This is a genomic window from Ruegeria sp. H6, from assembly GCF_056532975.1.
The window spans coordinates 56,015-166,964 of sequence record NZ_JBQFOA010000002.1; the positions used below are offsets into that span (position 1 = coordinate 56,015).

The window sequence follows — 110,950 nt, forward strand, 5'->3', positions numbered from 1 at the left end:
CTTTACGGCGTGCTGGATCGCCGTCTGGCGCAAAACGAATATGTCGCGGGCGATTTCTATTCGATCGCAGACATGTCGATCTGGGGCTGGGCCAGCTTGTGGGAAGGCCAGCAGCAGGTTTTGGACGACAAGCCCCATTTCGCCCGCTGGCTGGAAACCGTCAGCGCCCGCCCGGGCGTTCAGGCCGGCCGCGCCCTGCACGCCAATTTGCGCGGCGATCACCGGGACAAGCGATCACAAGGTGTGTTGTTCAAACGCTAAATCCGATGGCAAGAACGTCTTAGCGCGAGCGTAGCGCAATGATGACGCCTGCCAGGACGATGAACAGTATGCCCAGTACCTGCCAGCCGCCCACGGGTTGTCCAAAGGCGATCCAGGCGAAGAAAGGCCCGAAGATCATCACCGAATACTCGAAGACCGAGACATAAGACGGCTCACCCAGTTGGTAGGATTTGATGATCATGAACACGCCGCAGACCGAGCCCACGGATTGCAGCAGAATCAGCGGCACCGCTTCCCACATGGGCCAGACCCAGGGTCGCGACACGAAAAGCACTTCGTCACCGGGCTGCCACATGGGCCAGATCATCAGGAACAGAGTCCCCACCCCACCCAATAGTCCCAGCGTGACCCACATCCCCGCCAGCAAGGCCACCGTGCTTTCGCCCGCGCACATGCTGCGCGTTGCGATGGCGCCCAGCGCATAGAAGAAGCCCGCACAAACGGGGATCAGCAGAGTGGCATCAAACTCGGCCGGGTTGGGTTGCAGGACCAGTATGATCCCGGAAAACCCGACCGCCACGGCGATGATGCGCCAGATGCCAATGCGCTGCCGCATCACTCCTGCGGTGATCAGCAAGATGAAAATCGGTGAGGTGAACAAACCGGCCAAAGCCTGCGCAATGGGCATCATTGCCAATGCCGTGAAATAGAACAGCATCGAAACCGCCACCAGCAGGCTGCGCAAGGCCACCGCCCACAGGCGCACGGGTATCAGACTGCCCAACCCCATCAGCGGTAGGACCGCCACCAGAGGCCAGGCCATCAACGCTCGGGTCAGGTGAAACTGCCATAGCCCGATCAGTTCCGACAGCGGCGCAATGAAATTGTCGATCACACCAATCACCAGCATGGCGCAGATCATCAAACCCGCAGCCAGAAGCGGTCGGTCTTTATGCGGTGCAGTCATTCAGGAGCCAAAGCTTTGTTTCATCACCCGGAGCAATCTCCGGCTGCGACACAAGCGCTTATTTTCCCACCGGTTTCAAGAGATGTTTTGCCTTCAGTCCTTTCGAACAAGGGCATTTGTCAACCAAGGACGCTCGACCCCCATTCCCTGATACACCGCATGCAGAAACCTGTGGGCGACCACCGGGTCCGTCGAGAAAGGCGAAAATCCAAGGCTGCCTTTTTGGACACCTGTGTCGGCCTCGTAAACCACGCGATCCCCTTTGACAGTGACCAGCACCTGCACATCCTCAAGCGTTTCGGGGTCGATCGCTGTCGGATCCTGCGACAGGATCACGAAATCAGCCTGCTTTCCGGGCTCGATCGTCCCTTTGCTGTCCTCTTCAAAATGCTGCCATGCCGGCCAAATTGTCATCGCTTTCAAGGCCGTCATCACATCCACCCTTTGGTGCGGGCCCAGAATGTCGCCCGACCGCGTGCGACGCGTCACCGTGGCGGCCAGCACGCGCATGCTGTTGGGAAATGCGACGGGCGCGTCGTGATGGGTGCCAAACATCATGCCCCGTTCCCGTATCCAGCCGGTGGGTGAGATGTTTTCGGCGTTGACTGGACCAACCGTGTGATCGCGGTGCCAGTCACCCCAGTAAAATGTGTGCATCGGAAAGACCGAGGGAAACACACCCAGACGCTTATAGGCTGCTACCTGATCCTCGCGCAGGAACTGGCCATGGATCAGCACGGGCCGGTTGCCGGGATCGCCGTATTTCATCTGCGCCACTTCCAGTGCGGCGATCAGCATATCGGATGCGCCTTCGCCGTTCGAATGAACCAGAATCTGGAACCCGTTCTCATAGCACCAGTTCACCGCATCCTGCAGTTGTTCCATCGAGATCGCGGCGTACCCGGCATATCCTGCCGGGTACACGCCGACAGGGTCGTAATATGGCCGGTCCCTGAGCGCGGTGAACCCCTGGGGTGAGCCGTCAATGGTCAGCTTACAGCCGCCAACGCGCACACCATCGGTGTAATCCAGCGACATGTTTTCCGCGATATAGTCCTGCGATTCCAACACATCCGGGAATGCGACCACATCGATGGGCAGATCTCCACTGGCTGCCACTTTCTTGAGCGCCTCAACGATTTCACCCGAAGAGCGCCCCTCTTGACCGGTGGTATAGCCATAGCTTGCCCAAAGCGCGCTGCCCGCTTTGGCAAATTCTTCAAGCCCTTCTTCGCCCAAGCCACCGAGCAAGGGAACCAGAACGGCAAAAAAGGCGTACTCCTCCAACACTCCGTTGGGTTCGCCCGTGTCGTCACGCTGGATCACGCCGCCTGCGGGCGCTTCGGTTTCGGCAGTGATACCCGCGATCTCCAGCGCTTTGGAGTTCGCCACGCCAAGATGGCCGGACTGGTGAATAATCACCACCGGCAGGTTTGTGGAGACCGCGTCAAGCTCTTCCCGCGTGGGGTGGCGCAGTTCCGCAAGCTGTGCGTTGTCATAGCCAAAGCCGACGATCATCTGCACCTGGCCCACGGCTTCGGCATTGTCTTCGGCCCATTGGGTCAGCGTGGCCTGCAGGCTTGCGATATCGGTTACCGCGCCGTCGGGCGGGGATAGCAGATTGGCCGACAAGGCCTGCAACCCGCCCATCACCACATGACCGTGGCTGTCAACGAAGCCGGGCAGCATCGTGCGCCCGTCCAGATCGAATTGCTGGGTTCCTTCGCCCTGATGCGCCCGGATTTCGGCCAGCGAGCCAGTGGCCAGGATGCGCCCGTCTTTGACGGCGACCGCCTCAATCGTCGGCATTTCATCGGTGATTGTCAGGATCGGCCCGCCGGAATAAATCGTGTCAGCCACCTCCTGCGCGGAAACGGAGTGCGCCCAGAAGGCTGCGCTGGTCAGGCCAAGCAGGAAAACCGGGAAAATGCGCATGACATTACCTCGCTCAGGATTTTGGAGATCTATGAACAAAGTAGCACAATCTCATTCGCCTTTGTGAATTTCATTTGAGGGGATGACTTTACGTCTTGTGACCACTCACCCCACGTCAGCACATCTGGGCGGCTAGCCGAAAGACAGACCAGCGGGCTCGGCCAAGCCCAAGTCCAGGTTGCGGGTCGAACAAGCGCAGTAACCTTGAGAACAAAGAATGAACAATTGTTAGGAATGTCCAGACATAGCGTTCTGAATCGCAAATGAGACTGGAAAGACCTAAATGCCTTGACTAAGGAAGAATTCGAACATCGCAAAAGGAAGACGCACGCAATGGCAAAGATCACCTATGTCGAGCATGGCGGTACCGAACATACTGTCGAGGTCGCCAACGGACTGACCGTCATGGAAGGAGCCCGTGACAACAACATCCCCGGCATCGAGGCCGATTGCGGCGGCGCCTGTGCGTGCTCGACCTGCCATGTCTACATCCACCCCGACTGGGTCGAGAAAATCCCCGCCAAGGACGACATGGAAGAGGACATGCTGGATTTCGCCTACGAGCCCGACCCGGCTCGCTCGCGCCTGACCTGCCAGATTAAGGTCACCGACGCGCTGGACGGTCTGGTCGTCCAGATGCCGGAAAAACAGATCTGATGCTAAAGAAAGCGCCGCGCCTGCCCGCCCGCCCGTGGCGATCTTGGGCGCGCGGCGCGCTGCTGATGTTGAGCTTGTGGTTGGCGGGGATGGACCAAGCCGTTGCGGGCGAAACCATTACATCCGCCAAATTCATCGACCCGACAACCCGCTACGCCCATGGTGTATTGGGCGATGATATCGAATATGGTGGGCTGGAGCTTACTGTCCAAACCACAGGAACCACCTCGGCCACGTCCGTATTGACAGTGCAATTGCCGCAAGATCGCGTTTTCGAAGACCTCGCGCCGCGACTGGTGGATATCACCAAGAACGGCTCACCAGAGGTCATCGTTGTTGAAAGTCAGACTGATACCGGCGCGCAGCTTGCCATCTATGACGCAAGCGGAACTAAGATCGCTGCCACGCCTCATATTGGCACCCGCAACCGCTGGCTCGCCCCCATCGGAGCCGCTGATCTGGATGGCGACGGCAATATCGAAATCGCCTATATCGACCGCCCGCATCTGGCTAAAACCCTGCGCATCTGGCGCTTCGAAAATGGTGACCTGACCGAAATTGTCGCCCTTCGCGGCCTCACGAACCACAAGATCGGTGAAGATTTCATCTCTGGTGGGATACGCACCTGCGGAAGCCGCTCGGCACTTGTCGTGGCAAGCGCAGACTGGTCTCGTGTTGTTGGCGTGTTTTATGAAAACGGCTGGCAAACCGCTGACCTTGGCCCTCTCAAAAGCCGCAAAGACCTGACCGCAGCCCTCAACTGCTGATCCGCCCCTTTTTCTGACTTAGTATTTCACTGGGCCGAAGCCACTGCGCCTGCCCTGTTAACCGCTCAGAGCGCGCGCCAACCGATGTCGCGGCGATAGAAGCCCTCCGGCCAATCGACTTTGCCAACCATCGCATAGGCCTGGTCCCGCGCCTCCTGCAGGGTCTCTCCCCGCGCCGTGACATTCAGTACACGCCCACCTGCGGCCACAACCTGACCGTCAGCGGCTTTGGTTCCCGCATGGAAAACCATGTTTCGGCTGTCTTCGGTCAACGCGTCCAACCCTTTGATCACGGTTCCTTTTTCATACGAGACCGGATAGCCAGTGGCGGCCATCACAACCGTTATCGCGTGATCGTCAGCCCAATTCACGCGGGTTTCGCCCAAGCGTGACTCGGCAGCGGCATGCAGCAGGTCCAGAACCTGAGCACCCAGACGCATCATCAGAACCTGACATTCCGGATCGCCAAAGCGCACATTGTATTCGACCAGGCGCGGCTGACCGTCCTTGATCATAAGCCCGGCGTAAAGCACGCCCTGAAATGGCATCCCGCGCCGCTTCATCTCGGCCATGGTTGGACGAATGATCTGATCCATCGCGCGCGCCTCAACCTCGGCGCTTAGCACCGGGGCCGGAGAATAGGCTCCCATGCCGCCGGTGTTCAGGCCGGTATCGCCCTCGCCCACGCGCTTGTGGTCCTGCGCGGTTCCGATGGACAGAACCTCTTCGCCGTCACACAGCACGAAAAGAGAGGCTTCTTCCCCCTCCATGAACTCTTCGATCACCACCTCGGCCCCAGCGCCCCCAAAAGCACCGCCGAACATGTCGTCGATGGCCTCCAGCGCAGTGTCTTCGTCCATCGCAACGATCACGCCTTTGCCCGCGGCCAGACCATCTGCCTTGACCACGATCGGTGCACCTTGCTGTCGGATGTAATCCTTGGCAGGCGCAGCCTCGGTAAAGCGCGAATAAGCTGCCGTAGGCGCGTTCGCGGCGTCACAAACCTCTTTGGTGAAGCTTTTCGAAGCCTCAAGCTGCGCCGCGTCAGCCGAAGGTCCAAAGACCAGAACCCCGGCCTCGCGCAGCCGATCCGCCACACCTGCAGCCAGGGGTGCCTCCGGGCCGACGATCACGAAATCAATCGCGTTTTCTTCGGCAAATCCTGCGACAGCGCCACCATTTTCGATGTCCAAAGCCGCGCATTCTGCGATCTGCGAAATCCCTGCATTGCCCGGAGCCACAATCAGCCGGTCGCATTTGGGGTTTTGCATCACCGCCCATGCCAGGCTGTGTTCGCGCCCGCCGCTGCCGAGGATGAGGATGTTCATGAATGCGCTCCGATCTGCTTGGCCTTGCCTGCGCGGCGTTCTAAGCTGGGCAGGCATTTGACACAAGGCGCTGAAATGTCCGACCTGCTTGATGACCCGATCCCGGGCCAGAATACCCCCGAATACACGGTGTCCGAGGTCTCGGGCGAGGTGAAGCGCACGCTTGAGGGCACATTTGGGCGAATCCGAGTGCGCGGTGAGGTCGGGCGTGTGTTCAAGGCGCGATCCGGGCATTTGTATTATGACGTCAAGGACGACCGGAATGTGCTGGCCTGCACCACGTGGAAAGGTCAGATTTCCGGCCTGTCCGTGGTGCCCGAAGAAGGGCTTGAGGTTGTTGTCACCGGTCGTCTGACCGCCTTTGGCGCACAGTCGAAATACAACCTCAATGTCGATGAGGTCGCCGTTGCCGGGCAAGGCGCCTTGATGGCATTGCTGGAAAAGCGCAAGAAACAGCTTGAAGCCGAAGGTTTGTTCGCACCCGAGCGCAAGCGACCCCTACCTTACCTGCCCGAAATCATTGGCGTTGTCACGTCGCCTTCGGGGGCCGTGATTCGCGATATCCTGCACCGGCTGCGTGACCGGTTTCCGCGTAAGGTGCTGATCTGGCCAGTTGCCGTTCAGGGTGCAAACTGCGCGCCAGAGGTCACTCGCGCCATTGAAGGGTTCAATCGCCTGACCCCGGGCGGCGCGCTGCCCCGCCCTGACCTGATCATCGTCGCGCGCGGGGGCGGTTCGATAGAGGACCTGTGGGGGTTCAACGAAGAAAACGTAGCCCGCGCCACCGCCGCTTCGGAGATACCGCTGATCTCGGCCGTGGGGCACGAAACGGACACCACACTTATCGACTATGTCTCGGACCGCCGCGCGCCCACGCCGACCGCTGCTGCGGAGCTGGCCGTGCCGGTCCGGATGGAGCTGCTGGCCTGGACTGGAGAGCAAGGCGCGCGTCTGTCTCGTGCGGCAACCGACGCGGTGCAACGGCGGGCGCAACGTCTGCGCGATGTATCACGGGCCCTTCCCCGTGCCGACTCCCTGCTGGACACGCCGCGTCAAAGGTTGGACCAAACGGCAGACCGGTTGCCGAATGCGCTGATCCGTGGCGTACAGAACAGGCGGGTCAAACTGCTCGACATGTCAGCCCATCTGCGCCCGTCTACCTTGCGTAACTTGGTGGACGCGCGAAAGGACCGGTGTCACAATTTGGCTTCGCGCCTGTCGCTACGGCCGATCCAACGCGAATTGACGACACGCCGCGACATGCTCACCCGCCTGGCCGAACGACTGGATGCAGCCCAATCCACACGGCTGGATCGCCTGCGCCAACAGTTGGAGGCCACCGACCGGTTGCGCGAAACGCTCAGCTACAAAGCGACGCTTGAACGGGGATATGCGGTCGTGCGATCCGGCAAAGCCATCCTGACCCGCAAATCCGAGGCGCAAGGCCACAAGTCCCTGGAGATCGAATTTGCAGATGGCAAACTGAATGTCGGGTCCGGACAACCCGCAAAACCATCCGCAAAGAAACAGCCCGACGCGCCCGATCAGGGATCATTGTTCTAAATGCTGTCCATCTGGGGCCGCAAAACGTCATCAAACGTACAGGCCCTGATGTGGTGCGTCGGTGAGTTGTCACTGCCCTATGAGCGGCACGATCTTGGGCATCGTTTCGGCGGACTGGATACGCCCGAGTTTCTTGCCCTCAATCCCAACAGAACCATTCCGGTTCTTCAGGATGGCAAAGGCCCAATACTGTGGGAAACCGGCGCAATTCTGCGGTATCTGGCCGACGCATATGGCGATGATCACTTTTGGCCACAGGACCGTGCGCGGCGCGCTGAAATCGACAAATGGGCGGACTGGGCCAAGCTGAACGTCGCCATGGGCTTTACAGTGCCGGTGTTTTGGCAAGTGGTCCGCACCGCCTCACGAGACCAGGACGCGCGAGCGCTGGACTTAGCGCTGGCCAATTTGAACGCAAAACTGTCCATCGCAGACGCGCAGCTTGCAAATGCGCCCTTTCTGGCAGGCACTGATTTTACTCTCGCAGACATTCAATTGGGCCACGTTCTCTACCGATATTTCGACATCGATATCCCGCGGCCCCTGTTGCCAAACCTGCAGCGGTACTACCCTGACCTGACCCAACGCCCCGCTTTCCAAGAGCATGTGATGATCAGCTATGATGACCTGCGTGTGCGTTGACTAAACGCCAACCTCGGGCCCGAGGCACAGCATCTCTTCGCCGATATCTTCCGCCTCATACAGCTCGGTTGATTGCGGGTCGCCCTCGAACTGTGCAATCAGCCCGCCACCGGATCGGCTGAACACCCAGCATTGCGGGTCGCTGCGGTCTTCGTAGAGAAAGCAGATCTGACTGTCTTGTTCATACCAGATCCCTTTCTTGCAATCGCCGTCCAGAAAGGACCAGATCACCCGGCGGTTGGGCAGATAGCGCTCGACCCCGTAGACCTGACCGCCAAACCCGTAAAACAACGTTTTTCCACGCGTATAGGCGTCAAATTCATCCGCCGACAGGGGCGACTGAGCTGACGCGGCCTGCGCAAACATCACCGCAAGAATCATAAGGCACTTTTTCATAGCCTCATCTTGGCAGATGGCATCACCAGACACCATTCACGCTTTGTCGCGCAGTGCCCGATATCGCGAACTGCGCCATGCTGCGCTGACCCTTTGCAACTGGCGCAAATCCGCATTAGGTGAAGGTAACACCTGCGGAGGCCCAAGATGGCGTTTTTTTCCAAGCTTAAGGACAAGTTGTTCAAATCCTCTTCTCGCCTCGAAGAAGGGTTGGATGCCATCGTGGAAGACGGTGGAGAGAAAGCCGCCCCCGAACCGACGCCGGAGCCTCAACCGGAACCTGTCCAGGCTGAACCTACGCCCCTACCGATTGAAGAACCGGCGGCAGCCATCGCGGAACCGGAACCCAGCGCGGAACCCAAAGGTCTGATCGGGCGCCTGTTCAATCGCGGCGACGACCGTACCGTTGTGCGCCGCGCGCTGGACGACGACATGCTGGAACAGCTCGAAGAGCTGCTGATCGCCTCAGATATGGGCGTCGACACCGCCTTGCGCGTCACCTCGAACATGGCCGAGGGGCGCTTTGGCCGTAAGCTTTCAACCCTTGAGATCAAGCAGCTACTGGCACAAGAGGTCGCCCGCGTGATGGAACCCGTGGCCAGACCGCTGCCGATTTACCCCAAGCGCCCGCAAGTGGTGCTGGTTGTCGGCGTCAACGGCTCGGGCAAGACGACCACCATTGGTAAACTGGCCAGCCAGTTCAAATCTGCAGGCAAAAAAGTGGTCATCGCCGCAGGTGACACGTTCCGCGCCGCGGCTGTGGAACAATTGCAGGTTTGGGGCGACCGTGCCGGTGTCCCGGTCCTGACCGCCCCCGAAGGCTCAGATCCTGCATCACTGGCCTTCGACGCGCTCACCAAAGCGCAAGAGGACGGGGCGGACCTGCTTATGATCGACACCGCAGGCCGCCTGCAAAACCGCGCCGACCTGATGGAGGAACTGGCCAAGATCGTCCGCGTTATTCGCAAGGTCGACGACACCGCGCCGCACAACACCCTGCTGGTGTTGGACGCCACGACCGGCCAGAACGCCCTCAGCCAGGTTGAAACCTTCCGCAAACTGGCAGATGTTTCTGGCCTGGTGATGACCAAGCTCGACGGCACCGCCAAAGGCGGCGTGCTGGTGGCACTGGCCGATAAGTTCGGCCTGCCCATCCACGCCATCGGCGTCGGGGAACAAATCGACGACCTCGCCCCGTTCGACCCCGAAGAATTCGCCGCCGCCCTGACCGGCCTGCAAACCTGACCCAACTCTTCTTTTGTTCAAAAATACCTTCGGGGGGTGTGGATGGCAGGCAGCCCCCACCCTCTCACCCCAGTAAAAAGGCCGATAATTGAGCGACTGGCTGATCTCCCTCGAAGGCACCGAAGCTGGCCATCATCTCGCCCTTGGTCTGGCGCTGATGGCGGCCTTCCTGCACGCTGTTTTTGGCGCACTGCAAAAGGGCCGCCATGACCCCTGGATGTCGCGCGGCGCGATTGATGCCTGCTATTGCCTGATGGCAGCCCCCTTTGCCTTTTTTGTGGTCCCATGGCCAGAACCCTATATGTGGCCCATCTTCGCCGTCGTCTGGCTAATCCATATCGGCTACAAGGTCCTGCAGGCCGCTGCCTACACCAAGGGGTCCTACACCGTCGTCTACCCGGTCGTGCGCGGCACCGGTCCGCTCTTTACAGTGATCGGGGCCTACCTGCTGTTCGGCGAGACCTTCTCGACCATACAATGGCTTGGTGTCGCGACGCTGATGGCGGGGATTTTCGGCCTCGCCGCCTATAATCTGCGCTATCTAGAAACAAACAGGGAAACGCTGGGCGTCGCCCTTGCGCTCGCGCTGGCGACTGGGCTTTTTGTCGCGCTCTACACCACCTATGACGCCTATGGCATTCGCGCCACTGCCGACCCGTTCACCTTTCTGGCGTGGTTTTTCATGATCGACGGGGCCGCGATGCCCATCTATGCCGTCCTCAGATACCGCGCCATGATCCACCGCCCGGCGCTTGGGCCATTGATGCTGCGGGGGATTGCGGGCGGTATCATTGCCCCGCTTTCATTCGGTGCCATCATGCTCGCCACCCGCCTCGACAAGGTGGGGGAAGCCGCCGTCCTTCGCGAAACATCGACCGTCTTCGCCGCGCTGATCGGTTGGCTTGTGCTAAAGGAAACCGTTGGCCCGCGCCGCATTGCGCTGATGGCATTGATTGCACTTGGCGCCGTAATAGTTGAAATGGGCGGGTAAGCAGTAGGACGCGACATATGACAGGTCAGAAACCGATCAACCCCTTCCTGAAACAAGCGCTGGAGCTTGGGCCGCCGCTGGCGTTCTTCTTCATCTACCTGCGCCTGCGCGACGACAGTTTTCTGATTGGTGGCACCGAGTATTCGGGCTTTATCGTCGCCACGATCATCTTCGTGCCGATGATGCTGGCCGCAATGGGCATCCTTTGGTACCTGACCGGGAAACTGAGCCGCATCCAGATCTTTACGGCCTTCATGGTGATCGTCTTTGGCGGGCTGACTGCCTGGTTCAATGACGAACGGTTTTTCAAAATGAAAACCACACTAGTCTATGGGTTCTTTACCGTCACACTGGGCATCGGCCTGCTGCAGGGCAAATCCTACCTCGCCTATGTGCTGGACGAGATGCTGCCCATGCGCGACGAAGGCTGGATGATCCTGACGCGGCGGCTTTGCGCATGCTTTGCGGTTCTTGCTATCGCCAACGAAATTGTCTGGCGCACGATGTCCACCGATCTTTGGGTCAAGATCGAAACCTTCGGCTTTCCGATCGCTCTGATGGCGTTCCTGATGTGGCAATTCAACAAGCTGCAGGTCTACATGGATGAACCGGATCAGCAATAACCCCTGCCCAAAATCGTGAACGCGCTGGTAGAAAATCCGATTAACGCCTTGGCTTAAGGGTTAACCTGTGAAAGGTTTAACCACCACTCACAGCACTCAACCGGAGAATCGCGCGTCGTATGATGGCCTTTCCGAACAGCGGCTTTCTGTCAGAAGCCTCCGAAGAACTTCGCACAATGCTCGCCGCGCAAGCATCCGAGGTTGTCCTTGAACGCGGCGAGATACTGTTTGAACAGGGCGACGAAGGGGACGCCTTGTTTGCCATATTGGATGGTGCGCTCGAAGTGTCGTTCCTGGCCACAAGTGGGCGGAAACTGTCGCTCAGAATGATGCGCCCCGGTGAGGTCTTTGGCGAGATCGCCCTGTTTGACAACGGGCCAAGAACCGGAACCGTCACCGCCGCGGAACATTCACGGGTGCTGAAAGTGCGCCGAAGGGATGTCATGAATCAGGTGCGCCAGCACCCTGAGCTTGCGATTGACATGATCAATCTGGCTGGGCTGCGAATGCGGTGGATGGGTGCGCAATTGAACGAGCAGGTGTTCTTGCCGATGCCCGTGCGATTGGCGCGCAAGCTGTTGCATCTTGCGGATCAACAGGGCGGCCCGACACAGCAGATCACCCTGTCGCAAAGCGAACTGGCCGAATTTGTCGGGGCCACGCGCGAGGCGGTCTCGAAAACCATATCGACGTGGAAGCGCAGCAACGTGGTCGAAGCCTCCCGTGGCGGCTTGCTTATTCAGGATTTCGACGCGCTGCGGCAGTTGGCAGAATCCGACCTCATCTGACGCACAGCCCGCTGTGACCCGCTTCACAGACCCGATGGGGAATCGGGGATAGAGTGATTCTTGTTACCGTCGGAGGCCGGGTTTATCATCCCCGATATCTGTCCACCCGCCTCTCCCTGTACCGGAGCCATATGCCTTCCCCGGCATATGGCTCTTCGGTTTCTTCGGAGGGTTCAGAGGCTGGGGCACATATCCGAGGCCCCAAAAAAGTGATGAGATTTCAGCGCTTATCTGGCTGACGACCTGCTGCACGCTGCAATGCGGTCAAGTAGCCGCTCTGCGCCACACATCCAATTTTTAATAAAAAAGTCGAGTTTCCCGCTGCGAAACTCTGATAACACTGCAATATCTCAATGTGAGATGATGTTTTGAGGCCAGTTTCAGTTAAAAGGTTTTCACATGGCGACCTATGATCTGCTTGTTTATGAAATTGCCACCGGCGATGACACGTTCCAGAACACGGGGAACTTCACCGTCGTCGAAGCGGGTGTGTTGACCATTGAAGAACTCAACGGAGTTGACGACGGCGCCGTAAATGATTTTACCCATGGCCCGAACTCATTTGACGCAGATGATCAGGAGGTTATTGCCTCATCTGTCTCGGGTATCCCGGTCGGCAACACGATTGATGCGCGGTACTCAATTTCGATCACCGGCAGTGACGGCAGTTCCGGAACAATCTACGTTCTGTTCCAAAATGAAGAAGCATGGGGCGGTCCGACGACGCCTTACCCCTATATCATCTCCACAATCCCTCTGGACCCTTCGGTTACCTATACGTTTGGTGCAAACAATGTTGAGGGCTTTGTCGATGTTGACGACCTTTATATTTGCTTTGCGAAGGGCACCAAAATCCTGACCGAGACGGGTGAGAAACCCATTGAGGACCTGAGACTGGGTGACCGGTTGGTGACAAAACATAACGGGCTGAAACCCGTCAAGTGGATTGGCAATCGAACCGTAAATGCCCTTGGCAAGGCAGCTCCAGTTGTTTTTGAGCCCCATTCGATCAAGAACACCGAGCGGCTGGTGCTTTCCCCGTTACATAAAATTGTACACGAAGGCTGGGACGCCGAGCTTTTGTTTGGTGAAGCCGAAGTCTTTGTCGAGGCCAAATCCATGGTCAACGGAGGCACGATCCGACAGGTCCCCATGGCCCGAATTACCTATTTTCACATCATGCTGGACGATCACGAAGTAATCTTCGCCAATAGCGCAGAGGCGGAAACGCTTTATCTGGGCAAAGGCGCACGGGACTTCATGACCGATGAGCAATTGGACGAAGTGTTTTCGATCTTCCCAGAGCTGATGGACGAAAGATCCGGCGCCATCGGGCCGCAGGTATTGCCGTCTCTCACCAACAAAGAGGGCCGCGTTCTGGCCCGAGCCGGGCATTAACGTTTGCTTCTGCGTCTTCTTCAAGCCGCCCATGTTGCTGTGTTAAGGCAGCGGACGGCACAGATGCATAAACCCTTCATTTTTTGGACTCTGACAATACCTGTGCTTTGTCGCTTTCGACGCCAGTAAGCGTTGCCGCGCTTTGCTGTTCATATTGCAATTGAAACAAGCGGACTCAAAAAAAGGGCCGGTCAATCACCGGCCCTTCTGCATTCTGTATCTTCAGAACTACTGTTCCAGGCTCAGCGCGACAAAGCGCGGCTCACCGCCCCTGCGGACAAGCAGCAGCAGCGATTTGCGTCCGGCTTCGTTCGCCTCGTCAATGCGCGCTTCGAGGTCGTCAATCGATGTCACCTTCTGCTGACCGGCTTCGGTGATCACGTCACCGGCACGCAGACCTTTCGCATAAGCCTCGGACGCCTCGTCGACATTGGTGACAACCAGACCTTCTGCATCCGCTTCAAGGCCCATCTCTTCACGCAGGGTATCGCTGAGGGGCGATATGGTAAGCCCCAGGATATCCTTGTCCTCTTCGGCGGGATCATCGCTGGCTTCGGGTGTGCCCTCTTCCTCGCGTTCGGCGTCCTCACGGCGGCCCAGAGTCACCAGGACCGTTTGCGTGCCACCGTCACGATGCACGACCACGCGCACGGCTTTGCCAACGGTGGTTTCGCCGACCTGACGCACCAGACCGCGCGTGTCTTCGACCTCGACACCATCAAAGCTGATGATCACGTCGCCCGCCAACAGACCCGCATCCTTGGCGGGGCCATCCGGGACATCGCTGATCAGCGCACCGCCCGGTTTGTCCAGCCCCATCGCTTCGGCCATGTCTTCGGTCACGTCCTGAATGCGCACACCCAGCCAACCGCGACGGGTTTCACCGAACTCGCGCAGCTGGTCGACCACCTTGGTGACCACATTCGACGCCATCGAAAACCCGATCCCGATGGACCCGCCATTGGGTGACAGAATCGCGGTGTTCACGCCGATCACCTCGCCATCCATGTTAAACAGCGGCCCGCCCGAGTTGCCCCGGTTAATCGCCGCGTCTGTCTGGATATAGTCGTCATAGGAACCGCTGAGCTCTCGGTTGCGGGCCGAAACGATGCCCGCGGACACCGAAAAACCCTGACCAAGCGGGTTGCCCATGGCAATGACCCAATCGCCCACACGGGCTGTGTCGCTATTGCCGAACACCACATATTTCAGCGGACCGGATGCTTCGACCTTGAGCAGAGCGATGTCGGTCTTTTCGTCCCGACCAATCACTTTTGCCGGCAGTTCCTTGACCGGCTGCCCGTCGCCGGGGAAGAACTCTACAAGGATTTCATCAGCTTCGGCGATGACATGGTTGTTGGTAACAATAAAGCCATCCTCGGAAATCACGAAACCAGAACCCAGCGCGTTGCTGCGGCGCGGACGATTGTCTTCGCCGCCATTGCGATCCTGAAACTCACGGAAAAAATCCTCGAACGGCGAACCCTCGGGCACGATCCCTTGTGGGCCGGTCTGCCCCTCGATCAACGTGCTGGTGGTGATGTTGACCACTGCAGGGCTGATCTTGTCCGCCAAAGGCGCCAGGCTTTCGCCGCGCGCCTGGGCCGCAATCGTTTGTGCCAGAACCAGCAGTATTGTGGCGAACCCCAACCAAACCAACCGCATCTTCATTACCATCTCGTCCCGCCGGACGGAAATACTGCGTGCCTGTGCCTGCACTTGGGATCTCCTTAAAATACTGGTGGCCGCTAGGCGACTTGATCTGGAAACAATGTAGTCGGTTTACACAAGCCCGCAACTCAGGATCGCGCGTTTGTCACCAGTATTTGAGGCGGATTTCTCAGAAACCCACCTGATATGCCGCCCAAAGCAGCACCAGACCGCTGACGGCGCATAACAAACCGACCAGCCGACGGGCCTGATCCGGCAATGCACGCAGCGCCTCGAGCATGCGTTCAACAAGCGAAGGGGCCAGCGCATAGGCCAGCCCCTCGACGATCAGCACCAGCCCGAAGGCCAGCATAATCATGCCCATCACTGGCTTCTCTGACCAGTTGGGGATTTCAGATAGTTGAAGAACTCGGAATCCGGGCTAAGCACCAGCGAACTGTTTCCACCCTGCAACGCGTTCTCGTAGGCCGAGAGCGAGCGGTAGAATTCAAAGAACTCCGGGTCCGCGCCGTAAGCTTCGGCAAAGATCGCGTTGCGTTCGGCGTCAGCTTCACCGCGAATGATCTCGGCCTCGCGGTTGGCATCGGAGACGAGTTCCACCACAGTACGATCCGCCTGCGCGCGCACACGCTGCGCCGCCTCGTTACCACGAGCGCGTTCATCGGTGGCTTCCCGTTCACGCTCTGCCTTCATCCGGTCAAAGGTTGCTTCAAGGTTCGCCTGCGGCAGGTCGGTCGCTTTCAAACGCACGTCGATGACGTTCACGCCCAACGCGCGGGCCTCGGCGATTGCGCTGTTCCGGATACGCAGCATCAGAGCTGCACGGTCAGAGCTGAGGATATCCCGAGAAGAAACCGAACCCAGAACTTCCCGCGTTTCAGCGCGCAGGATACGGTCCAATCGATCCTCGGCCACAGGGATACCGCCGACACCAACGGCTTGACGGAACTGTTCCAGATCAGAAATCCGATAACGTGCAAAGGCGTCGACCACCAGACGGCGATCATCCAGAGGCGTCACTTCTAGCGGCTGAACATCGATGGACAGGATACGGTCATCATAGCGGACAACTTCCTGAATGAATGGAATCTTGAACGCTAGTCCCGGCTCTTCATTGACATCGACAACCCGACCAAATTGCAGAACTAGAGCACGCTCGCGTTCATCGACAATGAAGATCGAAGACAAGCCCAAAACGCCGATAACGACGACGAGGATCAGGATAACGGGTGACTTACGCATTAGTTGCCCTCCCCAGAAGAATTGTTACGGCGCAGTTCATTCAGCGGCAGATACGGCACGACGCCCTGCCCTGATCCTGTCGAGTTTTCGTCCAGGATGATCTTGTCCACGTCACCCAGAACCTGCTCCATCCGCTCCAGATACAAACGCTTGCGAGTCACGTCCGGTGCTTTGGAGTATTCTTCAAGAACTGCGCTGAAACGGCTGGCCTCACCCTGGGCGCTGTTGATCTGCTGGGCGCGATAGGCTTCGGCCTCTTCCAGGACCTGTGCTGCTTCACCGCGAGCTTCCGCCAGGACACGGTTGGCATAGGCATCCGCCACATTCTGCAGGCGGTCACGTTCTTGAGCCGCGGCCTGAACGTCACGGAACGCTGCGATCACGTCCTGCGGCGGGTCTGCTTTGTCAAAGTTCACGCGGATGATGTTGATCCCGGAATCATAGCTGTCCATCGTAGACTGAATGAGTTCTTGCAAACGTTCCGCGATCACACCACGATCCCGGTTCAGGATCGGTGCGAGTTCGCTTTGCGCAATAATCTCACGCATCGCCGATTCCGACACAGCGCGGATCGTCTGACGCGGATCGCGCAGGTTGAACAGGAACTTGGCCGGATCGTTGATGTTCCAAACGACCTGATAGTCGATATCGACCACGTTCTCGTCGCCGGTCAGCATTAGGCCATCGTCACTTCCACGCGCGCCGCCCATATCTTCGGTCTGTTCGCGCGTCACTGGAATGACCTCTGCCGTGACAAAAGGCCAAGGCGCAAAGTTCAGACCCGGATTGCCGACGGCTGAAAACTCACCCAGAAACAGTTCAACGGACTGTTCTTCGGGTTTGACAGTGTAGAAACTCGCTAGTCCCCAAAGACCTACTGCTACGACAAGGCCAATCGCAATCGTGCCTTTGGTAAACGCCGGACCACCACCTCCGCCCGAGCCGTTGGTGCCACGGCCACCGCCGCCGCGACCGCCCATAAGGACGCGCAGCTGCTCCTGACCTTTTTTCATCAGCTCATCGATCTCGGGGATCTGCGGGCCGTCGCCTTCGGGGGGCTTGCGCCCGTCCCCGTTGTTACCCCGATTTCCTCCACCACCAGAGGAGCCTCCGCCCCCCCAGGGGCCGCCGCTGTTGCCCGCCATATGTATCAATTCCTTCGTTTAGGCCCGTGTGTTCACGGGGTCCCTTGTAACTTGTGTGTGCGCCTTTGCAAATCAAGCCGTGCGTACAGGTTGCCGCATTGTCACCAGTTCTTCGGCCATCACCGGATGCACCGCAACGGTGCGGTCGAAATCTTCCTTGGTTGCGCCCATCTTGATGGCAATTCCGGCCAGCTGGATCATCTCGCCCGCGCCGGGTGCAACGATATGACATCCCAGTACTTTGCGCGTTGCTTGACTGACGATCAGCTTCATCAGAACCCGTTGCGTGCCGCCTGCAAACGATTTGTGCATGGGCTTGAACGAGGTTGCATAAACCTCAACCGGTTCCTGCGCGGCTGCGTCTTCTTCGCTCAGACCGACCGTTCCCATCTCGGGCTGCGTGAAAATCGCCGTCGGGATCAACTCGTGATCCACCGGGGTCGGGTTGCCTTTGAAGACGGTTTCGACAAAGGCCATGCCCTCGCGAATGGCCACGGGCGTCAGATTGACCCGATCCGTCACGTCGCCGATGGCGTAGATCGATGGCACGCCGGTCTGGCTGTATTCGTCCACGATGATCTCACCCTTGCGACCGCGTTCCACGCCAATCGCTTCGAGGCCCAGATTGTCGGCATTCGGTGCGCGACCTGTGGCGTACATAACGACGTCAAAACGATCCTCGGTACCGTCCGTGGCCTTCACCCGGATCTGGTCGCCATCCTTGGTCATCTCAAGCACGTTTGTGCCCAGACGGACGTCAATGCCGTTCTGGCGCATCTCTTCGCAGATCAGCCCGCGTGCTTCTTCGTCAAAGCCACGCAGAATCTGCGCACCGCGATAGAACTGCGTGGTCTTGACGCCCAACCCGTTCATGATGCCGGCAAATTCACTGGCAATATACCCACCGCCCACGATCAGGATGCTTTTGGGCAGTTCGTCCAGATGGAAAATCTCGTTCGATGTGATCGCCAGGTCCGAGCCCGGAAACTCTGGCACAACCGGGCGGCCGCCGGTTGCGATCAGAATGTGCTTGGCGGTCTTGCGGGTGCCATCGGCGAGTTCAACCGTGTGCGCATCAACCAGATGCGCGCGCTGGTCAAAGCTCTCGACGCCGTTGTTCTTCAGGATATTGCGGTAGATGCCTTCAAGCCGGTCAAGCTCGACCACCAGTTTGTCGTGGAACGTGTTCCAGTCAAACGCGCCGGGTTGAATATCCCAGCCATAGGCCTGCGCATCTTCGACGGTTTCGGAAAACTCGCTGGCAAAGACCATCAGCTTTTTCGGCACACAGCCGCGGATCACACAGGTGCCGCCGTAGCGGTCCTCTTCGGCCAAAGCGACCTTGGCACCATTTGCACCTGCCGCCACCCGCGCCGCACGAACCCCGCCCGAGCCGCCACCGATGACGAAAAGATCATAATCAAAGCTCATCTACCTTGCCTCTTTCAATTGTCCACAAGCGCCGCAACGGCCTTGCGAGGGGTGTATCCGATTGCGCGCCACTGTCCAGTGCGATCCCTTGATCAAAGACCCCAGCGCTGCTCGGATGAGTTGGTCAGATATGCGCTGAACCCCATCTTTCAACGCAGCCTTTCAACCAAGGTCCTCTTCTTCGTCAAATACCACCTAAAATCACTACGACGTGCGGCATCGCTGAACGCTTGGGTGGCACCTCAAAAAGGCTAATCCGCCAATCCTGAAAACAGATTGTCGCCCGCCACCGCGTCAGCAAATTCAACGGTGCCCTCGTTGATGTCCCGAAACTCGACACGGCCATCGCCGAATCCGATGACGACCTTGTCACAGATATCGATAAACAGCCCGTTTTCGACGACACCGGGGATTTGGTTCAGAACCAAGGCCAGTTGCCGTGCGTTTCCGATGCGTTTGAGGTGCAGGTCCAGAATGTGATTGCCTTCATCCGTGATCTTGGGCGCCTCACCCGCCATGCGCAGGGTGACCGAGGTGCCCAACACATCCATCGTGTCCAGTGCCTCTTCGATCAGCGTGCGGGTGGTCTGCCAGCCAAAGGGGATCACCTCGACCGGCAGAGGAAAGGCGCCCAGCGTTTCAACCTCTTTGCCTGCATCCGCGATGACAACCATCTGGTCGCTGGCTGTTGCTACGATCTTTTCCTGCAGCAGGGCCGCGCCTCCGCCCTTGATCAGACTGAAATCGCCGTCGAATTCGTCTGCGCCGTCAATTGTCATGTCCAGCCAGCCGGCCTGATCCAGCGAGATGACCTCGATCCCGACCTCACGCGCCAGTTGCGCTGTTGCGGTCGAGGTCGGAACGCCCCTGATTTTCAATCCTTCCTGCGCCACACGCTCGCCCAGGCGACGCACCAACCAGGCGGCTGTTGACCCCGTCCCCAGGCCCACGCGCATTCCATCCTGAACCAGATCTGCGGCGCGGCAGGCCGCTGCGTATTTCGCAGTTTCGATGGGTGACAATTCACCGGTCATGACAGTTCCCCTCAGTCAGTTGGCGACTTTATAGGGAAAGGTGCGTGCAACTGCGAGGGGCAAAAGCACATACAAAACCGCCTGTGGTGGCATCTGAAATCCGCGCTTTCCATCGGAAACGTCGCAATCTGCCCTTCGTCGGATATGCATTGGCCTAAACTGGATGCCATGAGCACCTCTTACCGCCTGCACTATGCGCCCGACAACGCCTCGCTGATTGTTCGCCTGGTTTTGGATGAGATGCGCCTGCCCTACCAGACCGTTCTGGTCAACAGACGCGATGGGGAACTGGACAGCGCGCCCTATCGCGCGCTCAATCCCAACGGATTGATCCCGGTTCTTGAGACGCCTCAGGGGCCGATATTTGAAACGGCGGCCATCCTGTTCTGGCTGGCTGACACGCATGGCGCATTGGCGCCGGATGTCAATGATGCCCAACGCGCACCTTTCTTGAAATGGCTGTTCTTTGCATCCAACACACTGCACGCGGATCTGCGCATCCTGTTTTATGCCGAGAAATACATCGAGGCCGGGCGCGCCGGGGATCTGAGGGCCGGGATCAGACCGCGGCTGCGTCAACATCTGAAGCTGCTGGATGAATTGGCCGCGTCTGGACCCGAATGGCTAAGCCCTGAGCGGCCTTCGGTTCTGAGCTACTACATCGCCTGCATGATGCGGTGGATGGCGCTGTACCCGGCGCAGGCCGACCGCAGTTGGTACCAATTGCCGGACACGCCGCATTTGCAGCTGATTTTGACGCAACTGGAACTTCGTCCCGCCACCCGAGCCGCCATTGCTACGGAAGGTCTGGGCGCAACCCCGTTCACCTCTCCGACATATGCCATCCCTTCAGAAGGTTCAGCCACCTGACATGTTTCTCTCTGTCTTCGATATGTTCAAAGTGGGCATAGGCCCGTCTTCGTCGCACACCATGGGTCCGATGGTGGCCGCAGCGCGATTCCTTGATCTGATGCGCGACTCTGCGTTCGAGTTTTCCGGCCTACGCGGATCGCTGCATGGCTCGCTGGCCTTTACCGGGGTGGGTCACGCGTCCGACCGCGCGACGATCCTGGGCCTCGCGGGTTTCGTGCCGGACACATATGACAATGAAAAGGCCGAAGCCGCGCTGGCAGAGATCGCAGCCTTTCATACCGTTTCGCCAGACGGATTACCGACGCTGAAATTCGACCCCAAGGCGGATCTGGTCTTTGACTATGATCACAACCTGCCCGGCCACGCCAATGGCATGATCCTGATGGCCACCGATGCGCAGGGCGATGTGATCCTGCAGCAAGTGTATTATTCGATCGGTGGCGGCTTTGTTCTGACCGAAGAGGAATTGGCCGAAGGCAAGGCAACGGATGAGGGCGCTCCTGTGCCCTACCCGTTCAAATCTTCGGTCGAAATGCTGCAAATGGCGCAGAGCAGCGGAAAGAACATCGCCGAAATGAAACGGGCAAACGAAATCTCGCGGGGATGTGCAGAAAGCTTCGCCCGGGGCTCGGCCCGTTTATGGGAGGTCATGAACGCCTGTATCGAGCGGGGTTTGAACACCGACGGCACTCTGCCCGGTGGCCTGAATGTGCGCCGTCGCGCCAAGACCATTCATGATGCGCTGCAGGCCGAACGCGGAATGAACCTGAACGCACCGCACACCATCAATGACTGGATGAGCGTTTATGCGATGGCCGTGAACGAGGAAAACGCCGCCGGTGGTCAGGTCGTCACCGCGCCGACAAACGGGGCGGCGGGCGTGTTGCCTGCGGTATTGCGCTATTACCTTGATCACGTTCCCGGCGCTTCAGAAAACCGGATTCAGGAATTCCTGCTCACGGCTGCCGCCATCGGCGGGCTGGTCAAGTTCAACGCCTCAATCTCGGGCGCTGAGGCCGGGTGTCAGGCCGAGGTCGGCAGTGCCTCGGCGATGGCGGCTGCCGGGCTTTGCGCGGTGATGGGCGGCACACCCGAGCAGGTCGAAAACGCAGCAGAAATCGCGCTTGAACATCATCTGGGCCTGACCTGCGACCCGATCGCAGGGCTGGTGCAGGTCCCGTGCATTGAACGCAACGGTCTGGGGGCAATCAAGGCCGTCTCGGCCGCGTCGCTGGCGCTGCGCGGGGATGGAAATCATCTGGTTCCGCTGGATTCGGTGATCGAAACCATGCGGCAAACGGGGCAGGATATGCACGCAAAATACAAGGAAACATCGGTGGGTGGCCTGGCTGTAAACGTACCGAATTGCTAAGGTAAGCTGCGCCAGAAAAGGAGAGGAATATGCGAGGGCATTGTCTGTGCGGCGCGGTCGCTTTTGAAGTCGATCCACCCGTCCTGTCCTGTGTCACCTGTCATTGCGACAGTTGCAGGCGGCAATGTGCGTCGCCGATGACCACCTATTTCGGGGTCCGCGACGGGAACTGGCGATGGACGCAAGGACAGCCAAAAACCTTCAACTCCTCTCCGGGTGTCGAGCGTAGCTTTTGCGCAGATTGCGGCACGCCGCTGTCCTTCCGGTCGACCGCAATGTCGGATGTCCTGCACCTTTATGTTGCGACGCTGGAAAACCCAGAGATGCTGGAGCCCACCTTGCATGTGGCCCATGAAGAAAAGCTGAATTGGCTCAGGCTGAATGACCATCTGCCACATTGCATCGGGCCGGACTACACAAAGGTTCAGCCCCTAAGCGATTGAAGCCAAAGAAAGTACCTTTTCAGAGCTGGACCCAGCCGATAGCTTCGCGCTCATGACTCAGGATCGTCCGGTATTTGGCATCTTTCTGATGCTCGGTTTTTGTGTGCTCGCCCCGATGGGCGACGCCTTGGCAAAACTGCTGGGCGAGACCACGCCCATCGGGCTGTTGGTCTTTATTCGCTTTTTCGTGCAAGCGATGATCCTTGTACCTCTGCTATGGTTTTCGGGCGGAACGCTTAGAATGCGCGGTCGGGTCCTGCGCCTGACCGTCATCCGTACCCTGCTGCACATCATCGGGATCACCGCGATGTTTAGCGCATTGCAATTCCTGCCACTGGCCGATGCGGTTGCCATCGCTTTTGTGATGCCCTTTGTCATGCTGATCTTGGGGCACTGGGTCCTGAAAGAAGAGGTGGGCGTGCGCCGTGTGATCGCCTGTGTCGTCGGTTTTGTCGGAACTCTGCTGGTCATCCAGCCCAGCTTTGCCGAAGTTGGCGCCCCGGCCCTTTTGCCGCTGATCGTTGCGGTCGTATTCGCACTGTTCATGCTGGTGACACGACAGATCGCCAAGGAAACCGATCCGATCGCATTACAGGCCGTCTCAGGAGTTCTTGCAACGCTCATCCTGTTTCCAGTGTTGGTGATCGGCACGTTCGCCAATGTTTGGGAGGTGTCATTGACCGTTCCCGCGGCCAGAGCGCACTGGCTCCTCGTCGCCATCGGAGTGCTCGGAACAGTGGCCCATCTTTTGATGACATGGTCGCTGAGGTTCGCACCGTCCGCCACCTTGGCACCGATGCAATACCTGGAAATTCCGATCGCAACCTTCATCGGCTGGCTGATCTTTCACGATCTGCCCAACGGGTTGGCCGCGCTGGGCATCATCATCACCATGGCGGCGGGACTTTATGTCATTGTCAGAGAGAGGGCCACCGCCCGGTCTGCCCCGACAGAAACGCCTGCATGACCTGATCCAGCGTATCTCGGGGCACCAAGACCAGCAGACCGGGGCCATCAACCTGCAACTCCAGTTCGCCTTCGGATTGGTTCGATGTCCCGACGCGACCACCCGGTTCCAGCACCAGCTCGTCAATCGGCCATTTCAGCCCGCGGCTTTGCCCGGTGACCCGGCAAAACGGAAACAGCGACACCGTACAGCCGGGATCAAGCGAAAGCCTTAGCCAGGGCGGCGCGTGAAAGACGACCTCATGCTCACCCAGCAGGATACACGCACGATCCCGATGACAGACAAGCGCGCTGAGGACCGCCAGTTGGTGATCCAGGCGCTCTCCCAGAAATCCGACGCCCAGAATAAGTGGGGCCTGAATGTGGCGCAGGGCCTTGTCAAAGTCGGTGCTGTCCTGTTCCTGAATAGGAAACAATCGCTCTGCGGGAATTTGCGCGCGATAGCTCTCGTTTAACGAGTCAAAATCGCCTATAACGGCATCTGGAACATGCCCCGAATCGACTAAAACGGCTGCGCCGCCATCTGCCGCAACGGTCGATTTGACGCGATTTAGCACCAAATTCAGGTCATTTGAGCCGATTTGCCCCCCTCCGACCAATGCGATTGGCTCTCTGGCGCGTACAATTGGCTGGATTTTACTTAGATTGACCATTTTTCCCGGATTTGGACATAATGAAAACACAAAATGATAGACTCATAGGCACAGTTCAGAGTCGATTGGTGGGTGCTGCGCCCAGCAATGTGACTTGGTAGTTTGTAGAGGACGTGCGTCTGATGGTACAGAACAACAAGGTATTGACCGTATCTTACGGGACCTTCTCCTGCACGCTGGAAGGTTTTGACGACTCTTTCGAAACAATGAAAGCCATTGCCGAATACTTCCGCGATCTTGCAGCAGATGACAGATACTTTGGTTCAGAGCCTCCTCAACCCGATGCCCGCATGCTGACCAGCATTGCGCAAGGGGATCGGGCGCGCCGGGTTGAAGCCAGTCAGAACGAAAGCGGCTTGCTGCTTCGTGCGATGGACAAGACCCCACAGGCTGCCTCGAAACCGGAGGACGTAATGCCAGATCAATTTGAGCCAAATGCCACCGAATTCTTTGCGGAATCAGATAAAAAAGAACCCGCGGCAGCAGATAGCATTGCCGCCAAACTGCAGCGTATCCGCGCGGTAGTATCCCATTCGAACGAGACACCTGCACGCTTTGCGGAAGGTGAAGAAGACAGCGCCGGTTTTCAGGCGCCGAAAAAACCCAAGGTCGATGCGATTTCCGCCGCCTTCGAAGCGGGCGCGCTGAACCCGGCTGATCTTGAGACAGCTGAGGCAGAACCCGCCGTGGACCAACCCGCCGCACCTGCGGACATGCCAACGCAAACCGGGTTTGAAGCAGAAGCGTCCGAGCCTCTCTATCTTGAGCCCGAGGAAGAGGTTGGTGCCGTCGAAGACGAAATCATGTTCACCGAGGCACAAGCTGAACCGGTTGAAGAAGAACAACCCGAAGTGATTGACGAACAGGTCAGTGACGACGTGCTCTTTACGGATATCGAGGTTGACGAAGCCCCTGCGGCAGAGGTCGAAGACGTTCTGAACATCCTGGATGAGCAGGAGACGCAGGAAGGTCCTGCTGAAACCTCGGACGAGGACGAAAGCACTCAGGGAATTCTGAGCGCAAGTGACGAAGCCGATCTGCTGGATGAGATTTCGCAGGTTGAATCCGAACTGGCCAACCGGCCCGAGGAAACTGCGCCAGAGAGCGCTGACAGGGAAGACGACCTGACGCGCCTGATGGACACGGCCGACGCCCGTATGGGGGATCCGGAAACCACGGATCAGCGTGAAACCTATTCGCACCTGCGCACCGCCGTTGCGGCGACTGCCGCTGAACGTGCGGATGACAAAGCCGAGGCGCCCGCGCCCGATCAGGAGTACCGAGGTGATCTGGCCTCGGTCGTCAGCCCGCGCCGTCCCGAGGTGCAGGTCACAAGTTCTCGCCCGGACACAGGCACGCCTGCGCCGCTCAAACTGGTGGCGGAACAGCGCGTGGATTCCGATGAGATCGACCCTGCCCCTGTCGCGCCCCGCCGTGTCAAATCCAAATTGGAAGGGATTGACGAAGAGGGCGGCTTTGCCCAGTTCGCACAAGACCAGGGCGCACAGTCCCTGCCCGATCTGCTAGAGGCCGCAGCAGCATATTTGTCGTTCATCGAGGGTCAGGAACAGTTTTCGCGCCCGCAGCTGATGAACAAAGTCCGTTCGCTGAAACAGGACGAATTCAATCGCGAAGAAAGCCTGCGCTCCTTCGGTCAGTTGCTGCGTGACGGCAAGATCGAAAAAGCCGGTGGCGGTCGCTTTGCAGCCTCGAACCAGATCGGATTTCGCCCCGACGACGAACGCGCGGTTGGCTGATCAGACGCCGCACCAGACAAAAAAGAAGGGTCAGAGGTGATCTCTGACCCTTTTTTCTATTTCGCGGCGCTGCGCCGTCGACGAGTGCAACATGTTCGATCAGCTGTCGTTCTGATCGGGGTCTTCCTTACCGACGCCACGGAAGACAAACTTGAAGGGCAACGCCCACAACACGCCTAGGACAATATAGACCAATAGCTCGACCAGTATCGGCGGGCGCTCGAACAGGCTGACCACCCGTACCGCCACGATGATGTAAAGCGGCAGTCCGACCACTAGAATGATCAGCGACCAGCGGCGGCGGGCCTTGTAGCTCAGCCCCGGTTTGTTGTCCTCGGCCATCAGTCTGCAAACGGGTCGGTCACCAGAATGGTGTCGTCCCGCTCCGGGCTGGTGGACAGCAATGCGACCGGGCACTCAATCAGTTCCTCGACCCGACGCACGTATTTGATCGCGTTGGCCGGCAAATCGGCCCAGCTGCGCGCGCCTTCGGTGGATTCGCTCCAACCGGGCATCTCTTCGTAGATGGGCTTGCAGCGGGCTTGTTGATCCGCGGCCGTCGGCAGGTAGTCCAGACGCGCGCCGTCCAGTTCATAGCCTGTGCAAATCTTCAGCGTCTCGAAACCGTCCAGGACATCCAGTTTGGTCAGGGAAATGCCGTTCACTCCGCTTGTGGCGCAGGTCTGACGCACAAGGCAGGCATCGAACCACCCGCAGCGACGCTTGCGCCCGGTGGTGGTTCCGAACTCATGCCCCCGCTCGCCCAATCGCTGACCGTCTTCGTCGTCCAACTCGGTCGGGAACGGCCCCTCGCCCACGCGGGTCGTGTACGCCTTGACGATACCCAGAACAAAGTCGATCGATCCTGGGCCGATTCCAACGCCCGTGGCAGCCTGCCCAGCGATCACGTTCGAGGATGTCACAAACGGATAGGTGCCGAAATCAATGTCGAGCAGTGCGCCTTGGGCCCCTTCGAACAGGATCCGCTTCCCGGCCTTGCGCTTTTCGTTCATCACTTTCCAGACCGGGGCCGCAAATGGCAAAATCCGAGGCGCAATGTCCTTCAGCTGCGCGATCAGACCGTCCCGGTCAATCGGCTCCAGCCCCAATCCGTTGCGCAGCGCATTGTGGTGTACCAGCGCACGGTCCACGCGCAGCGCCAATGTGGCGTCATCCGCCAGATCCGCCACCCGGATGACGCGCCGCCCGACCTTGTCTTCGTAACACGGGCCGATGCCGCGTCCGGTGGTGCCGATCTTGGCGACAGAGTTCTGGCTTTCGCGCGCACGGTCCAGCTCACCATGGAACGGCAGGATAAGAGGCGTATTCTCGGCAACCATCAGCGTTTCCGGGGTGATCTCGACACCCTGTGCGCGAATGGTCTCAATCTCTTTGATCAGGTGCCACGGGTCCAGAACGACACCGTTGCCAATCACGCTCAGCTTACCGCCACGGACGACGCCGGATGGCAGAGCGTGCAGTTTGTAGACCTCGCCATCGATCACCAGCGTATGACCGGCATTATGCCCGCCCTGAAAACGCGCGATCACGTCTGCTCGTTCACTGAGCCAGTCGACGATCTTGCCTTTTCCCTCGTCGCCCCATTGTGCGCCGACAACAACCACGTTGGCCATATCCGGTCCTTTTCGTGCTGAGATACCAAACCCGGCTCGTATAACGATGCTCAGAGGACAGGGAAACCGGTAATTCGCCGCAGCCGCAAATCGCACAAACGCGCGATACCTCGGGCGGAGGGGAACGTCTGTCTTTGTCTTTCTATATCAGGTGAACCGGCTGACCATGCGGGGTGGTCAGATAGGCCTCTTCCCAGGCGTGGTAGAGCGTGCGCACATCCTCGGGCGCCGCTTTGCCTTGATCGGACAGCAAGCCCTCAAGCGTTTCCAACCAGGCGTGGAAATAGTCGTTGCCGCCGTCCAGTTCTTTGACCAGACCGTTGCGCTTGAGCGTCGCTGAAAACCGTGCGACCCAATCTGACCAGTCGAATTGGCCCGCCTCGTTCAACGCGACGGTCACGGCAAAGACCTGCGCGTGCCAGGGTTCCTCGAAAACGGGTTCTGGCGCGCTGTGGGTCAAACACTCACTCATGCGGGCTCCAGATAGCTTTGCCACAGATCCAGAACCACTTCATCCTTGGGATGTTCGGGCTTGGCCCACAGTTCCGAGGCCGGAAACGCCACCGCATATAGCGGCTCTGGCGCCTCACCTAGCCCATGCGCATTGGAATCGGGTAATACGTGGCTGCCGTGCAGGCGCAGGATACGGCCACAGGCGCCCGCGGCGTAGTTCGGCAATCGCGTGTGGCCCCCATCCACCAGACGGTTCGCGACCGCCCGCGGTGTGATCACCGCCTGACCGTGGGCGAATTTGGGCGGGACATTGTCGGTGCGTTCCGATGGGCCACCTTTTGCCAGGGCTGCGGCGACAGACTCGGCTTTGAGCATTCTTTCGGACAAAGGATGGTCGTCCGCTGAGCGCGCCTCACGCAGATCATCAAGCGTCAGAACACCCTTCTCAACCAACAGGTCTGCCAGCCCCGAAACCCACTTTTCGTAGTAGGAAAACCGGGTGTAGTCCTTGGGCGACAGCCGCTCACGGGCGTGGCGCGAGGTATCGATGTTCCACTGGCCCAGAAAACCCGAGGCCAGCGTCACGGCCAGCGCGCGCGCGTGCCAGTCTTCGGCAAAGACCGGGGCGTCTTCGGGTTCCGGGTTGATCGAGCCGTCACCAAACCGGCCCCCCATGTCGTGAACCCGGGTCATGCGGGCACCTTGGGCAAGCCGGTGCCGATCATACTGTCGCGAGTGACCAGCGCGGCCAGCTTATCCTCGCCCAGCCCGTCGGTGCCTGCCGGGCGCATCGGCAGAACAAGATACCGGATCTCAGCCGTGGAATCCCAAACGCGGACCGACATGTCATCTGGCAAGCTCACTCCAAACTCGGCCAGAACTTTGCGGGGTTCGCGGACAGCGCGAGCGCGATAAGCGTCTGATTTGTACCAACCCGGCGGGATGCCCAGCAATGGCCAAGGATAGCAGCTGCACAAGGTGCAAACGACCATGTTGTGCTGCTCGGGCGTGTTCTCGACAACAACCATGTGTTCGCCCTGGCGCCCATAATACCCAAGATCGGCGACAACCGGTGTGGCGTCCTCTAGCAGTGCGGCCTTGAACGCCGGATCGCTCCAGGCTTTGGCCACGACACGGGCACCGTTTTGGGGGCCGATCTGGTTTTGATAGGTATCGATGATTTTTTCCAGCGCGGCAGGGTCAATCAGCCCTTTGCGAGTCAAAATCGTCTCAAGCGCCTTGACCCTCAATGCGGGTTCAGGCGGCAGCAGTGCGTGCGGGTGGTCGTGATCGTCATGAGGCATGGGCGCAGCCTGCGTCAGGTTTTGCCGCTCTGTCCAGTCCCTTTGCTGTGATTGGACAAATCATCAGCGCTGATGTGAACTCGTGACTTGCCCCCGCTGGCAAACTTGCATAAGTACCACGCGATACACGCCACGCTGTACAGGACCACCATGGAAAACGTCGTTCTTATCATCCACCTTCTTCTGGCTTTGGGCCTGATTGCCGTTGTTTTGATGCAGCGGTCCGAAGGCGGCGGCCTTGGAATGGGTGGCGGTGGTGGCGGGGCCATGACCGGTCGCGCAGCAGCAACCGCACTGGGCAAACTGACATGGATTCTGGCCGCGTGTTTCATCGTGACCTCGATCACGCTGACGATTCTGGCAGCACAGAAATCCTCGGGCAGCTCGGTCATTGATCGCTTGGGCGTTCCGGCCCCGGCTGCGACCGAGGACAGCGCGCCTGCCTCGGTTCCGTCTGCAGAAGACTTGCTGCCGCCCACGCAGGGCGACAATGCGCCGCTGATCCCACAAGCGGACTAATCTACTAAACCTAGAAACTTGACAGAGAACTGCAACAGCATCTTGCGGTTCTCTTGCGCTTTGGGCGCGAATCCTTTATACGTGAAGTCCCGTGATGCAGCGGTTTTTTCAGACCGCCGGGCAGCTGATTATGACGTCTCACGGGGGCAGCCGAAAAACATGGCGCGATTTATTTTCATCACTGGTGGTGTGGTTTCATCCTTGGGCAAAGGATTGGCCTCAGCGGCTTTGGGCGCGCTATTGCAGGCCCGCGGATACTCGGTGCGTCTGCGCAAGCTGGACCCCTATCTGAACGTCGATCCGGGCACCATGTCGCCCTTTGAGCATGGCGAGGTTTTCGTCACTGATGACGGGGCCGAAACCGATCTGGACCTTGGTCACTATGAGCGTTTCACGGGCGTGGCGGCACGCAAGACCGACTCGGTCAGTTCGGGGCGGATCTATTCCAACGTGCTCGAAAAAGAGCGCCGCGGCGACTACCTCGGCAAAACCATTCAGGTGATCCCGCACGTCACCAACGAGATCAAGGATTTCATCGCCATTGGCGAAGATGAGGTTGATTTCATGCTGTGTGAGATCGGCGGCACCGTGGGCGATATCGAGGGCCTGCCCTTTTTCGAAGCCATCCGTCAGTTCAGCCAGGACAAGCCGCGCGGTCAATGCCTGTTCATGCACCTGACCTTGCTGCCCTACATCAAGGCGTCGGGCGAGTTGAAAACCAAGCCGACCCAGCACTCGGTCAAGGAGTTGCGGTCAATCGGTCTGGCGCCGGACATTCTGGTCTGCCGGTCTGAGGGTCCGATTCCGACCAAGGAACGCGAAAAGCTGGCCTTGTTCTGTAATGTCCGCCCCGACAGTGTGATCGCGGCGCAGGATCTGTCTACCATCTATGACGCTCCGCTGGCCTATCACCGCGAAGGTCTGGATCAGGCCGTTCTGGATGCGTTCCAGATCAGCCCCGCCCCCAAACCCGATCTGGCCAAGTGGGAAGACGTCAGCGACCGGATCCACAACGCCGAAGGCGAAGTGAAGGTCGCCATTGTCGGGAAATACACCCAGTTGGAAGACGCCTATAAATCGATCGCCGAGGCACTGACCCATGGCGGTATGGCCAACCGGGTGCGCGTAAAGGTCGAATGGGTCGATGCCGAAATATTCGACACCGAGGACGCAGCGCCCCATCTGGAAGGCTTCCACGCGATCCTCGTTCCTGGTGGTTTTGGCGAACGCGGCACCGAAGGCAAGATCAAGGCCGCGCAATACGCGCGCGAGCACAAAGTGCCCTATCTGGGCATCTGTCTGGGTATGCAGATGGCCGTGATCGAAGCTGCCCGCAACGCGGCGGGCATTGCCGAGGCCGGGTCCGAAGAATTCGACCACGAGGCCGGAAAAAAGCGTTTCGAACCCGTGGTTTATCACCTCAAGGAATGGGTGCAGGGAAACCACAAGGTTGAACGGAAGGTGGGCGACGACAAAGGCGGCACCATGCGTCTGGGTGCTTATGACGCCGTGCTTGCCGACGGATCGAAAGTGGCCGAAGTTTACGGCGGCACCAATATCGAAGAACGCCATCGCCACCGCTATGAGGTGGACATCAAGTACCGGGAACAGTTGGAAAAAGCCGGGCTTACTTTCTCGGGCATGTCACCGGATGGCCGCCTTCCGGAAATCGTCGAATGGTCGGATCATCCGTGGTTCATCGGTGTGCAATATCACCCCGAACTCAAATCCAAACCGTTCGATCCCCACCCGTTGTTCCGCGATTTCGTGCGGGCGGCCAAGGACACCTCTCGGTTGGTCTGATCGCATCTCTGCAAAGTGATGTACCAACACAATTAAGCGCTTAGCGAAAAACCGTAAAAGGGTTAACTGTTGGACATGTTTCGACAGGAGACCCGCCATGACTGATCAGACCACCCGCGCCGAGAGTTTTGCCAGCCTGCACAAAAAAGGTGATCCCGTCATCCTGTACAATATCTGGGATGCGGGCAGCGCGGCGGCGGTAAAGGATGCGGGCGCCAAAGCCATCGCCACGGGCAGCGCCCCGGTTGCGATGGCACAAGGGTTTTCCGACGGTCAGAACGTACCGATGGAATTCGCGCTGGAAAACGCGGGCCGGATTGTCAAGGCGGTCGATCTGCCCGTGACACTGGACTTCGAAGGCGGTTATGCTGTCTCTCCGGCCGATATCGCGGTCAATGCGCAGCAGGCGCTGGCAACGGGTATCATCGGGTTCAACTTTGAAGACCAAGTCGTTGGAACCAAAGACCTTTACGATACCGAAACCCAAGCGGCCCGGATCGCAGGTCTTCGGGAAGGATGCACCGTTGCGGGCGTTCCCGCCTTCATCAACGCCCGAACCGACATTTTCCTCAAAGCCCATCCGGATACCCATGACGAGGCGATGCTAGAGGACGCGATGGCCCGCGCCCAGGCCTATGCCGATGCCGGGGCCAGCGGCTTTTTCGCTCCCGGCCTTAAGAACGAGGACATGATCGGCCGTCTGTGCGACGCCACCGATCTGCCCGTCAACATCATTGCGCTGCCGGGCACACCGGATACGCCAACGTTGGCAAAGCTTGGCGTTGCGCGGATCAGCTATGGCCCCGTGCCCTACCGGCAAATGATCGAATGGCTGCAGTCCAAGGCACGCAACGCGCTGGGCTCTGGCGACTGATCCACTTTTAGGGGATTGCATTCCCCTCTATTCCTCCGCACCTTGCGTCGTATGTCGCAGGAGGAATTCGTATGGCCAAAGGATATTGGGTCGCCCACGTGGATGTGGATGACGTGGAAACCTACAAGACCTACATCGCCGCCAACGGCGCGGCCTTTGCCGAGTTCGGGGCCAAGTTCCTTGTGCGCGGAGGCGAGCGGACCGAGCCTGAAGGCCACGCCCGCGCCCGGACAGTCGTGATCGAATTTCCCAGCTATGAACAGGCGCTGGCCTGTTATGACAGCGATGCCTATCAGGCCGCAAAGGCGCTTCGCGACCCGGTATCCACCGGCGATCTTGTGATCATTCGGGGCTATGAGGGATAGTCCAGCTTGGCGCGCCGCAATTTAGGGAATAACCTGACCGCATGTTGAAGAAATTCTTTCAGGCGCTCCGCCCGCCGCAAAACAACACGCTGCCCGACCCGGATGCCGAACTGGCGTTGGGCGCTTTGATGGTGCGGGTGGCCCAGGCTGACCGGGACTACAAACTGGAAGAGATCAGCCTGATCGACCGCATTTTGGCCCGCCTTTACCAACACAACGCAATAGAGGCCGCCAAGGTCCGCGCCACCTGTGAAAAGCTTCACGCCGCTGCGCCGGAAACGGATACGTTCGGCAAATTGATCCGCGAAACCACAGGGCTTGAGGAACGGCTGGCCGCGCTGGATGCCCTGTGGGAGGTCGTGCTTGCCGATGGCGACTCGGATGAGGGCGAGATCAAGATCGTGGAAGAGGCCCGCGCCGCCATGGGGTTGAGTTTCAACGACAGCAAAGTGGCGCGGGACCGCGTACAAAGCCGCTTGGAAGCCAGCTAAGCCGGGTCTATATCTGTTTCATGTTCAGTGATTTCCTGTCCCGGCTCACGCAGCCTCAGCCCGATCCGCTTGCCGATGACGATGCCCGCCTGGCCCTGACGGCCCTGTTGGTGCGCATTGCCAGGTCCGACAATGACTATGCCGATACCGAAATGGCGCGCATTGATCGGGTTTCCGCCGAAAGATACGGTTTGTCACCTTTTGAAGCCGCAGGCCTGCGTGCCCGCGCCGAAGATCTTGAGGCCGAAGCCCCCGACACCGTCCGCTTTACCCGCGCCATCAAAGAAGCAGTGGCCTATGACGACCGGTTGGCAGTGGTTCAGGCTATGTGGTCTGTGGCCTTGGCCGATGGTCACCGCACAGGCGAAGAGGATTCTCTGTTGCGTCTTGTGGTCAGCCTGTTGGGCGTCAGCGACGTGGATTCGGCGCGCGCCCGTCAGAAAGCTGCAAAAGCGTGACAGCGATGCTGGGCATGTATGACATGCCCGCCCTGCAACCGGTAAATGATCGCTTTTGGGCTTTGATTCGCCAGCATCTGGGATTTGGCCCGGATCATCTGACCCGCGACCGCGATTTTTGGGAAATCTGGCAGGATCCCGATCTTGTCTTTGCCCAAACCTGTGGGATGCCCTACCGCACCCGGCTGCACGGGGCGGTGAACCTGGTCGGCACGCCGGATTATGACCTGCCCGGTTGTCCTGCGGGTCACTATTGCTCTGTCTTTGTTGCCCGCAAGGAGGATGACCGCAACCTTGCCCGCCTGATCGAGGGCACCTTTACTTATAACGAAGAGCTCTCCCAATCGGGTTGGGCCGCCCCTATCACGCATCTTTTGCAACAAAATCTGATGCCGCAATCGCTGTTGGAAACTGGCGGGCATGCCCTCTCGGCGCAGGCAGTTGCAGAGGGTCGCGCGGATTTCGCGTCACTCGATGCACTTACCTGGGTTTTGTTGCAGGAACACACTGACCTTGGCGACAGATTGCGCGAGGTGGCCAGAACGGCACCCACGCCTGCCCTGCCCTATATCACTGCCAAAGATCGAGACCCGGCCCAGGTTGCCGCAGCCGTGGCGTCGGCCATCAGTGACCTTTCCGCAGCGGACCGACGCGCCCTGCATCTTCGCGGGATAATCAATATCCCGGCAGGCCAATATCTAAGTGTGCCCAATGCCCCCGCACCACAGGCGATCCGGAAGACAAATTGACGGTTTTGGCCAAAACGACTGGTCAATTTGGCGGATTCCGGCCTTGATCTTGTCAATTGCGCATTGCATTGATCCGTTTTTTCGGTCCTAGTACCGCATCAACACCAACCACTCTGAGACGCCCCGTGACAGACACCTCGCCCGTTATCGAGATCAAGAACCTCCACAAGAGCTTTGGACATCTCGAAGTCCTCAAAGGCGTTGATATCACGGCCCGTCGCGGCGATGTTGTCTCATTGATCGGCTCATCCGGGTCCGGCAAGTCGACCCTGCTGCGGTGCTGCAATCTGTTGGAAGACAGCCAACAGGGCGAAATCATCTTTAAGGGAGAGCCAGTGCAGTGGACCGGTTCCGGCCATCACCGGCGCCCTGCCGATCCGAAACAGGTTCTGCGCATCCGCACCAACCTGTCGATGGTGTTCCAGCAGTTCAATCTGTGGGCCCACATGACCATCCTGCAAAATGTGATGGAAGCCCCCATGACCGTTTTGGGCCGTGATCGGGCCGAGGTTGAGGACAGCGCCCGCAAATATCTGGAAAAGGTCGGCATCGGCGACAAATGCGATGTCTATCCGGCGCAGCTTTCGGGTGGCCAGCAGCAGCGTGCCGCCATCGCGCGTGGCCTGTGCATGGAGCCTGAGGCCCTGTTGTTTGATGAACCCACCTCGGCGCTGGACCCCGAACTGGAACAGGAAGTGATCAAGGTGATCAAAGATCTGGCCGCCGAAGGCCGGACTATGATTATCGTGACCCACGACATGAAGATGGCTGCCGATATCTCCAGCCATGTCGTGTTTCTGCATCAGGGCCTGATCGAAGAAGAAGGCACACCCGAAGATATCTTTACCACCCCTGAATCCGAACGGCTTCAGGGATTTCTCTCCGCCACTCAGGCGGCTTAACCAACGGACAGAACCAAAAAGGGGAGTAACAATGAAAAACCTGATTCTGACCACAGCGGCACTGGCGCTGAGCGCCGGAATGGCCATGGCCGACACCGTCCGCATGGGCACCGAGGGTGCCTATGCGCCGTGGAACTTCATCAACGACGCGGGCGAGATCGACGGTTTCGAACGTGAACTGGGCGATGAGCTGTGCAAACGTGCCAATCTGGAATGCGAATGGGTCAAGAATGACTGGGATTCGATCATTCCAAACCTGGTGTCGGGCAACTATGACGTGATCATCGCCGGCATGTCGATTACCGACGAGCGCGACGAAGTCATCGACTTCACCCAGAACTACACGCCGCCGGATCCTTCGGCTTATGTGGCCATGTCCGACGATGTTGATGTCGCTGGCGGCGTTGTCGCCGCGCAGACCGGCACCATTCAAGCGGGCTATATCGCTGAATCCGGCGCAACTCTGGTCGAATTCGCCAGCCCCGAAGAAACCATCGCAGCCGTGCGCAACGGCGAAGCCGATGCTGTACTGGCTGACAAATCCTTCCTCGCCCCCATCGTAGAAGAAGATGGCGAGCTGCGCTTTGTCGCCGAAGACGTGCCGCTGGGTGGTGGCGTCGGCATGGGCATCCGTGAGTCGGATGGTGAGCTGAAAGAAAAGTTCAACACCGCCATTCAGTCCATGAAAGACGATGGCAGCCTGAACGCGCTGATCACCAAGTGGGAAGTGTCCTCGACCTTCTGATCCTGAACGGCAACGCGTCCGGTTGATCCGGGCGCGTTGACCCCAGTGCCTTTGCCAATCCAAGAGGCCCGCCATCTTCTCGTTTTGCTCTGATCCCGACACTCTGGGCACGTTCCGCTGGTTTTCGTGCTACCTGACCACTGGTGTCCACTGGTCATTTTATGCGTCTTTCCTGAAGGTTCTGGCGCTTTTGGCTGTGACCGCGCCGGTTGCGCTGAGTTTCGGGTTTGTCGGTGCCATGGCGGCCCGGTCTCATATCCCTCCGGTCAGCTGGCTGGGTAAGGGATACATCGCCATTGTGCGTGGCGTGCCCGACATCGCATTTTTCATGTTCTTCGTGATCGCTCTGGATCAGGGGTTCGAGTGGGTCAGGCACAAGATACTTTGCCCCGGCTGGACGGATCCGATCCGTCAGGGCAACGATTTTCTGGTCTGTCAGGCGGCTAAACTGCCCCTTGGCAGCGCACCGGAATGGGTGCATGAAACCTATGGTTTCTTCCTTGCGGTCATCACCTTTTCGATCGTCTTTGGGGCCTTTGCCGCCAACGTCTTGTTCGGTGGTATGCGTGCAGTGCCCCATGCTCAGTTGGAAACCGCCGAGGCCTATGGCATGACCCGCAGTCAGACCTTTTGGCGCATTCTTGTTCCGCAAATGTGGGTCTACGCCCTGCCCGGCCTCTCCAATCTGTGGATGGTTCTGATCAAGGCCACACCCCTGCTGTTCCTGCTGGGCGTCGAAGACATCGTCTATTGGGCCCGCGAGCTGGGCAGCACCAAAACCTCCAAATTCACGCAATACCCGCATGGCGACTGGCGCATGTGGTATTTCCTTGGCTTGCTGATCTTCTACCTCGGCATGACCCGCGTCTCGGAGATCGGGCTTGAAAAGCTGATGCGCCGCCTGTCCCACGGTCAGGCCACATCCGGCGGAGAGCTTTTGCGTAAGGAGACCACGGCATGAGCTGCATCCAGACCATACAGGATTATGGCCTGCGTTCGCTGGGCTTTGGTGAGCGCCTGCTGCCCAAAACCGATTTCACCCTGTGCGAGCATTTCACGCTGATCGGCTCGGGCATGCTCTGGAATATCTATTTCGGTGCGATGGCACTGGCCACCGGGTTCTTTCTGGCCACCGCTCTTGCCGTCGGAAAAGCCTCGCCAAACAAATGGCTGCGCAAACCGTCCGAGTGGTTCATCTTCCTGTTTCGGGGCTCGCCGCTCTTCATTCAGTTTTTCTTTGCCTATTTCTTTTTCCTGTCGCTGAAGAAAACCTACCCAATGTTCGATGCCTTCACCTCGGCCTGGCTGGGGGCGTTGATCGTGCTGTTTTTGAATACCGCCGCTTATTCGGGCGAGATCTTCTATGGCGCGCTGCGCTCGATCCCCAAGGGCGATCTTGAGGCGGCGGATGCCTACGGCATGACCGGCTGGCCCCGCTTTCGCCGGGTGGTCTGGCCCACCATGCTGCGACTGGCCTGGCCTGCCTACACGAATGAGGCGATCTTTCTGTTCCACGCCACCACTCTGGTTTTCTTTTCGGCCTTCCCAGCCTGGCAACAACGCGGCGACGCGCTGTATTATGCCAGCTATTTCGCCGACAAGACATTTAACCCCTTCGTCCCCTATCCAATCCTCGCGTTCTATTTCATCCTGCTGACGCTGGTGATCGTCTGGGGTTTTGGAATGGTGAACAAACGCCTGAACCGTCACCTGCCGGCCGAACGAAAGCAGAAGATGCGGTTCCGCCTGAACCTGGCGCGCTAAGACCAATCGGCAGGGTTTAGGTTAAATAGCTGCGAAAGCTGCTCATACACGTCGGGGACGGCGTGCTGCAGCTCTTTGGGGCGCTCAAAGAACACCTCGACCGAGACGGCAAAGAATTCCTCGTGACCGGTCGCACCATAGGGATCGATCACGGTGTGACGCCCCGCCTCGACCGCCTGTACATGGGCGTCATAGGCGGTCAAAAAGACGCGTTCCCATTCCGCAAAGCTCTGCCCTTTGCTGAGGACAGGTACCCCGTTGGTCCCGCCAGACAGATCGTCGATCTGATGCGCGAATTCGTGGAACACGACGTTTTGGCCATCGTGATCGTTCTGGGCACCTTGTTGGCTGTGCGCCCAGGACAGAATGACGGGTCCCCGGTCCCAGCTTTCGCCGGTGCGGACAATTTCCTTTTCCGTCACCACAAAGCCTGAATGCCGCTGCTGTTTGGATTTGAACGCGTTGGGATAGATCAGAACCGTCGTCAGATTATCGTACCAAAGGTCACTGTTTATCACGAGCAAACAGGCCTGTGCCGCAATCGACAGTTCCATCTCTTCGGTCACGTCCAACCCGTCGCAACCGACGAAATTCACCTGATCCAGAAACAGGTTCACCTTACCATCAAGCTTGCCCCGCAGGTCCGGTGGAAGACGGCGCAGGATCGGAACCTGGCGCAGGATGATCTGCCGCTGCCGCTCATTGAGCGGCGTGGCCAATAGCTGTTCGCGCGCCTGGTGCTTGGACCAGAAATACCAGGCAACTGCGGCAGCGATCAAAAGGAGGATGGCAAAGAACATCAGCATAAGACCAACTATAGGTATCGCCTTTGTCAGCGACAATTCGGACGTCAGTGAAAAACACCGTGGATGATAATTTGATCAAATTTCGTGACAAGACACGCGCGCTCCTCTACACCAACTGGGACATCAAGATTGGAGCCCGATATGGACCTGAGCGCCTTGCACAGTTTTCGCGTTGCTGCCTGCGATCTGAATGGGCAGATGCGTGGCAAACGGGTGCCGCCCTCCTACGCGGCCAAGCTGGATCAGGGGGCGGTGCGGATGCCGTTTTCCGCGCTGAACGTGGACCTTTGGGGGGCAGATATTGATGGCAGCCCATTGGTCTTTGAAAGCGGTGACGCAGACGGCGTTCTGCGCCCCACCGATCGCGGGCCGGTTCCGGTGCCTTGGCTTGACACCCCGACCGCTTTGGTGCCGATGTGCCTGTACGACGATGCGGGCGCCTCGTTCGACGGTGACCCGCGCCATGCGCTGAGCGCTGTTTTATCCCGTTACGCACAACGCGGCTGGTCCGTCATCGCGGCAACCGAGTTGGAGTTTACTCTGGTCGATGCCTCGGGGGCGCAACCGCAGCCTCCGCTTAACCCTGTTTCTGGCCGCCGTCTGAGCGACGAGGCGGTTTTATCCGTTGCTGAGATGGATGCGTTCGAGGCGTTTTTCACTGATCTCTATGACGGGTGCACGGCGATGGGCATCCCGGCCCAGACCGCCATTTCCGAAAGCGGGGTTGGTCAGTTCGAGGTCAATCTGAACCACCAGGACGCCATGCGCTGTGCCGATGACACGTGGCTTTTCAAGGCCTTGACGCGTGGCGTTGCCCGCAGGCACGGGTTTGCCGCCAGTTTCATGGCCAAACCTTATCCCCAGGATGCGGGCAATGGTCTACACGTTCATTTCTCGGTCATCGATGCGCAGGGGCGCAATGTGTTCGACAATGGCGGCCCCGAAGGTACGGACGTTCTGCACAACGCCGTGGCAGGTTGCCTTGCCGCGATGCCCGGCAGTACGCTGATCTTTGCGCCGCATGGCAACTCCTACACGCGACTGGTGCCGGGCGCACACGCCCCCACCGGCGCAAGTTGGGCCTATGAGAACCGCACGGCGGCGCTTCGCATACCGGGAGGCGCACCTGCTGCACGCCGGATCGAGCATCGCGTCGCAGGTGGAGATATCAACCCCTATCTCATGCTGGCTGCAGTGCTTGGTGCCGCGATGGTTGGGATTGAGGATGGCATGGTGCCATCCGCTCCGATCACCGGCAACGCGTATGAGGTGTCGGGCATTCCGCAACTGGCCAGCGATTGGGTGTCGGCCATCGAGGCCTTTGAGACCGACACATCTGTCGCGCGCATCTTTCCTGCTGGCCTGATCCGCAATCTGGCGATGACCAAGAGACAGGAAATCAACCGCTTTGCCCAGCGTCCGCCCGAAGAACACTGGCTTAGCTATCTCGAAGCCGTATGATCCCCTTGTCGGGATATTCGGACTCGGCTAGAATAAATTTGATCAAATTTGGTGACCCATGAAAATCGGTATCCTGCTGACCGGCCACCCGCCGGAGGAACTCTACGACCAGTTCGGTGAATATGACGGAATGTTTCGCGCCCTCCTGGGTCCGGAGGATTTTGAGTTCGAGACATTCTCGGTTGTCGACAACCAGTTTCCCGAAAACGCCGAGGCTGCTGATGGTTGGGTCATTACCGGCTCGCGCCATGGCGCCTATGAAGATCACCCCTGGATCCCGCCGCTTGAAGATCTGATACGCGCAATCCGTGATCGCAAAGCCCCGTTGATTGGCGTGTGTTTCGGCCATCAGATCATCGCGCAGGCTCTGGGCGGCAAGGTGGAAAAGTTCGATGGCGGTTGGGCCGTCGGGCGAACAGAATATGATTTTGAGGGGGACAGCGTGACGCTGAATGCCTGGCATCAGGATCAAGTTGTTGAACTGCCCGAGGACGCGCAGGTACTGGGCACAAACGCATTCTGCGAAAACGCGATGGTCGCCTATGGCGACACCATCTGGACCGTGCAGGCGCATCCCGAATATGGCGACGATTTCATTCGTGGCCTGATCCAGACACGTGGCAAGGGTGTCGTTCCCGATACCCTTCTGCAAGAGGCGGCCAACCGTCAGCACGGCCCCGACAGCAATGGACAGATCGGGCGTTTCATGGCCGATTTCCTGAAGAAAGCGAGGGCGTGATGGCCGACTGGACCGATGAACTGCCACAGGCGGCGCGCAGCTATTTCGAAGGACATCGGCTGGATGAGGTCGAGTGCATCATCTCGGACCTGCCCGGCATTGCACGCGGCAAGGCTGTGCCTGCCTCGAAATTTGCGCGGCAATCCTATTTCCATCTGCCGGACAGCATCTTTTATCAGACCATCACCGGCGATTGGGGCGAAGCCGCAGGCGAAGACGGGTTTATCGAGCGGGACATGATCCTGAAGCCCGATTTTTCGACAGCCTCAGCCGCGCCATGGACAGGCGACTGGACCCTGCAGGTGATCCACGACGCCTATGACCGCGATGACAACCCGATTCCGTTTAGCCCGCGCAATGTGCTGAAACGCGTGGTGCAGCTCTATCACGACAAGGGCTGGAAACCCGTCGTCGCGCCCGAGATGGAGTTCTTTCTGGTCGCTCCCAACGTCGATCCGGCGCAGGGGATCAAGCCGATGATGGGGCGGTCAGGTCGCCCTGCGGCGGCGCGGCAGGCCTATTCCATGACCGCTGTTGACGAATTCGGTCCGGTGATCGATGACATCTATGATTTTGCCGAACATCAAGGATTTGAGATTGACGGCATCACGCAGGAAGGCGGCGCCGGTCAGCTGGAGATCAACTTGCGCCACGGCGATCCGGTAAAACTCGCCGACGAGGTGTTCTATTTCAAACGCCTGATCCGCGAGGCCGCCCTGCGTCACAACTGTTTTGCCACGTTCATGGCCAAACCCATCGCGGATGAGCCCGGCTCGGCCATGCATATCCATCACTCGATCATTGATCTGGAAACCGGTCAGAACATCTTTTCCGGTCCCCAAGGCGGCGAAACGGACGCGTTCTACAATTTCATTGCCGGGTTGCAAAACCACCTGCCCTCCGGTCTGGCGGTCATGGCACCCTATGTGAACTCGTACCGTCGATATGTGAAAGACCACGCAGCACCCATCAATCTGGAATGGGCCCGCGACAACCGCACCACCGGTATCCGCGTCCCCCTATCCGGCCCCGAGGCGCGCCGCGTGGAAAACCGTATCGCCGGGATGGACTGCAACCCTTACCTTGGCATCGCGCTGTCGCTGGCCTGCGGGTATATCGGCCTGACCCAGCAGGAACGCCCACGTCGCCAGTTCTATGGCGACGCCTATGAGGGCGAAGGCGATATCCCTCAGGTCATGGGCAACGCGCTGGACCTGTTTGATGAAGCCACTGCCCTGCACGAGGTGCTGGGCCCCGAATTTGCCCGCGTCTACGGCATCGTCAAACGCGCCGAATATGAAGAGTTCCTGCAAGTGATCTCTCCGTGGGAGCGTGAGCATCTGCTGCTGAACGTCTGAGCTAGTGGCGCCATCCGGAATTTCCGTATTTGGAACGAGAAGAAGATGAACCTGCTCTATTCCAATGATCGAAAAGCCGAGTATCCGGCCAGTTGGTACGCCGCCACAGCCAATTCAATCGACCGGTTTCCCGCGCTTGAAGGTGAGGTCAAAGCCGATGTCTGCGTCGTCGGTGGTGGCTATACCGGCCTGTCCGCCGCCCTGCACCTGGCAGAGGCAGGGTTCGATGTTGTCCTGTTGGAGGCGCATCGCGTCGGGTTCGGTGCGTCTGGCCGGAATGGTGGTCAACTGGGCAGTGCACAACGCATGGATCAGGAAAGCCTGGAACGCCTGGTCGGGAATGACGATGCCGCCAAGCTGTGGGATCTGGCGGAAGACGCCAAAGATCTGGTCAAATCCCTGATCGCAAAGCACCAGATCGACTGTGATCTGAAGCCCGGCGTAGCGGAACTGGCGCTGTCCGTTGCGGAACAAAACGAACTGCACGAACACGCCGCGCATTTGTCTGACCGTTATGGCTATGACCAGCTCGACCTCTTGGATGAGACCGAGGGGCACGCGCTTTGCCCCTCCCCTGCCTACAAAGGCGGGTATCTGGACATGGGGGCCGCGCATCTTCACCCACTCAACTATGCGCTGGGTCTGGCGCAGGCCGCAGCGAAGGCTGGCGTGCGCCTGTATGAAGGCACCGAGGTCACCGGTATTGAAGACGGTCAACCGGCCAAGGTGCGCGCCAAGGCGGGTTCTGTCCGTACCGATCACATCATTCTGGCCTGCAACGGGTATCTTGGGGATCTGAATCGCAAAGTCGCAGCGCGCGTGATGCCGATCAATAATTTCATCGCCGCGACCGAGCCTTTGGGCGCAGACACCGCCAAGGTCCTGACCCGCGATGTCGCTGTCGCGGATACGAAATTCGTGGTGAATTACTTTCGTCTCAGTGCTGATGGACGGCTGCTGTTTGGCGGCGGCGAAAGCTATGGCTATCGGTTTCCATCTGACATCGCTGCCAAGGTCCGCAAACCGATGGCCGAGATCTTTCCACAACTGCGCGACGTAAAGATCGACTACGCCTGGGGCGGCACATTGGCAATTACCATGCGGCGTATGCCCTATTTGACGCGGATCGCACCCAACATCCTGTCCGCCTCGGGCTATTCCGGTCATGGCGTGGGCACCGCCACCCATGCCGGGCAGTTGATGGCATTGGCAGTCCAAGGGCAGGCCGAAGGGTTTGACACCATGGCACGTGTGCCCGCGCTACCGTTCCCCGGAGGTCCCGCATTGCGGAGCCCTCTTCTGGTTCTTGCGATGACCTGGTTTTCGCTGCGCGACCGGCTTGGGCTCTGATCTCAGCAAAATACGACAGATTGGTGAAATTTCGCCCACCGGGTGATTGAGGGGTTTTATTGCGCAGGGATCAGCTTTATATTTCCCAAAGTTAGAATTTAGGAAATCCAAATATGACGATTCCTCCGAACGTTCATGACGCCGAACCCATCCCCGCAGCCGCAAAAGACGCCATCGACGCCCTGATGCAATCTGGTGACCTGTTTCGCTATACCGCACCGCAGGATGCCCCAGTTGCCCTGCTTGAGTCCGAATTTGCCGAGCTTTTGGGGGCAAAATACGCGCTTGCCGTGTCTTCGTGCTCTGCCGCGTTGTTCCTGTCGCTCAAGGCGCTGAACCTGCCGCGTGATGCGCGGGTGTTGATCCCCGGCTTTACTTTTGCCGCGGTGCCCTCGTCTGTCGTCCATGCGGATTGCGTCCCGGTTCTGTGCGAAGTGGCCGAGAACTATCGCATCGACATGGCGGATTTCGCGGCCAAGCTGGATAACGCTCAGGCTGTCATCATCAGCCATATGCGCGGCCACACCTCGGACATGGACGCGATCATGGACCTGTGCGACGCGCGCGACATTCCCGTGATCGAGGATGCGGCCCATTCACTGGGTACGACCTGGCATGGCCGCAACATCGGCACCATCGGCAAGATCGGCTGTTTTTCCTTCCAATCCTACAAGATGATCAATGCCGGTGAAGGCGGCATCCTGATCACCGATGACGCGGATCTGGTCGCCCGCGCTGTGATCATGTCCGGCGCTTATGAGCATAACTGGAAGAAGCACAAAGGACCGCATGGCGACAACTCGCCCGAGTTGGAGCAGGCTTTTGCCCGTTGGCAGAACAAGCTGCCGCTTTATAACCTGCGGATGAGCAACCTCAGCGCCGCCGTAATCCGCCCGCAAATCCCGGAACTGGCGCGGCGCGTGCGTGACGGGTTGGCCAATCATGATTATGTGGCCGGGCGCCTGAATACATCTCCTTATATCGACGTGCCTGCCCCGCTTGCGCCCGAACGGCGCGCGCCGGATTCGATCCAGTTCAACCTTGTTGGCATGGATGAGGTCGAAATCCGCGCGTTTGCAGCAGCAGCCGAGGGTCGCGGCGTCAAGGTTCAGGTCTTTGGGCTGAGCGAAGACAACGCGCGGGCCTTTTGGAACTGGCAATTCCTGCCCGAGACGTTCGAGTTGCCGCAAACCCGCGCGATGCTGATGAATGCATGCGACGTGCGCTTGCCTGTGCGCCTGACCCGGGATGAGTTGGACGTGATCGCGGACATCCTGCTGGCGTCAGTTGCCGATGTCACTGGCCCGATGCCAGTCTACGGCACCTGAACCGCAGGGCACTAGATCAGTTGCGAAAAACGCGCCAATCCCGGCTTGGATTGGCGCGTTTTGATTTCTGGCGTTTTTGCACAACGCCCAGCGGCTGAATTCGGCCCGAGTGGTTTGGTTCAATTCAGCCTGGACAGCTTCTTCTGCAGCTCAGCCAGCTGCTTTTTGATATCGTCCAAATCTTCCTTGGACTCGATCTCTTCGCCCTGTTCCTTGCCGTGACCGGACCAGCCGCCCGTCATCGCCTTCAGAAAGGCCTGTTGCTGCGCCTGCATCGCCTCGAACCCCGGCATCTGTGACATGGGGTTCATCGCGCTCATGTTTTCCATCATCTTGGCCTGGCTTTCGCGCAGCATCTCGAACGAGCTTTGCAGGAATTGCGGCATCATGCCCCCGCCCGGCACCATATAGCTGCGCACCAGATCGTTCAGCACATTGACCGGCAACACGTTTTCGCCCCGGCTTTCATGTTCTGCAATGATCTGGAGAAGGTATTGACGGGTCAGGTCATCACCGGTCTTGAGGTCGATGATCTGCACCTCGCGCCCGTCGCGAATGAAACCCGCTATGTCCTCAAGTGTCACGTAATCGCTGGTCTCGGTGTTGTATAACCGACGGCTGGCGTATCGCTTGATCAACAGCGGTTTTTCTTGTTCCGGCACCGTTTGCCCTCCCCAAGGATGATGCATTGCAGCAGAGGTTATGCGACTGCAGCACAAAAAGAAAGGGCAGGTCAATCGACCTGCCCAAAGCGATTGCACCATGTGGGAGGAGTAGGTGCGGATCGCGCTGTTCTTTTACTTCGCAGCAGCGGCTTTCTTGGCAGCGGCTGTGACGTCGTTGGTTGCCTTCTTGACAGCAGCGGTTGCGTCTTCTGCAGCTTCTTTGCCGGCAGCCATCAGCAGTTCAACGGTTTCCGTCTGAACTTTTTTGGCGATCTCAGCGAAAGCAGCCATGTTTTCAGCAGCAACTTCTGCCGACGCGCTTGCAAAGTCGGTTGCAGCTTTTGCGTAATCTGCCGGCTCTGTCTTGGCTTTGGACATCTCGGTCAGTTTGGCCAGGGTTTCCTTGGTCCATTTGTTCGAGATTTCTGCCGATTTTTCAGCTGCGTCCAGGGCAACACCCGACAGCTTCTCGTTCAGCGATGCGGTCGACTTGAACGCGTCTTCCAGAGCGCTGGTGTCAACAGGGAAAGCGCCCATCATGTCTTTCAGGGTCGCGGTAAAGTCTTGGGTCTTCGCCATTGTTCAATTCCTCATATACCGGACCGGGCCCACCCCGGTAGTGTCCGTCTGAGAGGAATATGATTGCTGCGACGCAGCATTGCAAGTTTTTTTTGCTGCACCGCAGAAAAAATCAATGCATCACATTGAAATCAAGCGTTTGCTTTGGCCAAAACATAAGTTCCCGGGGCGGTGCAAAGGCTGGGGTACTTCGAATCGCCGGTTTTTCGGGCCGGTATCTGCTTGCCTGACCGCTTCTTGAGCCAGGCCTCCCACATCGGCCACCAGGACCCTTCGTGGAAGTCAGCCTCTTTCAGCCAGGTATCGGGATCCGCCTTGAGGTCGGGGTTCGTGTAGTGGCCGTATTTCTTTTTGCTGGGCGGGTTCACGATCCCTGCGATGTGACCGGATTCCGACACAACAAAGGTCTTCGACCGCGAGCCCATCTGCTGAACCCCGCGATAGCAGTCCTTCCATGCGGCGATATGGTCAGTCTCACAGGTGATTGCCATCAGCGGCACATCCACATCCTTGATGCTGAGCTTGTGGCCCATCAACTCGAACCCATCGCCGACAAAATCGTTGCCCTGACACAGACCGCGCAGGTACTGCACCGCCATTTTGCCCGGCAGGTTGGACCCGTCACCATTCCAGAACAAAAGATCAAAGGCGGGCGGAGCCTCGCCCATCATGTAATTCCGGATAGCTGGCGTGTAAATCAGATCGCGTGACCGCAGGAAGGACATGGTCCGCCCCAAAATCCAGGCGCGCAGGATACCGTCTTTGGCGATCTGTCCTTCCAGCCCATCGACAAAGTCATTCTGCAGGAAAGGTGTGAACTCACCCTGCTCTCCAAAATCCGTCAGGGTGGTGAAGAAGGTCGCCGATTTGACCGATTTGTCTCCGCGCTGCTTCATCAGCGACAGCGTCAGGCTCAGCGTTGTTCCGGCGATGCAATAGCCAACCGCGTTCACCTGTTTGACCTTGCAAATCTTCTTGACCACATCAATCGCGGTCAGAAATCCATCCTGTATATAATCTTCCATGCCGACATCGGCGTAGGTCTGATCCGGGTTCACCCAACTGACGACAAACAGGGTATAGCCCTGCTCGGTCACCCATTTGATCAGGCTGTTCTGGGTTTTCAGGTCAAGGATATAGAATTTGTTGATCCAGGGAGGAAACAGGACAATCGGGGTTTCGTGAACTGTCTCTGTGGCCGGTTTGTACTGGATCAGCTCCATCATGCGGTTTCGGAAGATCACATCGCCCGGCGTCGTCGCGATGTTGCCGCCGATTTCAAAGGCGCTGTCATCTGCCAGTTTGACGACAAGCTCGCCATCATTGGCCTCAAGATCGGACACCAGGTTTTCGAGGCCCTGGATCAGCGATTGCCCTTCGGTTTCGACTGCCTTTTCCAGCGCATCCGGATTGGTCGCCAGAAAATTCGTCGGGGCCATCATGTCGATGATCTGCTGCGAGAAATACTCCAGCCGCCGTTTGTCCTTGGCCTCCAGATCCTCGACAGAGGCCACAGCCTGTTCGATGGCCTGGGCGTTTGTCTGATACTGCTGACGGATAAGTCGGAAATAGGGGTTGGTGTCCCACATGGGGTTGGAAAAGCGCCGGTCCTTGGGGGTATTGTGATCTTCGACCTCGCCCGAGGTCATGGCCTGCTGCGCCTCGGCAAAGTTGAGGACGGTCTTGCCCCAGAACTCGATCTGCTGTTCCAGCAGTTTGGCGGGATTCTGCCACGCTTCGGACCAATAGGCCGTTGCTGCTTTTGCAAAAATCTCCTGATTCGGGCCGTCAAGAGCGGGGGAATGCCCTTTTTTGCCAGCCATCACTTCGATCAACCGTTTCGACAGCTCTTCGACTTTTTCCATATTTTCTTTAATGCGTTCAATATGTTCTTCGGTCATTTCAGTCGTCTGGCCATCGGTAGTTGTCATTTTAAACATTCCCCCGTAACTTTGCTGCTATGCAGAATAACGTCGTGGGTGCTGGGGGGCAAAGCGACGAATGGTCCGAATTCTCAGGCTGACACTCAGGAGGCCCCATTTATGCGCTACATGATGACCTATGATCTGATGGAAACCATGCGCAACACCAACCAATGGCTTGGTGCAACTGCAAGCGCGATGGCCTCTTACCCGCTGTTTTCCATGACCCCGAACCCTGCGTTCAACTGGATGGCCGCCTGGGGCGAAGTGACCGAGCGCACGTTTCAGCGCATGGTCGTCAAACCCGACTGGGGCATCCGCACCTTTACTGGTGAGGACGGCAAAGATCATCTGGTCGACGTAACCACCATTCTTGAGCGCCCGTTCGGTGACCTGATCCATTTCCGCGTCAACGGTCGGCCAGAGCAACCGCGAAAGGTGCTTTTGGTTGCACCAATGTCCGGACATTACGCGACGCTGCTGCGGTCGACCGTCAAAAGCCTGTTGGTCAATTGCGAAGTTTACGTCACCGATTGGCATAACGCGCGTGATATCCCTGTGTCCGAAGGCAAGTTCGATGTCGAGGATTATACCCTCTACCTTGTCGATTTCATGAAGGAACTCGGACCCGAAGCACATGTTGTGGCTGTCTGCCAGCCTGCCCCGCTGACCCTCGCCGCCACGGCCTATCTGGCCGAGGTCGAGCCCAAGGCGCAGCCCAGCACGCTGACCCTGATTGGCGGCCCTGTCGATCCAGACGCGACGCCCACCGAGGTTACTGATTTCGGCCGCCGCGTGACCATGGGTCAGTTGGAAGAGACAATGATCCAGCGCGTCGGCTTCAAATATAAAGGGGTGGGCCGCATGGTCTATCCCGGCCTGCTGCAACTGGCCTCGTTCATGTCCATGAACGGCGAACGTCACAGCAAGGCCTTTGCCGATCAAATCCACCGCGTCATCCGGGGCGAGGCCTCGGATCTGGATGCGCATAACCGGTTTTACGACGAATACCTCGCCGTGATGGACATGACGGCCGAGTTCTATTTGTCCACCGTGGAACGGATTTTCAAAAACCGCGAAATTGCCCGGAATGAGTTTGTTGTAGCCGGGCACAAGGTTGATATCGGCAAGATCACCGATGTCGCCGTGAAATCGGTTGAAGGGGCAAAAGATGACATCTCGGCCCCCGGCCAATGTATCGCCGCGCTGGATTTGTGTACCGGCCTGCCGGACAGCAAGAAAGCCAGCCATGTCGAACCCGGCGCGGGTCACTATGGTATCTTTGCCGGTCGTAGCTGGCGCGACAACATCCGCCCGCTGGTCATTGATTTCATGAACGAAAACAGTCGCAAACCGCGCCGCCGGGCGGCGAATAAGAACAAGGTCGCCTGACTGCTATGGCGAGGGAAAAGGCAACCGGGTTGTCCTTTTCCTGCTCTTGCGGTGCGCTGACAGGACATGTGACGCCGCGTGGCGTCAGATTGGGAACGCATACCGAGTGTTTCTGCCACGATTGCCGTGCCGCCCAGTTGTATTTCGAACAACCTGACCCGGCCCCCGGACCTGTGGATATTATGCAGACCTTGCCCGAAGACATCGTCTTTGACAGCGGTCAGGACAAGCTGGCCGTCATGCAACTAAGTCCCAAGGGAATGCTGCGTTGGTACGCGAAATGCTGCAACGCCCCATTGGCCACCACCCCGCAAACGGCGCGGTTTCCCTTTGTCGGTTTCATTGCCACGCGTCTATCGGACAGAGCCGCGCTGGGGCCGGTGACGACGCGCGGATTTGTACCCGGCCCGAACGGCAAGCAGCATCACGAGAAACTGCGCTTTGCGGCCTTGGGCCTGCTTGGCCGTCTGATCCGGTCGTGGGCAACAGGCAGCTGGAAATCCACGCCCTTCTTTGACGTTGCAGCCAAGTCACCCGTGGCCGTGCCAACGGTTCTGACCAAAGAAGAACGCTCCACCCTTTACGGTTAAGAGAGCCGCGCCGGAAGGCTCAGCCAGCTTTCCAGCGCGTCTGTCACGGCATCGGGTGCCTCCAGCGACGGCAAGTGCCCCGCCGCATCAATCACCTTCAATTCCGCCGACGGGATCAGATCTGCCATGAAGGCATGTCTACGGGCCGGCGTCAGCGTGTCATGTGCCCCGCACAGGATCAGCGTCGGCACCGCGATCCGGCGTAGCGAGGCTTGCTGATCTGGGCGCCGCTGCAGAGCTCGCATCTGCCGCACAAAGGTCTCGGCCCCAAGATCCTGCGCCATCTGCATCATGTCGTTCAAAATCGGAATGCGCTGTGGGCCCGGGGCGAGCGTGTCTGACCCGATGGCCTTGGGCATCATCTCGGCCAGACGGCCCGCCGCGGCGCCAACGATCAATTCTTCACGACCAGCCGCGATATGCGGTGTGTCTGCCTGCGCATCCGTCGCCATCAGGCACAAACGCGTTATCCGTTCCGGTGCCCTTCGGATCAGTTCGATCGCGACCATCCCGCCCAGCCCCTGACCGGCAAGTGCGAAACGGTGCGGCAGCTGATCCAGCAGACCCGAGGCGATCTCTTCCAGCCGTTCACCAGTTCCAATCGGTGCAACCGTCACCGCGCGACGGCGTGACAGGACCCGGACCTGAGGTTCAAACAACCGCGCATCGCACATCAATCCAGGGAGTAGAACCAGGGGGTCGACGAACACACGATGCCTCCTCACTCAGGAACGAATTGCGGGCAGGATGAGAGTTTTGCGCGGCCAGAGCAAGCCCGAGTTCAGGGATAGCGGATACCTTTGAACGGCGGAAAATCTGCATAGCGCGCCTGCCGTTCCGCCCGGGATTCTTCAGGGTCCGCCCCCGGTCGCAAAAGGCATCCGCGAGGTGCAATATAGCTGTCGATTCTTTTCACCGGCTTGGGCCGCCAGACAAGGTTGAAGGCGCAGAGCTTTGGGAAGAACCAAATCTCGGAATAGTCGATGTGATCGTGCATCCACCACGCCAGATCTCGCCAATCCCGCCCGTCCGCAAAACGATCTGCAAACCACGGAATGACAATGGACGCGCCAGCGATGCGGCGGTCTCCCTCTGCATGATCCCAGATGTGACACTCCAAAGGATTGTCGTTTCTGGCGCAGTTCAGTTTGTTTTCATTGCCAAATTGGTTCAACGACGGCGACCTGTAGCCCGAGCGCACGGCGATGCGGCCAAAGGTCTCCTCCAACGGATCCAGCAGGGTTTCGCAGAAGGCGCTACCGGTTTCGATGGCAAGATCGGGGTTCTCGGGAATGTTCTGCTTTCGGTGAAAATTCCCGATCTCTGAATACAGAAAATCGCGCATGTAGAAGTGCCGCGACAGGCGCACACGTCCCAAAGTTTCAAGGCTCCACATGCTTCCCGGTTTGCGCATCAGATGTTCACTCGATCCCTTGGCCCGCCAGCCATTCCAGAATACCCGCAACCGCCGCATCGGTTTGCCCCGGCGACATCAGCCTGCCTGCAACCACATGCGAAGCCGGATCGTCGCCTGCCCCCATCGTAACCAGCCTGACGGTCGCGGGCGCCCCCCAGGCCTTGGCGACTTTGTGGGTCAGGTCCGACCGCACAATCTGATCATCATCCGAGAACCAGAACAACACAGGCACGCGGGCTTGCGAAAAATCAAGGGAATTGACGGCCTCGACAAGTACGAACATAGGGACAATAGACTTCCACGGATACACCGTTGTCCAATACACGTTCTTTTCCGGGTCCGGCCCGGACACGTCGCGTTCCTCGCCCATGATCAATGGCATCCACTGACGGGCCCAGGGCAGCGTGGGTAACCAGGCACCTGCAGTGTTCACTCCAAAATTCGGGGACACCAGGACCATTGCAACCACGCTGTCACTCAGGTTTTCATTCACAGCGACCGCCGCCGATAAGGTGGCTCCGGTCGAGTTTGCGATCACGATCACCTTGTCCCCAACCGCGCGCGCCGCAGCCAACCCTTCGGCGATATCCCGAATCCAGGCTGAGGCCGTCGCATCGCCCAAAGGCGCGGTTCCACGCCCATGCCCCTGAAGCCGCGTGTAGATCAGATTTGCGCCAAGCGCGTCCGCCACAAGGTCCGGCACGGGGCGTATCTCTTCTGACGTGGCCGAAAACCCGTGCACATAAAGAACCGCATAGGGCGTGCGCTGTTCCTTGAACCCATCCTGCCAGATCACCCGCTTTTCAACACCCGGAGTGATGTCATCAAACGCGGACTCGATTGATTCAAAATAGACCTGAACACCTTCCCCGAATTTGCGAGGGTCAAACTCGGGCGACAGGTCCACCTGTTCACGCGGGCCAAAGACATAGACCGCAGCCCCCAGAATAAGCACCGCCAGCAACACGCGACCCAACACCCACCCAAACCGGCGCATCAAGCGCTGGCCATCACGTCGAGAACCGCTTGCTCGATCATCCCAAGGCACGGCCCGTCAGAAAACCTGTGATCGGCATCTTTGACCAGTAACAACCGCATGTCCGGTCCTGTGGCATGTTCCAGCAACCGCACGGCTGTCGCTGTCGAAACCGCCGTATCCGCCGTTCCCTGGAGGAACCGAACCGGAAACGGCAAGTCCAAAGAGGACCGTAGTACAAGGCGCGTGCGACCGTCTTCGATCATGCGTTTGGTGATGACATAGGGCTCCATGTAGTCCGATGGCAACTCAACCTGGCCTTCGTCTTCCAGCGCCGCGCGTTGCGCGTCGGTGAACGACGCCCAATACCCATCCTCGGTGAAATCCGGTGCCGCCGCGATTGTGACCAATCCCGCGATCCGTTCGGGCATCGCCCGAGCCAACAACAACGCCTGCCAGCCCCCCATGGAAGACCCCACCACAATCAACGGCCCGTCGGTCAGCGCGTCTACGGCGGCCAGCGTGTCTTCGTGCCAATCCCCGATACAGCCCTCTTCGAATGTGCCTGAACTTTCCCCGTGACCTGAATAGTCGAACCGCAAAAACGCCTGCCCCCGGGCCCGGGCCCAGGCCTCAAGGTGCAAAGCCTTGGTACCTTCCATATCCGATTTCAAACCGCCCAGAAAAACAACGGTTGGTCCCATGCCCTCACTCTTGTGATAGGCCAACCGCCGCCCCTGTGCCGTTTCCAGAAAATCTGTCGCCGCCATGAAATCCTCTTTTCTTTTGCAGCATCATGCACGCCCGTCCGCCAAGTGCAATTCGTCCCATCTTCTTCTCGTTCCAAATACGGCGGGGAGCGCGAGGGACAGCGCCCCTCGCTCGCTCTCTTGACACGAACGCAACCACCTGCCACATGGGCCGAACACTCATAACCCGCAACCGGGCGTTCAGTGGGCGCCAAACCGACGAGGAGAGCCGATATGGCCCTGGACTCACAGTCAGTCTCCCTTACTTTTCCCGATGGCAATTCCCGATCCTATGACGCAGGCGTAACCCCTGCGCAGGTGGCGGCCGATATCTCGACCTCTCTGGCTAAAAAGGCCATCTCAGCCACTGTGAACGGCCAGCACTGGGACCTGCAATGGCCCATCGAAGCCGATGCGCAGATCGCCATCCACACCATGAAGGACGAGGCACAGGCCAACGAACTGATCCGCCACGATCTGGCGCATGTGATGGCACGCGCGGTACAGGAAATCTGGCCCGCCACCAAAGTCACAATCGGCCCCGTGATCGAAAACGGCTGGTATTACGATTTTGACCGGGAAGAACCCTTCACGCCCGAAGATCTCGGCCTCATCGAGAAAAAGATGAAAGAAATCATCAACAAGCGTGATCCCGTCACCACAGAGGTGTGGGACCGAGACCGAGCGATTGAGTTCTACAAGTCCAACAACGAACCCTACAAAGTCGAACTGATCGACGCCATTCCAGGCGACGAACCGCTGCGCATGTATTGGCACGGCGACTGGCAGGATCTGTGCCGAGGCCCGCACCTGCAGCACACCGGTCAGCTACCGGGCGACGCGTTCAAACTGATGTCCATCGCGGGCGCCTATTGGCGCGGCGACAGCGACCGCGCCATGCTGCAACGCATCTATGGCGTCGCGTTCACGGGCAAGGAAAAGCTCAAAGCCCACCTGCACATGCTGGAAGAGGCCGCCAAACGCGACCACCGCAAGCTGGGCCGCGAGATGGACCTGTTTCATATGCAGGAAGAGGCCCCGGGCCAGATTTTCTGGCACCCGAACGGCTGGACCATCTACACACAGCTGCAGGACTATATGCGTCGCAAACAGCGCGACGGAGGCTATGTCGAGGTGAACACGCCGCAGGTCGTTGACCGCAAACTGTGGGAACGCTCGGGCCATTGGGACAAGTACCAAGAGCATATGTTCATCGTCGAAGTCGATGAAGAACACGCCCGCGAAAAGGCCGTGAATGCTCTGAAACCGATGAACTGCCCCTGCCATGTCGAGATTTTCAAGCAGGGCCTCAAGTCCTATCGCGACCTGCCGCTGCGCATGGCCGAGTTCGGATCGTGCGCGCGCTATGAACCGTCAGGCGCGTTGCACGGTATCATGCGCGTCCGCGGGTTTGCGCAGGATGACGCGCATATCTTTTCGACCGAAGATCAGATCGGTGACGAATGCGCCCGGTTCATCGGCTTCCTGACCGACGTGTACAAGGACCTCGGATTCGAAAGCTTCAAGGTCAAATTTTCAGACCGCCCCGAACAGCGTGCCGGTTCGGACGAGGTCTGGGACAAAGCCGAAGAGGCGCTGCTGACCGCGACCCGCGCTGCGGGTGTTGAGCCAGAACTGAACCCCGGCGAAGGCGCGTTCTATGGTCCCAAGCTTGAATTCGTGCTGACCGACGCGATTGGTCGGGATTGGCAATGCGGTACGTTCCAGGTGGATTTTGTACTGCCCGAACGGCTGGACGCATCCTATGTCGGTGCAGATGGCGCAAAACATCGCCCCGTTATGTTGCACCGCGCCTGCCTGGGTTCGTTCGAACGCTTCATCGGCATCCTGATCGAGGAACATGCGGGCAAGCTGCCGTTCTGGCTGGCCCCGCGTCAGGTTGTCGTGGCCTCGATCACGTCCGAAGCGGACGACTATGTTGCCGAGGTGGTCGAGACACTGCGCGCCGCTGGTGTGCGCGCCGAGGCCGACATTCGCAATGAAAAGATCAACTACAAGGTCCGCGAGCATTCCGTCGGGAAAGTTCCGGTCATCCTTGCCGTTGGGCACCGCGAAGTCGACCACCGCACAGTCAGTGTCCGCAGGTTGGGTGAAAAACAGACGCAGGTTCAACCGCTTGACGCTGTAACAAAAGAGCTGTCGGAGGCGGCGACTCCGCCGGATCAGCTGTAACATTCGGCGACATGTCGCCCGAAATCCGGCCTCAAAAACGGGGCCGGATTGAAACATTTTCTAATTTTCATTTCAAAAACAGTTTGTTAACCTGCAAGAGACCATGACAGTCTTTGACGGGGTTGTGAGACACGGGCTCGTGAATTCAACTCGCTCGTTAAAGTTACTACCTTTGTCATTGTCACAAGCAGACATACGCAGTCATTAACAAGGATTACCGAGATGTCGAACACAGCAAAAACACTGGTTATCGCAAGCGCCGTTGCAGCAGCCGTTTCTGGCGCTGCCACAACCGCCACCGCACAAGCCAAAGAGAAATGCTATGGCGTTTCGCTGGCCGGTCAGAACGACTGTGCCGCTGGCCCCGGCACCACTTGCGCGGGCACCTCGACCGTCGATTATCAGGGCAACGCATGGACCCTGGTTGACGCAGGCACCTGCGCAGACATCGAACTGCCGGACAACCGCAAAGGCTCGCTCGAGCCGCTGGAACGCGACCTGCCGGCATAAGGTCGACGCAACGAACACATGGGGCGGGCATGATCGCCCGCCCCATTTCTTCGTGATCAAGGAACAGGCTCATGTTGGATGACGCTCTTCGATCGAATCGCCTGCCCTCCGCCCCGGGCGTTGGGTATAAGCCACAGCACTTCACCCAGATTCTTGAACACGCAAAACCTGTTGCTTGGCTAGAGATTCACGCCGAGAACTATATGGGTGACGGCGGCCGACCTCTGGCTCAGCTGCGCCACCTTTCCGAACAGTTTCCCGTTTCCGTGCATGGTGTTGGCCTGTCGATCGGGGGCGAAGGCCCTCTGGATCCCGATCACCTCGCGCGTCTGAAACATCTGGTTGGCTGGCTGAAACCCGCCAGCTTTTCCGAACATCTGGCCTGGTCCACCCATGACAGCCATTTCCTGAACGACCTGCTGCCCCTGCCCTATACCGATGCCACGTTGAATCGGATTTGCGAGCACATCGATCAGGTCCAGGACACTGTCGGTCAGCAGATGCTGTTGGAGAACCCCTCCAGCTATTTGGCCTTTGCAGAAAGCACTTGGTCCGAGCCGGATTTCCTGCGCGAGGTATCAAAGCGTACAGGATGCGGTTTGTTGCTGGATGTGAACAACGTCTTTGTTTCGGCGACCAACCTGGATTTCTCACCGCAGGGGTATATCGACGCATATCCGCTTGAGAAGGTTGGTGAAATTCATCTGGGCGGCCATGATGAAGACGAAGATGAACACGGTCATCCCCTGTTGATTGACAGCCATGGGCGCGAAGTGGTCGACCCGGTCTGGACCCTGTTGGACTATGTTTTGGATCAGTCCGGGCACAAGCCGATCCTGATCGAGTGGGACACGGATGTCCCCGATTGGCCTGTCTTGCGGGCGGAGGCCGAGCGCGCGCAGAAGGCCCTGGACCGCGTGCCGGCATGAGCGTGTCCCAAACGGCATTCCGCGCCGCGTTGCTGGACGCAAACCAACCCGTCCCCGCCGGATTGCAGGACGCCGAGGCGCAGCCAGCGGGAATACGCTTTAGTGTCTATCGTAACAACGTGGCCGTCTCTTTGACCGAGGCGATGCATCAGGCCTTCCCGGTGATCACCAAACTGCTTGGCCCTCAGAACATGGACGGTCTGGCAGGGATCTTCCTGCGCCAATATCCTCCGTCGTCGCCTTTGATGATGTTTTACGGCGAAGAGTTCCCAGCCTTTCTGGCAGGCATGCAGCAATTGTCGCATTTGCCCTACCTGCCGGATATTGCCCGGCTGGAACTGGCCTTGCGCCGCGCCTATCACGCGGCGGATGCAGCAAGCATCGCCCCCGATGCACTAAACATAGCGCCGGAAGACTTGATGCAGGCCCGACTGACTTTGGCGCCGGCCGTTCAGGTCCTTCAATCCGAATGGCCGATTTTTGCGATCTGGCAATACAATACCCAGGACGATGCGCCAAAACCGCAAGCCAGCGCCCAGGACGTTCTAGTGGCGCGCCCCGAATATGACGCCATTCCCTATCTGCTGCCCGAGGGTGGCGCAGACTGGATCAACCTTATCAAAGACGGACAACCCATTGGCACCGCATATGAAATGACCGTTGCCAGCACCCCCGAATTTGACCTTGGAACCACTCTGGCGCTGCTGTTGCAAAGCGGCGCAATAACTTCCGTGAACATCGAAAGGCTAGAGGTATGAATGCTCTGATCTCTATTCACAACAACACATTGGGAAAGCTGGACATCACGTCCCACTGGCTTACCCCGACTCTGGCCCGGTTGGTCTTTGCGGCGACATTGCTGATCTACTACTGGAACTCGGCCACGACCAAATTGGGAAGCGGTTTCTTTGGATTTCTGTTCCCGTCGGACGGCGCTTATGTCCAGATTTTCCCCAAAGCGATGGAGGCTGTCAGCTATGACAGTTCTCAGCTTGGCTTTTTTCACTGGGTGATTGCCGTTGCGGGAACCTGGGCGGAATTCATCCTGCCTGCCCTTCTGCTCGTTGGCTTGCTCTCGCGCCTTGCGGCGTTGGGCATGATCGGCTTTGTCTGGGTGCAAACAATCGTCGATGTTTCTGGCCACGGCGCGCAGCTGGGAAATTTCTTTACAGCGGCCCCCAACGTGCTGGATCAGCGGACCATGTGGACCTTCCTGCTGGTCGTGATCTTGATCAACGGCGCTGGCCCTCTTTCACTGGATCGCATCCTGCGGGTGAAGTGACCTAGAAATGCGCCTTGGGCTCGTCCGGTTTTCCTGCGGCGAGCCCAAGGACCCCTGCCACCCCGGCAAAGGCAATCGGGAACGCGGTGAAGATACCAAAACCAAACGCGTAGTACATTCCTGCCGCTGACAGCAGCAGCAAGACCCCACCGATCAAAGCGCGCGCATGAGACATTGCACCGCCAACTATGGCCAACAGAGGTGCCATAATCGATGCGGTTTGGATCAAGGCCGGATTATCCACCTGCTCGGCAATTCCTTCGATCTCACCAAACCTGTCGACCAGTTCGACAAATCCGTAACCAAAGAATCCCACGATCATTCCGATCAGACCGGCAATGATGCCCAGTATCATTGCTGCGTTGCGCATCACTCATTCTCCAAACTTGCTGAGATCACATAGGTACGCGATCACGCAACCCCAAGGGTTTTGCGCGTCTCATCCGTCCAACCCAGCGTCATCCCGTGCTCGGACTCGATCAAAGGGCGTTTCATAAGGGTCGGATGGTCCGCCAACAGATCCAGAACGGGGCGTTCACGTTCTGCTTCATCCAGATTGCGCCAGGTTGTGGAACGTGTGTTGAGCAAGGCTTTGCCGAAGCGATCATAAGCTTCGACCATCACATTTTCGGGCACGCCGTCCGACCGGACATCCACAAATTCTGCATTATCAAGCGTTTTCAGTGCCTTGCGGCACGTATCGCATGTCTTCAACCCATAAAGGCGCATATTTTGGTTGTTCCCGTATCTGATACAATATTGGGCAATTTGATAATCTTAGCCCAGTTATTCTTGATTTTTTACTTTACCGTGCAATGTTGAAAAAGGTGAAACACGCAATCCAGGCCGTATCGTTCGGGCGAAACAGTGATGTGTTGCGGTCGCGCCAACCACAGCCCCACCTATTTGTGGGACAACGTGAAAGTAGAAGGAGACACGGGAAATGCCAACTGGCACCGTGAAGTGGTTTAATACCACGAAAGGCTATGGGTTTATCGCCCCCGACGAAGGCGGCAAGGACGTGTTTGTTCATATCTCAGCCGTGGAACGATCCGGTTTGACCGGACTCGCCGACAATCAGAAAGTCTCGTACGAATTGCAGGACGGACGCGACGGACGCCAGATGGCGGCTGATTTGAAGCCATTATAAACGCACCCGTCATTGACGGAGTTCAAAATAGGTTAGCGGCCAATTTCGGCCGTTGACCGTTTACCAAGACCCTACCCTTTCGCCGGCGCTTCGACGGTCAGAGGGGTCCAGTCTTGCCCCATCGCCACAATGCAGGACGTCCCGGACGAATAGGTTACTACCATCGTCCAATCGCCTGAATGGCTGGTCCAGACCTCCATAATCTGCTCCGGGCTGCGCATTCCCGTTGCCGCACGCTCTGACCCGAATTGACGTGTCAGTTTTTCATGCATCCGGCCCGTGGGTTCACACAGGATTTCGGCGATGGGCGACGCTGCTTGCACAGGAAGAGCAAGCGACAGGGCAAGGCAAATGCCACACAGATGTCTGCTGTTTGTCATGACCCGATTGTAACAGAGCCATGACGAGACGTATAGACAAATGATATGCGGTATTAAGCCTCGCGGATCACATCCTCGAACTCACGCCATTCGCGCGCGGTCATGCCCGAATTTTCCTGTGTGACCGCTTCGCCGGACAGCATCCGCCGCAGGCACGTCACCATCTGGGCCGACAGATTCACCGCACCCAGCCGGTAATCTTCGAACGCGCGATAGGCAAAGGGGACCCAGTCGGCCACGATCTTGCACATCGTGTCGGCATAGACCCGGATCTCATATTGCGCATGAGGGTCGGCACGCAGCCGCAGGAAATGGAACAGATTGTGCAGGTCCACCTTCCAGTACCACTGCGTGTAGATATTGGCCGGCAGGTTCATCCGCGCCAGCTCTCGCGCCAGCCCCTGTTGGCCATCCTGCCCGATCATCGCCTCGTAATTGTCATAGCACCGGGCGCTGTCCGCCTTGAGGATTTCGAGCACGCGCGCGGCCTCTTCCCCCTGCAGCGCTTCACCGCGTCCCTGATTGTTCACTTCGGATTGCGCGGCGACATGTTCTGGCGCGGGGATATAGAACTCGCGATCCAGAATCGAATACCGGGCCGAGTACTCATTTACATTCGCTGTCCGGTGGCGGATCCACTGGCGCGCGACAAAGACCGGCAGCTTCACATGCAGCTTGATCTCGCACATCTCGAACGGGGTCGAGTGCCAATGGCGCATAAGATAGCGGATCAGGCCCTCGTCATTTTGGACCGACTTGGTGCCTTTGCCATAAGACACGCGCGCCGCCTGACAGATCGCGGCGTCATCGCCCATATAGTCGATGACCCGGACGAAACCATGGTCCAGAACCTGATGTGCTGTATACAGGTGATCTTCCATACCCTGGGCCACAACGCGGCGCGTCGGAGTTGATTGCGCGCGTTGCGCTTCGATTTCGGCCAGGTGTTCGGAAGACAGCGGCATGAAATTGTCCTTTCCAGCAATGAGTCGATGACCACTATATATCGACTGCACAGCCTCTGGAACCGCGACATGTGCGGTAACTGGTGCAAAAATCAGATTATAGTGATCGCCCCTCGACACCACGCGGGCCTGCGCTAAGCTGCCAAGGATCAACAGCAAAAAAGGAAGCCACGATGGGGCTGACATATCTTCACACCATGATCCGCGTGAAGGATCTGGAAAAATCGATGGCATTTTATGCGCTGCTCGGTCTGAAAGAGACGCGCCGCTATGACAGCGAGGCCGGGCGGTTTTCGTTGATTTTCATGGCCCCTCCGGGTCAGGAGGATGCACCGATTGAGCTGACATATAACTGGGACGGTGACGATGGGCTGCCCAGCGATGGTCGTCACTTTGGTCATCTCGCCTATGGCGTCGACAATATCTATGAGACCTGCCAGCTGCTTCAGGACAATGGCGTTGTCATCAACCGGCCGCCGCGCGACGGGCGTATGGCGTTTGTCCGATCCCCTGACAACATCTCGGTCGAGTTGCTGCAAAACGGTGACGCGCTGGAACCTGCCGAGCCCTGGGCGAGCATGGAAAGCACCGGTCACTGGTGATCCGTTACCTGATAGCATTGGGACTGGTCGCCCTGACCAGCCCCGTTCACGCTCAGACCTGCCGGTTGGCTCTGGCTTTGGCCATTGATATTTCAAGCTCGGTCGATGCCGCCGAAGATGCATTGCAAAGAAAGGGGCTGGCCGCAGCCCTCGTCGCACCCGAGGTTCAGGAGGCGTTTTTTTCGGCACCTTTGCCGGTCGCAATCGCAGTCTACGAGTGGTCGGGCAGTTTTAACCAGGTTCTTCTGTTGGATTGGCACCTGGTGGAAAGCCCGGCCGATCTGTTGGTTGCCGCGCAGCAGGTAGGTATGTCTCGCCGGTCGACAAACGAATCCCCCACCGCGATGGGTCATGCGCTGGCCTATGGCGCCACCCTGCTACAGCGCGCGCCGCGGTGTCTGTTCCAGACCATCGACATATCCGGTGATGGCAAGAACAATGACGGGTATGAGCCGTCAAACGCGTATCGACACTTTCCCTTCGATGCAGTGACCGTTAACGGATTGGTCATCAACGCTGCCGATTTCGAGGGCGAGCTCGACTTGATCCCCTATTACCGGGACAACGTGTTGCACGGACCCGGCGCGTTCATGGAAATTGCCGACGGGTTCGACGATTTTGAGCGGGCCATGCGCCGCAAACTCGAACGTGAGTTACGGGGTCTGGCACTTTCAGACCTTCGCCTTCACGATCAGTAGATATACCGGATCTGGTCCGTCCAGTATCGTTCAACCCGCCGCAAAGACCCGGTGATGTCCTCGATGCCATCCCCGGTCAACACACCCCGGCTTTGCAACCCGTCTGCATGGCGGGAAAACAGTTCTGTCACGATATCGCGAATTTCGCGCCCTTTGGGTGTCAGCTTGACCCGAACCGAGCGGCGATCGATTTCGCATCGCTGGTGGTGCATATAGTCCATTTCGACCAGCTTTTTCAGGTTATAGCTGACATTGCTTCCCTGATAGTACCCGCGGCTTTTCAGTTCGCCCGCCGTGACCTCGTGATCACCGATGTTGAACAGCAGCAACGCCTGCACGGCGTTGATTTCAAGGATGCCAACCCGTTCAAACTCGTCTTTGATCACGTCCAGCAACAGACGGTGCAACCGCTCGACCAGCGCCAGCGCCTCCAGGTAGCTGGTCATGAACCCCTTGTTCCCCTGCACGGAGACCTGCATTTCCATACTCATCCGATCCTCCGATTCACTCGTGCCGCTTTGGGGCAAGATGACGCGAATTTCCGAAAAATCGGTTAAGCGGTCTGGAAATCTACTTTTGGAACGTCTGCGCGATATCCGAGATCATCGCCGAATAGCTGACAGGGGTCGCAACCTGGCCAGTTACCCATTGGTACAGGTCCTGGTCGTTTTCATGCAAAAGCGCCTCATACAAATCCAACGTGGCCTCATCCATGGCGCCCAGATTCCGATCCGCATAGGCCGACAGGATCAGGTCCATTTCTTTGATACCACGGCGCATCGACCGCATTTTCAGGCGTTTCAGACGCGTTTCACGCGGTTCGGTCACGAGGGTTGCTCCAGCTTCTGGCGCAGTGTCTTTTCAACCCGCGCCAAACGTTCCGCGCTGGCGCGCATTTCTCCGCGGATGGCACGTATCTCGGCCAAAAGCGGCACCAGGTCGGCCTGATCGTTCCCCAATAGGTGGGGCGCCTCGGTGCCCTCTCCTTCGCCCGTGATCAGCCACATGATCGAGACGTTCAGCATCCCCGCCATCATGGAAAGCTTGTTGGCACGAGGCTCTGACAAGTCGTCCTCCCAGGCAGCGACCGTAGCTTTTTTGACCCCAAGTCGCCGTGCCAATTGAACCTGTGTCATGCCGGTCGCTTCGCGCGCGCCGGCAACACGGTCTCCGAATGTGGCGGCGTCCGGCCCAAACCAATCTGCGTCGTCTTCCATCCGAGCCTCCATTGCCTGCCTTTCATAGTGCTTGATCGTCATTCGGGCGCACCCTATGACAGTCGGTACCGACATACAAATCGAGGCACCCATGAGTTTCCTGTCTGCGACATTGTCGCGCGTCAAACCCTCTCCGACCATTGCGATGACCGCCAAGGCAGCCGAGTTGAAAGCCGCTGGCCGCGACGTCATCGGGCTGAGCGCGGGGGAACCCGATTTTGACACGCCACAAAACATCAAGGAAGCCGCGGTTGCCGCGATCGAGGCGGGTAAGACGAAATACACCGCGCCCGATGGCATCCCCGAGCTGAAGCAAGCCGCTTGCGCCAAGATGAAGCGCGATCACGGGCTGGATTACACACCCGCGCAGATCTCGGTCGGGACCGGCGGCAAGCAGACGCTTTACAACGCCCTGATGGCCACCATGAACGAAGGCGATGAGGTGGTCATCCCTGCGCCCTATTGGGTCAGCTATCCCGATATGGTTCTGCTGGCCGGTGGCACCCCGGTGGTGGTCGAAACCACGCTGGGAAATGCCTTCAAGCTGACGGCCGATCAGCTAGAGGCAGCTATCACGCCGAAGACCAAATGGTTCATCTTCAACTCCCCGTCCAATCCCACCGGCGCAGGCTATAGTCGCGAAGAGCTTAAGGCGCTGACCGATGTCCTGATGCGCTACCCGCATGTCTGGATCATGTCGGATGATATGTACGAACACCTCGCTTATGATGGGTTCCAGTTCTGCACCCCTGCCGAGGTCGAGCCCGGCCTGTATGACCGCACCCTGACCTGCAACGGTGTTTCCAAGGCCTATGCCATGACCGGTTGGCGCATAGGCTATGCCGCAGGCCCGGTGGAGTTGATTGCGGCGATGCGTAAGATCCAGTCGCAATCGACCTCGAACCCCTGCTCGGTCAGCCAATGGGCTGCGGTTGAGGCACTGAACGGGACGCAGGACTTTCTTGGGCCCAACAATGTCATGTTCAAACGCCGCCGCGATCTGGTGGTAGAGATGTTGAACCAGATTGACGGGATCACTTGCCCGACGCCTGAGGGCGCGTTTTACGTCTACCCCTCAATCGCGGGATTGATCGGCAAGACCACCCCGGGCGGGACGGTCATTGAAAATGACGAAGCTTTTGCCACCGCCCTGCTGGAAGAGGCGGATGTTGCCGTTGTTTTTGGTGCGGCCTTTGGCCTGTCGCCGAACTTCCGGGTCAGCTATGCGACCTCGGACGCGGCGCTGAAAGAAGCCTGCACGCGCATTCAACGGTTCTGTGCAAGCCTAAGCTGAGCCGGAGGCCGCGATGACGACCATTCCCAAATACTATTTCCGCATTCGCGAAAATGGCGCGGCTGTGTTCAAGGTGGATACCGAAAACCGCCAGCAGCGTATCGAAATGGATCAGATCGCGGTCATCAATATCCGCAACGGGGATGTCAAACCACAAGGCCAGCGCGTCCTGACTGACGAAGACACCGCTGAAATCGACCAGTGGATGCAGGCGCGAAAGGCCCTGCTGGCGCAGCGGGATATCGACGACATCCACCGGGCAGTGGATTACCTGAACCTGACAACGCAATGGGCGCAGTCAAAGGCCACAGACGACCAGCTTGAGGATGTCACGGATCGGCTGTTGATGGCGATGCATGACCTGCGCTCGGTCCTGGTGCGCAAAAAGGCGGACCGGATCAACAAGGGCTAGGCCGCCTGCAACTCGACCGTTTTGACGGATCGCAGCCAGAATCGTGCCATTAGAAGCACCGCCGCGAAGGCAAGCCCAAGCACAAGGCCCAGCCAAACACCGACGCCTTCCATACCGCGCACGAAGCCGAAATAGTAAGAGGCCGGAATCCCCACGACCCAATAGCTGAGTGCCGCCATCACCATAGGGATTTTGGCGTCCTGCAATCCCCGCAGCAATCCCAGCGCGATCACCTGCGCGCCGTCCACCAACTGAAACAGCGCGGCCATGGCCAGCAACACGCTGCCGATGGCAATGATCTGCGGGCGCAAGGGATCGTCGGGTTCGATGAAGAGCGAAATCAAAGGCTCCGCGCAAGTCAGGAACAGGACGATGGTCAGAACCGACATAACCAGCGACATGGCGGTTGCGGTGATGGCCCCTCGCTCCAGATGTGCACGGTCGCGCCGCCCCAAGGCGTTGCCCGCCCGGATCGTGGCCGCGTTCGACAGGCCGAGATGGACCATGAACGTGGCCGATGCCAGATTGAGCGCGATGCCATGTGCAGCCAGCGGAACCTGGCCCAACCAGCCCATCATGAAAGCCGATGTCGCGAACAAAGACACCTCGGCCAGTGTCGTCAGCCCGATGGGTACACCCAGGCGCAGGACACTGCCGAACATCTCCCAATCCGGGCGCCAGAACCGTTGAAACAGGCGATGTTCCGGCAACGCACGCACTGCATAGAAAATGACAGCAACCAGCGATACCAACTGCGTGACCACAGACGCGATGGCGGCACCGATGACGCCCAATTCAGGCGCGCCCCAATTGCCAAAGATCAACGCGTAATTCGTAATGGCATTCACAATCGCAGCCGCGACCGTGATCCACAGGATGATCTGCGTACGCTCCAACGCGGCCAGATACGATTTCAGCACCATCACGACCAGCGCTGGGAACAGCCCCCATCCGGCGACCCGCAAGTAGGTCGCAGCCGTTTCAGCGACTTGCGGGTCTTGCCCTGTTGCAATCAACAAAGGATAGGACCACCACAACAAGGGCATGACCAGCATCGCATATAACAACGACAGCCACAGCCCCATCCGGGTCGAGCGGCGAATGGATGTTTCATCCGCTTCCGCAGCTGCCGTCGCCACCATTGGCATGACCGCCCACCCGAATCCGGCGCCAAACAGGAACAGGACAAAGTAAAAGCTACCAGCGAGTGTCACAGCCGCCAGGGCTTCGACACCGTACCAGCCCAGCATGATCGTGTCGGTCAGACCAATGGCGAATTGCGCCAGGTGCCCGCCAATCAACGGAAATCCCAGTATCGAGATGGCCTTGATATGGCCGCGATATGTCATGACCTCTTTCATCAGTTCAGCCATAGGCGCGGCCCGTTCCCGACACAAGCACAGAAGTTTAATTTTCAGATTGAGACTTTATTCTTGACCACGCGCCGTCCGTTGGCACCGCCCGTGACCGGAGAAACCAAGGGCCGAAAGATGACATTTCCCCCACTACACCTCGCGTCCCTCTTTCCCCGGACCACATCACCTGCCATAATGGGGGAAACTTTAAAACAAGAGCAGCACCCATGCCCGACGATCTGTTGACGCCAGAAGCGACCACAACCTATGACGCATCCTCGATCGAGGTGCTTGAAGGTCTGGAACCGGTCCGCAAACGCCCCGGCATGTATATCGGCGGCACGGATGAGCGCGCTTTGCACCATATGGTGGCCGAAATCCTCGACAACTCGATGGACGAGGCAGTCGCAGGCCACGCCAACCGGATCGAAGTGGAACTGCACGCAGATTACGCCCTGACTGTGCGCGACAACGGGCGCGGCATCCCGATTGATCCGCATCCGAAATTTCCTGACAAATCCGCGCTTGAGGTCATCCTGTGTACCCTGCACGCGGGTGGCAAGTTCTCGGGCAAGGCGTACCAGACCTCGGGCGGTCTGCACGGTGTTGGCGCGTCGGTCGTGAATGCTCTGTCGGATTCGATGGTCGTGCAGGTAGCTCGCGACAAGACGCTGTTCGAACAGCGGTTCTCGCGCGGCGTCCCTCTGGGCCCCGTGGAAAAGATCGGCGCAGCCCCCAACCGGCGCGGCACGACTGTGACCTTCCACGCCGATGCCGACATCTTCGGCCATCACAAGTTCAAACCCGCCCGATTGTTCAAATCCATCCGCTCCAAGGCCTACCTGTTCTCGGGCGTCGAGATTCGCTGGAAATCCGCAATCGATGACGGCGAGACGCCCACCGAGGCCAGTTTCCACTTCCCCGGCGGCCTGTCCGATTACCTGAAAGAGACGATGAACGGCTCTTCCACCTATGCTGAGCAACCCTTCGCGGGCACCGTGGACTTTACCGAGAAATTCGGCACCCCCGGCAAGGTGGAATGGGCGATCAACTGGACGCCCTCGCGCGATGGGTTCATCCAATCCTACTGTAACACCGTCCCCACCCCCGAAGGCGGCACCCATGTGGCAGGGTTCTGGGCCGCGATCCTTAAGGGGATCAAGGCCTATGGCGAACTGATCAACAACAAGAAAGCCGGTCAGATCACCCGCGATGACCTGATCACCGGCGGCTGCGCTTTGGTCAGTTGTTTCATCCGCGAGCCGGAATTCGTGGGCCAGACCAAAGACCGCCTCGCCACAGTCGAGGCACAGCGGCTGGTGGAAAACTCCGTCCGCGACCATTTCGACAACTGGCTGGCCGCCGACACGAAGTCCGCCGGCGCCATTCTCGACTTTCTCATTCTGAGAGCCGAAGAACGCCTACGCCGACGGGCCGAGAAGGAAACGCAACGCAAGTCCGCCACTAAGAAACTTCGTCTCCCCGGCAAGCTGGTGGACTGTAGTAGTTCAACACGCGACGGAACCGAATTATTCATCGTCGAGGGCGATTCTGCGGGCGGTTCCGCCAAAATGGGCCGTGACCGCAAAACGCAGGCCCTGCTGCCCTTGCGTGGCAAGATCCTGAACGTTCTGGGCGCGGCCAGCTCGAAACTGGGCACCAATGCCGAGATCAACGACCTGACCCAAGCGCTGGGTGTAGGGCTTGGCACCAAATTCAACGTTGACGACCTGCGCTATGACAAGATCATCATCATGACCGACGCGGATGTGGACGGCGCGCATATCGCGTCCTTGCTGATGACGTTCTTCTTCACCCAGATGCGGCCCATGATCGACGCGGGCCACCTGTATCTGGCCTGCCCGCCTCTGTATCGTCTGACCCAAGGCGCCAAACGCGTCTATTGTCTGGACGAGGCCGAGCGCGACGAATGGCTGGAAAAAGGTCTGGGCGGCAAAGGCAAGATCGACGTGTCCCGCTTCAAAGGTCTGGGCGAAATGGACGCCAAAGACCTGAAAGAGACCACGATGGACCCCGCCTCGCGCAAACTGATCCGCGTCACCATAGACGAGGACGAACCCGGCGAAACCGGAGACCTCGTCGAGCGCCTGATGGGCAAAAAGCCCGAACTGCGGTTCCAGTATATTCAAGAGAACGCGCGGTTTGTGGAGGAGTTGGATGTTTGATTTTTTGTCTTCTATCTATTCCAACAACAGCGACTATGTAAATGGAGTGGCTAGTACGATCTCAATTATTGGGGCGTTCTTTTGGATAAAAAATCGCAGAGAGAGAAAGAAAAAGAAACTTTTTTTCAATGGATCAGAATTGAAAGGATAAAGGCCGATTTACCCGAAGGTTTTTCGGTCTCAATTTCAAAGGAAGGATTAAAAGGCAGAAGCTTGGTAACCGACGTAATTACGTTACTGAACAACACCGACGTGAGCTTAACAGACGAAGATTTTGCGAAACCTATTGAGATCTACAAAAAGAACGAAAATACCGTGTTCTCAAATCATGTTTTAGACAATAACAATGGTTCTCATGCTTTGCTGAAAGAACGAAATGACGCAATTTCTTTGTCCGATGTGTACATTCCTCGAGGTGCTTCGCTTACAATCTATCTGGCACATGACAGTGCGCTCCAGAAAGAACTACGTGGAGACTTAAAAAATTTACCAAATTTGGAATCTAAGAAATTTGTCCGTCCGTCAGACACTTGGCAACTAGGGTTATTCGGCATTTTTTGCATTCTTGTAATTTCTGGTTTATCAGTTCTATATATTTCTTCCATACTCCAATCGGAAACACAGGGCTCCATAATCGGTATATTTGTCGATTTCGTTCCCTTCCTTATTCTCCTAGTACTCGCGCCAGTCGTACTGGCGTATCTTCCACAAAAACTAGACCCATATTTACGTAGACTTTTTGGAATACCAAAAGAAGAATACATACATGCTGGTGAAAACGTTACTAGCGAATGTGAAGCCAAACTTAGATCCCAGGAGAGCGCCCAAACGAGTACGCTCGCCCCTTTTTTAAGCGAATAGTAAGCAGGGGATGGGGGCGGGACGGGCGCGTGCTTGATGCTATGCATCAAGCATCGGTTGGATTGCGCGGAACATCTCAACACCCAGTAGGCCGGGCTTCAGCCCGGCGCCAACTCCCCCTCCAACCACTTCACAATCTGCCCGGCTGGCCCTTCCCAGCCCGGTTCCATGAACAGAAAATGCGCGTGGTTCTCGATCGGCAGAAACGTCGCGCGGTCTCCGTAAAGCTTCGCCAGCGCGCGGCAGGTGTTGGGGTTCACGGCCCGATCCTCGGTGCCCGAAACGATCAGGACCGGGCAGTCGACCTTGTCGATATCCACCTTCATCGCGTGGTGGTCGTCGAACATCCAAAAGAACATCTCGAACATCACCCGCCCACTTTCGGGGCCAAGCTGGTCGAACACCTCACGCTGCTGCGCGTCGGGCATTTTGTTCAGCGCAAAGGGGGCCATCAGGTCGAAATCGACGCGCATGGGCTGTTTCCAGAAAGCCCCGCCCTCCATCAACGCGCGCGGCACGGCGCGTTCGTCGTCGGTTTCGGGCAGCGTCCCCCAGGCCGCGTTCGGGTTGATCAGGACGATGGCGCTGGCCAAACCGCGCGCCGCCACCTGCTGCGCCACGACGCCCGCTATGGCATGGCCCAGCAATACCGGCTTGCTGTCCAACTCCTGCACAAAGGTGGCGATGTCATCGGCATAGTCCATGACACTGGTATCGGTCAGGCCCGGATCAGGCTCGGCCTCAGGGTCCCCGCCATGATAGCGCAGCGCGGGCGTGTGCACCGTCCAGCCACACGCGCGGAAGAACCCGGCGTAGTCTTCCATACACCACGGCCCCGCAAAAGCCCCGTGGATCAGAACAATCTCTTTGGTCATGGTACCCTCCCCTCACCTCAGTATGCGAGGTGAGGGATGGGGCCTGCAACCCCGTTACAGCGCCGCTTTGAACAGCGCGGTCAGGTTGTCCTCAGTCAATTCGATCGGATTGCCGCCGCAAGACGGATCGATGATCGCGCCTTTGACCAGTTCAGGGATTGCGTCTTCGGTCACGCCCAGATCCGAGAGCTTGCGCGGGATGCCCAGCGCATCGTTGAACTGCTGCACGAAGGCGCGGAACCCGTCAAAGCCTCCGTCGATGCCCAGATAGGCCGCCGCCTGCTGGAACCGGTCGGCGATGGCCGGGGCGTTGAAGTCCAGAACGGTGGGCATACAGACCGCGTTGGTGGTGCCGTGATGGGTGTTGAACACCGCGCCAATCGGGTGGCTCATCGCGTGGATCGCGCCGAGGCCCTTTTGGAATGCCGTTGCCCCCATCGCCGCCGCGCTCATCATCTGGGCGCGGGCCTCGATGTCGGTGCCGTCAGCATAGGCGCGCGGCAGATAGTCCTTGACCAGCCGCATGCCTTCCAGCGCGATGCCCTGAGACATGGGGTGGTAGTGCGGACTGCTGAACGCTTCGACACAATGGGCAAACGCATCCAGGCCGGTGCCTGCGGTGATGAATTGCGGCATCCCGACGGTCAGTTCCGGGTCACAGATCACAACGGCAGGCAGGACCTTGGGGTGGAAAATGATCTTCTTTACATGAGTTTCCGAATTGGTAATGACGCTGGCGCGCCCCACCTCAGACCCCGTCCCGGCGGTGGTCGGCACGGCGATAATCGGAGCGATGGCGTCCGCATCGGCGCGGGTCCACCAATCGGCTATGTCTTCGAAATCCCAGACCGACCGCGTCTGACCGCACATGAAGGCGACCATCTTGCCCAGATCCAGCCCCGAGCCGCCACCAAACGCAATCACCCCGTCATGACCGCCCGCATTGTAGGCCGCGACGCCAGCTTCGAGGTTCTTTTCGTTTGGGTTGGGGTCCACATCGCTGAAGAGGCCGCTGCCGAGCCCTGCGGCCTCCATAATGTCCAGGGTTGCCGTGGTGATCGGCAGATCGGCCAGCCCCTTATCCGTCACCAAAAGCGGGCGTTTCATACTCGCCGCGGCGCAGGCTTCGGGTAGTTCTTTGATGCGCCCGGCGCCGAACTTGATTGCGGTCGGATAGGACCAGTTTCCAACAAGGCTCATGTTGTCACCTTTTTCAAATGATAGGATTTGGGGCGCGTGAGGTTGTGATAGCCAATGACCGACAATCCACCACCTCGCCCGGTATTCTTACAGCCGGTCCAGCACAGGCCTGGGTCCAGATAATCAGCCCGGTTCATGAACACGGTGCCGGTTTCGATCTGATCTCCAATGCGCGCGGCACGATCCACATCGCGGGTCCAGAGGCTGGCGGTCAGGCCAAATTCGCTGTCATTCATCAACGCAACGGCCTCGTCATCGGACGACACCTTCATGATCCCCACGACAGGGCCAAAACTTTCATCCCGCATGACACGCATGTCGTGGGTCACATTTGTCAGAATCTGTGGCGTCAGATAGGCCCCGCCATCATCCTCGGAGAATGTGTCAATATGGGCAACAGCCCCTGCCACCACAGCCTCGGCGATCTGAGCGCGTACCTCATCGGCAAATCGCACATTTGCCATCGGGCCGATGGTTGTTTCGGCATCCAGCGGGTTGCCCAGCTTATACCCCTTCACGATCTCCACCGCCTTGGCGACAAAGGCGTCATAGAGGCTCTCATGCACATAAATCCGCTCAATCCCGCAACAGCATTGGCCCGAGTTGAACATCGCCCCGTCGATCAGAGTATCCACCGCGGCATCCAGATCGGCATCCTCCATGACATAACCCGGATCCTTGCCGCCCAGCTCGGTGCCCACACCTGTAAACGTGCCAGCCGCAGCCCGCTCCATCGCCTGCCCGCCTCCGACCGAGCCGGTGAAGTTCACGAAATCAAACGCCTTGCCCGCAATCAGATCGTTGGTCACGTCATGGCTGAGAAATACATTCTGGAACACATCCTCTGGCACACCGGCCGCATGGAAAGCCTGCGCCATCCGCTCTCCGACCAACAAGGTCTGCGTGGCATGTTTCAGCACCACGGCATTGCCCGCAATCAGCGCCGGGGCCACCGTGTTGATCGCTGTCATATAGGGGTAATTCCAGGGGGCCACCACAAATACCACCCCGTGTGGAATGCGCTTGATGTAGCGCTTGAACGTCTCGTCCTCGCCCACAGCGATATCGGCAAGCGATGCCTCGGCAATCGCGGCCATATGGCTGGCCCGTTCATTGAACCCGCCAAACTCACCGCCATACCGCACGGGTCGGCCCATCATATGCGCCAGTTCAGGCACGATCTCATCATTCATGGCACCAACAGCCGCCACACCCGCCATCACAAGATCAACACGTTCCCGCAACGGGCGCGCCGCCCACGCGGCCTGCGCCTCGCGCGCGCGCCCTGCCGCCTCAAACGCCGCATCTCGCGTCAAAACTTCACGCTCGGCAAAGACCGATCCATCGATCGGCGAGATACACTTCAGTGTCTGTGTCATCTCAACCTCTTTAGTGTTTGCAGGGCGCACCCTGCTTCATCTTTTTCAAAATACTCTCGCCGAAGGCATCCGGGCGCGCAGCGACCGGTCCCTTGGCTTACGCCCGCTCAAACCCGCGGGCAATCTCCCAATCCGTCACCACGCGTTCGAACTCTTCGATCTCAACCTCTGCGGCACGCGCATAATGATCGACCACCTCGTCCCCCATGGCCGCTCGCAACATGGCGGACCCATGCAGAGCATCCCGTGCCGCACGCAGATTGCCGGGTATCATCCCCGTCTCACCCTGATAAACATCCCCGGTTGTGGGCGGCTGCAGTTCAAGCCCCTCTTCGATACCTGCGATCCCGGCAGCCAACATCCCGGCCATCGCCAGATAGGGGTTCATATCCGAACCCGGAATACGGCATTCGACCCGAACGGACTTGGTGCCATCGCCGCATAGGCGGAACCCGGCGGTGCGATTGTCGACCGACCAGATGATCCGCGTGGGGGCAAATGTGCCCTTCATGAACCGCTTGTAGCTGTTGATGTAGGGCGCCATGAAACAGGTGTAATCGGCGGCATATTTCAGCAGCCCGGCCATGTAGCTTTTCATCAGCGTCGACATACCCAGAGCGTCATCCGCGTCATAAAACGCGGACTTGCCATCCGCCCAAAGCGACTGATGCACATGGCTAGACGACCCGACTTTCTCATGATGCCACTTGGGCAGGAACGTCGCCGCGTGACCATGCTGCCACGCAATCTCTTTGACTGCGTTCTTCGCTATTGAGTGATACTCGGCCGTGTCCATCGCTGGCGCGTATTTGATGTTCAGTTCTTCTTGCCCGGTCTCAGCCTCACCTTTCGAGTTCTCGACCGGAATGCCCGCGTTCCACAGATGATTGCGGATCGGGCGCATCACATGCTCTTCTTTGGTGGTCTGCAGAATGTGATAGTCTTCGTTATAGCCCGAGATCGGCTCCAGATCGCGAAAGCCCTCTTTGCGGATCTGGTCAAAGCTCTTTTCGAACAGGAAAAACTCCAATTCGGTGGCGCACATGGCGTCATAGCCCATCACCTTCAACCGTTCGACCTGACGTTTCAGGATCGAGCGTGGCGCGTGCGGCACTTCCTCATGCGTGTGGTGATCCAGCACATCGCACATCACCATCGCGGTGCCTTCCAACCATGGCACAGGGCGCAGGGTGCTGAGGTCGGGTTTCATGACATAGTCACCATACCCTCGTTCCCAACTGGTCGAGGCATAGCCATCCGGTGTTCCCATCTCAAGATCGGTGGCCAGCAGGTAGTTGCAGCAATGGGTCTCTTCCCAGGCACCGGCCACAAAATGGCCTGCGTGGAACCGTTTGCCCATCAAACGTCCCTGCATGTCGACCATGCACACCAGCACGGTATCAATCTCGCCCGCAGTCACCTGCGCCTTCAGATCGTCGAGAGTCATGTCAGCCTCATTCCAGATTGGTCAGGGCAGGCGCAACCGCCTGCCCTATTGATCTTAGCCGTAACGGTAAGGCCGCCCGGCCTTGAGCATTTCGGCGTTGTAACGCTTGAAGATGTCCACGACCTTCGCCTTGGTCTCGGACTCGGCTGCGATTTCATCCCAGAACTTCACTGCCGCTTCTTCGACGGTTGCCCATTCCTCATCCGGAATGGATGTCAGCTGCATCTTGGTGCCGTTGACGCGCAGGTTGGCCTCACCACCCCAATACCACCACTGGCGATAGTAGTGAGACTGGTCACAGCAGACCTTGAACAGGGTCTGCAGATCTTCCGGCAACTCGTTCCAGCGGTCCATATTGGCAAAGAAGTGACCCGCCCAAGCACCCGACACGTTGTTGGTCAGGAAATAGTTGGTCACATCGGCCCAACCGACGGTGTAGTCCTCGGTGATGCCCGACCATGCGATGCCGTCCAACTCGCCCGTTTGTACGGCGACCTCGATATCTTCCCATGGCAAGGTGACGGGCACCACGCCGAACTGAGACAGGAACCGGCCCGCCGTGGGGAAGGTGAAGATGCGCTTGCCCTTCATGTCTTCCAGGCTGTTGATCGGGTCCTTAGTGGCAAAGTGGCACGGATCCCAGGCACCCGCACTGATGTGCTTCACGCCAACTTTGGAATATTCCTCGTCCCAGATCTCGTTCAAACCCCACTGGTTGAACAGAACCGGCACGTCCAGCGAATAGCGCGACGCAAACGGGAAGTAGCCACCAAAGACGGTCACCTCGGTCGGCGATGCCATCGAGTCGTCGTCCGATTGCACCGCGTCAATGGTGCCTTTCTGCATGGCGCGGAACAGCTCTCCGGTCGGGACAAGCTGATCGGCATAAAACAGTTCGATCTGCATCCGGTCGCCGGCGATCTTATTGAACATCTCGATGGCCGGATCGATCACATGCGCCGCCAGCGCGGGGCCGGCATAGGTTTGCATCCGCCAGGTGATGGTGCTCTGCGCCAGCGCAGGCGCCGCTAGCGGTGCGGCAGCAACGCCAACACCGGCTGTTTTCAGAAACTTACGTCTTGTTGTCATGTCGTCTTCCTCTCCGTTAAAGTTTTTGCGCCCATTTCAGAGGGCATTCTTGTTAATTTCCATAGACATAGCCGGGCAGCCACAGGGCGATTTCCGGGAAGATCATGATAATCGTAAGGGCCAGCACCATGACGGCCACAAACGGGAAAATGGATCGGTAGATGTCGCGCAGCGTGATCTCAGGCGGGGCCATGGCGCGCATCAGGAACAGGTTATAACCAAAGGGCGGCGTCATATAGGCGATCTGCGTGGTGATGGTATAAAGCACACCGTACCAGATCAGATCAAAGCCCAACGCGCCGACCAGCGGCACGTACAAGGGCGCCACGATGACCAGCATGGCGGTGTCGTCCAGGAACGTGCCCATGACGATAAAGCTCAGCTGCATCAGGATCAGGATCAACCAGGGCGACAGACCGAGTTGATCGGTGAACAGGCTGTCGATGGCCTTGACCGCGCCCAGCCCGTCGAACACCGCGCCAAAGCCCAGCGCCGCCAGAATGATCCACATGAACATACAGGAAATCGCCAGCGTCTGCTTGGTGCAGGTCTCGAATATCTGCCAGGTCATGCGGCGTTTCAGGACCGACACCGCCAGAGCCGTCAGCGCCCCGATTGCCGAGCTTTCCACCAGCGAGGTCCAGCCGTTCACAAACGGAACCATCATCGCGGCAAAGATGATCAGTGGCAGGGCCCCCGCCCCCAGCAGCCGGATTTTTTCGGCCCGCGGTACCTCGTGCGCGTCTTCCATCGCGGGGCCAAGATGCGGCTGGATACGGCAGCGGATCCAGATATACAGAATGAACAGCGCGGCCATCATCAGACCCGGGACAATACCTGCGAGCCATAGCTGCCCAACCGGCTGGCGGGCAATCATGGCATAAAGCACCAGCACCACCGAGGGCGGCACAAGGATGCCCAGACTGGAGCCAGCTTGTATAACGCCGGTCACCATGGTCTTGTCATAGCCACGCCGCAGCAATTCAGGCAGCGCGATGGTAGCCCCGATGGCCATCCCCGCCACGCTGAGGCCGTTCATCGCCGAGACAAGCACCATCAGACCGATGGTTCCAATCGCCAGCCCGCCATTCACCGGCCCCATCCAGACGTGGAACATCCGATAAAGGTCGTCGGCCAAACGGCTTTCGCTGAGGACATAGCCCATGAAAATGAACATCGGCAGGGTCAGCAACGGATACCATTTCATCAGCTTCATCGCGGCGGAAAAGGTGATGTCCTGCCCACCGGTTCCCCACAGCAACAGTGCGGCCACGGTGGCCACCGCACCAATCGCACCAAAGACGCGCTGTCCGGTGAACAGCATCAGCATCATCGATGCGAACATGAAAATGGCGATGTATTCCTGGCTCATGCCCGCCGAACCCCGATCTCCTGCCCGTTGATCCGGGCTATGTCTTTGAAGAATTCCGATATCGCCTGCAGCAGCATCAGGAAGAAGCCGAAAACCATGATCGCCTTGACCGGCCAGATATAAGGCCGCCACGCGGTCGAGGATCGCTCGAGCCGCCCGATCTCTTCGCTGCCGGTTAGAAGCCCGGTGAAATACGAGACGGGTTCGTCCCCCCAATAGCCAAGGCTGTAGGCGGTCGAACCCAGGCCACCGTAAAACAGCACGCCCAGATAGAGGATCAGCAACAGCACAGTGAATGCATCGAACCAGGCTTTCTTGCGCGGGCTCCAGTTGTGATAGAACAGGTCCATCCGCACGTTTGATCCCAACTGGATCGAATAAGGCCCGCCCAGAATGTAGTAGGTCACCATCGCGAATTGGGCCATTTCCAGCGTCCAAAGCGATGGCAGGAAAAACGTTTTCGAGATCGAGGACCACAACAAGATCCCCATCATGACGAACAGGCCCCACATCATCACGCGTCCGATCCGGTAATTGACCGCATCCACAACCCGCACGTATCCGGCCATAACTTTGATCACGCCGCGCCCTCCCGCTGGAATCCGGCCAAAGTGCGTTGCAGCCAAGGCACCAGTATGTCGACCATGGCCTGCTGTTCCCCGGATGTGCGGATCAGATCGTTGCGAACCTCGATCATGATGTTCAGCAACCCGTTCGGAAACGCATGAAGATCCAATGTATGGGCGACGCCATCGGTTGCCGAATAGGGCTCGTTTAGGCGTGTGACGATGGTCAGCCCCGCGGGGATTTCCGCCATCATCGCCTGGGCAAACCGATTGTCCTGACCGTGCAGCAGGCCCAGCTCGACCTCGCGGTTTTGACCGCGGTAAACGGGTGTAAAGCTGTGGACGGTTACCATCAACTGCAATGTGGATGCGTAAGCCGCAATCTCCTCGGACAGGGTTTTGGCGAACGGCTCATAAACCTGCGCGATGCGGTCTGCGCGCTCAGACTGCGACATGACCGTGTTGGCCGGGACCATGGTGTCTTCACTGGTGACCGGCATCGCGTCTTTCGCCGCGGGCGGTCGATTGCAATCATAGACCAGACGCGAGACGCCACCATAGACCAACGCGGCCGACATCCGTTCAGCAATCCCTTGCGCAATCGGCAACGCGCCCGGGTCCCAGGCGATATGGCTTTGCAGCGCTTCCTCGCCAAGCCCCATGTCACCCAGAAACGCCGGAATACGGTTGGACGCATGTTCACAAACAACAATGACCGACGGGGGCCCATCAGGCGGCACCGTGTGAACAACTGCGCCAAAGTCCTGTTCTATGTCATGCGATTCCATGCGGAAAAATCTCTACACTCGTCATTCGCCTGTCAATAATTTTCCTGTACAATTTCTGACAGACCCACTTGCATTGTCAAAAATTATACAGAACCATGTTGCAACCAGAGGAGAAGCACCATGCGGGTGACCGAAAAGCTTCTGGCGCATCGAGAAGAGATGACGCCCTCGGAACGGCAGTTGGTCAATGTGCTGTTGGATGATTATCCAATGGCCGGGTTGGGCAGCATTACCGAACTCGCCGGAAGTGCCGCCGTGTCGACCACCACGGTGGCGCGCATGCTGCAGAAGACGGGGTTTGACGGCTATCCGCAGTTTCAGGCCGCCGTTCGCGGTGAGGTCAAGGAAATGATCTCGGGTCCCATTGCAAAACGGGACCTGTGGCAAAACGATCTGCCCGAAGAACATATTCTGAACAGATACTCCCGTCGGGCGCTGGAGAACCAGCGGCGCTCAATTGACGAGGTCGATCCGGAGGAATTTGACAGCGTCTGCCGCCTACTCTGCGATCCGAACCGGCGTGTGTTCATCACGGGTGGGCGCATCACAGGAACCCTCGCCCAATACCTTTACCTGCACCTGCAGATGATCCGCCCGGATGTAAAGCTGCTGTCAGACGCTGCGTCATGGACCCATGATCTGCTGGAAGTGCGTGAGGGCGACGTGCTGGTGACGCTAGACGTGCGCCGATACGAGAATACGACGCTGTTGATTGGGCAATTGTGCCACGAACGCAAAGCCGAGATCGTTCTGCTGACGGATCAGTGGCGCTCTCCGATCCATCGACTGGCGAAACATACTTTTGCAGCACGGATCGCCGTACCCTCAGCCTGGGATTCCATGGCGTCGCTTATGGTTCTGCTGGAATGCGTGATTGCCGAGATGCAGGAACGCCTGTGGGACAGCGTCAAGCAACGCACGGATGAGCTGGAACAGGCCTTTGACCGCACTAAACTGTTCCGCAAGTTCGGGCAAAGCTCGGGCTCGTGAATCTTTCAGCCGTTACAACAGCGCGTGAAGACTGTTGTAAGCCACGGCCCGGATCGTACACTTAAACCCATGAATTTTGTTGCCGACAATCAACTGCCCCTGCTGATCCTGGCCTTTCTGATTGGAATGATCGGAACCGGTTTTCTGTTTCGCAAGCCGGCGGGCCACAGGGCCTGGAAACTGGCAGACCTTGTCTGGGTGGTTCTGGGCGGCATCGGCGCGCTGGTTGCTGTGCTTGCTGGGCTCTATACCTCGGACAGTTCGCGACTGGATCGTCAGATCGATGTGGCCTACGCCGCCACGCTTGCCTTTGATCGGGATGCCGCCCGGTTTCGGCTGAGGTTTTGCGACCCCGCATATGATCCCGACACCGCTGTTCTGTGCGAAAAGGTCGAGTTTCTGTCTGCATCAACCGCCTCGAACGCCGATCTGCCTCTGTTTATTGCCGTAACGAACGAGGTTGCCCCGCTGCAGGGCCTGCATATCCTGTTCGGTCGACCCAAAGACGATATGGAAGAGGCCCGCGACATGGCCGCCAAGGCGGATGCGTTCGATATCGAACAGTTTCTGGTCTTTACCTCTTTGGACGACGAAACTCAGGCGGCAATTGACAATATGCGCCGCAAAGTCCCGGCGATTGCAGGGGACTATCTTATCCTGGCCCAAAGCTATGATGATCTGATCGAACAGGTCAGCAAGCTGAAAGAGGAATGGGAATTCTTGCAGGCCAACGCGCATATATTGGTGTTGCAGATTGTGGCCCTGTGTCTGGTCAGCTTTGCGGCGCCCTTCAGATTGGGTAAGTCCATCGTCGAGCTGCGCACTGCCTTCAACGACGGTATGCCCGTGCCAGCCGCTCTGGATCTGCCCCCAGAAAATACCGCGTCAGTGTCCACAGATTGCGCGCCCCCCGCCGAAACCAGCCCTGACGCACATAGCGCTCCGCGCTCGTGATCGCTGTGATCGGCAACAGGGTGGCACGGGGCAACGCCCTGACCAGCGCGACATCTTCCATCAAGGGCTGATCGGGGTAACCGCCTGCGCGCAGGTAATCCTGCTTGCGCACCAGCAGCCCCTGATCGCCATAGGGCAGGCCCAATAAACGGCTGCGCAGGTTCGCCCAGGTGGCGACCCAGCGCGGACGGAAACCCTTGGCACGAAACTGCAACCGAAACGCTGCTGGCCGACCAGAGGCCAGATGGTCCGAGACAACGGCAGCCCATCCCGGTTGCAATTCGGTATCTGCGTGCAACACCAACAGCCATTCACCCATGGCCGCGTCACAGCCTTTGGCCAGTTGCCCACCGCGCGAGGGGGCGGATCGTACGATATTGGCCCCGGCCTCATCCGCAATTTCCAGTGTCGCGTCTGTAGACCCGCCATCAGCGATGATCAGCTCTTTGATAAGACCGCTGTGTAGACCTTCCATAAGCGACTGCAGGCTTCGCGGCAATTCCTGCGACGCATTCAGGGTCGGGATAACGATGCTTATCGGAGCGGACACGTCTGATACCCTCTGGTCATGGCGACGCGATCCCCTATATCACGGTGCCAGAGCAAAAGACGAGGACCCATCCATGCCCCAGCGCCGCATTCTGCGACTTACCGGATCGGACACCGACAGCTTTCTTCAGGGGCTGGTCACGAATGACATTGCGCGTCTGGATGACGGGCTGATCTATGCGGCGTTGCTGACCCCTCAGGGCAAGTTTCTTGCGGATTTCTTTTTGCTGCGCGACGGGGCATCAGTTCTGCTGGATGTTGCCGACGGCCTTGCCGATGACCTCATCAAGCGGCTGACGATGTACAAGCTGCGCGCTGATGTCACCATCGAAGGGACCGACCTGAACCTGCAACGCGGCACGGGCCCTGCCCCGAGCGGCGCACATGCGGACCCGCGGCACCCTGATATGGGCTGGCGCCTCTATTCCACGGCATCAGAGAGCGACGATGGCACCGATTGGGATGCCATTCGCGTGCGGCATTGCATCCCCGAGACCGGAATCGAACTGACGCCTGACAGCTATATTCTGGAATCCGGCTTTGAGGCTCTGAACGGTCTGGATTTCAAGAAAGGGTGCTATGTCGGGCAAGAAGTCACCGCCCGGATGAAGCACAAGACCGAGTTGAAAAAGGGCCTGCGGCGGGTTGAGATCGATGGCTCAGCCCCTGTTGGCACGGCGATCACGTTCAACGGCAAACCCGCTGGTACGCTGTTTACGCAAAGCCAAGGCAAGGCGATTGCCTATCTGCGCCTGGACCGTGCGAAAGGCGAGATGTTGGCTGATGAGGCACGGCTGCGGCTGCTGGCCTAGGTCCGGCTGTTTATCCGTTTGATCCTGGCGGAACGCGATGTATCACTGAGGTAATCCATGGATCGGGATACCTGAATGTTTCGCCTCTATACCACGATCTGGCGCGTCAGTTCTGGCCGGCAGATCATTCTTATCGTGTTGTCGCTTGCGATTGCCGCACTTGCAGCCGCCCCGCTGGAGTTTCAGCGCGACATCATCAACCACCTGACCGCACAGCAGATCGAGGTCGACCATCTATTGCTGCTGGGCGCAGGCATGATGGGTGTCATCCTGCTCAGCCTCGGTCTGAAATGGGTGCTGGGCTACCGCGCCGGAACTTTGGGCGAGGACCTGATCCGCCTGATCCGGCAGAGGTTGCTGGCGCGGGCCATAGATGTCGCCGAAGCTGGTGAAAACATGCGCAAAGGCACGATGTCGACGGCTATTTCGGCCGAGGCGGAGGAATTGGGAAAATTCGCCGGTGGTGCCTTTTCCGATCCGGTTGTTCAGATCGGCACGTTGATCAGCGTGATCGGCTATATCTCGTCCACACAGCCGGGCCTGGGCCTGATTGCACTGTCGATGATCGTGCCGCAAATCATCATCGTTCTGGCCTCACAACGCAAGGTGAACGCCTTTGTCGCAGAACGCGTGCGCGTGCTGCGCAGTGCCACAGACAATCTGAGCATCGAAGATTTGCGCGCGGCTTCAAAGGATATCGAGAGGAAATTCGATGAGATCTATGAGACCCGCAGGCACATGTTTCTTTGGAAGCTTTCTGCCAAATTTCTGCTAAGCGTGATCAACGGCGCCGGAACGGTTGGCGTACTGATGCTAGGCGGATGGCTGGTTCTGCAGGGAAAAACCGATGTCGGGACTGTGGTGGCTGCCACCACCGGATTGACCCGCATTCAAGGGCCGACAAGCTTTCTGATTGCCTTTTACCGACAGGTCAGCGCCAACCGGATCAAATACGATCTGCTATTGGAATTGTTTGGCGACAACCCGCAGCAATATCGCAGGCTGTAGGCAAAAACAGGGGCCAAGACACAGCCCCTGTTGTCTGGCCAGGCGTCAGGCCCGTTCGGAATATTCCATGGTTTCGGTGTTCACAACGATCATCTCATCCTGACCGATAAAGGGCGGCACCATCACCTTGACGCCATTGTCCAAAACCGCAGGTTTGAACGAGTTCGCGGCGGTTTGTCCTTTGACCACAGGCTCGGTCTCGACAATCTTGCAGGTCACTTTCTGGGGAAGCGTCGCGTTCAGCGCTTCGCTTTCATAGAATTCCACCACAATTGTCATGCCGTCTTGCAGAAACGGGCGGCGTTCACCCAGCAGTTCCGAGGGCAGTTCGATCTGCTCATAGGTCTCGGAATCCATGAACACCAGCATGCCGTCGGATTCGTAAAGAAACTGCTGATCCTTCTGCTCAAGGCGCACCCGCTCGACCTTGTCCGCGGAACGAAACCGTTCATTAAGTTTCGATCCGTTTCGCAGACTGCGCAGCTCAACCTGAGCAAAAGCGCCGCCTTTTCCGGGCTTTACGTGATCCACTTTGACCGCTGCCCACAGCCCGTTGTTATGCTCAAGCACGTTGCCGGGGCGAATTTCGTTCCCATTTATCTTGGGCATGACTTATTTCCTTCACAAACGGTTGATGCGTCAGTTCCTGTCCCTATATCTGGCGTAACCACACCTGACAAGACAACGAAACCTAGTGCTGCACTTGCAGCAAGCCATGCAATTTACGCAACGCAACTATGCATTTTAGGTGTATCCGAATCGCATCGAATAGGTCATAAGGACCGTCACGCCGAAAATTGCAAGAGCAAGAAAAACAGGAAAAACGAGATGAGAGATTTCGTTGACGGCACTGCCTTTAACAACGAACAAGGCAATCGTGCCCGGAAACTTTTTGCGGCCGTCGTACTGGCTGCGCTCGACGATGCTATCGCCGATGACAAGAAATATGGCAACGGCCCGGAACAGATCGCCCGCTGGGCCCGCTCGCGCGATGGGCGCGAGGTGTTGTCCTGCGCTGGTATCGACCCGAATGAACGGGTTGTGGACGGGCTGATGGAATTCGTGGGTCGCGGTGTGCGCACCTCGGTTGCGCTGTCGCGTGAAGAAAGCGAACGCCGCAATGCCGCACAGCAGGCAGAAGCCGCTTAAACACCGCATTGCCGGATCATGAAAAAACGCGCTCCTGCCAGGTCAGGGCGCGTTTTTCTTTGCGCGGTTTCAGAAGAACAGCAGCCATTGCCGCGCAACCCAGACCTCGGCCAGCAGCAGCACAGTAAAGAACAGTTTGGCTCCTAGTGTTGGGCCACGGCGCCACAGAACCACAAAGGCCGCAACACACAAAAACACAGAAAGCGGTATCAGCAACCCGGCGTGGTGGTTGGTATCCCAATAGCTGATCGGGCTGTGAAACACCCACGAACTGAAAGGCCAGAACTGCGGCCTGCCATCGCCGGCGTGCAGGAAGAAGTCCATGACCAGATGCAACAACCCAGCCCCTGCCCCGATGCTCACCAACCGCCAGCCGCGCCAGATCCCCAGCGCCAGAACCAGCCCCCAAAGCACAAAGGAATTGTCGATGGCGAACATGGTTTGCCAGGCAGAAGAGTAGTAAAGCTCGTTAAACACCACCTGCGGCGGGATTTGCAGCACGTGCAATGAGATCCCGGCCATCAGATACAGCGACAGATCGGGCAACAGCGACCCCAACAAAGCCGCCGCAAGCACAGGCCCTCGCGCAGGCCGCGCAAAAACGGCAGCGCCGATCAAAAGATGCGCCGGAGTGTTCATCCAGGTCTTTCCCTTTGCCCCCAAATCGGGTCATCTGCCCGCCAACATAGGAGACAGGCCATGGTTCGGTCCATCATGATTCAGGGCACCGGCAGCAATGTCGGGAAATCGGTGCTTGTGGCCGGTCTGGCGCGGGCCTTTACGCGACGCGGAATGCGCGTTGCACCTTTCAAGCCGCAGAACATGTCGAACAACGCCGCCGTCACCGAAGACGGGGGCGAGATCGGGCGGGCGCAAGCGCTGCAAGCGCGCGCGGCGCAACGCCCGCCGCACACGGATATGAACCCAATCCTGTTGAAACCGGAAACAGACACCGGTGCGCAGGTCATCGTCCACGGCAAACGCGCAGGCACTATGCGGGCCGCGGATTACCGCAAGGACAAGTCAAAATTGCTGAACGCGGCACTGGAAAGCTTTGATCGGTTGTGCGCCGATGCCGATCTGGTCCTGATCGAGGGTGCGGGCAGCCCGGCAGAAACCAACCTGCGGAGGGGCGACATTGCCAATATGGGCTTTGCCTGCGCCGCGGGCGTGCCAGTTGTTCTGGTCGGCGATATTCATCGTGGCGGAGTCATTGCTCAGATCGTGGGCACGCAGGCCGTTTTGGACACGGAAGACCTGGCCACCATCCGCGGTTTTGCCGTCAATCGCTTCAAGGGCGACGTGTCGCTGTTCGACGAAGGCCGCGACGACATCGCCACGCGCACGGGCTGGCACTGTTTGGGCGTCGTGCCATGGTTCCATGACGCGTGGCGGCTTCCGGCCGAGGATATGATGGATATCCGCTCGAACAAAGGCGGTGCCTGCAAGGTCGTGGTGCCACAGTTGGAGCGGATGGCCAATTTTGACGATCTGGACCCGCTGTCCGCAGAACCCGGCGTGTCGGTTGAGGTGATCCCAGCCGGGCGCGCCCTGCCCGGTGACGCTGATCTGGTCCTGCTGCCCGGCAGCAAATCCACAATCGGTGATCTGGCCTATTTTCGAGCGCAAGGATGGGACATCGATCTATATGCCCATGTGCGCCGTGGCGGTCATGTTCTGGGGCTCTGCGGTGGATATCAGATGCTGGGCAAAACGATATCCGACCCTGATGGTGTCGATGGACGGCCCGGCACCGTCGATGGCCTGGGCCTTCTGGATGTCAGCACCGTCATGAAAGGGCCCAAAACCGTTACCCTGACCAACGCAACGGCCCTGCTGCATGGTGAGCCGGTCAGCGGCTACGAGATTCATATGGGTCATACGGATGGCCCGGACTGCGACCGTGCGTGGCTAGAAGTTGCAGGGCGCCCCGAAGGCGCGGCCAGCGCCAACGGGCGCATTCGCGGCAGCTATCTGCACGGTATTTTTTCCTCGGACGCGTTCCGGGCAAGTTACCTGACCACCTTGGGCGCATCGTCCGACGTCAACTACGAGGACGGGGTCGAAGAGGTTCTGGACGCGCTGGCCGATCACCTCGAACAGCATATGGATCTGGATCTGCTATTGTCGCTGGCCGAAACGCCCACGAGCAGGCCTGAATAACTCTAGGTCGCGTCCTGTTCGGCAATCGCCTTGGCGATCTCGCGCCGGATCATCTTGCGCAGATTGCGGGTGATCCCTTCGCCCAATGTGCCTTGCAACTCTTCGCGCACGATCTGGGCAACGGCCAATTTTAGAGTCTCTTCATCCAGGGGCTGTGCGGCGGGCTCTTCCGGTTCTATCGGCGTGTCGTCGACCTCTTCAGTGCGCGTATCCCGAATGAAGGGCACTTTCTGTTCCACCTCGGCGCTCGGATCATCCGCTGGTTGTGTCTGCGCCTCTTCAACAGGCCATGCAACAGACCCCGTTGGGGTGCCTGAATAGGCGTCGTCGCTTTCGCCGTCCGGTTCCCACTGGTCTTCCGTGCGCGCTATTGCGGCCTCAAGCGCTTCGATCTTGGCGCTCAGGCTACTGGCCAGATCTTTCTTTTCGTGCTCGACCGTCTCTTCCGCGACTGGTGCGGCATGCACCGGGTCAGTGTCACGAGGCGCCGACACCTGTTCAGCCGGGCAAACTTGATCCGCAGGCTGCAAGCGCATAGGTCCGGCCGGATGCTCAGACAGGTTTGCGGCCTGTGCTGGACCGGAAGTTTTTACATTGAATTCGGGCACCAATTTAAGCGGCGCAGCTTCGGGCGATTTCGGCTTTTCGGCCACGCGCAACGCATCCGTTAGAACCAGACGACCGGGCTTGCGGTCGGCTGCTGGTGGGACAAAAAGGAATTCGGCGTCATCGTTCATGTCTTCGCGGACCATCCTTTTGATCGAGGACAAAACGTCCCCAATATCAGTACTCACACCACTATCCGACATTTTTTCCTACCGCTCTGGCCTTTGAAATCAACTGTAGCCAAACAATACGCAGCAAACAACAGGTAGTATTCGGTGCTAGTCGCGCCGCAATGCCTTGAGAACCCGATCCAGATCGCGACTTTGTTTACTGACCTGAGATGGGGCCTTTTTGACCAGATTATAATACAAGGTCGGATCATAGATCTGTACCGCCAGCCCCAGACGCTCGGCCGTCAGAAGGCCCTGCGCCTGCAGCAGTTGATAGGCAGCCAAGGACCGCTCGGTCCGAGAGGCGATTTCCGCCAACTGCGCGTCCAGCAAATCCTGCTGTGCGGCCAGAACATCCAGAGTGGTCCGCGCGCCCAACGTGGCCTCTTCCCGGATGCCGTCGAAGGCGACCTGCGAGGCCCGGACCCGTTCGGTCGATGCGGTCAAGCTGGCGGTCGCGGTTTCAAATCGCACATAGGCATCGGTCACGCCTTGGGTGATATCCTTCTGAACATTCAACAGGTTTGCGCGGGATGCATCCCGGGTTGCCATCGCGCGGCGCACCGCAGCGGCCAGACCGCCACCGGAATAAATCGGCTGATTGAAGTTCAGCGAGACCGAAGCGTCATTGCGAAAATCGTCATTGTCATAGCTTTCTGTCACACCCGCATCGGCATTCAGGCTGACATTCGGCCCCAGATTGGCGCGCTGTTGCTGCACGATCAGGTCCAAGGCCCGAACCTGATGCTGGGCCGAGAGGATCGCGGGATGGTTGCGCTGTGCAAGGCTTTGCGCCTCGGTCACCGACCGCGGTAGGTTCGGCAGGCCGGGCTGGCCTGCGGTCCGACCGGGTTGTTTGCCGACCGCGTTCACGTATTCGGCTTGCGCAGTGCTCAGCTCACCACGGGCATCCGCCAGATCCGCACGCGAACTTGCAAGCTGCGCCTCGGACAGAGCGACGTCGGTGCGTGTCACCTCACCAACCTCAAAACGGTCCTGAGACGCGCGGAGTTCTTCAGCGGACAAATCTACGTTGTTCTGTCGAATTGTTACGGTTTCTTCCTGCAACAGAACGCTCAGATACGCGGTGGCCGCACGGAAGAGGATCTGCTGTTCGATGTCGATCAGGGATTGGCGGGTCGACAACACGGTTTCCTGTGCGGATTGCTTGCCCAAAACGGACGCCCCACCATCGTAAATCAATTGGCTCAGGGTCAGACCGGAGAAGAAGTTTGAAGGCTCGTTGCTGGTCGTGACCCCGGCAGTTCTGGCGCGCCGGTAATCCTGGCTGATCCGCACGGTCCAGTTGATGATCGGCCGCAACGCGGACAGCGCAATCGCCACGTCCTCATCCGCGGCACGCAACAAAGCCCTGTTCTGCTCCAGCAGTCCGCTTGTGTTGTAGGCCCCGATAAACGCATCCGTCAGGTTGTCGGCCAGCACCGAACGCCCGGGAACAGCGCTGAGCGCAATGCCAGCCGTCAAAACCAGGGCTTTGACCAGTTTTCCACGTGCCGTCCTACGCATACCGGACTCCTCTCAAATCAAATTTACGCAGCCACTCGAACAGTTTGCGCCTATATATTCAAGTAATCAAGGCGGCAATTCAAATTGCCGAGATACTATAGCGAAAATACACAATCCTTGGAAAACGCAGGCAAAACCGGTGCGCTTGCATTGAACGCAAAGCGCCAAGTGACCTGGCCCGCGGATTTTTGACCGATCCGCACGGTGCCCAAATCGCCCTCCATGAACAAACAGGCGATGCGACCATGTTCCTTGAGCTGGTCCAAAATCGCTTCCGGAACCTGCTCGACGCCACCCTGGATAAGGATCACGTCATAGGGGCCGTGTTCGGGCGCACCACCGTCCAATGGGCCGGTGTGGACAATGGCATTGTCCGCATCCGCCTCCATCAGCGCGTTCTGAGCCTCGGATGCCAGATCTTCGTCCGCCTCAACACCGACAACAAGCTGCGCCATGCGCGCGGCAACAGCAGTCGAATATCCCAGCGCCGGGGCAATATCCAAAACGATCTCATCGTTGGTAATGTTCAACGCGTCCAGCATCTTGGCCAGCGTCCGCGGCTCAAGCAGCGATCTGCCACCCCCCAGATCCACAAGGTCACCGACATAGGCCGCTTCACGTTTCCAATCCGGCACGAAATTCTCACGCTCTACATTCAGCATCGCGTCAATAATCGGAAATTTGGTCACATCCGAGGGCCGAATCTGCGTGTCGACCATAGTGTGGCGCCGGGTTGCGAAGTCTGTCATCTGACCGCCCATCAAGTTTCAGTAGCTAAAAGAACTTCTGACACATCCAAAGCGCAGCGGCAACGGGCTGCCGCCCCCACCGTACCGCGACAAAAATTCCACAGGATTTGGCATGAGACCCACCCAGTTTTCCCGCAAAGCTCTGGACCTCCCTCCAGAAAGCTGCTAGAACGCCCATAACACCACGGCAAGTGATTGATTTTACTTGGAAAGGCGAGTTGGCGGAGTGGTGACGCAGCGGATTGCAAATCCGTGTACACCGGTTCGATTCCGGTACTCGCCTCCACTACTTTTCAATGGGTTAGAAGCATTGGCAATTTCTGCCGAAGCGCATTTTACAATCCATTTTACAATTCCGTTCACGATTTGCTCTCCTTGGCCTCACTTAGAAGCGTCAAAACGTCATCAGTTTCACCCGGCGAAACCTGCGCGTAACGCTCAATCATTGCCGCAGCAGTACGCAGAGACCATCCCATGCATCCAGCGATCTGAGAGAGCGATAGACCCGCCCGCAGTAGCCTCGTGGCCGCCGTACCACGGGCGTCGTAAAGCCGCAGGTCATAGCCTAAGCTTTGTGGTGTTAGCCCTGCCTTGTCGCGCCACTGACGCACGCCCTCAGACGCCCGATGCTCGGTCAAGGGCTTGCCACTGGCGTTGGTCAGGATAAGCAGCCGATCATCAGGTGTTGCGTCAATCACTTGGGCCATAGCTTGACTGACCGGCACAAACGCAGATTTGCCGCGCTTGTTGGTTTTGATGCGAATCCGACGACCGCCCGGCGTTGGCTCAACGTGAGCGCGCGACAATCTTATCAAGTCGCCGGGGCGCATTCCTGTTTCGCAGGCTGTCACCAAAATACGCACCACCCATTCCGGCGCGATCTTTTTGACAGCCTCAACGTGTTCTGGAGCCCAAACAACATCGGATCTGTCAGACCGGTACACTTTTTTGAAACTGCAATGGTGCTCAGCCAGCTTTCCGGCATCCCGCGCCCAATTCAGAATTCTGGTCACTACGGTTCCGGCATAGTCATACTGTTTCGGTGAGTGAGCCCATTGCGCGCGCCATTCATTCACCTCGGCACGCGATGCGGCCTCTTCAAACATGGCCACCGGGTCATTCTTGAATTCAGTCGAGAACCGAAGCGCCCATTTCTTGTAATCAGCTTGCGTTCGCGGCTTGAGCGTCTGAAATTCGGCAGACTGCAAGTAAGTTTCGACTAAAGCCTCAGTCATGTTCCGATCAACCTTGGGCGCGGCGGCGACCATCGCAGCGGTGTAAGCTGCGAAGAACTCGGCATTTTTCGGAAATGGCCGAGGGTCTTTCCAAAAACCAGTTCCTTTGCGACCACGAAGCGAGAAATAGTAGCAGACAGAGCCATCGGCGAGCTTGGCTCGCACGCGATGGACCTCCGGGGGCAAATTACCGCGTGGCACGGCGAACCCTCCTTGCTGCAACCAAGCTATCGTTCTCGCTGCTATCAGAAGAATGAAGCCCTTGAGCTTCATCAAGACGGCGGCGAACCAAAGCAGGATCAAAATAGCCTCGCCGCCCCGGAACAGGCGTTATGCGCATCGAAGCGCACCAGTCACGAAAGGCAGCGTTCGTGCCCGAGTACCCAAGGCGGTGTGCAAGGTCATCCGATGTGACCAGTTCAATACCGAAGCTGCCGAGGTTATCCATTGTCGGCCTCCGTGAGAAAAACGGCGGCGAAGCTGAGACCGAGAGACGCCGCAATCTGACCGCAAACATTGGAAAGGTTTAGAACGATCCGAGGCGCGGCCCCGCGCCCTTCGACAGCCCCGATCACTGCGCCGGGAACACTATCTATCTTATTCAGGTCAAACATCGAGTCAGCGTCTGATACAATTGCCAACCGGCTTTGCTGGCGCTCTGCCCCTTCATTCGCAAAGATCAGATATGTCTCACCAACGGCGAACAACTTACCCGGCACCCGAATGTGCGCTGATCTGGGCTGGATTTGATTGGGGTTAGGTTGCTGGCCATAGTAGGCGAACTGCGCTCCCGCCCAATACGCTTCGCGAACGTCGACTCCGCAGTCGATCAGTGCGAACGCTATGGCCCCTTGCACAACTGTCTCGAGCGAAAGCTGCCGTAGCCTCCCGCGCCCCGGTCCTCTTGATGCAACGGATTTCACCCCTTCCGGCACGAACACCTTGTTCATGTCGAAGTGGTTTTCCCAGCGACGAGACGTATTCCCCATCGCAATCAGTGCCTTATCGGCAGGAAAATAAAGCCCTTCGGACGACATGGGAAACGCTACCTCCACGCATATTAAATTACAACAGGCATGGTGAATTTATTACCATAGGTAGAGTTATGTTGCGTCAACTACTTGGTATCGAACAAAAACTCAGAATTCCGCAACAAGACTGACCACGAGTGACTTGCGGCATTCCGTAAAACGAATGTCAGTGCAGCATTGTTTCGGGACCGCCAGCTTATGTCCTCAACTAAGTGCCCCTTCACAATCATTAAGCGAAACGGAACTGAGGGGGTGCAACCCATGGAAAGGTTGGATAGAGTCTCGCAAGAACTTAAAAATATTGGAGAAAAACTTGCTGTTTTCAGAGCAGTTTGGAATTCACATAGATGGAACAGAGCCTTGGTTTGATCCTCTGTTGACCCTTGATACGAAACTGTACATTGACCCGTTCCTGATTTTTCAAGACGAGTTCGGCCCCTTTGTCGGTGCGCATGAAGAAATCGTGAGTTTTTATGAGGCCGCTTTCCAAATCGTTGCCGAAGCCGGTGAAACCAAATCTGATCGACCTTGGAAAAAGGCGATCTCCATTCTAGGCACACCCGAAGTTGAAGAGTTTTGCTTGGGGGTTACGGCATCAGGCACAAGAGGTGCAGGCGCCGCAGGCGGAAAAGCAAAGCTCATCGCCGAAGCATTTCACAAAGCAGTGCTTTTCGGGCTTGCCAATCCAAAGCACTTCGAAACGGTGCAACTTTTTCAAGAAGGTATAGCCGAAGACACGGTAAGTGACGCAGTTGGCAATATCCTCAGACACAGGTTTGCCGAGTACACAAAATCCGTCTGCGATGGGTATGGAGTTCCCACCAAAGCGTGCCCACACTACCGTGGTCGCTTCAATCCAGACACACGGCGGTGGGAACGCATTGTCGTAGATGCCCCGATCAACCCATACAGCGAAAAGCAAGTCCTGCTCGTGCCAAAGCAGTATCTGCGACCGTTGCCGACGCTGAATCCAGATGATTTTTGGGGATACTGCTTTGATCAAAATGCCCAAGAACTTCGGACAGAGTTGGGTGAGGAAATTACGCGCAACGTCAAAAAAGAAGTGATACTCGAAAAAGCACTAGGCGACTATGACAGCGTAGAAGAATATGTTGCGTTTCTAGAGCGTATCGGCGGAGCGCCATATGATCTCGATGAAGACCCAAAAGGACTTGTCAAATGGTACCACAAGTCTAGGGAATTTGTTCAGGAAAACCCGATAGAACTGCATTTCAAGGATGCATCCGACTTCCCACAATTCATAGATAAGTTGCTGTCGATATTCAAAAACTACGTCGAAAACCAAGGCGGGTGGGAACTCATCTACAACGACGACGGCAGACCAAAAAGCGAAAGCGCGTGTCAACGATTGTTCTTGGGGATTGTCCGGCACTACTGCCTTGCAAACAACATCGACGTGTCGCCCGAGGTTAATATCGGGATTGGCCCGGTAGACTTCAAACTATCGCAAGGAGCCAAGCTCACTGCTCTGGTAGAAATGAAGCTCGCCAAGAACACCAAGTTTTGGTCTGGTCTGGAAAAGCAACTACCGAAATATCTTCAAGCCGAAGAGGTAAAACTAGGGCGCTTCTTGGTCATCGCCTTCAACGAAACGGATGTTGAGAGGTTGAACGACATTTATGAGCGAGTTGCGAAAGTTAACGCTGAAACCGGGTACGAGATCCAAAGCTGCGTCGTTGAGGCAATCTACAAACCGCCGTCAGCATCAAAACTTTGATCCCTTTGGCGATTGGATTGGCCAATGACAACCGAAAGGAGTCAATCCAAAAGCCATGGTGCGGAATAGTCTTCTCATAGCGTCTTAAATGTTCAAGAGAGTCTAGCCTAACGCCTCTCCTTCGACCGTGAACGAACCGTGCTTGTCGCTTTTCATTGGCGCACCTCAACTTCAAACGGTTCTACTGGTTTTTCTGGTTCGGAGATAGCCCCAGCGGGCTTTTCTACCTTGCAGATCGCGCCAGTTCCATTGCGCGTGCCCTAATGTCGGCGTCCTGTTCAATCCGCCGAACTTCTTCCTCTAAACACTTGTATGCAGGCAAAAACTCGTCGCCAAAATTGACAACCAGTTGTGCTGCACCTACTAGCGCGCGACGGTAAAGCTCTTCATCTGATCCGCTGAAAACTTCCCTCATTTCCATCTCTCTACTTCATGCCAAACCGAACGCCTATCAGCGTTCGGCAAAGGATTGGGCCTCTCTGTCAATCTACATCATAAGTGACGCGAAATTTGATATTGCTGAGCTTGCGCACAAATGTTGGATAGGTCATTCCGGCCAAACGCGCTGCCTCGGCTTTATTGCATTTGGCCTTATTGAGCGCAGCACAAATATGCTCGGCTTCAAGCTTCCTGATCGCTACGTTGAGTGGCATACCATTGTTGATTGCTACATGCCCATGTTGCCCATTTTTTCTGTTGCCAGTGCTTCGCAACTCATTCCCTTGCCCCATCTAGAATTCAGGTGATGCGCGCCAACATCCGGCGCGCATCTGGTTAATTTTGAGTTTAGGCGTGACGATATCTGTGATGGCGGCGAACGCCTCAGCATGTCAAACCGAGATATCCCACTCAGAATGTGCCACAATTCGAACGTTACCCTTTGCGGCTTCGGTCATTTCGTCGGTGATGATATCAATACCGCCCCACTGGCCAATTAAGAGTTCTTTCCATGAACCACAGATGAATGCGGACAGGCCGGTCCCAGACCCTTTTGAAACTTCCCAAAATCGTTCGCCTGTTTCTGGGTTGTGGCGCAAGTATGGGGTTTCGGAAGAGAACGAGATATTCAATCTGCGTTTGTCCTTCCCATTCGGTTGGATTCCTATTTCAAAAGATGAACGTTTCAGCGTCTTGCCCTCAACTCTGTAGGGCATTAAAATTACTCCGCTTTTTTGATTGTTGCGCCATATTGAAGGAGCGTTCGGTCCAAGTTTGAGTGCTTTTTTGGCTGTAGTGTTCCCGCTCCCGAAAATCGGCCAAAAACACATGCGCTCACCACGAGCATCACGGGGTGACCGTCAGTACGACCGCCGCCCCTCTCGGGCGGTATACAAAACGACTAAACTTCAAGCCAACTAGTGACGGAAAACAACAACCACAACCCAAAGCACCGGCATCCGGGAAATGAAAAAACTCACGAGGCACATGCGCTCGAATTACCCATGAAAGGTTTATTGCCAAAGAACCTATGGCGGATTTGGTTTATGCCGGTGAGCGTGGTGGTGGAGGTGAGTGCGTCTCAATGTTTTTAGTTTTTTTGGTATATATAAATTTTCTCACGCGTAATAGGGCTATCACCACCCTCACCTCCTCCACCACATCCTTTATTTTCAGATAGTTATATGGATAAATAGTGGTGAGTTTGGGGTGACTCTGGTGACTTTTAGATGCAGATGCGGTGTTTTTGCCTCATCCCTTCTCTGCCGGGCTACGGCAGAGGCCGCCTTATTATCCTGTCCTTGGGCAATTAGGGTGATTTTTTTCACCCCACACCACCCGGGGCGCGGGACAGAAAGCGTGAGATTGGAGGCACCGATGCCCCAAGCAGCCAAACTGCAGTGCTTCAAAACAAATTCGCGTGAATGGCCATCAGCTACGGCCAATCGCTGGCTAGTCTCAATTGAACGCAGCGGGCGGTCATTGTGCGGTGGTCTCTGTAGAAAGCGCCAATATATCGTTCACAGCGGCTGTTCGTTATCAAACCTTGTTCATCCACCTCATCACCGGGGCCATAGCATACTTACCATGGCTTTCAGTGAACTGCTGACCATAGCAGAAGGCCGCGCCAAGGGGTTCAACTCTGAATTGATAGACCTATTGGGCAGTGTAAATTACACCGCCGCCGTTAGACCTTTCCAACCACATCGGGGCAACATCTTCTGATCATCAGGCATAGGACTTTACAGCGGACCACATAGTACAGCCGTGAGAGCACTCAGAGACTTACTTGTTCTCCTTGAGTGAAGCCTGTCTCGCCTCAAACTGTTCCCAAACCTTGATACGCCCCTTTTGCCTTGCGTCAGCCAGCCACAGTTTCTTACGCACATCCGGCACCTCTAGGCTCCTGTAATTCCCATCGGAGAACTTTGGCCAATCTATCGCCATCCCAAGCTTGACCATTTCTGCAGACAGGTCGCGCCCATCCTCAAGGTAGCATTTCGCCACTGTACGACCGTGGTTATCCTCATCAGTAACCACTGCCCTCACCTTTTGCCCCTTGCATAGAGACACCAAGGCCCACTTGGCCTTCTTGCCGTAAGGGTGGTTAATCTCGGGCGCATCTATGCCAAACAGACGCACTTGGGTTTTCTGTATTTTTATGGTGTCGCCGTCCACAACATAGGCTGAGCCTTCCAGTAGCTTTTCTGTGGGTTCTGGTACGGCACTGTCAGCATCGAAACGCGGGGGTTGCTGAACTACTTGGGGGCGTGATGCGACCAATCTCGGCTTCAAATCCGAAGTTGGTTGATTTGTCGGCTTAGTGCTTCTGTCCGGCTGGCGTTTGCTATGCACGACGAACAGCACACCTACCCCAGCAACGACAAGCAGTATCAATAATTCCACAGGATCGGACCTCGTAAATACTTTGGCTCAAAACACGTGCAGAGAAGTCCGCAGACATACTGCACGTCATGGTTGATACTGGGATGGCGGAGACGTTTAATCCAGTGAAAAGTGACAGCCGCTCGCCACGACAAAACACCAAACACCGGCAACCTAAAGGAGCTAGTCACAACCCAAATGCATTCTCTTAACTTGGAAAACGACAGTGCCCATAACACTGAGGTAAACACCCGGCAGGCCCGATTACTAGAGACTTCACTTAGGAAGCGACCCCGCAGCTTGCCATGCAGGTTGACCTCTGCCGCAGCAACTCGGCCTTGATCGACTTGAAGAAGTTCTCGACGGCAGCCTGTTATAGTGATTGTGGATAACGACTAAGCTGCCAAGCCGATGTGGACAGTTGTAAACGAGCAAATTGGTTCGAGATCTGCAGTGGACGGTTCTGCGACTCACTACCACGTGACGCGTAACTTGTTTGTGGTTCCAATTCCGATACCGACAGGAAAGCCTGCCAGTATTGAAGACCTTTTTGAAAAAGCGACGCTTGCGACAGTGAACAAGGGAAAAAATTCAATCCACAGCTGAAATCCCATCAAACCGCAACCCAATACGGTAAGGAGATCTTTGCTAAATGGGTAATTGAGACGAATGCGGAGAATATTGATTTTTCCGGATTTGAGCCAATATTAGGTCGATTGGAAGAGGTTCTCAAAGTCAAACTCCAGGGCTCATAAGGCTTATGCTGAACTGCCACGAATCGTAGCTTCACGCGGTTAGGGCCAGTTGCGCCTTAGCATCATCACCAACACAGAGGGCGGTTAAGTGCGGGGCCACCGATATCCATATGTCAATATAGTCGTGACTTGCCCATCACTGGTCCATATGTTGTGCTAAACAGCAGCATCGTGACTTGAGTCGGTCGTCTCCGATCATTCACGGTGTAAGCCATAAGCGCATCTGCAACGGGGGGTCGAGCCAGTGTCGTCGGACGTATTCTTGAGCAAACTTGCACGGCTCCGTTCCGGTAAGGCTCCACGCGTTCTAGATCTGTTTGCTGGCTGCGGCGGGCTGTCCCTAGGCTTCCATTCAGCAGGCTTCGAGATCGTCGGCGCTGTGGAACATGACCCGGATGCTGCCCGCTCCCACGGGCTAAATTTTCATCCCGGCAAAGACGCTCATGCCAAGGCCATAGATATTACAGAAACAGGCCCCGACGAGCTTGCTCGAACCTTGGAACTCGGAGAGACATCCCAAGCCGTTGATATCATCATCGGTGGGCCACCCTGTCAGGCCTTTGCTCGTGTCGGTCGGCCAAAGCTGCGTGAAGTGGACGCCCATCCTGAAGCCTTCAGGCGCGATCCGCGCGCAAGGCTTTACCAGGAGTACTTACATTATGTTGAGGCCTTCAAGCCGGTGGCCGTTCTTATGGAAAACGTGCCCGATGTCCTCAATCACGGCGGGCAAAACCTCGCAGAAGAAATCTGCGAAGTCCTCGAAGATAAGGGCTATATCGCCGGATATACACTTTTGAACGCGTCCTATTACGGCGTGCCGCAAATGCGTGAGCGCATGTTCCTCATGGCCTATCGCCGTGACGCTGTTGACCAGATCGTTTTTCCTAAACCCACCCATTGGGTTCAACTTCCGTCCGGCTACGAGGGATCGCGCGCCGTTGCGCTCAAATTTCTCAAAAAAGACGGCCTCTTAGAGGACGCTTTTGACTATATCGCACCGCCGGAGGCTAAACCCGACCTCAGCCCAGCGGTCACAGCGCGTCAAGCCCTTGGAGACCTGCCGCGCATAGATGCTCGCAAAGAAATGGCCGAGGGGCGGCTTAAACGCGGTGCAAGGCGTTTTGATCAGCTCATCCCCTATGGCCACGCCTCGAAGCTCTCTGACTACGCCAATACAATGCGCTCCTGGCCCGGCTTTGAAGCTGGAAACGCCCTGTCTGATCACGTGATCCGATTTTTGCCACGCGATTACCCCTTATTCGCCCGGCTTGAACCCGGCGACCAATATCCGCAAGCCTTCGCTCAGGCCAAAGTCATGTTTGAAGAAGCGCTCCAAAAACTTGCAGCTCAGAGCAAGCCCCTCAAAGAGGGCAGCGCTGCTTATGAGGCGCTCCGAAAATCCATCGTCCCGCCCTATGATCCGGGGAAATTTCCCAATAAATGGCGCAAGATGTGGGCCGATGCCCCAGCTAGGACTCTCATGGCCCACCTTGGCAAAGATAGCTATAGCCACATCCACTATGACCACGCCCAGGCGCGGACCATCTCCGTGCGAGAAGCAGCACGCCTGCAGTCTTTCCCAGATGGATTTGCCTTTTCTGGCACGATGAACCCAGCGTTTAGGCAAATCGGTAACGCCGTCCCACCGCTCATGGCAAAAGCCATTGCGACGCAAATGGCGGCCACATTAATGCAAGAATCTCAAGAGAGCGACTATGGACATTACAAAGCGGCAGGAGCTCTACAGGCAAGCGCTTAAAAGCGACTCAAGCGCAACGAAAAATACGAGCTTTCGCGATGCGCTTGGTGTCTCCAACAGCGCCAAAATCATTGGCCGAGGACTTTTCTGCTTTAACCTCAACCTCGAAAACCTTGCGCCAAGCGTCGATCAGTTGATCGTTCACTGCCTTTTGCGCTTTCCGCCAGAAGACGAGATTTACTTTTCGATCATCATCAAAGCCGATATGCCGCAACTCCGCGCCCGTCTCGCTGAGATGAAGGCAGTTGGCACCTCTAAACCCTGGAAGCGCGCCTCAGATGCTAGCGATGCAGAAGAGATCGAAGAGACTGGTACTAACGACGCACCCAATGAAGCAGAAGCCACATCAGACTCCGCTACAACCGCGTCCGATGGCGCAACCGTCGCAGGGGCCGCTTCCGCACAATCGCCAGATAGCCTCGACTACGCTGCAAAAAACAACAACGTCAAAGGCTATTTGGCACAAGACGGTCAGCTCTATCTTCGCAACAAAGGCTTCTTTGACGAATTGCCAGAGGATTTGAGCAGTATTAGCCGTCCGGTCAAAGTTGAAAAAATCGTCTTTGCTATCTATCCACCAGCAGCAGCGGCTAGGCGATCACTGCTGGCCCGCGAGTTTGTCGGCTATCTTGGCAGCCTTATCGGACGGGAAAACATCCACGAAGCACGCTCGATTTGGCCTGCGGCCAACGCGGTCAGCCCCGAAATGGCCCGCATGCCAGACAGTCTGGCACTTCCTGATATCGAAACGGCGGTTAACGCTCTTGGCGGGCATTATCCCAATGGCGAGCTCACACGCTATCATGCGGGGCTCAACTTTCTCAAACACAAGCATTTCGTCATTCTCTCCGGGCTTTCTGGCACTGGCAAAACCCAGCTTGCTCTACTTTATGCGCGGGCCATCCACGGCAAAGCAACGCGTGACGCCGATGATCCCTTCCTCTTTGTTTGCCCTGTCAGGCCGGAATGGACCGATCCAGCAGGACTGACAGGTTACTATGATGTGTTGACCGATCGATATGTAGTGCCTCCTTTCCTGGAAGCTGTGCTGGTCGCAACAGCGTTCAGGGATTCACCCGTCTTCGTTATCCTAGACGAGATGAACCTTGCCCGTGTCGAATATTACTTTTCAGACGTGCTTTCCGCTATTGAGACAGGTGAGCCGCTACCACTCCACTCAAACGGCGTGCCGCTTGAGGGATCAACTGGAAGCAGCATCCCGGCTTCAATCCCGCTACCGCCAAACCTCTTCATTACCGGCACCATCAATATCGATGAAACCACCAACCCGGTCAGCGACAAAGTGCTCGACCGAGCTATTCTCATTGAAATGAACGACGTTGATGTGGACGGTTTCATCACCAAGATCGAGACCAAGCAACCAGCTCTTGCGGCAGCGTGCAGCGCTTGCCGCCCATATCTTAATTCTATGCAAAGCGCGATGAGTCCGCACAGCCTAGGCTTTGGCTACCGTTTGATCAGTGAGGTGATCACCTATCATGACTTTGCCGTGCAGAAGCTCGGTCAAGGCTCAGATGATGTGCTTGACCAGCTGATGGTTCAAAAGCTCCTGGTCAAGCTCCGGGGCTCTGAAGCGCAGCGCTCACTTCTTGATTATCTTGCAAAGCATCTCGCATCGCTGCCGCGCTCTAGGGCTCTTGTCGACAGTCTTACCGCTGAACTGGACGAATACGGTGCCTTTCAGGCCAGCCGCTAGGGCGTCAGGGTACATGTCCTCGCTGCATATTATCTCGGAAGACACGGGCGCATCCTGGCAAATCTGGCCCGCCGCCGATATCATCCCAGCTGGAGAAATCCGTGAGGTGCGCAGCTATATCTTTGAGCTCCGCGACAGTGATCGCGTTCAGGATATCGATCTCTTCATCGATGGGCTGCCGCTTGAAGCTCTGAGAGTGCGAACACCGCGCACCGCACGCTGGCGGTGGCAGACGGGTTTCCACGCAGGAGAAGTGGCTGCTGAACTCAAAACACCGGGTCGCACTCCCATACGGTTTGAGCTAATCACCGATCCCGACCGCAAAAAACTCACGCGTAGCGACTTCGATACCATGCTCAGCGATATCTTGCATGACAGCTTTGCCCTGTTTGCCCTAACCAATTTCCGCAAAGGCATCAAACAGGACATCAGCACGAAGCCACCCGCCATTGCCCGGCTCGAATATCTACGATCCCGCATGGACGCGCTTGAATGCGTCATCAAAGAAATTGAGCGCCGTCCACGCCGTCATCTCAGGTCAGAAGAGCGCATCATTCCCTACCACCAAATGCGCAAAGCAACCGGCAATGAAGTGATCCGTTCCTTTGCCCGTGGCCGTGTTGCCCGCGTGCCACCAAATACTCGCCTGCCATCAACGCTTCGCGGCTTTCTGCCAAAGGATTTCCGGGTTCAAGAACGGTTCAGCTCCTTTGATCTGCCAGAACATCGGCAAATGGCAGCCGTGCTTGCCTCTTGGGCTTCATGGCTCACCGCATCCGCCGAGCAGCTTGAAACTGTGAGTAAACCCCGTGATCCCGAAACCAGCCAATCAGCTGCCCTTTGGGCCAATCGTTGTCGCCGTCTAGCAAAACGAGTGCATGTGATGCGCGAGGCTGCTCCCTTGAAGGACCTGCCACATGCATCACCGCAGCTCCAACTGACATCTCTGTTTCGTAGCGATCCCAACTACCGCAAGTTCTACAAGCTCTATCAGGAGTTCAATCTAGGCCTTGCCTCTGTTTTTGGGGACTTCCTCAACCTGCCCTTGGCGCGCACCTTCGACCTCTATGAACTTTGGTGTTTCTTACGGCTAGTGCATGCCGGAGTAAGGGAATTTGGCCCCGCGGCTGTTGATTTTAAGAATCTGTTCATCGGTAATAGCGCGGGCGGACTTACCATTGCCGCAAGCGCTGTCACCGTCAAAGTCTCCTCCAGTTGGGAGCTCATGTTCCAAAAGCGCTATGAAGAATTCTGGAAGGCCGATGATAAGCGGGGCTCATTCAGCCGTACTATGACACCCGATATCGTTTTAGCAGGGCCAAACTCAATTAGCCCAGGTCCATCCAAGCTCATCGTGCTCGATGCCAAATACCGGATCGACACAGCCCTTAATGACGCCATCAGCTCGATCCACACTTATCGCGATGCCTTGGTTGAAGACGTCGGAGGGAGCGATTTTCCAGGTATCGTGCAAGCGGCCTATCTGCTCACACCCCATATCCCGGACACTAGCCATTCGGACTATCAAAAAACCGCGATGCCAGGACGTCTGTTTCATCCCGACTACCGTTCTACCTTCCGATTTGGCGCGGCAACACTTAAACCGGGCATGTCGCTAGCTGAAATTTGCGCTTGCTTGCGCGCCATTATAAAAGATGCACGCAGCAATGCAGCATCGCCATGACCCAGGACAGAGCAAGATGGATGTCCTAACACCAGAGCAGCGTCAGAAGAACATGAAGGCCATCCGCAGTCGTGGCACAAAACCTGAACGTATTTTGGGACGTGGACTGCATGCGCGAGGCTTTCGCTATCGCCTGAATGTCGCCCGCTTGCCGGGATCACCAGACTTGGTATTCGCAAAGCACAGTGCAGTGATATTCGCTCATGGGTGCTTCTGGCACGGGCACAATTGTCATTTGTTCAAAATACCGAACACGAGACGAGACTTCTGGCTGGCCAAGATCAAGGCCAACGCGGCCCGCGACAAGCGCGATGCTGATGCCCTTGTCAATCTCCAATGGCGCGTCCTGACCGTTTGGGAATGCGCACTTCGCGGGCGGCGCAAACAGCCGCTAGATTTTGTGCTAGACCAGTGCGCGGCGTTTCTAACAGGCGATCATCAGCGTAACGAAATCAAAAATTTGTCAGATCAGGACACTATCACGAACCCACCAGCTTAACTTCCCCAAATCTATCCACTCACCCGACCGACACGACCATTGCTTGGCCGGTTTTGGTCATGAACACGGGCAAAATATGAGAAGTATCGACCAGATGATGAAGCTTGCGGCGTAGACCGCCTAGACTGGTGCTGGTCCATATTCTTTGGCCCTGGCCAAAACACGTGCGGAGGCTGGCAAATACCATGCGTTCATCCGCTTATCCCAAGATCGATTGTCAATAAACCCATCCCAATCAAACTCATAGACGCGATCAAGCGTCCAATCATCATTTAGCTTTACCACCAAGATAAACTCAAACAGCTGCTTATCCGGCGCATCCGCATCAGGATAGACTGTGCCTGTTTTCTTACCCTTACAAACCGTCTTGATCGAGTATCGCTCGCCCTTGCGAGAGATCGCATCGATATTGGCCGTTCCGGTCGGTGCCGCAAGCAGGTTCGGGCATCCGGGCGTCACATTGAACAAATCAATGACCAACTTCTCACCGACCGCACCAACAGTCAGCGCCAGACCTCGTGCCCGCATCTGAACCTCAACGGCTGCACGCAGTTGCAAGAGTTCGTCATCCAGCAAATGGGTCAGATCATCAACCGACCACAGGCCAAGCTGCTTTAGTTCCTCCGCTTTTCTTGTCTTAGTCTGCTCAGACAACCCATATGTCCCCTACAATGCGACTACAAAAACGATTGTCAGATCAATAGTATTGAGAGCATTGATAGGCAAGGCTACGTCCAGCGCGAATGCGGCTCTATAGGTTTTCAGGTTTATGTTGTGAGTGTGGTGGTGAAGGTGAGTGCGTCTAAATGTTTTTAGTTTTTTGGTATATATAAGTTTTCTCACGCGTAGTAGGGCTATCACCACCCTCACCACCTCCTTTATTTTCAAATAGTTAGAGGAGTAAATAGTCGTGACTGTGGTGACTTTTAGATGCCGGTATGGTGTTATTTGCCCCATCCTTTCTCTGCCGGACTACGGCAGAGGCCGCTTTAGTCTCCTGTTTTTGTGGAATCGGGGTAATAATTTTTGCACCCCGCACCACCCGGGGCGCGGGGCAGCGAGCGTAAGAAAGGAGGAACCGATGGCCCCCGGCGATGACCAGAGTCAAAGAAGCGCGTAGGATGAAATCCAACGGCATGCTGAACATGATCAGGGAAACAGACGTAAGGACTGATCAGCCACGACGACCAAGATTAGTTTTTGACATCGATTTTTGTCTGCGTTGGCATCCGCTTAATCGAGAAGTTGTTTTTTCGCCCTTTGATTGAAATAGTTATAAAAGCGTAAAGCAGAAGCAAGCTCACCGGAATTTACAGCAAAATCATCGAAACTGACCGCACTCTCAAGATACTTTTGATGCTCTTCATCCTTAAAGCGGCTAGCCAAACTTTTCCATGAAGCCTCAGCAATTTGCTTTAGGTGGTCGAGCCCTTGGTACTCGTCAGATAACTTTTCAATCGCACCTATTTCATCGAAAATGTCGGAGTCTTCGATTGGTGGCTCGGTGTTCAAAATTTTGTCCCACCATTCGTTAAATTCGTCTCCAGACATCTCTCTCGACTTGGGCCAACACATAAAAACGTAGTTACGAACAGATCGCATAATTTCTGGGGCAAAAACTACTGACCCCTCGACGTAGAGCGAAAGGGTATATTTTTCAGTGGTACCATAGATCACCGAGAAGCGCGTTTCTTGCAAATTTGGGAAGAGCACCTTCAAGAGTCTCATAATTTCGTCGATTTCACTTTGCTTTATTTCTCCCTGTTGGGGAGCCGTAAGTGAGAACACAACCGAGGCACATTGTGAAAAAAACTTGAACTCAGACGCGGCCGACAAAATTTCCTCTACCGATTTTTTGTCGTTCCCAAACAATTCTGCATACGTTTTTTCGTCAGTTGGTTTGACGGATATACCTTCAATCAAACCAAGCTCGCCCCTTATTTGAGGTAGAGAAATGGACCTCATAAATAGCTGGCGTATCCACTCCAGCGGTTCGCCTGAGTCTTTTGTCGCTTCCTTAAGATCAGCCGCTGCAAAACAACATGCACACGGGCCTCTAAGGCTACTTAAAAGATCCATCGAATCGAGCCTGATAGCACCGAAATTCTTTGATGTAAGCTCCGTGGCATCACTCGTGCTGAGCGTTCCTGCAGAAATCTGCGGCCCTGCCAGATTGAAGAGCTGTTGTGCGATATATTGATTTGAGTGCTCAATAGCGTCTTGTAAGCTGCCATGGTTCGAGGCCGGGTTCATGATCTCATTGGAAACAAATAGTACAGAGTTCCAAGACCGGAATGCCCTTGCTTGTTTTTCGGTGTCACGAAGGGACTGTTTATCAACCGACTGCGCAGATGTACCCGTTACTCCCAGCCCACCAAGATACTTTGGTACGTTGTTGTAGTCGCTTGATTTGTTGAGTTGAATATATTGGTCGGCCAAATACTGTACAAGAAAACGTCCGCTATTGAGAATTCTCTTTCGTTCATTCTCTTGAGCTTCAGGCAATACTGCGACAGCGCAATAGTAGGTGAGAGCATTCCGTTTAGAACTTAACGCAGAAAACTGCTGAGCTTTCAGGATTTCTGCAGCAGCGCCGCAACCTGTACCACCCCCAGAGCTAAAAACATAAAAGGCTAGTCTAGGGGGGCGCTTTCCTTCGCCATTACCCTGATCATCAGGGGACGTGATGTTGAGAAGAAAGTTCTTTGCCCCTTCCCAACCATAGCTTTTCTCGCCTTCCGAGTCCGGGCAGACAAGCAGTGCTCTCGTGAAAAATTGTGAAACTATTGGATTGTTACCAACACCGTCGGCAGCAAGAGGTTCATATGACAACGTCAGGAAACCTGGCGCATCCTGGGGAGTCGATTGACCATCGATATTGGTAAGCCCTTCAACATCTCTAAAAGTAGTCTCATCAGTATCACCCACAAGCATTACGGGTTTGAATTCGAGTGCTCTTTCGCCCTTGGGATCGCGAAAAACGGACATTAGCGAAGTTAACGCACCGCTTGGGATAGTATTTTTGGAACCTGTGTCTGATGATTGCGGTTCAATTGCTACCATTTTGTCGAGTGCTACAGCCACATGTGATCCACAATGCCCCATGCCGATAACGGCGAAATCTGCTTGGCTGCTGACTACCCCATTTGGAACCACGAGGTCATCCGCATCCGGAATGAAGTACTGAATTGGCTTCTTTCCGTAGCGGTTGACGAGGATCGAAGCGACCCCTCCCCATGGAGCCGGGACATATTCCTTTGCAATCTCAGCGACAAATTCGGTAATTTCTTCTGCGGTGTCTTCCGCCATCTCCCAATCCCCCAAAAAATTTAGTTTAGCTCAAAATGCCTTGTTACGAGCACCACCTGCAATCTTTAGATCGTTGCTGAGACATCAGTAGAGTCAAGCGTTTTGTCTTCCAGTTAAGACTTCTGCCCTGGCTAGTCCCCATTCTCAGTACCACTAATTTGGGTTTTCTCTATGCTTAGGACCCATTGATTTCCGTTTGGCTGCGTGATTCATCGCGTTCAAAGCGAGTGGTGAATATGTCTGATCTTCTTTGGTTAAGCGACGAGCAGATGTTGCGTCTGGAGCCCTTCTTCCCAAAGTCCCACGGGAAATCTCGTGTTGATGACAGGCGTGTTCTTAGTGGGATTATCTTCATAAATCGCAATGGGTTGCGGTGGCGCGATGCACTCAGGGAATAGGGGCCACACAAGACGCTCTACAATCGTTGGAAGCGATGGGGTGACAAGGCATCTTTGCCCAGATGTTGGTTGGTTTGGCCGCCAACCACGGCGAAGAAAAGACAGTCATGATCGATGCAACTTACCTCAAAGCCCATCACACAGCATCCAGCCTTGCGGTCAACAAGGGGGACGTGGACCTCTGATCGGGCGCACCAAGGGTGGCATGAACACAAAGTTGCATGCGGTTTGTGACAGTCAGGGACGCCCTTTGAATCTGTTTGTCGCTGAGGGTCCGCGCTCTGCCTTCTGCCGTGTAACGAGATCAGCACGTTTGTCCTGAAAATTGGCATAAAGGTCGCGCTAGCCCTGCCCGCGTGCTTGAACCTGCATATCGAGGCGACGGGTCAGTGGTCGATCATACCAGTTCCGAAAATTTTCTGGGGGCTGCCTCTCAAGCGCAAAGATCGTCGCGTTGAGAAAACCAATGTAACTCTTTTACGTGCTGCTGCTAAACCATTGATCTTTCGTGGGCGATAAGTGGCGCATTTTACAGATTTATGAAATAAAAACAGCATCCTAACGTGGATTGCAAATCCGTGTACACCGGTTCGATTCCGGTACTCGCCTCCACATCTCTTCCTCCTCGGTTTCTTATTGTCCGAATTAAGCTGAGATTTTCCATGATTTGCGGCTACACACTTGTAAGATTTGAGCAACTCTAGGCTGTCACGACGATGACTGGAAAATCTGGACTGGCGGCGTCAGTCTTTGCCTCAATTCAAGCAACGATCAAAACCCAAGTGACATCTGCGCACTTCGTTTTCTTGAAAGAATGAAAGAAATGGTACCGCCTCCCTGGCTTGAACAGGGGACCTCTGGATCCACAATCCAGCGCTCTAACCAACTGAGCTAAGGCGGCACTTGTGGAGGGCGATTTACCGAACGCGCCCAGGGAATGCAAGGGTGTTAAAACTGAAATTTCCAGCTTTGTTCGACCAGATCGACGCCAAAAGAATGCACCGGTCTGCTGTCTATCAGGTGCCATCCGTATGACCGGTAAAGCGCACAAGCGGCACGGTGGCTTTCATGGGTCCACAGGACAATCGAACCGTACCCGGATGATCGTGCGAAATCGATGCATGTGGTCAGAAGCCGTTTGCCCAAGCCCTGCCCGCGGGCTTCGGGCACCAGAAGAAACAGGCGGAGCTTAGCTGTTTCCGCATCATGCTTTACGCAAAAGATACTGCCCAGCCGCATGCCATCTGTCTCGGCGATCCAGCCGCATTCACGCTTGGGGTCGTGATCTGCGACGAAGTCACCCAGGATCTGAGAGACGAGGCGTTCGAAGCTGGCGTCGAACCCCTCGTCGCGCGCGTATAGGGTTCCGTGGCGTTCGACCAGCCATGGCACATCGCCGGGGTGGAACGGTCTGATAAGAATATCGGTCATGCCCTATCTGAACGCATAGTTCGCTTGATTCTCAACCCGCTGCGCGGTAGCAGGAACGTTCAGTCCCCGGAGGCTATGATGGGCATCAACACCGAACGCGATATTGAGGCTAACCTGCAGATCGGTCCGACCGATCAGGGGATGGTGCGTCTTTTCATCGAGGCACCAGGCCTTGAGATCCCGATGGATTTCGACCCGGAGGAGGCAGAAGAGATCGCCGAGGAAATCCGCGCTGCCGCACAGGCCGCACGTGCCGTGACCGGCTGAACCTTCAGATTCTGGGATCGCGCAAGGCCTGCAACCTGCGGGCGGCGTCGGTTGCGAATTTCTGCACCATCTTTTTGCGCCGCGCAGGCGCCAGTTTGGTTTCAGGGCCCATCCGAATGATTTCGGCATCATAGGCGTCAGCCATGATCAGCCCTGTTTCCGGCGGCAAGAGCTCTATCGGAAAATCTGTATCTACCGCCCAAAAGAATCGATCACACCACTCAAGATAGCCCTGCCATTTGCAATCCGACTGAAAATCGGCGCGGCTTGATTTGCATTCGACCACCCAAATCTCTGCCTTTGGGCCCAACCCGATCACGTCCACACGCAGCCCGCGTGCGGGGACAAATTCCTCAACAGAAACAAAGCCATGGGTCAACAGATGACGGGACACGCCGCGCGCAAGCTTTTGACCGGGTTGCAGATCAAGTGTCATGTGGCGAATGTGAACAATTAGTGAACAAAAATCAAGTAACTTGACATGATACCTTTTGGTACTTCATTAATGTGATACCAAATGGTATCTCAAAGAGGTCCCCCATGGAGACACGAACCCAAAACGCGTTCCGCGCCCTTGCCGACCCAACCCGTCGGGACATTGTGCAAATGCTGGCCGCACAAGACATGACCATCGGTCAACTGACGGACCGGTTCGACATGACGCGCGCCGCCGTCAAAAAGCATCTGACGGTGCTGTCAGACGGTGGCCTGATCACTGTCGAGGCCAAGGGTCGCGAACGCATCAACCGACTTGAACCCAAGGGCATGGCCCCTGTTCTGGACTGGCTCAGCTATTTTGACCGTTTCTGGGATGATCGTCTTGCCGACCTTAAGAAAGCGATTGAAGGACCAAGAACATGACCAAAGCTGTTTTGCAGAAAACCATCTATCTTCGCGCCGCGCCGGACACGGTCTGGGACTATCTGACAGAACCAGATCGGCTAGCGGAATGGTTTCACAAACCGCAGCGCCCGCTGGTCGAGGGTCAAAAGCTTGAGATGTTCGGCACCACCAGTGGAGATCTGCTGATCTGGGGCGAAGTGCGCGAAGCACGGCGGCCTGAATATCTGGAATACACGTTCACGATAAAGCCGATGGGCGACGCCGTCAGTGTGGTCAAATGGACACTGAATCCGGTCGACGGCGGAACACAGCTGAGCTTGATGCACGAAGGATTGCCCCAAGGTGCAGAGGCCTTTGGCCTGATCCTGGCGCTGGACAATGGTTGGGACGAGCATCTCGGCAAGATGCGCACCGCGTTGCACCAAACCGAGGACGCCTGATCCGTCGACGAAACCCCTTGTGCGAACCCGCCCGACGCCCTACTTAGGCCTGTGGCGGGTTCTGCCCTTCTCGTGATAGGCAGCATTCCGGTGGCCTTAAGCAATTCCGAGGGAGCTGGCTCTGTTCAGGTCCTGGCCTGATTACCTGGCGCCCACCTGTATATACAGGTCCTCGGGAATCAAAGCCCCACGGTTGACTGGTGGTCCCGCCACATTTTTCACTGATATTTCAGCGCCCTGCGCGTGCCTCTTGCTTGACCGGCGCAGGCTTGAGCCCATGTGCCACGGGGGTGCCACCACGCGGGCGGTTGGGTTTTTCCGCCATGCTCATGATCGCGTAGGCAAATTGCACCCCGGCAAAAACGATGCCGTTCATGAACCAGATCATCAGCAGCGCGATCAATCCGATTTCCGAGGTCGTGATGAGGTGCCGCAGGTTGGCGACGTTCAGGGCCAGCAGCACCCCGACAAAAAGGGCCGAGATGACAAATCCCCAGGCAACTTGCGTGATATAAAGGCGGATCAGTTTGGGCATGGCGAACCTCATTGCGCTGATACATCTAGTTTAGCGCATACTTGATCCGGGTAAACGTGTCAGAACGCCTCGGGCTTGGCCTCACGCGCCATGTGATCCAGAACCGCGTTGACGAATTTCGGCTCTTTGCCTTCGGGGAAGAAGGCGCGCGCCACATCGACAAATTCGGTGATGACCACTTTGGGCGGTGTGTCCGATTGCGACAATTCCGCGCCTGCGGCACGAAACAAGGCGCGCAGCGTCGGGTCAATCCGCGCGATCGGCCATTTGGCCACCAACGCACGGTCAGTCATCTGGTCGATGGGGGCCTGATAGTTCACCGCATTATCGACCAGATTGCGGAAGACGCTGATATCGCCGTCCAGCATTTCTTCGCCCTCATAGACAGCGCCAAACCGGTGATCCAGAAACTCGGTCACGACCGCTTCGGTCGTCTGGCCCGATTGCTCCATCTGGAACAGCGCCTGCACGGCATAGAGCCGGGCGGCGGATTTCATCAGGCGTTTCTGGTTGGCCGGTTTCGGCGCGTCGGTCTGGGTCATGCTGTCGTGGGTCCGTTGCTGTCGCCCGCCACAAGGATGGACTCGGACGGCGGCTTGAAGCCCACGCCCTTTTTGGAAGAGCCCCACTTACGGCTGAGCGCGATCAGATGCAAGGCCGCAGCCGCCGCCCCGCCTCCTTTATTCATCTTTTCGGGATTTGCACGGACCTCGGCCTGTTCGTCATTCTCGACGGTCAGGATGCCGTTGCCGATCAACAAGCCCTGAAGGCCCATTAACTGGATCGCTCGGCTGGAATCGTTGCACACCGTTTCATAGTGCGTGGTCTCGCCGCGAATGACGCAACCCAGCGCGACATAGCCGTCGAAATTGCACTGACGGTCGGCCATGGCGATTGCGGTGGGAATCTCAAGCGCGCCGGGCACTTCGACCACTTCGCAGGTCCCGCCCGCGGCTTCGATCTCGGCCTTGGCCCCTGCGATCAGGTTGTCTGCGATGGTCCGATAAAACGGCGCAGCCACGATCAGCAGCTTGACTGGCGCATCGAAGTTCGGCGTTGGCAAAATGCCGTGTTTGTCTTGTTCAGCCATAATCAGTCCTCTCCCAGGATCGCGCGGGTTCCGACGATGGACAGGCCAAAGGCATCGAGCCCGAGATATACGGTTTCCGGTGAATCGGTCAGCAATATCAACTCCTGCACGCCCATCTTGGATAGGATCTGTGCCCCCAGACCGGTTTGCTTGATCGTGCGCGGCCCCTCGTCCTCAAGCGCGTAAAGCGAGTTGCGCGGCTGGCGGAACAGGCAGACCACACCGCGCCCCTCTTCGGCGATCTTTTCCATCGCCCGCGGCAACTCGCGCGAGGATTTCGGACCAAGCCCCAGAATATCCGGCGCTTCGTGCAGGGCGTGCGTGCGTGTCAGCACCGGTTCCGGCGTCGTGATGTCCCCTTTGATCATCACTACATGTTCGATGCCATGGGTCTGATCGGTGAAAATCCGCATCTCCCAATCACCACCATATTCCGAGGTCACCACCTCGCGCGAGGTCTCGACCAC

The 110,950-nt window shown here is 57.3% G+C and carries 117 protein-coding genes, 3 tRNA genes and 1 pseudogene (2 of these 121 cut by a window edge); 61 read left to right on the plus strand and 60 right to left on the minus strand.

The genetic code is table 11. The features are described from left to right. On the plus strand, positions 1 to 261 hold the 3' portion of the coding sequence (locus ACR0AG_RS04915; RefSeq protein WP_480836991.1) for a glutathione S-transferase N-terminal domain-containing protein. 438 nt of this gene lie to the left of the window's left edge; only the last 261 of its 699 coding nucleotides appear in the window; its start codon lies off the left edge, out of view; the stop codon is at positions 259 to 261. A 19-nt stretch (positions 262 to 280) separates the two neighbouring features. Here the strand turns inward: ACR0AG_RS04915 and ACR0AG_RS04920 are convergent, their stop codons facing one another. Both ACR0AG_RS04920 and ACR0AG_RS04925 read right to left on the minus strand, forming a co-directional pair. Beyond that, positions 281 to 1,189 (minus strand): DMT family transporter, encoded by a 909-nt coding sequence (locus ACR0AG_RS04920; RefSeq protein WP_480836994.1) that lies wholly within the window; start codon positions 1,187 to 1,189, stop codon positions 281 to 283. Positions 1,190 to 1,282: 93 nt separating this feature from the next. Continuing rightward, positions 1,283 to 3,124, minus strand: a complete 1,842-nt coding sequence (locus ACR0AG_RS04925; RefSeq protein ID WP_480836996.1) for an amidohydrolase — start codon at positions 3,122 to 3,124, stop codon at positions 1,283 to 1,285. Positions 3,125 to 3,457: 333 nt separating this feature from the next. Between ACR0AG_RS04925 and ACR0AG_RS04930 the strand changes: the two genes are divergently transcribed. Further along, complete coding sequence (locus ACR0AG_RS04930) at positions 3,458 to 3,781, plus strand: 2Fe-2S iron-sulfur cluster-binding protein (RefSeq protein WP_039534845.1); 324 nt, start codon at positions 3,458 to 3,460, stop codon at positions 3,779 to 3,781. After that, complete coding sequence (locus ACR0AG_RS04935) at positions 3,781 to 4,548, plus strand: FG-GAP repeat domain-containing protein (RefSeq protein ID WP_480836998.1); 768 nt, start codon at positions 3,781 to 3,783, stop codon at positions 4,546 to 4,548. Before ACR0AG_RS04930 ends, ACR0AG_RS04935 begins: the two co-directional genes overlap by 1 nt. A gap of 65 nt (positions 4,549 to 4,613) precedes the next feature. Here the strand turns inward: ACR0AG_RS04935 and purD are convergent, their stop codons facing one another. Then, entirely contained in the window at positions 4,614 to 5,876 is a 1,263-nt protein-coding gene (purD, locus tag ACR0AG_RS04940; RefSeq protein ID WP_480837000.1) for a phosphoribosylamine--glycine ligase, read from the minus strand. Positions 5,877 to 5,951: 75 nt separating this feature from the next. Between purD and xseA the strand changes: the two genes are divergently transcribed. Continuing rightward, positions 5,952 to 7,439 (plus strand): exodeoxyribonuclease VII large subunit, encoded by a 1,488-nt coding sequence (xseA, locus tag ACR0AG_RS04945; protein WP_480837002.1) that lies wholly within the window; start codon positions 5,952 to 5,954, stop codon positions 7,437 to 7,439. Next, entirely contained in the window at positions 7,440 to 8,081 is a 642-nt protein-coding gene (locus tag ACR0AG_RS04950) for a glutathione S-transferase family protein (protein WP_480837003.1), read from the plus strand. On the opposite strand, the gene ACR0AG_RS04955 is transcribed toward ACR0AG_RS04950, so the two are convergent. Beyond that, positions 8,082 to 8,477, minus strand: coding sequence for a hypothetical protein (locus ACR0AG_RS04955; protein WP_480837005.1), 396 nt, complete (start codon positions 8,475 to 8,477; stop codon positions 8,082 to 8,084). 147 nt (positions 8,478 to 8,624) lie between these two features. Here ACR0AG_RS04955 and ftsY point away from each other — a divergent pair, with 147 nt between their 5' ends. From ftsY to ACR0AG_RS04980, 5 genes are all read left to right on the plus strand, one after another. Continuing rightward, on the plus strand, positions 8,625 to 9,722 hold the full coding sequence (ftsY, locus tag ACR0AG_RS04960; RefSeq protein WP_480837007.1) for a signal recognition particle-docking protein FtsY: 1,098 nt from the start codon (positions 8,625 to 8,627) through the stop codon (positions 9,720 to 9,722). 88 nt (positions 9,723 to 9,810) lie between these two features. Further along, on the plus strand, positions 9,811 to 10,713 hold the full coding sequence (locus ACR0AG_RS04965; protein ID WP_480837009.1) for an EamA family transporter: 903 nt from the start codon (positions 9,811 to 9,813) through the stop codon (positions 10,711 to 10,713). A 17-nt stretch (positions 10,714 to 10,730) separates the two neighbouring features. After that, a complete protein-coding gene (locus ACR0AG_RS04970; protein WP_480837011.1) occupies positions 10,731 to 11,336 on the plus strand; it encodes an inner membrane-spanning protein YciB in 606 nt (201 codons plus the stop codon). Between the two features lie 119 nt (positions 11,337 to 11,455). Continuing rightward, a complete protein-coding gene (locus ACR0AG_RS04975; RefSeq protein WP_480837012.1) occupies positions 11,456 to 12,124 on the plus strand; it encodes a Crp/Fnr family transcriptional regulator in 669 nt (222 codons plus the stop codon). A gap of 399 nt (positions 12,125 to 12,523) precedes the next feature. Then, on the plus strand, positions 12,524 to 13,522 hold the full coding sequence (locus ACR0AG_RS04980) for a Hint domain-containing protein (protein WP_480837014.1): 999 nt from the start codon (positions 12,524 to 12,526) through the stop codon (positions 13,520 to 13,522). Between the two features lie 228 nt (positions 13,523 to 13,750). On the opposite strand, the gene ACR0AG_RS04985 is transcribed toward ACR0AG_RS04980, so the two are convergent. The 6 genes from ACR0AG_RS04985 to rpiA all read right to left on the minus strand — a co-directional run bounded on the left by ACR0AG_RS04985 (position 13,751) and on the right by rpiA (position 20,045). Continuing rightward, a complete protein-coding gene (locus ACR0AG_RS04985; protein ID WP_480837738.1) occupies positions 13,751 to 15,199 on the minus strand; it encodes a Do family serine endopeptidase in 1,449 nt (482 codons plus the stop codon). A 163-nt stretch (positions 15,200 to 15,362) separates the two neighbouring features. Continuing rightward, a complete protein-coding gene (locus tag ACR0AG_RS04990; RefSeq protein ID WP_480837015.1) occupies positions 15,363 to 15,557 on the minus strand; it encodes a DUF2065 domain-containing protein in 195 nt (64 codons plus the stop codon). Beyond that, on the minus strand, positions 15,557 to 16,435 hold the full coding sequence (gene hflC / locus ACR0AG_RS04995; RefSeq protein ID WP_480837016.1) for a protease modulator HflC: 879 nt from the start codon (positions 16,433 to 16,435) through the stop codon (positions 15,557 to 15,559). The genes ACR0AG_RS04990 and hflC overlap by 1 nt, the downstream gene beginning before the upstream one ends. After that, the gene (hflK, locus tag ACR0AG_RS05000; protein ID WP_480837018.1) at positions 16,435 to 17,580 is read right to left on the minus strand and encodes an FtsH protease activity modulator HflK; all 1,146 of its coding nucleotides are present in this window, start codon (positions 17,578 to 17,580) and stop codon (positions 16,435 to 16,437) included. Before hflK ends, hflC begins: the two co-directional genes overlap by 1 nt. A 72-nt stretch (positions 17,581 to 17,652) precedes the next feature. Further along, positions 17,653 to 19,011, minus strand: coding sequence for a glutathione-disulfide reductase (gene gor, locus ACR0AG_RS05005; RefSeq protein ID WP_480837020.1), 1,359 nt, complete (start codon positions 19,009 to 19,011; stop codon positions 17,653 to 17,655). A 251-nt stretch (positions 19,012 to 19,262) separates the two neighbouring features. Beyond that, positions 19,263 to 20,045 carry a ribose-5-phosphate isomerase RpiA gene (gene rpiA, locus ACR0AG_RS05010; RefSeq protein ID WP_480837022.1) on the minus strand — a complete coding sequence of 261 codons (783 nt, stop codon included), beginning with the start codon at positions 20,043 to 20,045 and terminating at the stop codon, positions 19,263 to 19,265. Positions 20,046 to 20,213: 168 nt separating this feature from the next. Between rpiA and ACR0AG_RS05015 the strand changes: the two genes are divergently transcribed. From ACR0AG_RS05015 to ACR0AG_RS05030, 4 genes are read left to right on the plus strand one after another with little or no spacing between them, the layout of a single operon-like run. Then, a complete protein-coding gene (locus tag ACR0AG_RS05015; RefSeq protein WP_480837024.1) occupies positions 20,214 to 20,915 on the plus strand; it encodes a glutathione S-transferase family protein in 702 nt (233 codons plus the stop codon). A gap of 1 nt (position 20,916) precedes the next feature. Beyond that, positions 20,917 to 22,290 carry an L-serine ammonia-lyase gene (locus tag ACR0AG_RS05020; protein WP_480837025.1) on the plus strand — a complete coding sequence of 458 codons (1,374 nt, stop codon included), beginning with the start codon at positions 20,917 to 20,919 and terminating at the stop codon, positions 22,288 to 22,290. A 29-nt stretch (positions 22,291 to 22,319) separates the two neighbouring features. Continuing rightward, complete coding sequence (locus ACR0AG_RS05025) at positions 22,320 to 22,733, plus strand: GFA family protein (RefSeq protein ID WP_480837026.1); 414 nt, start codon at positions 22,320 to 22,322, stop codon at positions 22,731 to 22,733. 52 nt (positions 22,734 to 22,785) lie between these two features. Beyond that, positions 22,786 to 23,700, plus strand: coding sequence for a DMT family transporter (locus tag ACR0AG_RS05030; RefSeq protein ID WP_480837028.1), 915 nt, complete (start codon positions 22,786 to 22,788; stop codon positions 23,698 to 23,700). Here the strand turns inward: ACR0AG_RS05030 and ACR0AG_RS05035 are convergent. Beyond that, a complete protein-coding gene (locus ACR0AG_RS05035) occupies positions 23,651 to 24,352 on the minus strand; it encodes a thiamine diphosphokinase (RefSeq protein ID WP_480837030.1) in 702 nt (233 codons plus the stop codon). The genes ACR0AG_RS05030 and ACR0AG_RS05035 overlap by 50 nt on opposite strands. A gap of 122 nt (positions 24,353 to 24,474) precedes the next feature. Here ACR0AG_RS05035 and ACR0AG_RS05040 point away from each other — a divergent pair, with 122 nt between their 5' ends. Next, positions 24,475 to 26,109, plus strand: a complete 1,635-nt coding sequence (locus ACR0AG_RS05040) for a hypothetical protein (RefSeq protein WP_480837032.1) — start codon at positions 24,475 to 24,477, stop codon at positions 26,107 to 26,109. Positions 26,110 to 26,208: 99 nt separating this feature from the next. Here ACR0AG_RS05040 and ACR0AG_RS05045 read toward each other — a convergent pair whose 3' ends face one another. From ACR0AG_RS05045 to nthA, 5 genes are all read right to left on the minus strand, one after another. Beyond that, positions 26,209 to 26,451: a DUF2842 domain-containing protein gene (locus ACR0AG_RS05045; protein ID WP_480837033.1), complete on the minus strand. Its 243-nt coding sequence runs from the start codon at positions 26,449 to 26,451 to the stop codon at positions 26,209 to 26,211. Further along, positions 26,451 to 27,743: an adenylosuccinate synthase gene (locus ACR0AG_RS05050; RefSeq protein WP_480837035.1), complete on the minus strand. Its 1,293-nt coding sequence runs from the start codon at positions 27,741 to 27,743 to the stop codon at positions 26,451 to 26,453. The genes ACR0AG_RS05045 and ACR0AG_RS05050 overlap by 1 nt, the downstream gene beginning before the upstream one ends. Positions 27,744 to 27,885: 142 nt before the next feature. Beyond that, positions 27,886 to 28,215 (minus strand): nitrile hydratase accessory protein, encoded by a 330-nt coding sequence (locus ACR0AG_RS05055; protein WP_480837037.1) that lies wholly within the window; start codon positions 28,213 to 28,215, stop codon positions 27,886 to 27,888. Next, positions 28,212 to 28,889 (minus strand): nitrile hydratase subunit beta, encoded by a 678-nt coding sequence (gene nthB, locus ACR0AG_RS05060; RefSeq protein ID WP_480837039.1) that lies wholly within the window; start codon positions 28,887 to 28,889, stop codon positions 28,212 to 28,214. Before nthB ends, ACR0AG_RS05055 begins: the two co-directional genes overlap by 4 nt. After that, positions 28,886 to 29,500 carry a nitrile hydratase subunit alpha gene (gene nthA / locus ACR0AG_RS05065; protein ID WP_480837041.1) on the minus strand — a complete coding sequence of 205 codons (615 nt, stop codon included), beginning with the start codon at positions 29,498 to 29,500 and terminating at the stop codon, positions 28,886 to 28,888. The genes nthB and nthA overlap by 4 nt, the downstream gene beginning before the upstream one ends. Positions 29,501 to 29,650: 150 nt before the next feature. Here nthA and secG point away from each other — a divergent pair, with 150 nt between their 5' ends. From secG to ACR0AG_RS05120, 11 genes are all read left to right on the plus strand, one after another. Further along, complete coding sequence (gene secG / locus ACR0AG_RS05070; protein ID WP_480837739.1) at positions 29,651 to 30,019, plus strand: preprotein translocase subunit SecG; 369 nt, start codon at positions 29,651 to 29,653, stop codon at positions 30,017 to 30,019. 159 nt (positions 30,020 to 30,178) lie between these two features. Next, positions 30,179 to 31,822, plus strand: a complete 1,644-nt coding sequence (locus ACR0AG_RS05075; protein WP_480837042.1) for a CTP synthase — start codon at positions 30,179 to 30,181, stop codon at positions 31,820 to 31,822. A 97-nt stretch (positions 31,823 to 31,919) separates the two neighbouring features. Continuing rightward, positions 31,920 to 32,696: an isocitrate lyase/PEP mutase family protein gene (locus ACR0AG_RS05080; protein ID WP_480837044.1), complete on the plus strand. Its 777-nt coding sequence runs from the start codon at positions 31,920 to 31,922 to the stop codon at positions 32,694 to 32,696. A 71-nt stretch (positions 32,697 to 32,767) separates the two neighbouring features. Beyond that, entirely contained in the window at positions 32,768 to 33,061 is a 294-nt protein-coding gene (locus ACR0AG_RS05085) for a DUF1330 domain-containing protein (RefSeq protein WP_480837046.1), read from the plus strand. 41 nt (positions 33,062 to 33,102) lie between these two features. Continuing rightward, positions 33,103 to 33,552 carry a tellurite resistance TerB family protein gene (locus ACR0AG_RS05090; protein WP_480837048.1) on the plus strand — a complete coding sequence of 150 codons (450 nt, stop codon included), beginning with the start codon at positions 33,103 to 33,105 and terminating at the stop codon, positions 33,550 to 33,552. A 20-nt stretch (positions 33,553 to 33,572) separates the two neighbouring features. Beyond that, positions 33,573 to 34,010, plus strand: coding sequence for a tellurite resistance TerB family protein (locus ACR0AG_RS05095; protein WP_480837050.1), 438 nt, complete (start codon positions 33,573 to 33,575; stop codon positions 34,008 to 34,010). Positions 34,011 to 34,015: 5 nt separating this feature from the next. Next, on the plus strand, positions 34,016 to 34,759 hold the full coding sequence (locus ACR0AG_RS05100) for a phosphate/phosphite/phosphonate ABC transporter substrate-binding protein (RefSeq protein ID WP_480837740.1): 744 nt from the start codon (positions 34,016 to 34,018) through the stop codon (positions 34,757 to 34,759). Positions 34,760 to 34,884: 125 nt separating this feature from the next. Beyond that, positions 34,885 to 35,661, plus strand: coding sequence for an ABC transporter ATP-binding protein (locus ACR0AG_RS05105; protein WP_480837051.1), 777 nt, complete (start codon positions 34,885 to 34,887; stop codon positions 35,659 to 35,661). 31 nt (positions 35,662 to 35,692) lie between these two features. Next, a complete protein-coding gene (locus ACR0AG_RS05110; protein WP_480837053.1) occupies positions 35,693 to 36,406 on the plus strand; it encodes a transporter substrate-binding domain-containing protein in 714 nt (237 codons plus the stop codon). Between the two features lie 73 nt (positions 36,407 to 36,479). Further along, on the plus strand, positions 36,480 to 37,367 hold the full coding sequence (locus ACR0AG_RS05115) for an ABC transporter permease (protein ID WP_480837741.1): 888 nt from the start codon (positions 36,480 to 36,482) through the stop codon (positions 37,365 to 37,367). Further along, complete coding sequence (locus ACR0AG_RS05120; RefSeq protein WP_480837055.1) at positions 37,364 to 38,170, plus strand: ABC transporter permease; 807 nt, start codon at positions 37,364 to 37,366, stop codon at positions 38,168 to 38,170. Before ACR0AG_RS05115 ends, ACR0AG_RS05120 begins: the two co-directional genes overlap by 4 nt. Here ACR0AG_RS05120 and ACR0AG_RS05125 read toward each other — a convergent pair. Next, entirely contained in the window at positions 38,167 to 38,976 is an 810-nt protein-coding gene (locus ACR0AG_RS05125) for a M90 family metallopeptidase (protein ID WP_480837057.1), read from the minus strand. The two genes, ACR0AG_RS05120 and ACR0AG_RS05125, sit on opposite strands and share 4 nt — an antisense overlap. A 141-nt stretch (positions 38,977 to 39,117) precedes the next feature. On the opposite strand from ACR0AG_RS05125, the gene ACR0AG_RS05130 reads away from it, so the two are divergent. The 5 genes from ACR0AG_RS05130 (at position 39,118) to ACR0AG_RS05150 (ending at position 45,212) form a co-directional block, all read left to right on the plus strand. Continuing rightward, on the plus strand, positions 39,118 to 40,437 hold the full coding sequence (locus ACR0AG_RS05130; protein WP_480837058.1) for a glutamine synthetase family protein: 1,320 nt from the start codon (positions 39,118 to 39,120) through the stop codon (positions 40,435 to 40,437). A gap of 58 nt (positions 40,438 to 40,495) precedes the next feature. Beyond that, positions 40,496 to 41,176 (plus strand): type 1 glutamine amidotransferase, encoded by a 681-nt coding sequence (locus ACR0AG_RS05135; RefSeq protein ID WP_480837060.1) that lies wholly within the window; start codon positions 40,496 to 40,498, stop codon positions 41,174 to 41,176. Further along, positions 41,176 to 42,534 (plus strand): glutamine synthetase family protein, encoded by a 1,359-nt coding sequence (locus ACR0AG_RS05140; protein WP_480837062.1) that lies wholly within the window; start codon positions 41,176 to 41,178, stop codon positions 42,532 to 42,534. The genes ACR0AG_RS05135 and ACR0AG_RS05140 overlap by 1 nt, the downstream gene beginning before the upstream one ends. A 45-nt stretch (positions 42,535 to 42,579) precedes the next feature. Then, positions 42,580 to 43,884, plus strand: coding sequence for an NAD(P)/FAD-dependent oxidoreductase (locus ACR0AG_RS05145; RefSeq protein WP_480837064.1), 1,305 nt, complete (start codon positions 42,580 to 42,582; stop codon positions 43,882 to 43,884). Between the two features lie 113 nt (positions 43,885 to 43,997). Beyond that, positions 43,998 to 45,212: a DegT/DnrJ/EryC1/StrS family aminotransferase gene (locus ACR0AG_RS05150; RefSeq protein WP_480837066.1), complete on the plus strand. Its 1,215-nt coding sequence runs from the start codon at positions 43,998 to 44,000 to the stop codon at positions 45,210 to 45,212. Between the two features lie 119 nt (positions 45,213 to 45,331). Here the strand turns inward: ACR0AG_RS05150 and phaR are convergent, their stop codons facing one another. From phaR to ACR0AG_RS05165, 3 genes are all read right to left on the minus strand, one after another. After that, positions 45,332 to 45,874, minus strand: a complete 543-nt coding sequence (gene phaR / locus ACR0AG_RS05155; RefSeq protein WP_480837067.1) for a polyhydroxyalkanoate synthesis repressor PhaR — start codon at positions 45,872 to 45,874, stop codon at positions 45,332 to 45,334. A 135-nt stretch (positions 45,875 to 46,009) separates the two neighbouring features. Next, positions 46,010 to 46,456 carry a phasin family protein gene (locus ACR0AG_RS05160; RefSeq protein WP_480837069.1) on the minus strand — a complete coding sequence of 149 codons (447 nt, stop codon included), beginning with the start codon at positions 46,454 to 46,456 and terminating at the stop codon, positions 46,010 to 46,012. A 131-nt stretch (positions 46,457 to 46,587) separates the two neighbouring features. Next, positions 46,588 to 48,387, minus strand: coding sequence for a PHA/PHB synthase family protein (locus ACR0AG_RS05165; protein WP_480837072.1), 1,800 nt, complete (start codon positions 48,385 to 48,387; stop codon positions 46,588 to 46,590). Between the two features lie 111 nt (positions 48,388 to 48,498). On the opposite strand from ACR0AG_RS05165, the gene phaZ reads away from it, so the two are divergent. Both phaZ and ACR0AG_RS05175 read left to right on the plus strand, forming a co-directional pair. Then, positions 48,499 to 49,770, plus strand: a complete 1,272-nt coding sequence (gene phaZ, locus ACR0AG_RS05170) for a polyhydroxyalkanoate depolymerase (protein ID WP_480837074.1) — start codon at positions 48,499 to 48,501, stop codon at positions 49,768 to 49,770. 5 nt (positions 49,771 to 49,775) lie between these two features. Continuing rightward, entirely contained in the window at positions 49,776 to 50,360 is a 585-nt protein-coding gene (locus tag ACR0AG_RS05175; protein ID WP_480837076.1) for a DUF6151 family protein, read from the plus strand. On the opposite strand, the gene ACR0AG_RS05180 is transcribed toward ACR0AG_RS05175, so the two are convergent. The 4 genes from ACR0AG_RS05180 to ACR0AG_RS05195 all read right to left on the minus strand — a co-directional run bounded on the left by ACR0AG_RS05180 (position 50,357) and on the right by ACR0AG_RS05195 (position 53,523). Continuing rightward, positions 50,357 to 51,070: an alpha/beta fold hydrolase gene (locus ACR0AG_RS05180; RefSeq protein WP_480837078.1), complete on the minus strand. Its 714-nt coding sequence runs from the start codon at positions 51,068 to 51,070 to the stop codon at positions 50,357 to 50,359. The genes ACR0AG_RS05175 and ACR0AG_RS05180 overlap by 4 nt on opposite strands. Positions 51,071 to 51,141: 71 nt before the next feature. Further along, positions 51,142 to 51,756 (minus strand): hypothetical protein, encoded by a 615-nt coding sequence (locus tag ACR0AG_RS05185; protein ID WP_480837742.1) that lies wholly within the window; start codon positions 51,754 to 51,756, stop codon positions 51,142 to 51,144. A gap of 25 nt (positions 51,757 to 51,781) precedes the next feature. After that, a complete protein-coding gene (locus ACR0AG_RS05190) occupies positions 51,782 to 52,774 on the minus strand; it encodes an alpha/beta hydrolase (protein ID WP_480837081.1) in 993 nt (330 codons plus the stop codon). Then, the gene (locus ACR0AG_RS05195) at positions 52,774 to 53,523 is read right to left on the minus strand and encodes an alpha/beta fold hydrolase (RefSeq protein ID WP_480837083.1); all 750 of its coding nucleotides are present in this window, start codon (positions 53,521 to 53,523) and stop codon (positions 52,774 to 52,776) included. The genes ACR0AG_RS05190 and ACR0AG_RS05195 overlap by 1 nt, the downstream gene beginning before the upstream one ends. A gap of 213 nt (positions 53,524 to 53,736) precedes the next feature. Here ACR0AG_RS05195 and thrS point away from each other — a divergent pair, with 213 nt between their 5' ends. From thrS to ACR0AG_RS05220, 5 genes are all read left to right on the plus strand, one after another. Further along, a complete protein-coding gene (gene thrS / locus ACR0AG_RS05200; RefSeq protein WP_480837085.1) occupies positions 53,737 to 55,695 on the plus strand; it encodes a threonine--tRNA ligase in 1,959 nt (652 codons plus the stop codon). Positions 55,696 to 55,917: 222 nt separating this feature from the next. After that, a complete protein-coding gene (locus tag ACR0AG_RS05205; RefSeq protein WP_480427760.1) occupies positions 55,918 to 56,205 on the plus strand; it encodes a BufA1 family periplasmic bufferin-type metallophore in 288 nt (95 codons plus the stop codon). A 71-nt stretch (positions 56,206 to 56,276) separates the two neighbouring features. Then, positions 56,277 to 57,134 carry an MNIO family bufferin maturase gene (gene bufB / locus ACR0AG_RS05210; protein ID WP_480837087.1) on the plus strand — a complete coding sequence of 286 codons (858 nt, stop codon included), beginning with the start codon at positions 56,277 to 56,279 and terminating at the stop codon, positions 57,132 to 57,134. Continuing rightward, complete coding sequence (locus ACR0AG_RS05215) at positions 57,131 to 57,892, plus strand: HvfC/BufC family peptide modification chaperone (RefSeq protein ID WP_480837089.1); 762 nt, start codon at positions 57,131 to 57,133, stop codon at positions 57,890 to 57,892. The genes bufB and ACR0AG_RS05215 overlap by 4 nt, the downstream gene beginning before the upstream one ends. Beyond that, positions 57,889 to 58,416 (plus strand): hypothetical protein, encoded by a 528-nt coding sequence (locus ACR0AG_RS05220; protein ID WP_480837091.1) that lies wholly within the window; start codon positions 57,889 to 57,891, stop codon positions 58,414 to 58,416. Before ACR0AG_RS05215 ends, ACR0AG_RS05220 begins: the two co-directional genes overlap by 4 nt. 1 nt (position 58,417) lies before the next feature. On the opposite strand, the gene ACR0AG_RS05225 is transcribed toward ACR0AG_RS05220, so the two are convergent. Continuing rightward, a complete protein-coding gene (locus ACR0AG_RS05225) occupies positions 58,418 to 58,786 on the minus strand; it encodes a hypothetical protein (protein ID WP_480837093.1) in 369 nt (122 codons plus the stop codon). A gap of 41 nt (positions 58,787 to 58,827) precedes the next feature. Beyond that, positions 58,828 to 59,145, minus strand: a complete 318-nt coding sequence (locus ACR0AG_RS05230) for an arsenate reductase family protein (RefSeq protein WP_480837095.1) — start codon at positions 59,143 to 59,145, stop codon at positions 58,828 to 58,830. Positions 59,146 to 59,359: 214 nt separating this feature from the next. Between ACR0AG_RS05230 and ACR0AG_RS05235 the strand changes: the two genes are divergently transcribed. Next, positions 59,360 to 59,566: a cold-shock protein gene (locus ACR0AG_RS05235; protein ID WP_008758035.1), complete on the plus strand. Its 207-nt coding sequence runs from the start codon at positions 59,360 to 59,362 to the stop codon at positions 59,564 to 59,566. Between the two features lie 71 nt (positions 59,567 to 59,637). On the opposite strand, the gene ACR0AG_RS05240 is transcribed toward ACR0AG_RS05235, so the two are convergent. Both ACR0AG_RS05240 and thyX read right to left on the minus strand, forming a co-directional pair. Beyond that, complete coding sequence (locus tag ACR0AG_RS05240) at positions 59,638 to 59,946, minus strand: hypothetical protein (RefSeq protein WP_480837098.1); 309 nt, start codon at positions 59,944 to 59,946, stop codon at positions 59,638 to 59,640. Positions 59,947 to 59,999: 53 nt separating this feature from the next. Then, positions 60,000 to 60,911: an FAD-dependent thymidylate synthase gene (gene thyX, locus ACR0AG_RS05245; protein ID WP_480837100.1), complete on the minus strand. Its 912-nt coding sequence runs from the start codon at positions 60,909 to 60,911 to the stop codon at positions 60,000 to 60,002. Positions 60,912 to 61,084: 173 nt separating this feature from the next. On the opposite strand from thyX, the gene ACR0AG_RS05250 reads away from it, so the two are divergent. Both ACR0AG_RS05250 and ACR0AG_RS05255 read left to right on the plus strand, forming a co-directional pair. Beyond that, entirely contained in the window at positions 61,085 to 61,513 is a 429-nt protein-coding gene (locus ACR0AG_RS05250; RefSeq protein WP_480837102.1) for a VOC family protein, read from the plus strand. Then, positions 61,507 to 62,211 (plus strand): DUF1194 domain-containing protein, encoded by a 705-nt coding sequence (locus tag ACR0AG_RS05255; protein ID WP_480837743.1) that lies wholly within the window; start codon positions 61,507 to 61,509, stop codon positions 62,209 to 62,211. Before ACR0AG_RS05250 ends, ACR0AG_RS05255 begins: the two co-directional genes overlap by 7 nt. Here ACR0AG_RS05255 and ACR0AG_RS05260 read toward each other — a convergent pair. From ACR0AG_RS05260 to ACR0AG_RS05270, 3 genes are all read right to left on the minus strand, one after another. Next, the gene (locus ACR0AG_RS05260; RefSeq protein ID WP_480837104.1) at positions 62,205 to 62,702 is read right to left on the minus strand and encodes a MarR family winged helix-turn-helix transcriptional regulator; all 498 of its coding nucleotides are present in this window, start codon (positions 62,700 to 62,702) and stop codon (positions 62,205 to 62,207) included. The genes ACR0AG_RS05255 and ACR0AG_RS05260 overlap by 7 nt on opposite strands. Positions 62,703 to 62,781: 79 nt before the next feature. Continuing rightward, a complete protein-coding gene (locus tag ACR0AG_RS05265) occupies positions 62,782 to 63,039 on the minus strand; it encodes a succinate dehydrogenase assembly factor 2 (RefSeq protein ID WP_480837105.1) in 258 nt (85 codons plus the stop codon). After that, entirely contained in the window at positions 63,036 to 63,470 is a 435-nt protein-coding gene (locus ACR0AG_RS05270; RefSeq protein ID WP_480837107.1) for a helix-turn-helix domain-containing protein, read from the minus strand. The genes ACR0AG_RS05265 and ACR0AG_RS05270 overlap by 4 nt, the downstream gene beginning before the upstream one ends. Positions 63,471 to 63,519: 49 nt before the next feature. Here ACR0AG_RS05270 and ACR0AG_RS05275 point away from each other — a divergent pair, with 49 nt between their 5' ends. Next, complete coding sequence (locus tag ACR0AG_RS05275) at positions 63,520 to 64,722, plus strand: pyridoxal phosphate-dependent aminotransferase (protein WP_480837744.1); 1,203 nt, start codon at positions 63,520 to 63,522, stop codon at positions 64,720 to 64,722. A 13-nt stretch (positions 64,723 to 64,735) separates the two neighbouring features. Beyond that, the gene (locus ACR0AG_RS05280) at positions 64,736 to 65,134 is read left to right on the plus strand and encodes a hypothetical protein (RefSeq protein WP_480837108.1); all 399 of its coding nucleotides are present in this window, start codon (positions 64,736 to 64,738) and stop codon (positions 65,132 to 65,134) included. Here ACR0AG_RS05280 and ACR0AG_RS05285 read toward each other — a convergent pair. After that, positions 65,131 to 66,495, minus strand: a complete 1,365-nt coding sequence (locus tag ACR0AG_RS05285) for an MATE family efflux transporter (protein WP_480837745.1) — start codon at positions 66,493 to 66,495, stop codon at positions 65,131 to 65,133. The two genes, ACR0AG_RS05280 and ACR0AG_RS05285, sit on opposite strands and share 4 nt — an antisense overlap. A 221-nt stretch (positions 66,496 to 66,716) precedes the next feature. On the opposite strand from ACR0AG_RS05285, the gene parE reads away from it, so the two are divergent. Further along, positions 66,717 to 68,675 carry a DNA topoisomerase IV subunit B gene (parE, locus tag ACR0AG_RS05290; protein ID WP_480837111.1) on the plus strand — a complete coding sequence of 653 codons (1,959 nt, stop codon included), beginning with the start codon at positions 66,717 to 66,719 and terminating at the stop codon, positions 68,673 to 68,675. A gap of 81 nt (positions 68,676 to 68,756) precedes the next feature. After that, positions 68,757 to 69,536, plus strand: coding sequence for a hypothetical protein (locus ACR0AG_RS05295; protein ID WP_480837113.1), 780 nt, complete (start codon positions 68,757 to 68,759; stop codon positions 69,534 to 69,536). Positions 69,537 to 69,634: 98 nt separating this feature from the next. Here ACR0AG_RS05295 and ACR0AG_RS05300 read toward each other — a convergent pair whose 3' ends face one another. The 8 genes from ACR0AG_RS05300 to ACR0AG_RS05335 form a co-directional block, all read right to left on the minus strand. After that, entirely contained in the window at positions 69,635 to 70,411 is a 777-nt protein-coding gene (locus tag ACR0AG_RS05300; protein WP_480837115.1) for an alpha/beta hydrolase, read from the minus strand. Positions 70,412 to 70,465: 54 nt separating this feature from the next. Then, positions 70,466 to 71,611 (minus strand): iron-containing alcohol dehydrogenase, encoded by a 1,146-nt coding sequence (locus ACR0AG_RS05305; RefSeq protein WP_480837117.1) that lies wholly within the window; start codon positions 71,609 to 71,611, stop codon positions 70,466 to 70,468. Further along, positions 71,608 to 72,990: an aldehyde dehydrogenase family protein gene (locus ACR0AG_RS05310; protein WP_480837118.1), complete on the minus strand. Its 1,383-nt coding sequence runs from the start codon at positions 72,988 to 72,990 to the stop codon at positions 71,608 to 71,610. The genes ACR0AG_RS05305 and ACR0AG_RS05310 overlap by 4 nt, the downstream gene beginning before the upstream one ends. A 97-nt stretch (positions 72,991 to 73,087) precedes the next feature. Then, positions 73,088 to 74,437, minus strand: coding sequence for a glutamine synthetase family protein (locus ACR0AG_RS05315; RefSeq protein ID WP_480837120.1), 1,350 nt, complete (start codon positions 74,435 to 74,437; stop codon positions 73,088 to 73,090). A gap of 54 nt (positions 74,438 to 74,491) precedes the next feature. Next, positions 74,492 to 75,526, minus strand: a complete 1,035-nt coding sequence (locus ACR0AG_RS05320; RefSeq protein WP_480837122.1) for a TRAP transporter substrate-binding protein — start codon at positions 75,524 to 75,526, stop codon at positions 74,492 to 74,494. A 52-nt stretch (positions 75,527 to 75,578) separates the two neighbouring features. After that, entirely contained in the window at positions 75,579 to 76,898 is a 1,320-nt protein-coding gene (locus ACR0AG_RS05325) for a TRAP transporter large permease (RefSeq protein WP_480837124.1), read from the minus strand. Beyond that, the gene (locus ACR0AG_RS05330) at positions 76,895 to 77,479 is read right to left on the minus strand and encodes a TRAP transporter small permease subunit (RefSeq protein WP_480837125.1); all 585 of its coding nucleotides are present in this window, start codon (positions 77,477 to 77,479) and stop codon (positions 76,895 to 76,897) included. Before ACR0AG_RS05330 ends, ACR0AG_RS05325 begins: the two co-directional genes overlap by 4 nt. Next, positions 77,476 to 78,252 (minus strand): N-formylglutamate amidohydrolase, encoded by a 777-nt coding sequence (locus ACR0AG_RS05335; protein WP_480837127.1) that lies wholly within the window; start codon positions 78,250 to 78,252, stop codon positions 77,476 to 77,478. Before ACR0AG_RS05335 ends, ACR0AG_RS05330 begins: the two co-directional genes overlap by 4 nt. 120 nt (positions 78,253 to 78,372) lie before the next feature. On the opposite strand from ACR0AG_RS05335, the gene ACR0AG_RS05340 reads away from it, so the two are divergent. Then, positions 78,373 to 79,242: a MurR/RpiR family transcriptional regulator gene (locus tag ACR0AG_RS05340; RefSeq protein WP_480837129.1), complete on the plus strand. Its 870-nt coding sequence runs from the start codon at positions 78,373 to 78,375 to the stop codon at positions 79,240 to 79,242. Between the two features lie 829 nt (positions 79,243 to 80,071). Here the strand turns inward: ACR0AG_RS05340 and ACR0AG_RS05345 are convergent. Then, a complete protein-coding gene (locus ACR0AG_RS05345) occupies positions 80,072 to 80,746 on the minus strand; it encodes a TIGR04283 family arsenosugar biosynthesis glycosyltransferase (RefSeq protein ID WP_480837131.1) in 675 nt (224 codons plus the stop codon). A 73-nt stretch (positions 80,747 to 80,819) separates the two neighbouring features. Here ACR0AG_RS05345 and ygfZ point away from each other — a divergent pair, with 73 nt between their 5' ends. Together ygfZ and ACR0AG_RS05355 are read left to right on the plus strand one after the other, a co-directional pair. Beyond that, a complete protein-coding gene (ygfZ, locus tag ACR0AG_RS05350) occupies positions 80,820 to 81,557 on the plus strand; it encodes a CAF17-like 4Fe-4S cluster assembly/insertion protein YgfZ (protein ID WP_480837134.1) in 738 nt (245 codons plus the stop codon). 75 nt (positions 81,558 to 81,632) lie between these two features. After that, positions 81,633 to 82,565: an ABC transporter transmembrane domain-containing protein gene (locus tag ACR0AG_RS05355; RefSeq protein WP_480837136.1), complete on the plus strand. Its 933-nt coding sequence runs from the start codon at positions 81,633 to 81,635 to the stop codon at positions 82,563 to 82,565. Positions 82,566 to 82,610: 45 nt separating this feature from the next. Here ACR0AG_RS05355 and efp read toward each other — a convergent pair whose 3' ends face one another. Beyond that, positions 82,611 to 83,174, minus strand: coding sequence for an elongation factor P (gene efp, locus ACR0AG_RS05360; RefSeq protein WP_480837138.1), 564 nt, complete (start codon positions 83,172 to 83,174; stop codon positions 82,611 to 82,613). Positions 83,175 to 83,393: 219 nt separating this feature from the next. Between efp and ACR0AG_RS05365 the strand changes: the two genes are divergently transcribed. Beyond that, a complete protein-coding gene (locus tag ACR0AG_RS05365; RefSeq protein ID WP_170572372.1) occupies positions 83,394 to 83,714 on the plus strand; it encodes a DUF6280 family protein in 321 nt (106 codons plus the stop codon). Between the two features lie 69 nt (positions 83,715 to 83,783). On the opposite strand, the gene ACR0AG_RS05370 is transcribed toward ACR0AG_RS05365, so the two are convergent. Beyond that, a complete protein-coding gene (locus ACR0AG_RS05370) occupies positions 83,784 to 84,353 on the minus strand; it encodes a cobalamin biosynthesis protein CobQ (RefSeq protein ID WP_480837140.1) in 570 nt (189 codons plus the stop codon). A gap of 60 nt (positions 84,354 to 84,413) precedes the next feature. Between ACR0AG_RS05370 and ACR0AG_RS05375 the strand changes: the two genes are divergently transcribed. Continuing rightward, on the plus strand, positions 84,414 to 85,877 hold the full coding sequence (locus ACR0AG_RS05375; protein ID WP_480837142.1) for a cobyric acid synthase: 1,464 nt from the start codon (positions 84,414 to 84,416) through the stop codon (positions 85,875 to 85,877). A gap of 2 nt (positions 85,878 to 85,879) precedes the next feature. Here ACR0AG_RS05375 and ACR0AG_RS05380 read toward each other — a convergent pair whose 3' ends face one another. The 3 genes from ACR0AG_RS05380 to ACR0AG_RS05390 form a co-directional block, all read right to left on the minus strand. Next, complete coding sequence (locus ACR0AG_RS05380) at positions 85,880 to 86,671, minus strand: hypothetical protein (protein WP_480837144.1); 792 nt, start codon at positions 86,669 to 86,671, stop codon at positions 85,880 to 85,882. A 90-nt stretch (positions 86,672 to 86,761) separates the two neighbouring features. Further along, positions 86,762 to 88,180 carry a TolC family outer membrane protein gene (locus ACR0AG_RS05385; RefSeq protein WP_480837145.1) on the minus strand — a complete coding sequence of 473 codons (1,419 nt, stop codon included), beginning with the start codon at positions 88,178 to 88,180 and terminating at the stop codon, positions 86,762 to 86,764. Positions 88,181 to 88,275: 95 nt separating this feature from the next. After that, a complete protein-coding gene (locus ACR0AG_RS05390) occupies positions 88,276 to 88,929 on the minus strand; it encodes a protein-L-isoaspartate O-methyltransferase family protein (protein ID WP_480837147.1) in 654 nt (217 codons plus the stop codon). 212 nt (positions 88,930 to 89,141) lie between these two features. Here ACR0AG_RS05390 and ACR0AG_RS05395 point away from each other — a divergent pair. Next, positions 89,142 to 89,215, plus strand: a tRNA-Cys gene (locus tag ACR0AG_RS05395). A 73-nt stretch (positions 89,216 to 89,288) separates the two neighbouring features. Here ACR0AG_RS05395 and ACR0AG_RS05400 read toward each other — a convergent pair. Both ACR0AG_RS05400 and ACR0AG_RS05405 read right to left on the minus strand, forming a co-directional pair. Continuing rightward, on the minus strand, positions 89,289 to 90,467 hold the full coding sequence (locus ACR0AG_RS05400; RefSeq protein ID WP_480837149.1) for a tyrosine-type recombinase/integrase: 1,179 nt from the start codon (positions 90,465 to 90,467) through the stop codon (positions 89,289 to 89,291). 137 nt (positions 90,468 to 90,604) lie between these two features. After that, complete coding sequence (locus ACR0AG_RS05405) at positions 90,605 to 91,201, minus strand: hypothetical protein (RefSeq protein WP_480837150.1); 597 nt, start codon at positions 91,199 to 91,201, stop codon at positions 90,605 to 90,607. A 307-nt stretch (positions 91,202 to 91,508) separates the two neighbouring features. Between ACR0AG_RS05405 and ACR0AG_RS05410 the strand changes: the two genes are divergently transcribed. Then, positions 91,509 to 92,933, plus strand: coding sequence for a hypothetical protein (locus tag ACR0AG_RS05410; protein WP_480837152.1), 1,425 nt, complete (start codon positions 91,509 to 91,511; stop codon positions 92,931 to 92,933). 482 nt (positions 92,934 to 93,415) lie between these two features. Here ACR0AG_RS05410 and ACR0AG_RS05415 read toward each other — a convergent pair whose 3' ends face one another. From ACR0AG_RS05415 to ACR0AG_RS05425, 3 genes are all read right to left on the minus strand, one after another. Further along, positions 93,416 to 93,664 (minus strand): helix-turn-helix domain-containing protein, encoded by a 249-nt coding sequence (locus tag ACR0AG_RS05415; protein WP_480837153.1) that lies wholly within the window; start codon positions 93,662 to 93,664, stop codon positions 93,416 to 93,418. Between the two features lie 99 nt (positions 93,665 to 93,763). Further along, a complete protein-coding gene (locus ACR0AG_RS05420) occupies positions 93,764 to 94,087 on the minus strand; it encodes a hypothetical protein (RefSeq protein ID WP_480837155.1) in 324 nt (107 codons plus the stop codon). Positions 94,088 to 95,156: 1,069 nt separating this feature from the next. Continuing rightward, positions 95,157 to 95,777: a thermonuclease family protein gene (locus ACR0AG_RS05425; RefSeq protein WP_480837157.1), complete on the minus strand. Its 621-nt coding sequence runs from the start codon at positions 95,775 to 95,777 to the stop codon at positions 95,157 to 95,159. A gap of 996 nt (positions 95,778 to 96,773) precedes the next feature. On the opposite strand from ACR0AG_RS05425, the gene ACR0AG_RS05430 reads away from it, so the two are divergent. From ACR0AG_RS05430 to ACR0AG_RS05445, 4 genes are read left to right on the plus strand one after another with little or no spacing between them, the layout of a single operon-like run. Beyond that, entirely contained in the window at positions 96,774 to 98,270 is a 1,497-nt protein-coding gene (locus ACR0AG_RS05430; RefSeq protein WP_249710093.1) for a DNA cytosine methyltransferase, read from the plus strand. After that, positions 98,227 to 99,987 (plus strand): McrB family protein, encoded by a 1,761-nt coding sequence (locus ACR0AG_RS05435; protein WP_480837159.1) that lies wholly within the window; start codon positions 98,227 to 98,229, stop codon positions 99,985 to 99,987. Before ACR0AG_RS05430 ends, ACR0AG_RS05435 begins: the two co-directional genes overlap by 44 nt. A gap of 13 nt (positions 99,988 to 100,000) precedes the next feature. After that, positions 100,001 to 101,671, plus strand: a complete 1,671-nt coding sequence (locus ACR0AG_RS05440; protein ID WP_480837161.1) for a DUF2357 domain-containing protein — start codon at positions 100,001 to 100,003, stop codon at positions 101,669 to 101,671. Positions 101,672 to 101,687: 16 nt separating this feature from the next. Then, on the plus strand, positions 101,688 to 102,170 hold the full coding sequence (locus ACR0AG_RS05445) for a very short patch repair endonuclease (RefSeq protein WP_480837162.1): 483 nt from the start codon (positions 101,688 to 101,690) through the stop codon (positions 102,168 to 102,170). Between the two features lie 120 nt (positions 102,171 to 102,290). On the opposite strand, the gene ACR0AG_RS05450 is transcribed toward ACR0AG_RS05445, so the two are convergent. Beyond that, complete coding sequence (locus ACR0AG_RS05450; RefSeq protein ID WP_480837164.1) at positions 102,291 to 102,746, minus strand: hypothetical protein; 456 nt, start codon at positions 102,744 to 102,746, stop codon at positions 102,291 to 102,293. Between the two features lie 657 nt (positions 102,747 to 103,403). Beyond that, complete coding sequence (locus ACR0AG_RS05455; RefSeq protein ID WP_480837166.1) at positions 103,404 to 105,479, minus strand: hypothetical protein; 2,076 nt, start codon at positions 105,477 to 105,479, stop codon at positions 103,404 to 103,406. A gap of 236 nt (positions 105,480 to 105,715) precedes the next feature. Between ACR0AG_RS05455 and ACR0AG_RS05460 the strand changes: the two are divergent. After that, positions 105,716 to 106,166, plus strand: a pseudogene (locus ACR0AG_RS05460) (IS5 family transposase); the annotation flags it as partial. 222 nt (positions 106,167 to 106,388) lie between these two features. Continuing rightward, positions 106,389 to 106,489: transfer RNA gene (locus ACR0AG_RS05465), tRNA-Ser, on the plus strand. 212 nt (positions 106,490 to 106,701) lie between these two features. Here ACR0AG_RS05465 and ACR0AG_RS05470 read toward each other — a convergent pair. Together ACR0AG_RS05470 and ACR0AG_RS05475 are read right to left on the minus strand one after the other, a co-directional pair. Continuing rightward, positions 106,702 to 106,778 (minus strand) — tRNA-His (locus tag ACR0AG_RS05470). 47 nt (positions 106,779 to 106,825) lie between these two features. Further along, complete coding sequence (locus tag ACR0AG_RS05475; RefSeq protein ID WP_480837168.1) at positions 106,826 to 107,308, minus strand: GNAT family N-acetyltransferase; 483 nt, start codon at positions 107,306 to 107,308, stop codon at positions 106,826 to 106,828. Positions 107,309 to 107,386: 78 nt separating this feature from the next. On the opposite strand from ACR0AG_RS05475, the gene ACR0AG_RS05480 reads away from it, so the two are divergent. Then, a complete protein-coding gene (locus ACR0AG_RS05480) occupies positions 107,387 to 107,575 on the plus strand; it encodes a DUF6324 family protein (protein WP_480837170.1) in 189 nt (62 codons plus the stop codon). Positions 107,576 to 107,579: 4 nt separating this feature from the next. Here the strand turns inward: ACR0AG_RS05480 and ACR0AG_RS05485 are convergent, their stop codons facing one another. Continuing rightward, a complete protein-coding gene (locus tag ACR0AG_RS05485) occupies positions 107,580 to 108,011 on the minus strand; it encodes an MmcB family DNA repair protein (RefSeq protein WP_480837171.1) in 432 nt (143 codons plus the stop codon). A gap of 104 nt (positions 108,012 to 108,115) precedes the next feature. On the opposite strand from ACR0AG_RS05485, the gene ACR0AG_RS05490 reads away from it, so the two are divergent. Next, a complete protein-coding gene (locus ACR0AG_RS05490; protein WP_480837173.1) occupies positions 108,116 to 108,436 on the plus strand; it encodes an ArsR/SmtB family transcription factor in 321 nt (106 codons plus the stop codon). After that, the gene (locus ACR0AG_RS05495; protein WP_480837175.1) at positions 108,433 to 108,858 is read left to right on the plus strand and encodes an SRPBCC family protein; all 426 of its coding nucleotides are present in this window, start codon (positions 108,433 to 108,435) and stop codon (positions 108,856 to 108,858) included. The genes ACR0AG_RS05490 and ACR0AG_RS05495 overlap by 4 nt, the downstream gene beginning before the upstream one ends. A gap of 229 nt (positions 108,859 to 109,087) precedes the next feature. Here the strand turns inward: ACR0AG_RS05495 and ACR0AG_RS05500 are convergent, their stop codons facing one another. The 4 genes in view from ACR0AG_RS05500 to ribB are tightly spaced (at most 59 nt apart) and all read right to left on the minus strand, a layout consistent with a single transcriptional unit that may run on beyond the window. Next, on the minus strand, positions 109,088 to 109,393 hold the full coding sequence (locus ACR0AG_RS05500; protein ID WP_170717049.1) for a hypothetical protein: 306 nt from the start codon (positions 109,391 to 109,393) through the stop codon (positions 109,088 to 109,090). A gap of 59 nt (positions 109,394 to 109,452) precedes the next feature. After that, complete coding sequence (gene nusB, locus ACR0AG_RS05505) at positions 109,453 to 109,935, minus strand: transcription antitermination factor NusB (protein ID WP_480837178.1); 483 nt, start codon at positions 109,933 to 109,935, stop codon at positions 109,453 to 109,455. Further along, positions 109,932 to 110,483: a 6,7-dimethyl-8-ribityllumazine synthase gene (locus ACR0AG_RS05510; protein ID WP_480837180.1), complete on the minus strand. Its 552-nt coding sequence runs from the start codon at positions 110,481 to 110,483 to the stop codon at positions 109,932 to 109,934. Before ACR0AG_RS05510 ends, nusB begins: the two co-directional genes overlap by 4 nt. A gap of 2 nt (positions 110,484 to 110,485) precedes the next feature. Continuing rightward, positions 110,486 to 110,950, minus strand: partial view of a 3,4-dihydroxy-2-butanone-4-phosphate synthase gene (ribB, locus tag ACR0AG_RS05515; protein ID WP_480837182.1) — the 3' portion only. Its footprint extends 657 nt past the window's final position; only the last 465 of its 1,122 coding nucleotides appear in the window; the start codon falls outside the window, past its right edge; the stop codon is at positions 110,486 to 110,488.

What these genes read in the sequence shown, in the direction of transcription:
- ACR0AG_RS04920 (WP_480836994.1), bottom strand. Translation starts at nt 1,189, where the DNA reads ATGACTGCACCGCATAAAGACCGACCGCTTCTGGCTGCGGGTTTGATG.
- ACR0AG_RS04925 (WP_480836996.1), bottom strand. Translation starts at nt 3,124, where the DNA reads ATGCGCATTTTCCCGGTTTTCCTGCTTGGCCTGACCAGCGCAGCCTTC.
- ACR0AG_RS04930 (WP_039534845.1), top strand. Translation starts at nt 3,458, where the DNA reads ATGGCAAAGATCACCTATGTCGAGCATGGCGGTACCGAACATACTGTC.
- ACR0AG_RS04935 (WP_480836998.1), top strand. Translation starts at nt 3,781, where the DNA reads ATGCTAAAGAAAGCGCCGCGCCTGCCCGCCCGCCCGTGGCGATCTTGG.
- purD (WP_480837000.1), bottom strand. Translation starts at nt 5,876, where the DNA reads ATGAACATCCTCATCCTCGGCAGCGGCGGGCGCGAACACAGCCTGGCA.
- xseA (WP_480837002.1), top strand. Translation starts at nt 5,952, where the DNA reads ATGTCCGACCTGCTTGATGACCCGATCCCGGGCCAGAATACCCCCGAA.
- ACR0AG_RS04950 (WP_480837003.1), top strand. Translation starts at nt 7,440, where the DNA reads ATGCTGTCCATCTGGGGCCGCAAAACGTCATCAAACGTACAGGCCCTG.
- ACR0AG_RS04955 (WP_480837005.1), bottom strand. Translation starts at nt 8,477, where the DNA reads ATGAAAAAGTGCCTTATGATTCTTGCGGTGATGTTTGCGCAGGCCGCG.
- ftsY (WP_480837007.1), top strand. Translation starts at nt 8,625, where the DNA reads ATGGCGTTTTTTTCCAAGCTTAAGGACAAGTTGTTCAAATCCTCTTCT.
- ACR0AG_RS04970 (WP_480837011.1), top strand. Translation starts at nt 10,731, where the DNA reads ATGACAGGTCAGAAACCGATCAACCCCTTCCTGAAACAAGCGCTGGAG.
- ACR0AG_RS04975 (WP_480837012.1), top strand. Translation starts at nt 11,456, where the DNA reads ATGATGGCCTTTCCGAACAGCGGCTTTCTGTCAGAAGCCTCCGAAGAA.
- ACR0AG_RS04980 (WP_480837014.1), top strand. Translation starts at nt 12,524, where the DNA reads ATGGCGACCTATGATCTGCTTGTTTATGAAATTGCCACCGGCGATGAC.
- ACR0AG_RS04985 (WP_480837738.1), bottom strand. Translation starts at nt 15,199, where the DNA reads ATGGTAATGAAGATGCGGTTGGTTTGGTTGGGGTTCGCCACAATACTG.
- ACR0AG_RS04990 (WP_480837015.1), bottom strand. Translation starts at nt 15,557, where the DNA reads ATGGGCATGATTATGCTGGCCTTCGGGCTGGTGCTGATCGTCGAGGGG.
- hflC (WP_480837016.1), bottom strand. Translation starts at nt 16,435, where the DNA reads ATGCGTAAGTCACCCGTTATCCTGATCCTCGTCGTCGTTATCGGCGTT.
- hflK (WP_480837018.1), bottom strand. Translation starts at nt 17,580, where the DNA reads ATGGCGGGCAACAGCGGCGGCCCCTGGGGGGGCGGAGGCTCCTCTGGT.
- gor (WP_480837020.1), bottom strand. Translation starts at nt 19,011, where the DNA reads ATGAGCTTTGATTATGATCTTTTCGTCATCGGTGGCGGCTCGGGCGGG.
- rpiA (WP_480837022.1), bottom strand. Translation starts at nt 20,045, where the DNA reads ATGACCGGTGAATTGTCACCCATCGAAACTGCGAAATACGCAGCGGCC.
- ACR0AG_RS05015 (WP_480837024.1), top strand. Translation starts at nt 20,214, where the DNA reads ATGAGCACCTCTTACCGCCTGCACTATGCGCCCGACAACGCCTCGCTG.
- ACR0AG_RS05020 (WP_480837025.1), top strand. Translation starts at nt 20,917, where the DNA reads ATGTTTCTCTCTGTCTTCGATATGTTCAAAGTGGGCATAGGCCCGTCT.
- ACR0AG_RS05025 (WP_480837026.1), top strand. Translation starts at nt 22,320, where the DNA reads ATGCGAGGGCATTGTCTGTGCGGCGCGGTCGCTTTTGAAGTCGATCCA.
- ACR0AG_RS05030 (WP_480837028.1), top strand. Translation starts at nt 22,786, where the DNA reads ATGACTCAGGATCGTCCGGTATTTGGCATCTTTCTGATGCTCGGTTTT.
- ACR0AG_RS05035 (WP_480837030.1), bottom strand. Translation starts at nt 24,352, where the DNA reads ATGGTCAATCTAAGTAAAATCCAGCCAATTGTACGCGCCAGAGAGCCA.
- ACR0AG_RS05040 (WP_480837032.1), top strand. Translation starts at nt 24,475, where the DNA reads ATGGTACAGAACAACAAGGTATTGACCGTATCTTACGGGACCTTCTCC.
- ACR0AG_RS05045 (WP_480837033.1), bottom strand. Translation starts at nt 26,451, where the DNA reads ATGGCCGAGGACAACAAACCGGGGCTGAGCTACAAGGCCCGCCGCCGC.
- ACR0AG_RS05050 (WP_480837035.1), bottom strand. Translation starts at nt 27,743, where the DNA reads ATGGCCAACGTGGTTGTTGTCGGCGCACAATGGGGCGACGAGGGAAAA.
- ACR0AG_RS05055 (WP_480837037.1), bottom strand. Translation starts at nt 28,215, where the DNA reads ATGAGTGAGTGTTTGACCCACAGCGCGCCAGAACCCGTTTTCGAGGAA.
- nthB (WP_480837039.1), bottom strand. Translation starts at nt 28,889, where the DNA reads ATGACCCGGGTTCACGACATGGGGGGCCGGTTTGGTGACGGCTCGATC.
- nthA (WP_480837041.1), bottom strand. Translation starts at nt 29,500, where the DNA reads ATGCCTCATGACGATCACGACCACCCGCACGCACTGCTGCCGCCTGAA.
- secG (WP_480837739.1), top strand. Translation starts at nt 29,651, where the DNA reads ATGGAAAACGTCGTTCTTATCATCCACCTTCTTCTGGCTTTGGGCCTG.
- ACR0AG_RS05075 (WP_480837042.1), top strand. Translation starts at nt 30,179, where the DNA reads ATGGCGCGATTTATTTTCATCACTGGTGGTGTGGTTTCATCCTTGGGC.
- ACR0AG_RS05080 (WP_480837044.1), top strand. Translation starts at nt 31,920, where the DNA reads ATGACTGATCAGACCACCCGCGCCGAGAGTTTTGCCAGCCTGCACAAA.
- ACR0AG_RS05085 (WP_480837046.1), top strand. Translation starts at nt 32,768, where the DNA reads ATGGCCAAAGGATATTGGGTCGCCCACGTGGATGTGGATGACGTGGAA.
- ACR0AG_RS05090 (WP_480837048.1), top strand. Translation starts at nt 33,103, where the DNA reads ATGTTGAAGAAATTCTTTCAGGCGCTCCGCCCGCCGCAAAACAACACG.
- ACR0AG_RS05095 (WP_480837050.1), top strand. Translation starts at nt 33,573, where the DNA reads ATGTTCAGTGATTTCCTGTCCCGGCTCACGCAGCCTCAGCCCGATCCG.
- ACR0AG_RS05100 (WP_480837740.1), top strand. Translation starts at nt 34,016, where the DNA reads ATGCTGGGCATGTATGACATGCCCGCCCTGCAACCGGTAAATGATCGC.
- ACR0AG_RS05110 (WP_480837053.1), top strand. Translation starts at nt 35,693, where the DNA reads ATGAAAAACCTGATTCTGACCACAGCGGCACTGGCGCTGAGCGCCGGA.
- ACR0AG_RS05120 (WP_480837055.1), top strand. Translation starts at nt 37,364, where the DNA reads ATGAGCTGCATCCAGACCATACAGGATTATGGCCTGCGTTCGCTGGGC.
- ACR0AG_RS05125 (WP_480837057.1), bottom strand. Translation starts at nt 38,976, where the DNA reads ATGCTGATGTTCTTTGCCATCCTCCTTTTGATCGCTGCCGCAGTTGCC.
- ACR0AG_RS05130 (WP_480837058.1), top strand. Translation starts at nt 39,118, where the DNA reads ATGGACCTGAGCGCCTTGCACAGTTTTCGCGTTGCTGCCTGCGATCTG.
- ACR0AG_RS05135 (WP_480837060.1), top strand. Translation starts at nt 40,496, where the DNA reads ATGAAAATCGGTATCCTGCTGACCGGCCACCCGCCGGAGGAACTCTAC.
- ACR0AG_RS05140 (WP_480837062.1), top strand. Translation starts at nt 41,176, where the DNA reads ATGGCCGACTGGACCGATGAACTGCCACAGGCGGCGCGCAGCTATTTC.
- ACR0AG_RS05145 (WP_480837064.1), top strand. Translation starts at nt 42,580, where the DNA reads ATGAACCTGCTCTATTCCAATGATCGAAAAGCCGAGTATCCGGCCAGT.
- ACR0AG_RS05150 (WP_480837066.1), top strand. Translation starts at nt 43,998, where the DNA reads ATGACGATTCCTCCGAACGTTCATGACGCCGAACCCATCCCCGCAGCC.
- ACR0AG_RS05160 (WP_480837069.1), bottom strand. Translation starts at nt 46,456, where the DNA reads ATGGCGAAGACCCAAGACTTTACCGCGACCCTGAAAGACATGATGGGC.
- ACR0AG_RS05165 (WP_480837072.1), bottom strand. Translation starts at nt 48,387, where the DNA reads ATGACAACTACCGATGGCCAGACGACTGAAATGACCGAAGAACATATT.
- phaZ (WP_480837074.1), top strand. Translation starts at nt 48,499, where the DNA reads ATGCGCTACATGATGACCTATGATCTGATGGAAACCATGCGCAACACC.
- ACR0AG_RS05175 (WP_480837076.1), top strand. Translation starts at nt 49,776, where the DNA reads ATGGCGAGGGAAAAGGCAACCGGGTTGTCCTTTTCCTGCTCTTGCGGT.
- ACR0AG_RS05185 (WP_480837742.1), bottom strand. Translation starts at nt 51,756, where the DNA reads ATGTGGAGCCTTGAAACTTTGGGACGTGTGCGCCTGTCGCGGCACTTC.
- ACR0AG_RS05190 (WP_480837081.1), bottom strand. Translation starts at nt 52,774, where the DNA reads ATGCGCCGGTTTGGGTGGGTGTTGGGTCGCGTGTTGCTGGCGGTGCTT.
- ACR0AG_RS05195 (WP_480837083.1), bottom strand. Translation starts at nt 53,523, where the DNA reads ATGGCGGCGACAGATTTTCTGGAAACGGCACAGGGGCGGCGGTTGGCC.
- thrS (WP_480837085.1), top strand. Translation starts at nt 53,737, where the DNA reads ATGGCCCTGGACTCACAGTCAGTCTCCCTTACTTTTCCCGATGGCAAT.
- ACR0AG_RS05205 (WP_480427760.1), top strand. Translation starts at nt 55,918, where the DNA reads ATGTCGAACACAGCAAAAACACTGGTTATCGCAAGCGCCGTTGCAGCA.
- bufB (WP_480837087.1), top strand. Translation starts at nt 56,277, where the DNA reads ATGTTGGATGACGCTCTTCGATCGAATCGCCTGCCCTCCGCCCCGGGC.
- ACR0AG_RS05215 (WP_480837089.1), top strand. Translation starts at nt 57,131, where the DNA reads ATGAGCGTGTCCCAAACGGCATTCCGCGCCGCGTTGCTGGACGCAAAC.
- ACR0AG_RS05220 (WP_480837091.1), top strand. Translation starts at nt 57,889, where the DNA reads ATGAATGCTCTGATCTCTATTCACAACAACACATTGGGAAAGCTGGAC.
- ACR0AG_RS05225 (WP_480837093.1), bottom strand. Translation starts at nt 58,786, where the DNA reads ATGCGCAACGCAGCAATGATACTGGGCATCATTGCCGGTCTGATCGGA.
- ACR0AG_RS05230 (WP_480837095.1), bottom strand. Translation starts at nt 59,145, where the DNA reads ATGCGCCTTTATGGGTTGAAGACATGCGATACGTGCCGCAAGGCACTG.
- ACR0AG_RS05235 (WP_008758035.1), top strand. Translation starts at nt 59,360, where the DNA reads ATGCCAACTGGCACCGTGAAGTGGTTTAATACCACGAAAGGCTATGGG.
- ACR0AG_RS05240 (WP_480837098.1), bottom strand. Translation starts at nt 59,946, where the DNA reads ATGACAAACAGCAGACATCTGTGTGGCATTTGCCTTGCCCTGTCGCTT.
- thyX (WP_480837100.1), bottom strand. Translation starts at nt 60,911, where the DNA reads ATGCCGCTGTCTTCCGAACACCTGGCCGAAATCGAAGCGCAACGCGCG.
- ACR0AG_RS05250 (WP_480837102.1), top strand. Translation starts at nt 61,085, where the DNA reads ATGGGGCTGACATATCTTCACACCATGATCCGCGTGAAGGATCTGGAA.
- ACR0AG_RS05260 (WP_480837104.1), bottom strand. Translation starts at nt 62,702, where the DNA reads ATGAGTATGGAAATGCAGGTCTCCGTGCAGGGGAACAAGGGGTTCATG.
- ACR0AG_RS05270 (WP_480837107.1), bottom strand. Translation starts at nt 63,470, where the DNA reads ATGACGATCAAGCACTATGAAAGGCAGGCAATGGAGGCTCGGATGGAA.
- ACR0AG_RS05275 (WP_480837744.1), top strand. Translation starts at nt 63,520, where the DNA reads ATGAGTTTCCTGTCTGCGACATTGTCGCGCGTCAAACCCTCTCCGACC.
- ACR0AG_RS05280 (WP_480837108.1), top strand. Translation starts at nt 64,736, where the DNA reads ATGACGACCATTCCCAAATACTATTTCCGCATTCGCGAAAATGGCGCG.
- ACR0AG_RS05285 (WP_480837745.1), bottom strand. Translation starts at nt 66,495, where the DNA reads ATGAAAGAGGTCATGACATATCGCGGCCATATCAAGGCCATCTCGATA.
- parE (WP_480837111.1), top strand. Translation starts at nt 66,717, where the DNA reads ATGCCCGACGATCTGTTGACGCCAGAAGCGACCACAACCTATGACGCA.
- ACR0AG_RS05300 (WP_480837115.1), bottom strand. Translation starts at nt 70,411, where the DNA reads ATGACCAAAGAGATTGTTCTGATCCACGGGGCTTTTGCGGGGCCGTGG.
- ACR0AG_RS05305 (WP_480837117.1), bottom strand. Translation starts at nt 71,611, where the DNA reads ATGAGCCTTGTTGGAAACTGGTCCTATCCGACCGCAATCAAGTTCGGC.
- ACR0AG_RS05310 (WP_480837118.1), bottom strand. Translation starts at nt 72,990, where the DNA reads ATGACACAGACACTGAAGTGTATCTCGCCGATCGATGGATCGGTCTTT.
- ACR0AG_RS05315 (WP_480837120.1), bottom strand. Translation starts at nt 74,437, where the DNA reads ATGACTCTCGACGATCTGAAGGCGCAGGTGACTGCGGGCGAGATTGAT.
- ACR0AG_RS05320 (WP_480837122.1), bottom strand. Translation starts at nt 75,526, where the DNA reads ATGACAACAAGACGTAAGTTTCTGAAAACAGCCGGTGTTGGCGTTGCT.
- ACR0AG_RS05325 (WP_480837124.1), bottom strand. Translation starts at nt 76,898, where the DNA reads ATGAGCCAGGAATACATCGCCATTTTCATGTTCGCATCGATGATGCTG.
- ACR0AG_RS05335 (WP_480837127.1), bottom strand. Translation starts at nt 78,252, where the DNA reads ATGGAATCGCATGACATAGAACAGGACTTTGGCGCAGTTGTTCACACG.
- ACR0AG_RS05340 (WP_480837129.1), top strand. Translation starts at nt 78,373, where the DNA reads ATGCGGGTGACCGAAAAGCTTCTGGCGCATCGAGAAGAGATGACGCCC.
- ygfZ (WP_480837134.1), top strand. Translation starts at nt 80,820, where the DNA reads ATGCCCCAGCGCCGCATTCTGCGACTTACCGGATCGGACACCGACAGC.
- ACR0AG_RS05355 (WP_480837136.1), top strand. Translation starts at nt 81,633, where the DNA reads ATGTTTCGCCTCTATACCACGATCTGGCGCGTCAGTTCTGGCCGGCAG.
- efp (WP_480837138.1), bottom strand. Translation starts at nt 83,174, where the DNA reads ATGCCCAAGATAAATGGGAACGAAATTCGCCCCGGCAACGTGCTTGAG.
- ACR0AG_RS05365 (WP_170572372.1), top strand. Translation starts at nt 83,394, where the DNA reads ATGAGAGATTTCGTTGACGGCACTGCCTTTAACAACGAACAAGGCAAT.
- ACR0AG_RS05370 (WP_480837140.1), bottom strand. Translation starts at nt 84,353, where the DNA reads ATGAACACTCCGGCGCATCTTTTGATCGGCGCTGCCGTTTTTGCGCGG.
- ACR0AG_RS05375 (WP_480837142.1), top strand. Translation starts at nt 84,414, where the DNA reads ATGGTTCGGTCCATCATGATTCAGGGCACCGGCAGCAATGTCGGGAAA.
- ACR0AG_RS05385 (WP_480837145.1), bottom strand. Translation starts at nt 88,180, where the DNA reads ATGCGTAGGACGGCACGTGGAAAACTGGTCAAAGCCCTGGTTTTGACG.
- ACR0AG_RS05390 (WP_480837147.1), bottom strand. Translation starts at nt 88,929, where the DNA reads ATGACAGACTTCGCAACCCGGCGCCACACTATGGTCGACACGCAGATT.
- ACR0AG_RS05405 (WP_480837150.1), bottom strand. Translation starts at nt 91,201, where the DNA reads ATGTCGTCCGAAGGGCTTTATTTTCCTGCCGATAAGGCACTGATTGCG.
- ACR0AG_RS05415 (WP_480837153.1), bottom strand. Translation starts at nt 93,664, where the DNA reads ATGGGGCAAGGGAATGAGTTGCGAAGCACTGGCAACAGAAAAAATGGG.
- ACR0AG_RS05420 (WP_480837155.1), bottom strand. Translation starts at nt 94,087, where the DNA reads ATGCCCTACAGAGTTGAGGGCAAGACGCTGAAACGTTCATCTTTTGAA.
- ACR0AG_RS05435 (WP_480837159.1), top strand. Translation starts at nt 98,227, where the DNA reads ATGGACATTACAAAGCGGCAGGAGCTCTACAGGCAAGCGCTTAAAAGC.
- ACR0AG_RS05440 (WP_480837161.1), top strand. Translation starts at nt 100,001, where the DNA reads ATGTCCTCGCTGCATATTATCTCGGAAGACACGGGCGCATCCTGGCAA.
- ACR0AG_RS05445 (WP_480837162.1), top strand. Translation starts at nt 101,688, where the DNA reads ATGGATGTCCTAACACCAGAGCAGCGTCAGAAGAACATGAAGGCCATC.
- ACR0AG_RS05455 (WP_480837166.1), bottom strand. Translation starts at nt 105,479, where the DNA reads ATGGCGGAAGACACCGCAGAAGAAATTACCGAATTTGTCGCTGAGATT.
- ACR0AG_RS05475 (WP_480837168.1), bottom strand. Translation starts at nt 107,308, where the DNA reads ATGACCGATATTCTTATCAGACCGTTCCACCCCGGCGATGTGCCATGG.
- ACR0AG_RS05480 (WP_480837170.1), top strand. Translation starts at nt 107,387, where the DNA reads ATGGGCATCAACACCGAACGCGATATTGAGGCTAACCTGCAGATCGGT.
- ACR0AG_RS05485 (WP_480837171.1), bottom strand. Translation starts at nt 108,011, where the DNA reads ATGACACTTGATCTGCAACCCGGTCAAAAGCTTGCGCGCGGCGTGTCC.
- ACR0AG_RS05490 (WP_480837173.1), top strand. Translation starts at nt 108,116, where the DNA reads ATGGAGACACGAACCCAAAACGCGTTCCGCGCCCTTGCCGACCCAACC.
- ACR0AG_RS05495 (WP_480837175.1), top strand. Translation starts at nt 108,433, where the DNA reads ATGACCAAAGCTGTTTTGCAGAAAACCATCTATCTTCGCGCCGCGCCG.
- ACR0AG_RS05500 (WP_170717049.1), bottom strand. Translation starts at nt 109,393, where the DNA reads ATGCCCAAACTGATCCGCCTTTATATCACGCAAGTTGCCTGGGGATTT.
- nusB (WP_480837178.1), bottom strand. Translation starts at nt 109,935, where the DNA reads ATGACCCAGACCGACGCGCCGAAACCGGCCAACCAGAAACGCCTGATG.
- ACR0AG_RS05510 (WP_480837180.1), bottom strand. Translation starts at nt 110,483, where the DNA reads ATGGCTGAACAAGACAAACACGGCATTTTGCCAACGCCGAACTTCGAT.